This is a genomic window from Pseudomonas sp. XP2 (assembly GCF_053557975.1).
The window spans coordinates 174,940-283,851 of the sequence record NZ_JBNRIK010000004.1 but is presented as its reverse complement, the minus strand read 5'-3'; the positions used below and the strand labels follow the sequence as shown (position 1 = coordinate 283,851).

General features: G+C 62.1%; 118 protein-coding genes and 6 pseudogenes (1 of these 124 only partly in view). 59 read left to right on the top strand and 65 right to left on the bottom strand.

The features are described 5' to 3' along the window. Positions 1-83 precede the first annotated feature (83 nt). Together ACK1VC_RS07750 and xth are read left to right on the top strand one after the other, a co-directional pair. Positions 84-326, top strand: coding sequence for a hypothetical protein (locus ACK1VC_RS07750; protein ID WP_060516735.1), 243 nt, complete (start codon positions 84-86; stop codon positions 324-326). Beyond that, complete coding sequence (gene xth, locus ACK1VC_RS07745) at positions 323-1,129, top strand: exodeoxyribonuclease III (RefSeq protein ID WP_023047034.1); 807 nt, start codon at positions 323-325, stop codon at positions 1,127-1,129. The genes ACK1VC_RS07750 and xth overlap by 4 nt, the downstream gene beginning before the upstream one ends. Before the next feature lie 41 nt (positions 1,130-1,170). Here xth and ACK1VC_RS07740 read toward each other — a convergent pair whose 3' ends face one another. From ACK1VC_RS07740 to ACK1VC_RS07730, 3 genes are all read right to left on the bottom strand, one after another. Next, positions 1,171-2,958, bottom strand: coding sequence for a thiamine pyrophosphate-requiring protein (locus tag ACK1VC_RS07740; RefSeq protein WP_060516734.1), 1,788 nt, complete (start codon positions 2,956-2,958; stop codon positions 1,171-1,173). 159 nt (positions 2,959-3,117) lie between these two features. Further along, positions 3,118-3,582: a hemerythrin domain-containing protein gene (locus tag ACK1VC_RS07735; protein WP_023047032.1), complete on the bottom strand. Its 465-nt coding sequence runs from the start codon at positions 3,580-3,582 to the stop codon at positions 3,118-3,120. 147 nt (positions 3,583-3,729) lie between these two features. Next, positions 3,730-4,587 (bottom strand): glucose 1-dehydrogenase, encoded by an 858-nt coding sequence (locus ACK1VC_RS07730; RefSeq protein WP_016486229.1) that lies wholly within the window; start codon positions 4,585-4,587, stop codon positions 3,730-3,732. Between the two features lie 196 nt (positions 4,588-4,783). Between ACK1VC_RS07730 and ACK1VC_RS07725 the strand changes: the two genes are divergently transcribed. Further along, positions 4,784-5,308: a hypothetical protein gene (locus ACK1VC_RS07725; protein ID WP_016486230.1), complete on the top strand. Its 525-nt coding sequence runs from the start codon at positions 4,784-4,786 to the stop codon at positions 5,306-5,308. Positions 5,309-5,366: 58 nt separating this feature from the next. Here the strand turns inward: ACK1VC_RS07725 and ACK1VC_RS07720 are convergent, their stop codons facing one another. Then, positions 5,367-5,906 (bottom strand): type 1 glutamine amidotransferase domain-containing protein, encoded by a 540-nt coding sequence (locus ACK1VC_RS07720; protein ID WP_024717794.1) that lies wholly within the window; start codon positions 5,904-5,906, stop codon positions 5,367-5,369. A gap of 272 nt (positions 5,907-6,178) precedes the next feature. On the opposite strand from ACK1VC_RS07720, the gene ACK1VC_RS07715 reads away from it, so the two are divergent. The 7 genes from ACK1VC_RS07715 to ACK1VC_RS07685 all read left to right on the top strand — a co-directional run bounded on the left by ACK1VC_RS07715 (position 6,179) and on the right by ACK1VC_RS07685 (position 13,253). Further along, positions 6,179-7,030 carry an STAS domain-containing protein gene (locus ACK1VC_RS07715; RefSeq protein WP_016486232.1) on the top strand — a complete coding sequence of 284 codons (852 nt, stop codon included), beginning with the start codon at positions 6,179-6,181 and terminating at the stop codon, positions 7,028-7,030. A 4-nt stretch (positions 7,031-7,034) separates the two neighbouring features. Next, complete coding sequence (locus ACK1VC_RS07710; protein WP_016486233.1) at positions 7,035-7,397, top strand: STAS domain-containing protein; 363 nt, start codon at positions 7,035-7,037, stop codon at positions 7,395-7,397. Then, positions 7,394-7,798 (top strand): anti-sigma regulatory factor, encoded by a 405-nt coding sequence (locus ACK1VC_RS07705; RefSeq protein WP_016486234.1) that lies wholly within the window; start codon positions 7,394-7,396, stop codon positions 7,796-7,798. The genes ACK1VC_RS07710 and ACK1VC_RS07705 overlap by 4 nt, the downstream gene beginning before the upstream one ends. Continuing rightward, positions 7,789-8,805 (top strand): ATP-binding protein, encoded by a 1,017-nt coding sequence (locus ACK1VC_RS07700; RefSeq protein WP_016486235.1) that lies wholly within the window; start codon positions 7,789-7,791, stop codon positions 8,803-8,805. Before ACK1VC_RS07705 ends, ACK1VC_RS07700 begins: the two co-directional genes overlap by 10 nt. Then, entirely contained in the window at positions 8,798-9,673 is an 876-nt protein-coding gene (locus ACK1VC_RS07695; protein ID WP_016486236.1) for a sensor histidine kinase, read from the top strand. The genes ACK1VC_RS07700 and ACK1VC_RS07695 overlap by 8 nt, the downstream gene beginning before the upstream one ends. Further along, entirely contained in the window at positions 9,663-11,609 is a 1,947-nt protein-coding gene (locus ACK1VC_RS07690; protein ID WP_191087533.1) for a response regulator, read from the top strand. Before ACK1VC_RS07695 ends, ACK1VC_RS07690 begins: the two co-directional genes overlap by 11 nt. A 300-nt stretch (positions 11,610-11,909) precedes the next feature. After that, complete coding sequence (locus tag ACK1VC_RS07685) at positions 11,910-13,253, top strand: cation:proton antiporter (protein WP_145914327.1); 1,344 nt, start codon at positions 11,910-11,912, stop codon at positions 13,251-13,253. Between the two features lie 29 nt (positions 13,254-13,282). Here the strand turns inward: ACK1VC_RS07685 and ACK1VC_RS07680 are convergent, their stop codons facing one another. Continuing rightward, positions 13,283-14,632, bottom strand: coding sequence for an SDR family oxidoreductase (locus tag ACK1VC_RS07680; RefSeq protein ID WP_191087534.1), 1,350 nt, complete (start codon positions 14,630-14,632; stop codon positions 13,283-13,285). 81 nt (positions 14,633-14,713) lie between these two features. On the opposite strand from ACK1VC_RS07680, the gene ACK1VC_RS07675 reads away from it, so the two are divergent. Continuing rightward, on the top strand, positions 14,714-14,920 hold the full coding sequence (locus ACK1VC_RS07675) for a hypothetical protein (protein ID WP_191087535.1): 207 nt from the start codon (positions 14,714-14,716) through the stop codon (positions 14,918-14,920). On the opposite strand, the pseudogene ACK1VC_RS07670 reads toward ACK1VC_RS07675, so the two are convergent. The 5 genes and pseudogenes from ACK1VC_RS07670 to ACK1VC_RS07650 all read right to left on the bottom strand — a co-directional run. Continuing rightward, positions 14,846-15,082, bottom strand: a pseudogene (locus tag ACK1VC_RS07670) (DUF72 domain-containing protein); the annotation flags it as partial. The gene ACK1VC_RS07675 and the pseudogene ACK1VC_RS07670 overlap by 75 nt on opposite strands. Before the next feature lie 64 nt (positions 15,083-15,146). Next, complete coding sequence (locus ACK1VC_RS07665) at positions 15,147-17,345, bottom strand: xanthine dehydrogenase family protein molybdopterin-binding subunit (protein WP_191087536.1); 2,199 nt, start codon at positions 17,343-17,345, stop codon at positions 15,147-15,149. Beyond that, positions 17,342-18,343: an FAD binding domain-containing protein gene (locus tag ACK1VC_RS07660; RefSeq protein WP_145914324.1), complete on the bottom strand. Its 1,002-nt coding sequence runs from the start codon at positions 18,341-18,343 to the stop codon at positions 17,342-17,344. The genes ACK1VC_RS07665 and ACK1VC_RS07660 overlap by 4 nt, the downstream gene beginning before the upstream one ends. Next, a complete protein-coding gene (locus ACK1VC_RS07655) occupies positions 18,340-18,867 on the bottom strand; it encodes a (2Fe-2S)-binding protein (RefSeq protein ID WP_060516717.1) in 528 nt (175 codons plus the stop codon). The genes ACK1VC_RS07660 and ACK1VC_RS07655 overlap by 4 nt, the downstream gene beginning before the upstream one ends. Before the next feature lie 383 nt (positions 18,868-19,250). Beyond that, a complete protein-coding gene (locus ACK1VC_RS07650; protein WP_145914323.1) occupies positions 19,251-19,634 on the bottom strand; it encodes a hypothetical protein in 384 nt (127 codons plus the stop codon). A gap of 271 nt (positions 19,635-19,905) precedes the next feature. On the opposite strand from ACK1VC_RS07650, the gene ACK1VC_RS07645 reads away from it, so the two are divergent. Further along, positions 19,906-20,178: a PepSY domain-containing protein gene (locus ACK1VC_RS07645; protein ID WP_016486245.1), complete on the top strand. Its 273-nt coding sequence runs from the start codon at positions 19,906-19,908 to the stop codon at positions 20,176-20,178. Between the two features lie 79 nt (positions 20,179-20,257). Here ACK1VC_RS07645 and ACK1VC_RS07640 read toward each other — a convergent pair whose 3' ends face one another. Both ACK1VC_RS07640 and ACK1VC_RS07635 read right to left on the bottom strand, forming a co-directional pair. Beyond that, complete coding sequence (locus ACK1VC_RS07640) at positions 20,258-21,391, bottom strand: alanine--glyoxylate aminotransferase family protein (RefSeq protein WP_449117932.1); 1,134 nt, start codon at positions 21,389-21,391, stop codon at positions 20,258-20,260. Positions 21,392-21,591: 200 nt separating this feature from the next. Then, the gene (locus ACK1VC_RS07635; protein WP_016486247.1) at positions 21,592-22,101 is read right to left on the bottom strand and encodes a ProQ/FinO family protein; all 510 of its coding nucleotides are present in this window, start codon (positions 22,099-22,101) and stop codon (positions 21,592-21,594) included. Between the two features lie 295 nt (positions 22,102-22,396). On the opposite strand from ACK1VC_RS07635, the gene ACK1VC_RS07630 reads away from it, so the two are divergent. Next, positions 22,397-22,705, top strand: coding sequence for a hypothetical protein (locus ACK1VC_RS07630; protein WP_016486248.1), 309 nt, complete (start codon positions 22,397-22,399; stop codon positions 22,703-22,705). A gap of 62 nt (positions 22,706-22,767) precedes the next feature. Here the strand turns inward: ACK1VC_RS07630 and arsH are convergent, their stop codons facing one another. The 3 genes from arsH to ACK1VC_RS07615 all read right to left on the bottom strand — a co-directional run bounded on the left by arsH (position 22,768) and on the right by ACK1VC_RS07615 (position 24,369). Then, entirely contained in the window at positions 22,768-23,469 is a 702-nt protein-coding gene (gene arsH / locus ACK1VC_RS07625; protein ID WP_016486249.1) for an arsenical resistance protein ArsH, read from the bottom strand. A gap of 13 nt (positions 23,470-23,482) precedes the next feature. Next, positions 23,483-23,953, bottom strand: a complete 471-nt coding sequence (locus ACK1VC_RS07620; protein WP_095114943.1) for an arsenate reductase ArsC — start codon at positions 23,951-23,953, stop codon at positions 23,483-23,485. A gap of 68 nt (positions 23,954-24,021) precedes the next feature. Continuing rightward, positions 24,022-24,369, bottom strand: coding sequence for a metalloregulator ArsR/SmtB family transcription factor (locus ACK1VC_RS07615; RefSeq protein WP_191087538.1), 348 nt, complete (start codon positions 24,367-24,369; stop codon positions 24,022-24,024). Between the two features lie 275 nt (positions 24,370-24,644). On the opposite strand from ACK1VC_RS07615, the gene ACK1VC_RS07610 reads away from it, so the two are divergent. From ACK1VC_RS07610 to ACK1VC_RS07600, 3 genes are read left to right on the top strand one after another with little or no spacing between them, the layout of a single operon-like run. Then, complete coding sequence (locus ACK1VC_RS07610) at positions 24,645-25,631, top strand: DUF1852 domain-containing protein (RefSeq protein WP_023049282.1); 987 nt, start codon at positions 24,645-24,647, stop codon at positions 25,629-25,631. Positions 25,632-25,658: 27 nt separating this feature from the next. Next, positions 25,659-26,708, top strand: coding sequence for a methionine synthase (locus ACK1VC_RS07605; protein WP_191087539.1), 1,050 nt, complete (start codon positions 25,659-25,661; stop codon positions 26,706-26,708). A 27-nt stretch (positions 26,709-26,735) separates the two neighbouring features. Continuing rightward, complete coding sequence (locus ACK1VC_RS07600; RefSeq protein ID WP_060516707.1) at positions 26,736-27,680, top strand: LysR family transcriptional regulator; 945 nt, start codon at positions 26,736-26,738, stop codon at positions 27,678-27,680. 7 nt (positions 27,681-27,687) lie between these two features. On the opposite strand, the gene ACK1VC_RS07595 is transcribed toward ACK1VC_RS07600, so the two are convergent. Next, positions 27,688-28,695: a zinc-binding alcohol dehydrogenase family protein gene (locus tag ACK1VC_RS07595; RefSeq protein ID WP_023049280.1), complete on the bottom strand. Its 1,008-nt coding sequence runs from the start codon at positions 28,693-28,695 to the stop codon at positions 27,688-27,690. Positions 28,696-28,983: 288 nt separating this feature from the next. Between ACK1VC_RS07595 and ACK1VC_RS07590 the strand changes: the two genes are divergently transcribed. Both ACK1VC_RS07590 and ku read left to right on the top strand, forming a co-directional pair. Beyond that, the gene (locus tag ACK1VC_RS07590) at positions 28,984-29,121 is read left to right on the top strand and encodes a PSPA7_2676 family Cys-rich small protein (protein ID WP_305728981.1); all 138 of its coding nucleotides are present in this window, start codon (positions 28,984-28,986) and stop codon (positions 29,119-29,121) included. 9 nt (positions 29,122-29,130) lie between these two features. After that, complete coding sequence (gene ku / locus ACK1VC_RS07585; RefSeq protein ID WP_016486256.1) at positions 29,131-29,967, top strand: non-homologous end joining protein Ku; 837 nt, start codon at positions 29,131-29,133, stop codon at positions 29,965-29,967. 32 nt (positions 29,968-29,999) lie between these two features. On the opposite strand, the gene ACK1VC_RS07580 is transcribed toward ku, so the two are convergent. The 4 genes from ACK1VC_RS07580 to ACK1VC_RS07565 are packed head-to-tail and all read right to left on the bottom strand — an operon-like array spanning position 30,000 to position 32,367. Continuing rightward, positions 30,000-30,467: a DoxX family protein gene (locus tag ACK1VC_RS07580; RefSeq protein WP_023049279.1), complete on the bottom strand. Its 468-nt coding sequence runs from the start codon at positions 30,465-30,467 to the stop codon at positions 30,000-30,002. 10 nt (positions 30,468-30,477) lie between these two features. Beyond that, positions 30,478-31,233: an HvfC/BufC N-terminal domain-containing protein gene (locus ACK1VC_RS07575; protein WP_016486258.1), complete on the bottom strand. Its 756-nt coding sequence runs from the start codon at positions 31,231-31,233 to the stop codon at positions 30,478-30,480. After that, the gene (gene bufB / locus ACK1VC_RS07570) at positions 31,230-32,063 is read right to left on the bottom strand and encodes an MNIO family bufferin maturase (protein ID WP_016486259.1); all 834 of its coding nucleotides are present in this window, start codon (positions 32,061-32,063) and stop codon (positions 31,230-31,232) included. The genes ACK1VC_RS07575 and bufB overlap by 4 nt, the downstream gene beginning before the upstream one ends. A gap of 16 nt (positions 32,064-32,079) precedes the next feature. Then, a complete protein-coding gene (locus ACK1VC_RS07565) occupies positions 32,080-32,367 on the bottom strand; it encodes a BufA1 family periplasmic bufferin-type metallophore (protein ID WP_016486260.1) in 288 nt (95 codons plus the stop codon). 184 nt (positions 32,368-32,551) lie between these two features. Here ACK1VC_RS07565 and ACK1VC_RS07560 point away from each other — a divergent pair, with 184 nt between their 5' ends. Next, entirely contained in the window at positions 32,552-33,136 is a 585-nt protein-coding gene (locus ACK1VC_RS07560; RefSeq protein WP_016486261.1) for a sigma-70 family RNA polymerase sigma factor, read from the top strand. After that, a complete protein-coding gene (locus ACK1VC_RS07555) occupies positions 33,126-33,767 on the top strand; it encodes a DUF1109 domain-containing protein (RefSeq protein ID WP_096425970.1) in 642 nt (213 codons plus the stop codon). Before ACK1VC_RS07560 ends, ACK1VC_RS07555 begins: the two co-directional genes overlap by 11 nt. 67 nt (positions 33,768-33,834) lie before the next feature. Here the strand turns inward: ACK1VC_RS07555 and ACK1VC_RS07550 are convergent, their stop codons facing one another. After that, entirely contained in the window at positions 33,835-34,653 is an 819-nt protein-coding gene (locus ACK1VC_RS07550) for a helix-turn-helix domain-containing protein (RefSeq protein ID WP_023048292.1), read from the bottom strand. A 267-nt stretch (positions 34,654-34,920) separates the two neighbouring features. Then, positions 34,921-35,994, bottom strand: coding sequence for an NAD(P)-dependent alcohol dehydrogenase (locus ACK1VC_RS07545; RefSeq protein WP_191087540.1), 1,074 nt, complete (start codon positions 35,992-35,994; stop codon positions 34,921-34,923). A 199-nt stretch (positions 35,995-36,193) separates the two neighbouring features. Between ACK1VC_RS07545 and ACK1VC_RS07540 the strand changes: the two genes are divergently transcribed. Further along, positions 36,194-37,120 carry a universal stress protein gene (locus ACK1VC_RS07540; RefSeq protein WP_060516701.1) on the top strand — a complete coding sequence of 309 codons (927 nt, stop codon included), beginning with the start codon at positions 36,194-36,196 and terminating at the stop codon, positions 37,118-37,120. 26 nt (positions 37,121-37,146) lie between these two features. Here the strand turns inward: ACK1VC_RS07540 and ACK1VC_RS07535 are convergent, their stop codons facing one another. Together ACK1VC_RS07535 and ACK1VC_RS07530 are read right to left on the bottom strand one after the other, a co-directional pair. After that, entirely contained in the window at positions 37,147-37,695 is a 549-nt protein-coding gene (locus ACK1VC_RS07535; protein WP_095114953.1) for a GNAT family N-acetyltransferase, read from the bottom strand. 483 nt (positions 37,696-38,178) lie between these two features. Continuing rightward, complete coding sequence (locus ACK1VC_RS07530; RefSeq protein ID WP_016486268.1) at positions 38,179-38,748, bottom strand: GNAT family N-acetyltransferase; 570 nt, start codon at positions 38,746-38,748, stop codon at positions 38,179-38,181. Between the two features lie 349 nt (positions 38,749-39,097). On the opposite strand from ACK1VC_RS07530, the gene ACK1VC_RS07525 reads away from it, so the two are divergent. From ACK1VC_RS07525 to ACK1VC_RS07490, 8 genes are all read left to right on the top strand, one after another. Continuing rightward, on the top strand, positions 39,098-39,775 hold the full coding sequence (locus ACK1VC_RS07525) for a thermostable hemolysin (protein ID WP_016486269.1): 678 nt from the start codon (positions 39,098-39,100) through the stop codon (positions 39,773-39,775). Continuing rightward, positions 39,765-41,228, top strand: a complete 1,464-nt coding sequence (locus ACK1VC_RS07520) for an AMP-binding protein (protein WP_191087541.1) — start codon at positions 39,765-39,767, stop codon at positions 41,226-41,228. The genes ACK1VC_RS07525 and ACK1VC_RS07520 overlap by 11 nt, the downstream gene beginning before the upstream one ends. An 8-nt stretch (positions 41,229-41,236) precedes the next feature. Next, a complete protein-coding gene (locus tag ACK1VC_RS07515) occupies positions 41,237-41,917 on the top strand; it encodes a TenA family transcriptional regulator (protein ID WP_095114957.1) in 681 nt (226 codons plus the stop codon). Then, on the top strand, positions 41,904-42,710 hold the full coding sequence (locus ACK1VC_RS07510; RefSeq protein WP_016486272.1) for an SDR family oxidoreductase: 807 nt from the start codon (positions 41,904-41,906) through the stop codon (positions 42,708-42,710). The genes ACK1VC_RS07515 and ACK1VC_RS07510 overlap by 14 nt, the downstream gene beginning before the upstream one ends. Beyond that, complete coding sequence (locus ACK1VC_RS07505; protein ID WP_191087542.1) at positions 42,707-43,348, top strand: tetratricopeptide repeat protein; 642 nt, start codon at positions 42,707-42,709, stop codon at positions 43,346-43,348. The genes ACK1VC_RS07510 and ACK1VC_RS07505 overlap by 4 nt, the downstream gene beginning before the upstream one ends. Positions 43,349-43,350: 2 nt before the next feature. Then, positions 43,351-44,013: a response regulator gene (locus ACK1VC_RS07500; protein ID WP_016486274.1), complete on the top strand. Its 663-nt coding sequence runs from the start codon at positions 43,351-43,353 to the stop codon at positions 44,011-44,013. Then, positions 44,010-45,374, top strand: a complete 1,365-nt coding sequence (locus ACK1VC_RS07495) for a sensor histidine kinase (RefSeq protein ID WP_024717791.1) — start codon at positions 44,010-44,012, stop codon at positions 45,372-45,374. The genes ACK1VC_RS07500 and ACK1VC_RS07495 overlap by 4 nt, the downstream gene beginning before the upstream one ends. A 162-nt stretch (positions 45,375-45,536) precedes the next feature. After that, a complete protein-coding gene (locus tag ACK1VC_RS07490; protein ID WP_191087543.1) occupies positions 45,537-46,079 on the top strand; it encodes a cytochrome b in 543 nt (180 codons plus the stop codon). A gap of 66 nt (positions 46,080-46,145) precedes the next feature. Here ACK1VC_RS07490 and chrA read toward each other — a convergent pair whose 3' ends face one another. Continuing rightward, on the bottom strand, positions 46,146-47,363 hold the full coding sequence (chrA, locus tag ACK1VC_RS07485) for a chromate efflux transporter (protein WP_016486277.1): 1,218 nt from the start codon (positions 47,361-47,363) through the stop codon (positions 46,146-46,148). Between the two features lie 214 nt (positions 47,364-47,577). Between chrA and ACK1VC_RS07480 the strand changes: the two genes are divergently transcribed. The 6 genes from ACK1VC_RS07480 (at position 47,578) to ACK1VC_RS07455 (ending at position 51,326) form a co-directional block, all read left to right on the top strand. Further along, a complete protein-coding gene (locus ACK1VC_RS07480) occupies positions 47,578-48,138 on the top strand; it encodes a hypothetical protein (protein WP_016486278.1) in 561 nt (186 codons plus the stop codon). Between the two features lie 99 nt (positions 48,139-48,237). Beyond that, positions 48,238-48,765 (top strand): chalcone isomerase family protein, encoded by a 528-nt coding sequence (locus ACK1VC_RS07475; RefSeq protein WP_024717790.1) that lies wholly within the window; start codon positions 48,238-48,240, stop codon positions 48,763-48,765. 11 nt (positions 48,766-48,776) lie between these two features. Continuing rightward, a complete protein-coding gene (locus ACK1VC_RS07470) occupies positions 48,777-49,313 on the top strand; it encodes a DUF3833 domain-containing protein (protein WP_060516728.1) in 537 nt (178 codons plus the stop codon). Continuing rightward, positions 49,310-49,615: a DUF6482 family protein gene (locus tag ACK1VC_RS07465; protein ID WP_016486281.1), complete on the top strand. Its 306-nt coding sequence runs from the start codon at positions 49,310-49,312 to the stop codon at positions 49,613-49,615. The genes ACK1VC_RS07470 and ACK1VC_RS07465 overlap by 4 nt, the downstream gene beginning before the upstream one ends. Before the next feature lie 8 nt (positions 49,616-49,623). After that, positions 49,624-51,147: a cryptochrome/photolyase family protein gene (locus ACK1VC_RS07460; protein WP_197884261.1), complete on the top strand. Its 1,524-nt coding sequence runs from the start codon at positions 49,624-49,626 to the stop codon at positions 51,145-51,147. Next, positions 51,144-51,326 carry a DUF2256 domain-containing protein gene (locus ACK1VC_RS07455; RefSeq protein ID WP_082421981.1) on the top strand — a complete coding sequence of 61 codons (183 nt, stop codon included), beginning with the start codon at positions 51,144-51,146 and terminating at the stop codon, positions 51,324-51,326. Before ACK1VC_RS07460 ends, ACK1VC_RS07455 begins: the two co-directional genes overlap by 4 nt. Here the strand turns inward: ACK1VC_RS07455 and ACK1VC_RS07450 are convergent. The 7 genes from ACK1VC_RS07450 to ACK1VC_RS07420 form a co-directional block, all read right to left on the bottom strand. After that, entirely contained in the window at positions 51,264-51,752 is a 489-nt protein-coding gene (locus ACK1VC_RS07450) for a DUF2878 domain-containing protein (RefSeq protein ID WP_070086336.1), read from the bottom strand. The two genes, ACK1VC_RS07455 and ACK1VC_RS07450, sit on opposite strands and share 63 nt — an antisense overlap. Continuing rightward, positions 51,752-53,014 carry an SAM-dependent methyltransferase gene (locus tag ACK1VC_RS07445; RefSeq protein ID WP_024717788.1) on the bottom strand — a complete coding sequence of 421 codons (1,263 nt, stop codon included), beginning with the start codon at positions 53,012-53,014 and terminating at the stop codon, positions 51,752-51,754. Before ACK1VC_RS07445 ends, ACK1VC_RS07450 begins: the two co-directional genes overlap by 1 nt. Continuing rightward, a complete protein-coding gene (locus tag ACK1VC_RS07440; RefSeq protein ID WP_102688867.1) occupies positions 52,989-53,798 on the bottom strand; it encodes a DUF1365 domain-containing protein in 810 nt (269 codons plus the stop codon). Before ACK1VC_RS07440 ends, ACK1VC_RS07445 begins: the two co-directional genes overlap by 26 nt. Then, positions 53,795-55,042 carry an NAD(P)/FAD-dependent oxidoreductase gene (locus ACK1VC_RS07435; RefSeq protein ID WP_449117931.1) on the bottom strand — a complete coding sequence of 416 codons (1,248 nt, stop codon included), beginning with the start codon at positions 55,040-55,042 and terminating at the stop codon, positions 53,795-53,797. The genes ACK1VC_RS07440 and ACK1VC_RS07435 overlap by 4 nt, the downstream gene beginning before the upstream one ends. 6 nt (positions 55,043-55,048) lie before the next feature. Then, entirely contained in the window at positions 55,049-55,801 is a 753-nt protein-coding gene (locus ACK1VC_RS07430; protein ID WP_096425980.1) for an SDR family NAD(P)-dependent oxidoreductase, read from the bottom strand. Continuing rightward, positions 55,798-56,220: a nuclear transport factor 2 family protein gene (locus ACK1VC_RS07425; protein ID WP_016486287.1), complete on the bottom strand. Its 423-nt coding sequence runs from the start codon at positions 56,218-56,220 to the stop codon at positions 55,798-55,800. Before ACK1VC_RS07425 ends, ACK1VC_RS07430 begins: the two co-directional genes overlap by 4 nt. A 102-nt stretch (positions 56,221-56,322) precedes the next feature. After that, on the bottom strand, positions 56,323-56,769 hold the full coding sequence (locus ACK1VC_RS07420; RefSeq protein ID WP_016486288.1) for a PAS domain S-box protein: 447 nt from the start codon (positions 56,767-56,769) through the stop codon (positions 56,323-56,325). Between the two features lie 154 nt (positions 56,770-56,923). Between ACK1VC_RS07420 and ACK1VC_RS07415 the strand changes: the two genes are divergently transcribed. After that, positions 56,924-57,811: a MerR family transcriptional regulator gene (locus ACK1VC_RS07415; RefSeq protein WP_191087545.1), complete on the top strand. Its 888-nt coding sequence runs from the start codon at positions 56,924-56,926 to the stop codon at positions 57,809-57,811. A 70-nt stretch (positions 57,812-57,881) separates the two neighbouring features. On the opposite strand, the gene ACK1VC_RS07410 is transcribed toward ACK1VC_RS07415, so the two are convergent. From ACK1VC_RS07410 to ACK1VC_RS07390, 5 genes and pseudogenes are all read right to left on the bottom strand, one after another. Continuing rightward, positions 57,882-59,723: a potassium transporter Kup gene (locus ACK1VC_RS07410; protein WP_049870375.1), complete on the bottom strand. Its 1,842-nt coding sequence runs from the start codon at positions 59,721-59,723 to the stop codon at positions 57,882-57,884. A gap of 227 nt (positions 59,724-59,950) precedes the next feature. Further along, a pseudogene (locus ACK1VC_RS07405) lies at positions 59,951-60,438 on the bottom strand (DUF1543 domain-containing protein). 89 nt (positions 60,439-60,527) lie between these two features. Continuing rightward, positions 60,528-60,849: pseudogene (locus tag ACK1VC_RS07400) on the bottom strand (type II toxin-antitoxin system YhaV family toxin); the annotation flags it as partial. Continuing rightward, a complete protein-coding gene (locus tag ACK1VC_RS07395; protein ID WP_096425982.1) occupies positions 60,849-61,166 on the bottom strand; it encodes a type II toxin-antitoxin system PrlF family antitoxin in 318 nt (105 codons plus the stop codon). The pseudogene ACK1VC_RS07400 and the gene ACK1VC_RS07395, both read right to left, overlap by 1 nt. Before the next feature lie 184 nt (positions 61,167-61,350). Beyond that, positions 61,351-62,694, bottom strand: a complete 1,344-nt coding sequence (locus tag ACK1VC_RS07390; RefSeq protein ID WP_224372480.1) for an MFS transporter — start codon at positions 62,692-62,694, stop codon at positions 61,351-61,353. Positions 62,695-62,933: 239 nt separating this feature from the next. On the opposite strand from ACK1VC_RS07390, the gene ACK1VC_RS07385 reads away from it, so the two are divergent. The 4 genes from ACK1VC_RS07385 (at position 62,934) to ACK1VC_RS07370 (ending at position 66,909) form a co-directional block, all read left to right on the top strand. Continuing rightward, on the top strand, positions 62,934-63,701 hold the full coding sequence (locus tag ACK1VC_RS07385; RefSeq protein ID WP_033731983.1) for a 2-dehydro-3,6-dideoxy-6-sulfogluconate aldolase: 768 nt from the start codon (positions 62,934-62,936) through the stop codon (positions 63,699-63,701). A gap of 106 nt (positions 63,702-63,807) precedes the next feature. Further along, entirely contained in the window at positions 63,808-65,205 is a 1,398-nt protein-coding gene (locus ACK1VC_RS07380; RefSeq protein ID WP_095114978.1) for an MFS transporter, read from the top strand. Next, positions 65,198-66,157, top strand: coding sequence for a 2-hydroxyacid dehydrogenase (locus ACK1VC_RS07375; protein ID WP_016486297.1), 960 nt, complete (start codon positions 65,198-65,200; stop codon positions 66,155-66,157). The genes ACK1VC_RS07380 and ACK1VC_RS07375 overlap by 8 nt, the downstream gene beginning before the upstream one ends. Next, positions 66,157-66,909, top strand: coding sequence for a TSUP family transporter (locus ACK1VC_RS07370; protein ID WP_023048304.1), 753 nt, complete (start codon positions 66,157-66,159; stop codon positions 66,907-66,909). Before ACK1VC_RS07375 ends, ACK1VC_RS07370 begins: the two co-directional genes overlap by 1 nt. Positions 66,910-66,936: 27 nt before the next feature. Here ACK1VC_RS07370 and ACK1VC_RS07365 read toward each other — a convergent pair whose 3' ends face one another. Continuing rightward, on the bottom strand, positions 66,937-67,998 hold the full coding sequence (locus tag ACK1VC_RS07365) for a LacI family DNA-binding transcriptional regulator (protein WP_016486299.1): 1,062 nt from the start codon (positions 67,996-67,998) through the stop codon (positions 66,937-66,939). Positions 67,999-68,226: 228 nt separating this feature from the next. On the opposite strand from ACK1VC_RS07365, the gene ACK1VC_RS07360 reads away from it, so the two are divergent. From ACK1VC_RS07360 to ACK1VC_RS07295, 14 genes and pseudogenes are all read left to right on the top strand, one after another. Next, positions 68,227-69,981: a solute:sodium symporter family transporter gene (locus ACK1VC_RS07360; RefSeq protein ID WP_016486300.1), complete on the top strand. Its 1,755-nt coding sequence runs from the start codon at positions 68,227-68,229 to the stop codon at positions 69,979-69,981. Further along, the gene (locus tag ACK1VC_RS07355; protein ID WP_191087546.1) at positions 69,978-72,017 is read left to right on the top strand and encodes an alpha-glucosidase; all 2,040 of its coding nucleotides are present in this window, start codon (positions 69,978-69,980) and stop codon (positions 72,015-72,017) included. The genes ACK1VC_RS07360 and ACK1VC_RS07355 overlap by 4 nt, the downstream gene beginning before the upstream one ends. An 88-nt stretch (positions 72,018-72,105) precedes the next feature. Next, a complete protein-coding gene (locus tag ACK1VC_RS07350; protein WP_023049493.1) occupies positions 72,106-73,206 on the top strand; it encodes a porin in 1,101 nt (366 codons plus the stop codon). Positions 73,207-73,218: 12 nt separating this feature from the next. Beyond that, positions 73,219-74,133, top strand: coding sequence for an aldose 1-epimerase (locus ACK1VC_RS07345; RefSeq protein ID WP_191087861.1), 915 nt, complete (start codon positions 73,219-73,221; stop codon positions 74,131-74,133). After that, the gene (locus tag ACK1VC_RS07340) at positions 74,130-75,005 is read left to right on the top strand and encodes a 6-deoxy-6-sulfogluconolactonase (RefSeq protein ID WP_016486304.1); all 876 of its coding nucleotides are present in this window, start codon (positions 74,130-74,132) and stop codon (positions 75,003-75,005) included. The genes ACK1VC_RS07345 and ACK1VC_RS07340 overlap by 4 nt, the downstream gene beginning before the upstream one ends. A 31-nt stretch (positions 75,006-75,036) precedes the next feature. Then, a complete protein-coding gene (locus tag ACK1VC_RS07335; protein ID WP_191087547.1) occupies positions 75,037-75,819 on the top strand; it encodes a sulfoquinovose 1-dehydrogenase in 783 nt (260 codons plus the stop codon). 136 nt (positions 75,820-75,955) lie between these two features. Continuing rightward, positions 75,956-77,695: a 6-deoxy-6-sulfo-D-gluconate dehydratase gene (locus ACK1VC_RS07330; RefSeq protein ID WP_449117930.1), complete on the top strand. Its 1,740-nt coding sequence runs from the start codon at positions 75,956-75,958 to the stop codon at positions 77,693-77,695. A 22-nt stretch (positions 77,696-77,717) separates the two neighbouring features. Continuing rightward, positions 77,718-79,178, top strand: coding sequence for a 3-sulfolactaldehyde dehydrogenase (locus ACK1VC_RS07325; RefSeq protein WP_016486307.1), 1,461 nt, complete (start codon positions 77,718-77,720; stop codon positions 79,176-79,178). Positions 79,179-79,256: 78 nt separating this feature from the next. After that, positions 79,257-79,979 (top strand): gluconate 2-dehydrogenase subunit 3 family protein, encoded by a 723-nt coding sequence (locus tag ACK1VC_RS07320; protein WP_016486308.1) that lies wholly within the window; start codon positions 79,257-79,259, stop codon positions 79,977-79,979. Positions 79,980-79,981: 2 nt separating this feature from the next. Continuing rightward, positions 79,982-81,754, top strand: a complete 1,773-nt coding sequence (locus ACK1VC_RS07315) for a GMC family oxidoreductase (RefSeq protein WP_191087549.1) — start codon at positions 79,982-79,984, stop codon at positions 81,752-81,754. Positions 81,755-81,765: 11 nt separating this feature from the next. Beyond that, entirely contained in the window at positions 81,766-83,061 is a 1,296-nt protein-coding gene (locus ACK1VC_RS07310) for a cytochrome c (protein ID WP_102688877.1), read from the top strand. A 167-nt stretch (positions 83,062-83,228) separates the two neighbouring features. Next, a pseudogene (locus tag ACK1VC_RS07305) lies at positions 83,229-83,513 on the top strand (VOC family protein); the annotation flags it as partial. After that, positions 83,513-83,722 (top strand): annotated as a pseudogene (locus ACK1VC_RS07300) (NAD-dependent epimerase/dehydratase family protein); the annotation flags it as partial. The pseudogenes ACK1VC_RS07305 and ACK1VC_RS07300, both read left to right, overlap by 1 nt. Positions 83,723-83,753: 31 nt before the next feature. Then, a pseudogene (locus tag ACK1VC_RS07295) lies at positions 83,754-83,939 on the top strand (cyclase family protein); the annotation flags it as partial. A gap of 64 nt (positions 83,940-84,003) precedes the next feature. Here ACK1VC_RS07295 and ACK1VC_RS07290 read toward each other — a convergent pair. Continuing rightward, the gene (locus tag ACK1VC_RS07290) at positions 84,004-84,918 is read right to left on the bottom strand and encodes a LysR family transcriptional regulator (protein WP_016486424.1); all 915 of its coding nucleotides are present in this window, start codon (positions 84,916-84,918) and stop codon (positions 84,004-84,006) included. A gap of 206 nt (positions 84,919-85,124) precedes the next feature. Here ACK1VC_RS07290 and ACK1VC_RS07285 point away from each other — a divergent pair, with 206 nt between their 5' ends. The 3 genes from ACK1VC_RS07285 (at position 85,125) to ACK1VC_RS07275 (ending at position 89,404) form a co-directional block, all read left to right on the top strand. Further along, positions 85,125-86,147: a zinc-dependent alcohol dehydrogenase family protein gene (locus ACK1VC_RS07285; RefSeq protein WP_016486425.1), complete on the top strand. Its 1,023-nt coding sequence runs from the start codon at positions 85,125-85,127 to the stop codon at positions 86,145-86,147. Between the two features lie 516 nt (positions 86,148-86,663). Then, positions 86,664-88,049 carry a hypothetical protein gene (locus tag ACK1VC_RS07280; RefSeq protein ID WP_191087550.1) on the top strand — a complete coding sequence of 462 codons (1,386 nt, stop codon included), beginning with the start codon at positions 86,664-86,666 and terminating at the stop codon, positions 88,047-88,049. Further along, a complete protein-coding gene (locus tag ACK1VC_RS07275) occupies positions 88,046-89,404 on the top strand; it encodes an aminotransferase class I/II-fold pyridoxal phosphate-dependent enzyme (protein WP_016486428.1) in 1,359 nt (452 codons plus the stop codon). Before ACK1VC_RS07280 ends, ACK1VC_RS07275 begins: the two co-directional genes overlap by 4 nt. On the opposite strand, the gene ACK1VC_RS07270 is transcribed toward ACK1VC_RS07275, so the two are convergent. Next, positions 89,396-90,706 (bottom strand): MFS transporter, encoded by a 1,311-nt coding sequence (locus tag ACK1VC_RS07270; protein WP_191087551.1) that lies wholly within the window; start codon positions 90,704-90,706, stop codon positions 89,396-89,398. The genes ACK1VC_RS07275 and ACK1VC_RS07270 overlap by 9 nt on opposite strands. A gap of 62 nt (positions 90,707-90,768) precedes the next feature. Continuing rightward, a complete protein-coding gene (locus tag ACK1VC_RS07265) occupies positions 90,769-92,082 on the bottom strand; it encodes an L-fuconate dehydratase (RefSeq protein ID WP_191087552.1) in 1,314 nt (437 codons plus the stop codon). Between the two features lie 101 nt (positions 92,083-92,183). Between ACK1VC_RS07265 and ACK1VC_RS07260 the strand changes: the two genes are divergently transcribed. After that, entirely contained in the window at positions 92,184-93,131 is a 948-nt protein-coding gene (locus tag ACK1VC_RS07260) for a LysR substrate-binding domain-containing protein (protein ID WP_016486431.1), read from the top strand. An 84-nt stretch (positions 93,132-93,215) separates the two neighbouring features. Here the strand turns inward: ACK1VC_RS07260 and ACK1VC_RS07255 are convergent, their stop codons facing one another. The 7 genes from ACK1VC_RS07255 to ACK1VC_RS07225 all read right to left on the bottom strand — a co-directional run bounded on the left by ACK1VC_RS07255 (position 93,216) and on the right by ACK1VC_RS07225 (position 97,000). Further along, on the bottom strand, positions 93,216-94,400 hold the full coding sequence (locus ACK1VC_RS07255; protein ID WP_173880158.1) for an Arm DNA-binding domain-containing protein: 1,185 nt from the start codon (positions 94,398-94,400) through the stop codon (positions 93,216-93,218). A gap of 169 nt (positions 94,401-94,569) precedes the next feature. Next, positions 94,570-94,746: a hypothetical protein gene (locus ACK1VC_RS07250; protein WP_449117929.1), complete on the bottom strand. Its 177-nt coding sequence runs from the start codon at positions 94,744-94,746 to the stop codon at positions 94,570-94,572. Between the two features lie 14 nt (positions 94,747-94,760). Beyond that, positions 94,761-95,498: a metallophosphoesterase gene (locus tag ACK1VC_RS07245; protein WP_232555113.1), complete on the bottom strand. Its 738-nt coding sequence runs from the start codon at positions 95,496-95,498 to the stop codon at positions 94,761-94,763. Between the two features lie 56 nt (positions 95,499-95,554). After that, positions 95,555-95,740, bottom strand: a complete 186-nt coding sequence (locus ACK1VC_RS07240; RefSeq protein WP_191087556.1) for a hypothetical protein — start codon at positions 95,738-95,740, stop codon at positions 95,555-95,557. Continuing rightward, positions 95,737-96,315 carry a hypothetical protein gene (locus ACK1VC_RS07235; RefSeq protein ID WP_449117928.1) on the bottom strand — a complete coding sequence of 193 codons (579 nt, stop codon included), beginning with the start codon at positions 96,313-96,315 and terminating at the stop codon, positions 95,737-95,739. Before ACK1VC_RS07235 ends, ACK1VC_RS07240 begins: the two co-directional genes overlap by 4 nt. Further along, positions 96,312-96,665 (bottom strand): DUF4884 domain-containing protein, encoded by a 354-nt coding sequence (locus ACK1VC_RS07230; protein ID WP_137137336.1) that lies wholly within the window; start codon positions 96,663-96,665, stop codon positions 96,312-96,314. The genes ACK1VC_RS07235 and ACK1VC_RS07230 overlap by 4 nt, the downstream gene beginning before the upstream one ends. Beyond that, positions 96,662-97,000 (bottom strand): hypothetical protein, encoded by a 339-nt coding sequence (locus tag ACK1VC_RS07225; RefSeq protein WP_200929256.1) that lies wholly within the window; start codon positions 96,998-97,000, stop codon positions 96,662-96,664. Before ACK1VC_RS07225 ends, ACK1VC_RS07230 begins: the two co-directional genes overlap by 4 nt. 181 nt (positions 97,001-97,181) lie before the next feature. On the opposite strand from ACK1VC_RS07225, the gene ACK1VC_RS07220 reads away from it, so the two are divergent. Next, on the top strand, positions 97,182-97,481 hold the full coding sequence (locus ACK1VC_RS07220; RefSeq protein WP_049274152.1) for a hypothetical protein: 300 nt from the start codon (positions 97,182-97,184) through the stop codon (positions 97,479-97,481). Between the two features lie 47 nt (positions 97,482-97,528). Here ACK1VC_RS07220 and ACK1VC_RS07215 read toward each other — a convergent pair whose 3' ends face one another. From ACK1VC_RS07215 to ACK1VC_RS07135, 17 genes are all read right to left on the bottom strand, one after another. Then, entirely contained in the window at positions 97,529-98,452 is a 924-nt protein-coding gene (locus tag ACK1VC_RS07215; RefSeq protein ID WP_121757583.1) for a DNA cytosine methyltransferase, read from the bottom strand. 18 nt (positions 98,453-98,470) lie between these two features. Next, on the bottom strand, positions 98,471-98,821 hold the full coding sequence (locus ACK1VC_RS07210) for a hypothetical protein (protein WP_016711325.1): 351 nt from the start codon (positions 98,819-98,821) through the stop codon (positions 98,471-98,473). A gap of 83 nt (positions 98,822-98,904) precedes the next feature. Then, the gene (locus ACK1VC_RS07205; protein WP_060489023.1) at positions 98,905-99,330 is read right to left on the bottom strand and encodes a hypothetical protein; all 426 of its coding nucleotides are present in this window, start codon (positions 99,328-99,330) and stop codon (positions 98,905-98,907) included. A 365-nt stretch (positions 99,331-99,695) separates the two neighbouring features. Next, complete coding sequence (locus ACK1VC_RS07200; protein ID WP_029885840.1) at positions 99,696-100,247, bottom strand: hypothetical protein; 552 nt, start codon at positions 100,245-100,247, stop codon at positions 99,696-99,698. A gap of 249 nt (positions 100,248-100,496) precedes the next feature. After that, on the bottom strand, positions 100,497-101,009 hold the full coding sequence (locus tag ACK1VC_RS07195) for a hypothetical protein (RefSeq protein WP_029885839.1): 513 nt from the start codon (positions 101,007-101,009) through the stop codon (positions 100,497-100,499). After that, on the bottom strand, positions 101,006-101,635 hold the full coding sequence (locus ACK1VC_RS07190) for a lambda exonuclease family protein (protein WP_029885838.1): 630 nt from the start codon (positions 101,633-101,635) through the stop codon (positions 101,006-101,008). The genes ACK1VC_RS07195 and ACK1VC_RS07190 overlap by 4 nt, the downstream gene beginning before the upstream one ends. After that, positions 101,622-102,566, bottom strand: a complete 945-nt coding sequence (locus ACK1VC_RS07185) for a recombinase RecT (protein WP_029885837.1) — start codon at positions 102,564-102,566, stop codon at positions 101,622-101,624. The genes ACK1VC_RS07190 and ACK1VC_RS07185 overlap by 14 nt, the downstream gene beginning before the upstream one ends. A 7-nt stretch (positions 102,567-102,573) precedes the next feature. Further along, entirely contained in the window at positions 102,574-103,698 is a 1,125-nt protein-coding gene (locus tag ACK1VC_RS07180) for a hypothetical protein (RefSeq protein ID WP_449117927.1), read from the bottom strand. A 187-nt stretch (positions 103,699-103,885) separates the two neighbouring features. Continuing rightward, on the bottom strand, positions 103,886-104,191 hold the full coding sequence (locus ACK1VC_RS07175; RefSeq protein WP_028697931.1) for a hypothetical protein: 306 nt from the start codon (positions 104,189-104,191) through the stop codon (positions 103,886-103,888). 274 nt (positions 104,192-104,465) lie between these two features. Continuing rightward, positions 104,466-104,681, bottom strand: coding sequence for a hypothetical protein (locus tag ACK1VC_RS07170; RefSeq protein ID WP_449117926.1), 216 nt, complete (start codon positions 104,679-104,681; stop codon positions 104,466-104,468). Further along, positions 104,678-104,881 carry a hypothetical protein gene (locus ACK1VC_RS07165; protein ID WP_449117925.1) on the bottom strand — a complete coding sequence of 68 codons (204 nt, stop codon included), beginning with the start codon at positions 104,879-104,881 and terminating at the stop codon, positions 104,678-104,680. The genes ACK1VC_RS07170 and ACK1VC_RS07165 overlap by 4 nt, the downstream gene beginning before the upstream one ends. Continuing rightward, entirely contained in the window at positions 104,878-105,297 is a 420-nt protein-coding gene (locus ACK1VC_RS07160) for a hypothetical protein (protein WP_449117924.1), read from the bottom strand. Before ACK1VC_RS07160 ends, ACK1VC_RS07165 begins: the two co-directional genes overlap by 4 nt. A gap of 621 nt (positions 105,298-105,918) precedes the next feature. Continuing rightward, on the bottom strand, positions 105,919-106,131 hold the full coding sequence (locus ACK1VC_RS07155) for a hypothetical protein (protein WP_019751323.1): 213 nt from the start codon (positions 106,129-106,131) through the stop codon (positions 105,919-105,921). 428 nt (positions 106,132-106,559) lie between these two features. Next, positions 106,560-106,976 (bottom strand): hypothetical protein, encoded by a 417-nt coding sequence (locus tag ACK1VC_RS07150; protein WP_449117923.1) that lies wholly within the window; start codon positions 106,974-106,976, stop codon positions 106,560-106,562. A gap of 723 nt (positions 106,977-107,699) precedes the next feature. Further along, positions 107,700-108,263, bottom strand: a complete 564-nt coding sequence (locus ACK1VC_RS07145; protein WP_449117922.1) for a hypothetical protein — start codon at positions 108,261-108,263, stop codon at positions 107,700-107,702. Between the two features lie 192 nt (positions 108,264-108,455). After that, on the bottom strand, positions 108,456-108,806 hold the full coding sequence (locus tag ACK1VC_RS07140) for a hypothetical protein (protein ID WP_071984527.1): 351 nt from the start codon (positions 108,804-108,806) through the stop codon (positions 108,456-108,458). Next, positions 108,803-108,912, bottom strand: the 3' end of a protein-coding gene (locus ACK1VC_RS07135) for a hypothetical protein (RefSeq protein WP_449117921.1). The gene runs 286 nt beyond the window's last position; only the last 110 of its 396 coding nucleotides appear in the window; the start codon falls outside the window, past its right edge; its stop codon occupies positions 108,803-108,805. The genes ACK1VC_RS07140 and ACK1VC_RS07135 overlap by 4 nt, the downstream gene beginning before the upstream one ends.

Below are 108,912 nucleotides of genomic sequence, written 5' to 3'. Positions count from 1 at the left end.
CCAACCCTGCCGCGTGCTACAGCAATTGAACGTCCCGCCACGCCAGGGCTCTCACAAGCAAAGGGTACAGCGAGGCCACCTTCATGAGCATCGAGCGCAGCATTCCCGAACTGAAAGCCTGGTACGCCCAGTACGATGACATCAGTTACCGGCGCGAGTCACCGGATGCCTACCACCATGAACTGGTTCGTACCGCAGAAGCCCTGCGCGACGATGGCGCCATCGACTGGGATGACTGGCTGGCGCTCAAGGCGCTGGCCGATGAGGCGCATATCCGCGCCCTGGAAGATGCCGTGCAGGCCCATGTCAGCGACCCTGACGCATGAAAGCGCTGAAAATTGCCACCTTCAATATCAATGGCATCCGCAGCCGCTTGCCTGCGCTGCTGGCCTGGCTGGAGCGCGAGCAGCCCGATATCGCCTGCCTGCAGGAGCTGAAGGCGACCGACCAGCAGTTCCCTCGCGCGCAGTTGGAGGCGGCAGGTTATGGCTGCCTTTACCAAGGGCAACCCTCCTGGAACGGGGTGGCTATCCTGGCGCGGGGCAGCGATCCGCTGGAGGTTCGGCGCGGCGTGCCAGGCATGGAGGATGACAGCCAGAGCCGCTACCTGGAAGCGGCGGTACACGGGGTGCTGGTAGCGTGCCTCTACTTGCCGAACGGCAACCCGCAGCCAGGGCCCAAGTTCGATTACAAGCTGCGCTGGTTCGAATGCCTGATCAAGCATGCGCATAGCCTGTATCAAAGCGGCCACCCCACGCTGCTGGCCGGTGATTTCAATGTCGTGCCCACCGACATGGATATCTACAACCCCCGCTCCTGGCTGAAGGACGCCTTGCTCCAGCCTGAGTCGCGCGCGTGTTACCAGCAACTGCTGGACCAGGGCTGGGTCGATGCCATACGCCATCTGTACCCGGACGAGCGTGTCTACACCTTTTGGGACTATTTCCGAAACCACTGGCCGCGCAATGCCGGGTTACGCATCGACCACCTGTTGCTGAACGCCGAACTGGCCCCCTACCTGAAGCAGGCGGGGGTGGATGCCTGGGTGCGCAACGAGGTCAAGGCCAGCGATCATGCACCCGCCTGGATAGCGCTGGGTGCACGTCGCGCCCGATCAAAGAACGTGTGAAAACGCCTGGCCCGCGCAGCTGCGCGGGCTCTGCTCGGGCGTCATTTTTTGCCGGGCAGCACTGAGCTGAGCACTTGCTTGGCCGTCTGCACAATGACCCCGGCCTGGTTCGGGTCACCCTTGAGCAAGGTGCTGGCGAACTTCTTTGCCTGCTCCAGCTTGATATGAGGTGGCAGAGGTGGCACGTTGGGGTCGGTCTTGAACTCGATCAGTACCGGCCGATCAGCGGCCAGTGCGCGCTCCCACGCTTCGGCGACGTCCTCTTCGCGGTCTACGTAGATCCCTTGCAGGCCAATGGAAATGGCGAATAAATGGTAGGGAACGTCAGGAATGGATTGCGAAGCCTCGAACTTGGGGTCGCCCTCCATCACCCGTTGTTCCCAAGTGACCTGGTTGAGGTCTTCGTTGTTGAACACTGCGCAGATCCACTGCGGGTTGTCCCACTGCTGCCAGTACTTGGCCACCGTGATCAATTCAGCCAGGTTGTTCATCTGCATGGCCCCATCACCTACCAGGGCAACCACCGCGCGCTGCGGGTGGGCGAACTTTGCCGCGATCGCATAGGGCACGGCCGCGCCCATGCAGGCCAGGCCACCGGACAGCGAGCACTGCATGCCCTGGCGGATCTGCAGGTCGCGGGCGAACCAGTTGGCGCAGGAGCCAGAATCGCTGGTGATGATGGCGTGCTCGGGCAGGCGCGGGGACAGTTCATGGACCACGCGTTGTGGGTTGATCGGGTCAGCCTTGACCAGGGCACGTTTGGCCACGGTCTTGTCCCACTGCGCACGCCAGGTCTCGACCTTGTCCCGCCAGCGCCGTTCGGTCTTGTGTTCGAGCAGTGGCAGCAGTGCGCGCAAAGTTTCACTGGCATCGCCGACCAGGTTGACCTCCATCGGGTAGCGCAGGCTGAGCATGTCGGGCTGCAGGTCGATCTGCACACCGCGCGCCTGGCCTTCCTTGGGTAAAAACTCGGAATAGGGGAAGCCGGAGCCGATCATCAGCAACGTGTCGCATTCGGTCATCAGCTGATAACTGGGTTCGGTGCCCAGCAGGCCGATCGACCCGGTAACCCACGGCAGGTCGTCTGGTAGAACAGCCTTGCCCAGCAGTGCCTTGGCCACGCCAGCGCCGAGTGTTTCGGCCACCGCAATAACCTCATCAGTCGCCTGCAGGGCGCCAGCGCCCACCAGGATTGCCACCTTGCGCCCGGCATTGAGCACATCGGCGGCGCGCTGCAGGTCTTCATCGAACGGCAACACCCGGGGCTTGCTGTAGCCGATGCCGGAATGCACGGTACCGTGAGCCCTCGGTGGTTCGTGGTAGGGCAGGTCCTGCAGGTCGTTGGGCAGGATCACGGCGGTGACGCGGCGTTCGCCGACGGCCGTACGCACCGCGCGGTCGAGCAGGTGGCGCACCTGCTCCGGGGTCGAAGCCTGTTGCACGAACGCGCCAGCGACGTCCTTGAACATGGACACCAGGTCAAGTTCCTGCTGGTAATGCCCGCCCAGGGCCGCACGGGCCTGTTGGCCGACGATGGCCAGCACCGGCTGATGGTCCATACGCGCATCGTACAGGCCAGTAAGCAGGTGCGAAGCGCCCGGGCCGGAGGTGGCCATGCAAACACCGAGCTCGCCGGTGAACTTGGCATGGGCGCTGGCCATGAAGGCGGCCATTTCCTCGTGGCGGGCCTGGATGAATTCAATCTTGCCGTTGGCCCGGCTCAGCGCGCCGAACACGCCGTTGATGCCGTCGCCGGGGTAACCGAAGATGCGCCGCACGCCCCATTGATACAAACGCTCCACCAGAAAGTCGCCTACCGTGCCGGTCATTGCCTGCTCCCGTTCCGTGATTGATAGGTGTCTGGACTTGGCACGCGTCGATAAAGTTTCAACGGTGTGCACACTGCAGTGAGCGGTCTGCAAGACGTGGCATCAGCGCCACCCTGAGCCTTTCTCCGGTCGCGCCCGATCTGGCGAGGCGCCTTCTCCTCATGCAGCCCGCTGCTCACCCTTGAGCAGTTTTTTCTGGGCTTCCATGGCAGCCCCCAGTTCGTCCAGTTGGTCTTTCCCAAGAAGCTTTTTCGCCGTGGGGAAAAGCGCCTCTTCCTCTTCCTCGATGTGATGTTCGAGCAGCTCCTTCATCACCTTCACCCGACCGGCGAATTCAAGGGTGCCGGTGTCCGTATGGAGCAGATCAGGGAGCACCAGGGCATCGACAGTCCGGTGTTCTTCCTTGGCTTCGTAATACATCTTGGCTTCCTCCTTGCCACCGGCCTGCTTGATGGCGGGGTAGAGGATGTCTTCCTCAAGGGCCGTGTGAACCTGCAATTCCTGCTCGATGCGGTGGAGCAGATCGGCGCGCTTCTTTACGGCACGTTCAGTGGTCGAGGAGAGCTCTTCCAACAGCTTCTTGACCAGTTTGTGGTCTTGAATCAGCAGATCGATAGCATTCATGGTGTCACCTCGTTGCGGGCGAATGGATAATGGCTTCCTTGGTGTTGAGTGGCAGCGGCGGGCAGGGTTCAACGATGTTGATGTCTGGTAGCACAGGCGCGATGCGTTATCGCCTGTGCTCTTGAGCGACTGGGGCCGTCGTGCGGTTCAAAGGATAGGTTTGCCCCCTGTAACGCCGTAGCGCGAGCCCGAGATGTAGCTGGCTTCATCCGAGCCCAGCAAGACGTAGATCGGCGCCACCTCGACCGGTTGCCCCGGCCGCCCCATGGGGTAACCTGAACCGAAGTTCTTCACCGCTTCATCAGGCATGGTGGCCGGGATCAGTGGTGTCCAGATAGGGCCGGGGGCCACGCTGTTCACTCGAATCCCTTGCTTGCCCAGCAACTGGGCGAGGCCAGCGGTGAAATTGGCAATAGCCCCTTTGGTGGCGGCATAGGCCAACAGGCTGGGTGACGGGTCGTCGGAGTTGACCGAGCTGGTGTTGATGATCGAACCGCCCTTGGGCATGGAGGGCAGAGCGCGCTGGCAAATGCGGAAAATGGCAGTGATGTTGGTGTCGAACGTCATCACCCATTCATCGTCGTCAATGTCGGCCAGGCTCTCGTGGGCCATCTGGAACGCGGCGTTGTTGACCAGGATATCGATGCGCCCGAACTGCGCCACGGTCTTGTCGACAATGTCGTAGCAGTGCTGTTTCTGTGCCAGGTCGCCGGGTAGCAGCAAGCATTGGCGGCCAGCGGCCTCGACCCAGCGCGCCGTTTCCTGCGCATCTTCGTGTTCATTCAGATAGGCAATGGCCACGTCAGCACCCTCACGCGCATAGGCGATTGCCACCGCGCGCCCGATGCCGCTGTCGGCTCCGGTAATCAGGGCGATCTTGCCTTCGAGCCGGTTGTTGCCGGTGTAGGTCTGCTCGCCACAGTCCGGATACGGCTCCATCTTGCGTTGTGAGCCGGGAACGCTTTGCGGTTGGGATGGGAAGGGAGGGGTAGGGTAGTCGCTCATGGTGGGCACTCCAGCAGTCGGAAACGTTCGTTACCGTTCGAGGGGGCAGCGCTGCCGGTGTTGAAGTGGATACTGGCTTTGTGCGACGGGCGGTTGTCCCATGCATTGCCAATGAATTTTCGTTGCCTGGACAGCTCTACCGCTGACCGGTCTTGCGCTGTCACGGGCAAGGCTCACGCATTCAAGGAGTACCCCAGTGCCTCGAATCATCACGCCCAGCACACCTGAACATGAGATCGATCAGCAAAATGCAAGGATGTTCGGTACGCCGAAAGAGCGGCTGGACTTCTATCGACGCGAAATTCAGTACGAGACCAGCATCCTGGCCAACCGCACTGATGCCTATCTCACGGCGCAGTCGTTTCTGGTCATCGCGTACGTCTCGGCGATGAATAACCTGAACCAGGGCTGGGGCGAGATGTTCACCTTGATGGTGCCGGCTTTTCTGGCACTGCTCGGAGTGCTCAGTACACTGAACGCCTGGCCAGGCATTCGCGCGGCGTTCCGCATCATCGAGCACTGGCAGTTGAAGCAAAGCCACTTGCTGCGCAGCGAGCCAATGATGGGGTTGGCTTATGATGAATCGCCGCTGTTCTGCGAGGCTGAAACTTCTCAGGCGGGCCACCGCAAGTCGTTGCTGTTTTCCTTGCGTACGCCCTGGATTTTTCTCGGGTTCTGGATCTTGCTGGGCAGCTATTCGGTTTTCATCCAGCTGGCGTGACCAGCGCCTCCTGGTCGGCAACCGGTGCGACCAGGAGACGGGCTGACGATGATCAGACTCAGCCTGCCAGCGCCTTGATCAATTGTTCATTGAAGGCAGGAATATCATCCGGCTGGCGGCTGGTGATCAGGTTGCCATCCACGACCACCTGTTCGTCCACCCACGTGCCGCCGGCATTGCGAATATCGTCCTGCAAGGTCTTGTAGCTGGTCATTCGCTTGCCTTTGGCCAACCCGCTCGACACCAACAGCCACGCGCCGTGACAGATGACGGCCAGCGGCTTGCCCGCCGCATCATGGCTTTTTACCAGCTTTTGCGCGCCGGGGATCAGGCGAATCGTGTCGGAGTTCTGCACGCCGCCGGGCAGCACCAGGGCGTCGTAGAGGTCAAGCTGCGCGCTGTCGAAGGTAGCATCCACGTTGAATTCGTCGGCGGGTTTGTCATGGTTCCAGCCCCGTACGGTGCCTTCCTTTTCGCCCAGGATATCCACCACCGCGCCACTGTTTTGCAGCGCCTCACGCGGGCCGGTCAGTTCTACCTGCTCGAAGCCATCGGTGACCAGAAAGGCCACGCGCTTGCCGTTAAGTTGTGCACTCATCATATGTTTCCTCGTACTGATAGGCCTTCCATAAGGGCCCACAAACAGCGAGCAAAGTTCCTGCTAGATGCTCGGCGGGTCATCCAGCCATGACGAGCAAGCTGCATGAGGTAGCAACGCCCCCTGCTAAATTGGCTACAGTTAGCGTCACAAAAGATGGCGCAATGAAATTATTGACCGGCCGCACAACTATTTTCACCGGTAGATGTCATTTTCAACGCCGGTACGAACGTCGTTCAGCCGGCCAGGCATTTTTCAGGAGCGAAGCGCATATGGCAGCACTGCAGAACAGCACGTTGGAAGCAATTGTCGGTGGTCAGGGGCAGTTGTTGGCGGAGTGGCTCAGCGCCCTGGAGGCCAACGGCGCGACGCGCAACATTCGTGAACATGACTTGCGCCAGGAAACCCGTGACTTCCTGCAGTTGGTGATCGACGGGCTGCGCAAAGAGGCGGGTACGCACATTGGCGCAGAAGGTTGGGAGGAGGCCCGACGTTTCCTCGAAAAACTCTCTGCCAGCCGTGCCCAGGTGGGGCAGGAGTCGCACCAAACGGCCTATTTCATTTTCGCCCTCAAGGGGCCGCTATTCAGACTGTTGCAAGCCCATTACGCAGAGCACCCTGCGCTGTTGGCCGAACAACTGTGGGAAATCTCCCAGCTGTTCGATGCATTTGGCCTGCACACCATCCGCACCTATCAGAAAAACCGCGAAGGCGTCATCAAGCGCCAGCAGGAAGAGTTGCTCGAGCTTTCCACCCCGGTGGTCAAACTCTGGGAGGGTGTACTGGCACTGCCGTTGATCGGCACACTGGATTCGCAACGCAGCCAGACAGTGATGGAGTCGCTGCTGCAACGCATTGTTGATACCGGCTCCGAGATTGCCATCATCGACATTACCGGGGTGCCTACAGTCGACACCTTGGTCGCGCAACACCTGCTCAAGACGGTAACGGCTATCCGCCTGATGGGCGCCGATTGCATCATCAGCGGTATTCGTCCGCAGATCGCCCAGACTATCGTGCACCTGGGCCTCGATCTGGGCACGCTGACTACCAAGTCCAACCTTGCTGACGCCTTGAAGCTGGCGCTTTCGCGTCTGGGTACCAGTACTGGCGAGAAGGTGTGAGGCGATGGAGCGTATTCCCATTCTGCAAATGGGTGAATTCCTGCTGGTAACCATCCAGGTCGACATGCACGACCAACTGGCGCTGCGCCTGCAGGACGATCTTACTGAGCGTTTAGACCATACTTCGGCCCGCGGCGTGCTGATCGATATTTCCGCGCTGGATATGGTCGATTCGTTCATTGGCCGCATGATCGCCAGTATTTCTGGCCTTTCGCGGATAATGGATGCCGAGACCGTGCTGGTCGGCATGCAACCTGCGGTGGCCATCACCCTCGTGGAGCTTGGCCTGACCTTGCCCGGGGTAAGCACGGCATTGAATGTCGACCGCGGCATGCATCTGTTGCGGCAGCGGGTAGGCCACTCATGAGCATCCGCCAGAGTGGCAGCCAGCCGGTGCGCGTGGAGCAGGACGTGGTACTGGCCCGGCAACTGACCCGCAAGCTCGCCACCGACTGCGGCATGCGGCTGGTCGACCTGACCAAACTGGTCACGGCTGTCAGTGAGCTGGCACGCAACACCGTGGTATACGGGGGGGGCGGGGATATGGACTGGGCGGTCATCGAAGAAGCCGGGCGCGTAGGCCTGCGCCTGTTGTTTCGTGACGAGGGGCCGGGCATCGCCGATGTCAAACTGGCCCTCACCGATGGCTGGACGTCGGGTGGCGGGCTTGGCCTGGGCTTGACCGGCGCTCGCCGGCTGGTAGACGAATTTGATCTGGACACCACTCCCGGGCAAGGCACCCGGGTAACGATCACCCGATGGGCCTGAACCTGGCAGCGAGTTTGACGCAGGTGCTGCACATTGATGAGGCCAGCCAGGTCGGCCATGCCCGGCGTGTGGTCCAGAAACTGGCCGAGCAGCTGGGTTTCTCTGCCGCCGACGCTGGCCGGGCAGCTATTGTTGCCACCGAGCTTGCCAGCAATGTGCTCAAGCACGCCGAGCGTGGCGAATTGCACCTTCGCGTGCTTGCGCATGGCGCCCACCCGGGTATGGAGCTGGTGGCGGTGGACCGTGCCCAGGGGTTCGACCTGGCCAGTTGCCTGGCTGATGGTTATTCCACCGGCGGTACCCAGGGCATCGGGCTAGGGGCGGTCAGCCGGCTGGCACAAGTGTTTGACGTGCACGCCGACGCGAAAGGCGCTGTGGTACTCGCGCGTATTTACCGGCAAGAGCATACGGCCGGGGATATACGCATCGGCGTGTCCCAGCATTCGCTGCACGATGACCCCGCCTGCGGAGACAGTTGGCACGTGACGCTTGCCGAGCAGCGTTTCAGCGCCGTGATGATCGATGGCCTCGGCCATGGCGAAGAGGCCGAGCGTGCGGCCAAGGCGGGTATCCAGGCTTTTGCTTTGGCGCCATTCAGCGCGCCGGAGCACGTGCTTGGCGAAATGCACCATGCCATGGCCGGAACCCGTGGCGGTGCGGCTGCCATTGCCCAGTACGACGGCGCGGGTGACCGTCTGTCGTTTATCGGTATTGGCAATATCGGCGCAACCCTGGTCGGTACAGACCGGCCTCGCGGCCTTGCCTCACACCCGGGCATCGTCGGCGGGCAATACCGCAAGGGCCAGGTGTTCGACTACGCTCACGTGAAAGGAAATCTGTTGATCATGTTCAGTGACGGCCTGCAGTCCCGTTGGAATCTGCAAACCTACCCCGGGCTTGTTCACCGCCACCCGGCGGTCATCGCTGCCATATTGCATCGCGATTTCTGCCGTGGGCGGGATGATGTGACGGTGTTGGTCATCGACCTGGAGACTGTGCATGGCTGAACCCTCATCGAACAACAGCGTCGAGCAGGCCGACCTGATCGCCCGCTTGCAGGCCGAAAACCAGGCGTTGTGCGCTGAACTGGAGGACACCAACCAAGGGGTGCTGGCACTGTATGCCGAGCTGGACAGCCAGGCTGAGCAGCTGCGCCAGGCGTCGGACCTGAAAAGCCGCTTTCTGTCCTACATGAGCCACGAGTTCCGCACGCCGCTGGGTTCGATCCTGAGCATCACCAGCCTGCTCGCCGACGAGGTGGACGGGCCGTTGAGCAAGGAGCAGCAGTTGCAGGTGGCGTTTATCAATACCGCAACGCGTGAGCTGGGCGACATGGTCGACGACCTGCTGGACCTTGCCAAGATCGAGGCCGGCCGCATCACCATATCGCCGGCCTGGTTCGATATGCTCGACCTGTTCGCGGCCTTGCGCGGCATGTTCCGCCCGATCGTCGACACCGGCGCGGTGGATTTGATCTTCGAAGAGCCCCAGGGCCTGCCGAAGATGTACACGGATGACAAGAAGCTGGCGCAGATCCTTCGCAACTTCATCTCCAACGCCTTGAAGTTCACCACCCGCGGCGAAGTACGCGTGTCGGCGCAACTTCTGGGTACTGACCAGGTCCGTTTTGCCGTGAGCGATACAGGTATCGGTATCGCCCCTGAGCTGCTCGGCAGCTTGTTCGAAGACTTTGCCCAGGTCGATTCGCCGCTGCAGAAGCGCTTGCGCGGCACTGGGCTGGGGCTGTCGCTGTGCAAGCGTTTTGCCGCGCTGCTGGGCGGCAAGGTAGGGGTGGAAAGCACGCCTGGCAGCGGGTCGTGTTTTTTTGTCATCCTGCCGATGGCGCTGGCCCCGGAGAGCGCTGATGAACGCTGACATCCGCCTGCTGATCGTCGACGACAACGTTACCACACGCTATGCGCTGCGCCGCCGCCTGGCACTGCATGGGTACACGGTGACGGAGGCAGGCACCGGTGGCGAGGGGCTGGCGTTGATCGGCAGCGGGCAGTTCGATGCGCTGATCCTGGATGTCAACCTGCCGGACATGAGCGGCTTCGACATCGTCCGGCTGCTGCGTGCCAGGCCGGAAACGGCCTTGCTGCCGGTGATCCATGTATCGGCAGCGTCGATCCAGAGGGGTGACATCATTACCGGGCTCGATGCAGGCGCGGACGCTTATCTGGTCCACCCTGTGGACGCTGATGTGCTGGTGGCCACCCTCGGCACCCTGCTACGGGTGAGGGACACCGAACGGGCCTTGCGGGAAAGCGAGGCCAGTTTTCGGGAAATCTTCACCAATGTGTCAGCCCCGATCGCCGTGGTTGATGCAGGGCTGAAGGTGCATGAATGCAACCATGCCTTCGAGCAGTTGATCCAGGATAATCGCAACCCCGATGCGTTGCAGGAATGCTTCGCCGATGACCAGCAGACCGCCATCGCCGATTTGCGTCAGCACCTGCTTGCGGGGCAGCGCTGGCGTGGCACGTTAGCCATGCACGTGGGCGGCATGCCCCGGGATACCGAATGGCAGCTATCGCCCTACCGGAAGCCGGGATTGTGCCTGGTGTTTGTCGAGGACGTCACCGAGCATCGCCACCGCGAGCGCTCGCATCTGGCGCGGCTGGAGGATGCCAACACCCAGTTGGCGCGGGAGACGGCCCAGCGTGAGCAGACCGAGGCGCAACTGTTGCAGCTGCAGAAGATGGATGCGCTGGGCAGCCTGACAGGCGGTATTGCCCATGACTTCAACAACCTGTTGACCGGCATCATCACCAGCCTGGAGCTGATCCGCAAACGGGTAGCAGAGAACCGGACCGAAAAGGTCCCTGCCTACGCCGACGCGGCCTTGACCTCTGCCATGAGCGCCGCCTCGCTGACTCACCGTCTGCTCGCCTTCGCACGGCAGCAACCTCTGGACACGCGGCCAGTGGACATCAACGAGCGGGTTCGTTCACTGGAGGAACTGATCAATCGCACCATTGGTGAGCGAATCGTGCTGCAACTGCAGCTGTCACGCGAGCCCACCACCGCGCTGGTCGACCCGATCCAGCTGGAGAGCGCGGTACTCAACCTGGTGATCAACGCCCGCGACGCCTTGGCCAAGGGTGGGCATATCTGGGTGAATACGGCGGCGACCTTCTCACTCGGCGACCCCAACCTGCGCGATGGCCCTTATGTGGCGGTGACGGTGCGCGATGATGGCTGTGGTATCGCGCCGGAGCTGCTGGAAAAGGTCTTCGATCCATTTTTTACTACCAAGCCGGTAGGACAAGGTACCGGTCTTGGGCTATCGACCATCTACGGTTTTGCCCGCCAGTCGGGCGGGCACGTGTCGATCCACAGCGCGCCGGGGGTGGGCACCGAAGTCACCCTGATGTTGCCTGCCAGCGACGAGCAGGAGGCTTGCGAGGCGCACAGGCCGCAAGTCGACCAGCAAGGTGCCGGTGAATATGTGCTGGTGGTCGAGGACATGGCGTCGGTGCGCCTGTCAGTGGCAGAAGTACTGACCGATGCAGGATATCGTTGCATCCTGGCCCAAACCATCGAGCAGGCACTCGATCATCTGCGTGGAGATAGCGGCATTCAGTTGTTGCTGACCGACGTTGGCCTGCCAGGCATAAGCGGCCGCGAGCTGGCCGATATGGCGCGGATCTACCGGCCAGGGCTGCCGGTACTGTTCATGACGGGCTACGCGGAAACCGCTCTGGACCGCCAGGCGTTCCTGGGCAGCGGGATGGACCTGCTGATCAAGCCGTTCCAGATCAGCGAGCTGCTCGTCAAGATACGCCGGGCACTGGGTCATGCGACATGAGGTGCACTTTGCAGCAACTGCCTGCATAAGGCCGGTCAATATGGCCCCGGCTGCGCCGGGGTTCGCGGGGCAAGCCCGCTCCCACAGGTACGGCGCATGATTTGAAGGCCGTGCGGTCACTGTGGGAGCGGGCTTGCCCCGCGAACACGGGCGTAGCCCGTGCCAACCACCGCGCAGCCTGCTTCGGGTGCAAGCCCGCTTCCACAGGTTGTTTACAGGGAATCGGTTATCGCAGCTGAACGACCCGTCGCCATTGAACGTCAAACCATCATCGAGCACTTTACCAAGGCTGCTGCGCAGATGACCTTCATCGTCTGGTTCGCCATGCTGGGCGCAGTCTTGCTGCTGCTGGCGCTCTCTTCCTCCTATTTACGCTGGATTCCGGTGACTTCCTCGGTGGTTTGTCTGGTCTTGGGCATCGGCCTGGGAGCGTCCGGGTTGGGTCTTCTCCACCTGGATGTCAGCGGTTCCAAGGGATGGATGGAGCACCTGACCGAGGTGGCGGTGTTGTTTTCGCTGTTCTTCAGCGGCTTGAAACTGCGCTTGCCCTTGCACGACCGCCGATGGGGGAGCGCGTTTTACCTGGCGGGGCCTGTGATGATGCTCTGCATCGGTGGCGTCACGCTGCTATTGCACTACGGCCTGGACCTTGAATGGGGTATTGCAGTACTGATCGGGGCAATTCTTGCACCCACAGATCCCGTGCTTGCAACACTGGTGCAGGTGGCTGATGCCCAGGACGATGATCCTGTGCGCTTCAGCTTGTCCGGTGAGGCTGGCCTGAACGACGGAGTGGCCTTTCCCTTCGTCATCCTTGGGCTGTTGTTGCAACAGAACAGCGGGCATGCCTGGCTCGGCGACTGGTTGATCAAGGACATGCTCTGGGCAGTGAGTGCGGGTCTGCTGCTTGGCTACTGGATGGGGCGCGGGCTGGGCAAACTCACTCTGTTCCTGCGCCTGCGCAACGACGACAGCACTGTATCGCCCAACGATTACCTGGCCTTGGCACTGATCGCGCTGGCCTATGTGTTTGCCGAAACGATCCAGGCCTATGGGTTTCTCGCGGTATTCGCCGCTGGGCTGGGCTTGCGCCAGGCGGAGGCCAGTACCTCCAGCAGCCCTGGGCAGCCGGCTGCCGAACATCTGGTGCAGCCGGTAGTGGGCCACCAGCATGTGGCGCCGGAACAGGCCGTCAAAGGTGATGTTCGCGGGCTGGACGATTCCCAGGTTGCAGCAGGGATCATGCTCGGGGACATGCTGGCCTTCGGCAGCTTGATCGAGCGGGCAATGGAGGTTTTTCTCGTGACCTTGCTCGGGGTGGTGTTGATGGAGCATTGGGACTGGCGGGCATTGCTGGTCGGCGGAGCACTGTTTCTGGTGATTCGTCCCTTGAGCATTTTGCTGTTTCCGATTCGGGGGATGCTGGGTATTCGAGAACGTGGGCTGCTTGGATGGTTTGGCATCCGGGGTATCGGGAGTTTTTACTACCTCTTCTACGCCCTTAACCACGGGCTGCCTCCTGGTTATGCGGCCCAGAGCACCAACCTGGTGTTGTCAGTGGTGGCGTTGAGCATACTGCTGCATGGGTTGAGCGTTCAGCCGCTGCTTGCCCGATACGAAGCGTGGAAGCAGCGGACGTCATGAGGGCGCTTCAAGCCCTTTGTCTTCGATGCTCAGCGGTCAACGCTTCGGCGGCGCTGGCGCTGCAAGTGAGTGATCGCAAACCCGGCAATGGCGCCGAGCACGGCGGCGCTCACCAACACCAGTGTCTTGTCTTTTCGGCCTCTCCAGCCACCGTCCACACTGCGCCGGTCACTCGGGGGAGCAAACAGGTTCCCCGGTGATGTTGCGGCGCTTGGGCTACGGCTCAAGCCCCAACGGGTCAGCCATCCTGAAAGCAGCGGTAGCCCCGGCACGAGGTAGCTGGCCAAGTGTGCAAGGCGAGCGGTTGCCCCGACCGTGGTGCGCGCGCGCGGGGAGATGGCGCAAGCCACCATGGCCTTGGCCACCCACTCCGGGTCATAGACTGGCCCGGGGGGCGTCAGCGTGTGGCCAGTGTAGTTGCCACCATCCCTGAAACCAGGGGTGTCCATGACCGCAGGATAGATATCGCAGACATGAATGTCGGGGAACGCCGTCAGTTCTCCGCGCAGGGCGTCGGTCAGGCCACGCAGGCCGAATTTGCTCGCCGAATAGGCCGCTGCATAGGGTTGCGCGATCCAGCTTCCGAGTGACAACGTGTTGATCAGGATGCCGCTGCGCTGCGCCTTGAAATAGGGAAGGGCGACGTAGGCGCCACGAAGGTAACCGATCAGGTCGGTTTGGATGACTTGCTCGTGCGCCTCCAGTGGCGTGTCCTCAAAATTGCCGACCGCGCCGACGCCAGCGTTATTGACCCAGATATCGATTCGCCCATGGCCAAATTCGGCAGCCTGCGCGGCCAGCGCCTGCACCTGATCGCTGCGGCTGACATCGGTAGCGATTGCTACGGCGTCCGTACCGCAATCAGTGCACTCGTCCAGCACATCGAACAACGCTTCCTCATCTCGCGCAGCAAGCACCAGCCGAGCGCCTTTGCAGGCAAAGGCATGCGCAGCGGCCCTGCCTATGCCACTTGAAGCGCCAGTGATGACCACGACCTTGCCGCGCAACGGGCCTTGTGTTGATACAGCGGCGGCCGGCGGGGCAGGCTCGGCAGCCTGGGGTGGCGTGAAGTCCTCTGGCGCAGGCGCAAGGGTGGCGCTGGCTTCTATCATCGAGAGCTCAAGGGCGGTGCCGTCGACCAGCACCAGTTTCAAGCCCTCGACAGTGCCCGCTACCCTGTCTGAATACACGGGCTCGCCCTCCGCATCCAGGCTGTCATAGATGAATCTGGTGCCTTCGAGCCAGCCGACTGCAGTCAGCAGTTCCGGGCCCAGGTAATATTTGCCGTCCTGAAAGAAACCGGGAAATTGATGGGCGCGTTCGATGTTCTCCACGCAGTAGCGTTCGCCTGGTTTCATGCCTGTCGCTTGATCAATCATGGTGCAGAACCCCTTTCGAAGTGTGTCAGCTAGCGTTCAACCTTCGTTGTGGACAAAGGCATCGAGTAAGCAGGGGAATGCGTGGGGCGCTGTAAAGTTCAGGTCGAGGGCTTCAGTGGCGTGCTGAATGACAAGGTGACCGCCGGTGTGCTGCGCGTGAACCTGTCGCGATACCCGAGCCTCGACCAAGAGAGTGAGGAGCAATCGATGCCCGCACTCATCGAGAAACGGCTCGAGCAGGCCCGCACAGCCTTGCAAGCGGTGCTCATGGGTGATGGCGTTGGGTAACTTGACGGAAAAACGAAAGTGCTCAGGCACCGACGCGGCCCACCGGGCATGAGTTTGCGATCGATGAGCACGGTAAAACGAGGAGTTGATTTCTACCGCGTTCAAGCGCGCCGCGTAACGCTGCAAATGAGCCCCCTGCCGGGGAAAATGAAACACCGCAATCGCAGCGGCCCCGGGCGACGCGCTGGTTACCGAGGCCTGCTTGCAAAGGCGCTGAGCTGCCCGTTTACAGCACCTTGTCGAGGGTGATCGGAAACGCTCTCACACGCTTGCCAGTGGCATGGTAGACAGCGTTCGCCACTGCTGCTGCCACCCCGACCACGCCGATCTCGCCCACCCCCTTGGAGCCCAGCTCGTTGACGATGTCATCGTTCTCTTCAACGAAAATCACCTCGATATCGCCGCTGTCGGCGTTCACCGGAATGTGATACTCCGCCAGGTTGTGGTTGACGATGCGGCCCAACTGGTGATCGGTCAATGCTTCTTCGTGCAGGGCCATGCCCACGCCCCACACCACGCCCCCCAGAATCTGGCTACGCGCGGTTTTCGGGTTGACTACCCGTCCTGCTGCCACGGCGCTGACCACACGGGTGACCTTGATCGTGCCAAGGTCTTCGTCAACATGCACCTCCACAAAAACCGCCGAATGTGTGGCGGTGGAGAAGGGTTGGCGTTTGGCACCTGGCTCGGCTTCTATCTGCGCTTCAACATTTCGCCCCGGGGTGCTGGCGGCGATCTCGGCCAGGGCCAGGCGATGGTTGCCCGCATGCAGGTAGCCATCGGCGAAGACAATCTGCTCTGTCGGGGTGCTGGCCACTTCAGGGTACGACTTGCGCGCATGTTCCAGCAGCTTGCTGCGCAGCACCAGGCAGGCCTGGCGCACGGCCGAGCCCACCGACGACACGGTGAAAGAGCCACCCTGTAGCGGTGCTGTCGGCAGGGAGGAGTCCCCCAGCAGGAAGGTGACATCCTGAACCCTGGCGCCCACCGCATCCGCTGCTATCTGGGTCATGACGGTGTACGTGCCGGTACCGATATCAGTGGTGGCGCTGCTGACGGTCAGGCGCCCTTGGGCATCGATGTGCGCCTTGGCGCTGGCCTTCATTTGCAGGGCCTCCCAGACGCCCCCAGCCATTCCCCAGCCGATCAGCTGGTGGCCATTGCGCATGCTGCGCGGTTGCGGGTCGCGGTTATGCCAGCCGAAACGCTCGGCACCTTGCTGGTAGCACGCCAGCAGCTCCTTGCTGGAGTAGGGCTTGCCCTCGTTGCCATTGTTAGCGGCGAAGTTGCGCCGGCGCAGGTCGATCGGGTCGATCTGCGCTGCACAGGCGAGCTCATCCATGGCGCATTCGAGGGCGATCATGCCTGACGCGGCCCCGGGGGCGCGCATGTCCAGTGGGGTAAAGACATCGAGCGGCGCCAAGTGATAGCTGAGTGCAACGTTGTCACACTGGTAGAGCATGCCGCTCCATTCGACCAGGTGTTCGGTAAAGTCCTCGAAGCGTGATGTCTGGCCCAGCGCATCGTGGGCGATCGCCAGCAACCGCCCGCCTGCGTCCGCACCCAGGCGCAGGCGCTGCTCGGTACGGGGCCGGTAGCCGAAGGTGAACATCTGCTGGCGGGTCAGTGTGACGCGCACCGAACGTTGTAAATGCAGCGCCGCCATCACGGCCAGCGGTAACTGGTACTGCGGGCGCAAGCCCGAGCCGAAGGCGCCACCCACGAACGCCGCGTGCACGCGTATGTTGGCCTTGGGCAGGCCAAACACTTTGTGCAGGTAGTCCTGGCAATTTTGCGTGCCTTGGGTCTTGTCGTGGATTTCGAGGCTGCCGTCGGCTTTGTAGTGCACGGTGGAAGCATGCGGCTCCATCGGGTTGTGATGCTCGTTGGCCGTCAGGTAGGTGGCATCTACCTGCACCGGCGCGGCGGCAAACTGCCCGGCAAAATCGCCACGTGGTGCGGGTGTTTCGGCGGGGGCCTCATGCGACTGCCGGGTAGCACCCAGGTCTGTCTGGTGGGCCTCCTCGGCATAGTCGATTCTGATCAGCGAACCTGCGTACCGCGCCAGTTCGAGGGTTTGGGCGACCACCAGGGCCAACGGTTGGCCGCTATAAAGCACGCGGTCGTTGAACAAGGGGCGAAACGGCGACCCCTCGGCCGAGTCGGCGTCACTGTAATCGTCGTCATAACTGGAAATGTGCGGCCGATGGCCATGGTCGAGCACAGCGATGACCCCGGGCACGCGCATTGCCTGTGTACTGTCGATGGCGAGCACTCGACCACGGGCGATAGTACTGCACACGACGCTGCCGTGTAGCAGCCCGGCTTGAGGGTATTCACCTGCGTAGCGCGCCTGCCCGGTGACCTTGGCGACGCCGTCCACGCGGTCCAGGGGCGTGCCGACAATGGGTGTGGTGTCGATCATGGTCTTGCCCCTCTGGCTGAGGCACCGAGCACTGCCTCGCTCAATGCCCGAACGATTGCACGCTGCGCGAGTGCTACCTTGAAACCGTTGTGGCTCAGGGGTTGGGCCCCTTGCAGAACGGTGTGCGCGGCCTGGGTGAAAAGCGCTTGCGAAGGCGCCTGGCCGGTCAGCATCCCTTCTACAGCCGTGTCCCGCCAAGGCTTGTGGGCAACGCCACCCAGCGCCAGTCGAGCCTGCTGGATCACGCCGCCATCAAGGTTCAAGGCCGCGGCGACGGACACCAGCGCGAACGCATAGGAGGCGCGGTCGCGGATCTTCAGATAACGGTAATGCTGTTCGAATGCAGGGGGCGGCAACTCGATGGCGACCACCAGTTCATCAGTTGCCAGTTGATTGTCGCGCTCAGGGGCATCGCCGGGCAGGCGGTGGAAGGCCGCGAAGGGTATCTGGCGTTCAGCGGCAGGCCCCTGTACATGTACTACCGCTTCGAGCGCCGCCAACGCCACGCACATGTCCGAGGGGTGGGTGGCGACGCAGGCATCGCTGGCGCCGAGAATCGCATGGATACGGTTCAAGCCCGTACGCGCGGGGCAGCCGCTGCCCGGTTCGCGCTTGTTGCAGGGTGTGCCGGTGTCGTAGAAGTAGTAGCAACGGGTGCGTTGCAGCAGGTTGCCGCCGGTGCTGGCCATGTTCCGCAACTGAGGCGATGCCCCGGCCAGAATGGCTTCGGATAGCAGCGGATAATGCTGTTGGATGATCGGGTCCCAGGCGAGGTCGGCATTGCTCACCAACGCACCGATCAGCACGCCGCCGTCGGAGGTGGCCCGAATGCCGTTCAGCCCAAGGCCGGAGATGTCGATCAGGCGGTTGGGGCGGACCACGTTTTCCTTCATCAGGTCGACGAGGTTGGTACCGCCGGCAATGAAGCGCGAGCTGGCATCTGCCAGGTTGATGGCTTCGCTGACTGATGCGGGCTTGTGGTAACTGAATGGCGTCATGGGGTCGTCCTGCCTTGCTGCCGGGGCACGTCCTTCATCAACGGCATGGCTTCCTCTACTGCGGCGACAATGTTGCCGTAGGCACCACAGCGGCAGAGGTTACCGCTCATCTGCTCGCGAATGGCCTCACGGGAGTCGGCATGCCCTTCGTGTACAAGACCGACTGCGGAGCAGATCTGCCCTGGTGTGCAATAGCCGCATTGGAACGCATCATGGCGAATGAAGGCGCGCTGCAGTGGGTGAAGTTCACCGTCGCTGGCCAGCCCTTCGATGGTCACCAGTTCGGCCCCGTCGCACATGATGGCCAGCGTGAGGCAGGCGTTGATACGTTTGCCGTCGCGCAACACGGTGCAGGCCCCGCACTGGCCATGGTCGCAGCCCTTTTTGGTGCCTATCAGGTCTAGCTGCTCACGCAGCAGGTCGAGCAATGTGGTCCAGGGCTGCACCTGCAGTGATCGAGGCTGACCATTCAGGGTCAGGTGGATGGGGTGTTCTACGACACCCTCGGGGGCTGTTGCGCTCATGGGAGGTCCTCACGGTCGGTCTTGCACTTGACTGCATCTCTGTGGTGCGACCGGGCCGGCTGTGCAAACGTTCAGCCGAACTGGCCAAAAACCGCCCGTGCCTTGTCTCGAAGCTTGTACAGTCCCTGTGGGAGGCTACTCATCCCCTGTGGGCTGCGCTGTCACGCAGAGAACAATGGCTGGTGTGGGAGCGGGCTTGTCCCGCGAAGCAGGCAACGCTGTGTATGGCACCGGCTTTGCCGGTGTTCGCGGGGCAAGCCCGCTCCCACAAGTTGAAGCCAACTCAATACGTTGTTCTATGAGGGCGGGCATGCCCGCACCCACAGGGCGCTCGCTAGCTTTCGGAGTTTGAGCTGCTCGCACGCAGACTTGGATGGGTTGGGTCAACCGCCTGAACCACCGCCACTACCGCCAGCGCCAGCGCCAGCGCCGGAACCGGAACCGCCCGAGCCTCCGCTGCCGGCGCCCGGGCCAGTGCCGCTCCCTGCGGCGCCACCCGTACCGTTACCGGCGCCTGTGCCCGTGCCCGACCCGTTGTCGGTGCCGTCACCCCCGGTATTGTCGGTGCCATTGGTACCCGTACCGCCAGACCCGGTTCCCATGCCATCCCCAGGCGTGCCGGAGCCAGTGCCATCCAACGGGCCGTTGTCCTGTGTCTGCGCCCCAGGGGCGCGTTGGTCGTTCATGTCGGTGGCTGCCAACACCAACGGTGTGCTGGCACCGAGGCACAGGGCGAGCAGCAATGAATGGGGCTTGATGATGTTCATGCGCAATCACCTCTTTGCGTTGGTCACTTCTTCTTCGTCCTGCGCGTGCAGCCAATTGTGCGTCGGTACTGACGAACGGAATGCCCTTACTGGCGCTGATTACCACCACGACCAAAGCTTTTGGGGAGGAGCCCGCTAGCGGTTACGGGCGTTGACCGATGCAGGTGGCCACACCGTGTGACCGCTGAGCGCGGCTGCAATCGAAAAAAACTGAACGGTGGCATTGGCGCGCCAGTCAGAGCGTTTAACCTCATGAAAAAGGATGTTAGCGATGAAAGCGATGACTCGACTGTTCACCGGCCTGGCCATGGCTGGCGCATTGGCAAGCACTACCGCATGGGCAGATCAGCCGGGCGCTGACTGGAAGGTGAACAAGGATCAGGCCGAAGCCACCCTCAAAGGTGCCGGCTACACGCAGATCACCAAGATCGAGGCCGATGATGGGCATTGGGAAGGTGAGGGGATGAAAGCTGACGGCAAACAGTACGAATTCCAGGTCGATCCCCATGACGGCAAGATCATCAAGGATCAACTGGATAACTGATGATTTGTCCACCCGTGGCATCAGCGCGCTGCCCGTTTCACGGGTAACGCGCCCGACCTTGCTGTAATGGGATGACGGCTCAGTCCGTCATCACTTCATCGATTGCCTGCTCCAGGGTGTTGACCGTACGCTCGATATTGTGCAGTTTTTCGAGCCCGAACAGACCGATGCGGAAGGTCTGGAAGTCGGCTGGCTCGTCGCATTGCAACGGTACGCCGGCCGCAATCTGCAGGCCGTGATCGGCAAATTTCTTGCCGGTCTTGATGTCGGCATCATCGGTATAGCTCACCACGACGCCTGGGGCCTGAAAGCCGGCTGCGGCCATGCTCTTGATACCTTTGGCGGCCAACATGGCGCGCACCCGATCACCCAGCGCCTGTTGTTCGCTGCGCACCTTGTCGAAACCGTAGGCTTGCATCTCGTTCAACACGTCGTTGAACCGGGCAAGCGAATCGCTGGGCATGGTTGCATGGTAGGCATGTCCGCCCTGTTCGTAGGCCTGCATGATCTGCAGCCACTTCTTCAGGTCGCAGGCAAAGCTGCTGCTCTGCGTGTGCTCGATGCGCTCCAGGGCCAAGGCGCTGAGCATCACCAAGGCGCAGCAAGGGGAAGCGCTCCAGCCTTTTTGCGGTGCACTGATCAGCAGGTCGACTGCGCACTTTTCCATATCAACCCACAGCGTGCCAGAGGCGATGCAGTCCAGCACGAACAGGCCACCCACCGCATGCACGGCGTCACCGACGGCCCGCAGGTAATCGTCGGGCAGGATGATCCCGGATGAGGTTTCAACGTGGGGGGCGAAGACGATCTGAGGCTTGTGCGCCTGGATGCTTGCCAGCACTTCCTCCAGCGGCGGGGGCGCGTAGGCAGCCTGGTGCCCTGTGTCGACCGGGCGGGCTTTGAGCACCGTGGTGGCCGCCGGGATGTTGCCCATATCAAGGATCTGGCTCCAGCGATAACTGAACCAGCCGTTGCGTATCACCAGGCATTGCTGAGCGGTGGCAAACTGTCGCGCTACCGATTCCATGCCGAATGTACCGCTGCCCGGCACTACCGCAACAGCCTGGGCGCCATAGACCTGTTTCAGCGTGCTGGAAATGTTCCGCATCACGCCTTGAAAGGTTTGTGACATGTGATTGAGCGAGCGGTCGGTGTAGACCACCGAGTACTCGATCAGCCCCTCAGGATCATTACTGGGATAAAGCGTAGACATGGGCGACTCCTAGGCAGAGATGTCAGTGGTATCGACCCTGCCCGAACCCTTGGCAAATGACAAGACAGATCGGGGCTGATTGCGCTGAAGCCCTTCCGCCGTGTGTCCGAAGCAGGCACCCGGAGCCGGCGAGCCCGGCTCCCACAGGTATAGCGCAGGCCTCGGTGGCTGATGACCTTCCTGTGGGAGCGCGATTGAATTCAGTCCGGAGTCTGCGCCGCCGTGATCTCGGCGGCGGGGGCCGCAACAGGCGCTTTTGCCTTAGCACGATTGCGACGTTCCTGGCTGCGATGCCGCGCAGCTTGTTGCTTGGCATGGATCGCCTGAGTCGCTGTCACTGTGCCAGCGACTTGACCATTCAAGTCCAGGCGCGGCGCATTCTCCACCATGCTTGCCCAGTACCGGGTACCCCGGCACCAGGTAGAAATGCCCAGCTTGAGCTGTTCACGGGTGATGCCGAGCAGCTCAAGGTGCTGCTCGGCATCCTTGAAAATGCCCTCTTTGAGCGGAACCTTGGGGGCCGGATTGACAGGGAAGGCCAATGGAAAGTGCTTTTGCAATGGCCAGATCGCTGCCACCGCCGGGTCCTGCTCACGAGGCTTTGCCTGTGGCGGGGACTTGCGCTTGGGTTGTTTCGGGCTATCGGCCTTTTCCTGCACTTTTTCCGCCCGCAGACGGTCACGTAGCTCAGCTAGTTGTTCAAAACCCATTGTTCAATTCACTGCTTCGAAGTTGATTGCGAGGCATAAGGATATGCCATGCAGCGCCACAGATCAGCTTAAACAGATGAATTGTGCCAATTTTCCTGGCCGAGGCATCCCCATTCATCAGGATGCCGGCTCATTCCGGATGCTGTGGCATATCGGTATTTAGCGCAGCTCAGTATCAGGCCCCTGCATTTGGTATCGCTCATCCGAAAGGCTGTGAATAAATACATCCACGTCAGGCAAGCCGCAGTCGTACGAACACACAGGCCTTTCTGTGTCTGACTTGAGGTAAGCGATCATGGCTAATAACCAAGACAAGGGCGCCAACCAGGGCAATGCCAGTGCAGGCGCCGGGAACAACACGGCGGGTACCGGCCAGCAGGGTGGTCAAGGCTCGGGCGGTGGCATGCCCAACCACCAGCAACAAGGTCAGAACCAGCCGGGGCAGAAGCCCGAGGACAAAATGAACAAAGACTGGGGCCGCGATACCGGAAGCAAGGGCGGTCGGCAGGAAGACAGCATGACTGACAAGGAGAACCCGGCGGATAAAGACCGCATGGGTCAGCAATCGCAACGCGATAACCCGCAGGGCGAACAGGACCGCTGATCATTGCTGATGCGCACCAGGGTGGGCAAGCCATCCTGGTGCAAGCGGGCCGCATGGCGGCTTCAGATTGAGCGCTGATTGACGCGTGCAGATAGCTGTTCGGCGGTTTCCTTGCGCTCTGAATAGCGATCCACCAGGTAATCCTGACGATCACGTAGCAGCGCGGTGAATTTCACCAGTTCCTCCATCACATCAACAACGCGGTCATAGTACGGCGAAGGCTTCATCCGGCCGGCATCATCGAACTCAAGGTAAGCCTTGGGTACCGAGGACTGGTTCGGCACCGTGAACATCCTCATCCAGCGGCCAAGCACACGCAACTGGTTGACCACGTTGAACGACTGCGAGCCGCCACACACCTGCATCACCGCCAAGGTCTTGCCTTGGGTGGGGCGCACGGCGCCCAGCGCCAGGGGAACCCAGTCGATCTGCGCCTTGAACACTGCAGACATCGCCCCATGGCGCTCTGGCGAGCACCAGACCTGGCCTTCCGACCATTGCACAAGTTCACGCAATTCCTGCACCTTGGGGTGCTCAACCGGCGCATCGTCAGGCAGCGGCAGGCCCGAAGGGTCGAAGGTTCGTGCTTCGGCGCCGAAGTGTTCCAGCAGACGCGCGGCTTCCTCCACCAGCAAGCGGCTGAAAGAGCGTTCGCGGGTAGACCCATACAACAGCAGGATGCGTGGTTTGTGCTCGCTTGCCACGGTTGCCGTTGGGGGCAGCTCGAACAATGCGAGGTCGAGGTTAGGGAGATGCTCGGACATTTTTGACTCCTGCTTATTGCGTGCCGATGCGATCCAGCTCGTGCTTGAGCTGATCACGGTCGAGGCGATCGAAGGGAAGGGCGAAGAAAGCGCGGCAGCGCGATGCGATGTGGGCCAGCGTGGCGTGGAAAGCCGCGTCGACTTGCGCCTCGTCACCCACGACATCGGACGGGTCCTGCAACCCCCAATGCGATTTCAGCGCGGGGCCGAAATAGACCGGGCAGGCTTCGCCGGCGGCCTTGTCGCAGACCGTAATAACGACGTCCGGCGGGCTGCTCTCGAATGCGTCGTTGCCCTTGCTGCTCAGGCCAGCAGCCGAAATACCGGCCTGCTCCAGCGTGCTCAGGCTACGGGGCAAAACCTGCCCCTTGGGGACGCTCCCGGAGCTGACTGCCTCGAAACCGGCAGGGGCCAAGTGGTTGAAAAGTGCTTCGCACAGGATGCTTCGGCAACTGTTGGCCGTGCACATGAACAGGACTCGCATGGAGGGCTCCTCCGCCTTGTGGCGGACGTCAGAGGCGCCGGCGCTTGGGCCAGAGCCGAAAGGGTGATTCAGCAGCAGGCGGCATCGCGCACGGGGCGGTCGTCCATGCACGTGAGCCGACGTGTGTTGTCGGCCAGCCAGTGCGAATTGGCCTGCAAGGTGACCTGCAGCATCTCGTGAACCCAGGCCGGTAGCGCCGGGTTAAGGCGGTAATACACCCACTGACCCTGGCGCCGGTCCAGCAACATGCCATTGCTGCGCAGTTGCGCCAGATGGCGACTGATCTTCGGCTGGCTTTCGCCCAGCGCGCACATCAGCTCGCAAACACAGAGTTCTCCCAGGCTGGCGATGAGCAGGGTGGCGCGAGCGCGGGTTTCGTCAGAGAGGCTCTTGAAGATATCGGGCGGGGTAATCATGGCTGCACCAGAACATATGGATAATCGAATATACGAATTACCATATGTTCAGGGCAAGCCCCATGACACGCGCGTGCTGCCTGGATCGACAGCTATCGTTCACCGAGGGCTGCAATGGGCGGATAGCGAAGCGTGTACAGCCCGTTCAAGGTGGGTGCCTTGTCATGAGCGTGGCTAAAGGTTCTGTGAAATCAATTCAGTTCCATCGCCCAGTACCCCAACTTAAACTACGGGCCAATTATAGAAAATATGGATATTTGAGTGGGCGCCCCGCCATGACCAGTAACGACTTTAATTTTTTCATCAAGAGCATCCGCTTTGACGAGCATTATCAACCCTCCGAAAAGACGCGCCTCACTACCAACTTCGCCAACCTGGCGAGGGGTGTGAGCCGGCAAGAGAACTTGCGCAGCACCTTGCAGATGATCGATAACCGCTTCAATGCATTGGCGCATTGGGATAACCCCAAGGGCGACCGTTATACTGTTGAGCTTGATATTATTTCTGTCGAGATGGGTATTGAGGCTGAAGGCGGCAATCAGGCGCTACCCCTGATTGAAATGTTGAAAACAAGCATTATTGACCGACCCACCGGCGAGCGCTTTGCGGGCATGGTGGGGAATAACTTTTCTTCCTACGTGCGGGATTACGATTTTAGTGTGCTGTTGCGTGAGCATAATGCAAACCAGGCTGTATTCAGTACGCCAGACCATTTTGGTGAGCTGCACGGCAAGCTGTTCAAGTGCTTCATCAATTCAAGCACGTACAAGGCGCACTTCGACAAGCCGCCCGTCATCTGTCTGAGTGTTTCGAGCAGCAAGACTTACTCTCGAACGGATAATCACCACCCTGTGTTGGGCTTTGAATACCAGCAGGATGCGTATTCCTTGACGGATACGTATTTCGAGAAGATGGGATTGCACGTGCGTTACTTTATGCCGCCCAACAGTGTGGCGCCGTTGGCGTTCTATTTTTCCGGCGATTTGCTCAGTGATTACACCCACCTGGAGCTGATCAGTACCATCAGTACCATGGACACGTTCCAGAAAATCTATCGACCTGAAATCTACAACGCCAACTCTGCCGCCGGGAAATGCTACCAACCCAGCCTGCAGCATCAGGATTACTCCCTGACGCGCATCGTGTATGACCGAGAAGAACGAAGCCGGCTGGCCATTGAGCAGGGGCGCTTTGTCGAGGAGCACTTTATCAAACCGCACCACGCGCTACTTGAGCAGTGGTCCAACCACTACGCCTGCTGATCAACTGAATAGATAAGGTCTTCCTTCGTGAACAAATTGTTACCCACTTCGACTGCCGGCAGTTTGCCCAAACCCGCCTGGCTCGCACAACCCGAAACGCTCTGGTCACCCTGGAAACCGCAAGATGAGGCATTGATCGAAGGCAAGCAGGATGCCCTGCGCTTGTCATTGCAGGAACAGCAAGACGCCGGCATTGATATCGTCAGTGATGGTGAACAAACGCGCCAACACTTTGTGACGACTTTTATCGAGCACCTGAGCGGTGTTGACTTCGAGAAACGCGAGACCGTCAGGATCCGTGATCGCTATGATGCAAGCGTACCCACCGTAGTAGGCGCTGTTGCTCGGCAAAAGCCGGTATTTGTCGACGATGCCAGGTTCTTGCGTCAGCAGACCCGCCAGCCCATAAAATGGGCGCTGCCAGGCCCCATGACGATGATCGATACGCTGTATGACAGCCATTACAAAAGCCGCGAAAAACTGGCCTGGGAATTTGCCAGGATCCTCAATCAGGAAGCCCGGGAGCTGGAGGCTGCCGGGGTTGACATCATTCAGTTTGATGAGCCCGCCTTCAATGTGTTTTTTGACGAGGTCAATGACTGGGGGGTTGCCACCCTGGAGCGGGCCATCGAAGGCCTCAAGTGTGAAACTGCCGTGCATATCTGCTATGGCTATGGCATCAAAGCCAACACCGACTGGAAAAAAACCTTGGGGTCAGAGTGGCGGCAATATGAAGAGGCCTTCCCCAAACTGCAAAAGTCCAGTATCGATATCATCTCGCTGGAATGCCATAACGCTCATGTGCCCATGGAGCTGCTTGAGTTGATTCGCGGTAAAAAGGTGATGGTAGGCGCAATTGATGTGGCGACCCACACCATTGAAACACCCGAGGAGGTTGCCGATACCTTACGCAAGGCACTGCAATTTGTAGAGGCTGACAAGCTCTACCCTTGCACCAACTGTGGCATGGCTCCCTTGCCGCGTCGGGTGGCCAGCGGCAAGCTCAGGGCTTTGAGTGCCGGTGCAGAAATGGTTCGCAGCGAGCTCTCGGGCAATGACCATCGGGCATCATGGTGACCCGATCACTCGCGTTGTGTGCTGCTCATGATTGACTTGAGACACTTGCGCACACTCCATGCCTTGCGTGAAACGGACAGCCTGCCCGAGGCGGCCGAACGCCTGCACCTGACCCAGTCGGCGCTGTCGCACCAGTTCCGTGAGCTGGAAAGCCGCGTTGGCATGCCTGTGTTTGTGCGCAAATCCAAGCCGGTGCGCTTCACCACTGCGGGCCTCAAGCTGCTGCAGCTGGCCGACCAGGTGCTGCCGCTGATCCGCACAACGGAGCGCAACCTGAGCAAGCTGGCAGGCGGCACGGCCGACCGGCTGCACATCGCGATCGAGTGCCACAGCTGCTATCAATGGCTGATGCCCTCACTGGACGAGTTTCGCTGCGCCTGGCCGGAAGTTGAACTGGACCTGGCGTCGGGGTTGTCGTTCGCCCCACTGCCGGCCCTGCAGCGTGGTGACCTCGACCTTGTGGTGACCTCCGACCCGATGACCCTGCCGGGTATCACGTACGTGCCGTTATTCGGGTACGAGGCAATGCTGGCCATCGACAAGCATCATCCGCTGCGCGATAAGCCCTACCTGGAGCCTGCCGACATCGCCAGCCAGACCTTGATCACGTACCCGATCGAACGAAACCGCCTGGACATCTTCACCCGTTTCTTCGACCCCGCCGACATCGAACCTGCGCGGATACGTACGGCAGAAATGACTGTGATGATGATGCAGCTGGTGGCCAGCGGCCGTGGTGTTTGCTGCCTGCCGAACTGGGCGGTGCATGAGTACACCTCCCGCGGTTACGTGTTGGCCAAGCGCCTCGGCGAAGCAGGGTTGCAGGCCACCCTGTTCGCAGCGGTACGCAGCGACATGCTCGAAGTGCCCTACATGCGTGATTTCCTGCTCACGGCGAAAGACATTTCGTTTGCGACGCTGGAAGGCGTCAATGCGGTGTCAGGGCGAGCGGCGTGGGCGTCGGGCGCCTGACAGGGCGTCAGAAACCTTCCAGGACGATTTTGCCGCGTGCTTTTCCACTCTCGATCATGGCGTGGGCGCGCTTGAGGTGCTCGGCATTGATCGTACCGTAGTGCTCGCCGAGGGTGGTTTTAAGCACGCCATCATCGACCAGCTGCGAAACGCGATCGAGCAGTTGATGCTGTTTGATCATGTCTTCGGTCTTGTACAGCGAACGCGTGAACATGAGCTCCCAGTGCACTGACAGTGACTTGCGCTTGAGCGGCATGACATCCAGTTGCGCCGGGTCGTCGATCAACGCGAGCTTGCCTTGTGGGCGAAGCACCTCCACCAGTTGCGGGAGGTAGGTGTCAGTGTGGGTCAGGCTGATGACGTAATCGACCGGGCCCAGCTTGAGTGCTTCCAGCTGGGGCGCAAGCGATTCGCGGTGGTCGATCACGTGATGGGCTCCCGCTTCCTGAACCCAGGCCTGAGTCTCGGGCCTGGAGGCGGTGCCAATCACCGTGAGCTGTGTCAGCTTGCGGGCAAGTTGAACCAGAATCGAACCAACCCCGCCGGCAGCACCGATCACCAGAAGGCTCTGGTTCTTGCCACCGTTTTCTTCAACGCCCAGGCGGTCGAACAGCAGTTCCCAGGCGGTAATGGAGGTCAGCGGCAAAGCGGCGGCGCTTGCGTTGTCCAGGCTGCGAGGCTTGTGCCCGACAATGCGTTCGTCCACCACATGCAGTTCGCTGTAGCTGCCAGGACGGTCAATGGCACCGGCGTAGAAAACCTCATCGCCCGGTTGGAACAACGTGACCTGCGGCCCTACCTCGCGGACCACGCCAACTGCGTCCCAACCGAGCACTTGTGGTTGCTCGCCACCACGGCTTGCACGGATCTTGGTATCAACCGGGTTGACGGCAATTGCCCTGACTTCGACCAGCAGATCACGGGCACCTGGCTGTGGCGTGGGCAGTTGCGCGTCATACAGCGATTGTGGGTCCTGGATCGGCAAACCGGGCTGGGTGTAAACGACTGCCTTCATTGGCGCTGCCTCTTGGGGATGCGAAAAGTGGGTTCAGACTATCCGTTTCGATTCACACAAAAAACCGCCTGAATGGAGTAAGACTTTCTCGCTTGCAATGAAAATGGTGCGCAGCACCCGAGACGGGGGATGGCCGCTGCTCTGCATCCTCGAGCACGTCTGCTTCAATTGCCGATCCCTGCGTTCTTCACCCTGTGCTGCAAAGGGCGCATCCAGACTAAACCTTCGCCCGTGCCGTCAGTCAGTTCCAGTAAGGGGTCCGTCCACTGAGACCTTGGGAGGTGGCTGATGAAACTGCTGTGCTTGTTGCAGGGTTGCCAGTGGCACTGCGTGCCGAACCATGAACCGGGCGAGCTCCAATGCCAGTGTTGCCGGCGCTGCGGCGCCGTGCGCCATCGGCGGGCCGTCACACTGTCAAAGGCATAGGAGGTCGACATGGCGCGGGCCATCTGGAAAGGTGCAATCAGTTTCGGGCTGGTGCATATCCCCGTTTCGCTCAACGTTGCGGTGAGCTCCGAGCGGGTGGATTTTGACTGGCTCGACAAGCGCAGCATGGAGCCTGTGGGCTACAAACGGGTGAACAAGGTCACCGGCAAGGAAATCGACAAGGACAACATCGTAAAGGGCGTGGAGTACGAGAAGGGCCGCTACGTGGTGATCAGTGAGCAAGAGATCCGCGACGCCCGACCGGAAGCGACCCAGACCATCGATATATTCTCGTTCGTGCAGGCGGGCGAAATTCCGCTGCAGCACTTCGACACCCCCTATTACCTGAGCCCCGACCGCCGCGGCGGCAAAGTCTATGCACTGCTGCGCGACACGCTGGAGAGCACCGGCAAGGTTGCACTGGCCACCGTCGTGCTGCATACGCGCCAGCACCTGGCGCTGCTGCGGCCACTGGAAGATGCCTTGGTGCTGATTACCCTGCGCTGGCCTGAGGAGGTACGCGGGGTGGAAACCCTTGAGCTGGACAAGAGTGTGACCGATGCCAAGGTCGACAAGCGCGAACTGAGTATGGCCAAACGCCTGGTCGAGGACATGAGTGGGTCATGGGCGCCGGATGAGTACCATGATGCGTTTCGACAGACCATTCTCGACCTGGTGGAAGAAAAGGCCAGCAAAGGCAAGATCGAGACGGTGGATAAAGGGGAGGGCAAGGGCGTGGAAAAAGGCGCGGATATCCTCGACCTCACCGAACTGCTCAAACGCAGCCTCGGCGGCAAGCCAAAGGGCGGCAAGCCTGCCGCCAAACGGCCCCGCAAGGCTTCATGAAGGTGGATCCCCCTGGCATCCGACAGAGGAGCTCAACGCAGTCCTATTGCCCGATCCAGTGACAACGCACCGGCTCCTCGTGCGATCAACAGTAGCAACAAGGCTGCCCACGTGAGATGTGTCGGCCAGGCGTCCGGGTAGACGAACACTTCGATCACCGTGGTCATGCCCAGCAGGGCCAGGGCCGACAGCCGGGTGAACAGGCCAAGCACCAGCAACAACGGGAACAGGTGTTCCGCATAGGTTGCCAAGTGGGCCGCCAGCCACGGTGACACCAGCGGCAGGGCATATTCGCTCTGGAACAGGTCATAGGTACTGGGTGTGATGCTGAGAAACCCTTCGACCTTGGTGCGGCCGGACAGAAAGAAGGTCGAGGCGATGGCCATGCGCGCCACCAGGCACAGCACGTTGTCGCTGAGCAGTTGCTGTGCACGGTCGGTGAGGTGGTTCCAGCGTTGGCGCAGGCTCTTGTCGGGGCGGGTGACGTGGATGGTGTCCATGGTGCTTCCTTCAGGCGAATGCAAGTGGACGAAAGGCCTGGGCTGCCAGCAGCCGGCCGAGCAGGTCGGTGAAGTCCAGGTCGGGTTGACTCGCTTGTGCAATCAGTGAGGCCTGCGCCAAAGGCAAACCTTGGGCGCATGCATCGAGAAAGGCGCAGCCGCCGACCTCCAGTGCCTGCAGGGCAACACCTTCGTCGGTGCCGCTTAATACCGCACCCTCGGCCACCCATGGGTGGTCATTCGGCCATGGCTGGCCTTCGCGGCTGTACCGCCACAGGCTGAAGGCCGGGTGCTGCGCGAACCAGCGCCAGCGCACGCTGCTGCGCGGCGCCAGGTAACTGTTGGCCAGGTCGGCAGCTGTCATGCCGGCCAAGTCTGCAAGTGCAAGGCAGGGCTCGCGGGGGGCGCTGAACACCTCGCACCAGGCGTAATCCAGGCGTGCCACGTCGGCCAGGTACGGCAGGCCGTGCTGGGCCTGGATCTGTTCAAGAAAGTCGGCGAACGCCGCGCCATAGTGGATCAGCCTTGGGTCGTCGGGGGGCGTGGTTTTCGCATAGGCCGCAGCGGCATCCTGCATCCAGGCCGGGCCTGTCAGCGCTTCGACACTGGGGAAGTTTGCACGCAGGGCATCGGTGCAACCCGCCAGCACAGTATTGCGATACACCGCGAATGCAGCATGCTGGGTCAGCGCGGCCAATTGCGGGGCCGGGCGGTGATACAGCGCTTCGACGAAGGCGGCCTGAAACTGGCCAAGGGAAAGCGTCATGGGCGTACTCCTGCCTGATCGAGCAGTGCCTGAGCGGTACCGCGTTCGGCCAGCAACTCGGTGAACGCCGGCAGGTTGCCGTCACGCTCGATCAACGTCGGGCGCGGGCCGATGCGGGTGATCAACTGCTGGTACAAGGCCCAGACCGGTGCGGCGATGGCGGCGTCATGGGAGTCGATCAGCAGGCTGGCCCGGGCGTCGTGGCTGTGGCCAGCCAGGTGTATTTCAGTGATGGCCTGGGCCGGGAACCTCGCCAGGTAGGCTGAAGCGTCGAACCCGAGGTTGTGGGCGCTGACGTGCACGTTGTTGACGTCCAGCAACAGGCCACAGCCCGTGCGCCGCGTCAGTTCGGCCAGAAAGTCGATTTCGTCCCAGTCGTGCCCTTCCATGGGCAGGTAGTGGCTGGGGTTTTCCAGCGAGATGCTGCGCCCCAGCGCATCCTGTGTGCGCTGTACATTGTCGCTGATACGGACCAAGGCCTCGTCGCTGCGGGGGAAGGGCAGCAGGTCGGGGAGGTATTGCCCGTTCCAGCTTGACCATGCCAGGTGCTCCGAGACCAGCGCCGGCTGCACCTGGTCGACAAGCGCCCGCAGGCGGCGCAGGTGTGTGTCATCCGGCGCGGCGTCCGCCGCGAGCGACAGCGCAACACCGTGCAGCGACAGCGGATGGTGTTCGGCTATGCGCTGTAGCCAGGCCATGCGTGGGCCGCCGAGCATGTAGTTTTCCGGGTGTACTTCGAACCACAGCCCATGGGCCCGGCACGCCCAGGCCTCGGCATAGTGGTCAGCCTTCAGCCCAAGCCCGGCACCTGAAAGGTAAGTCCCGTTCATGATCGGCGGCCTGTGCTCAGGACTTGAGCGGGGTCAGTGAGCCCATGCCGTTGGGCGTCTTGATGGAGGTGCAGGTACCTGCGGGAACGTTCTTCCAGTGCATGCCGTCGTAGTCCATCTTGGCACTGCCTGCGCAGCTGGTGCCGGCGCCGGCCTTGCAGTCGTTCTTGCCAGCCATGGCGACGCCGTAGCATTTTTCCATGGCGGCACCGGTGGTGGCTGGTTTGGTCGCATCGGCAGCCTGGGAAATACCGGCCAGCGAAGCCAGGGCGAGCGCGGCAGTGGCGAGGGCGAGGGTTTTCATGATGTATCTCCGGGAAGTGGGGCCGTGGTGGTTTACCGGCGGCTCATGGAGTAGTTCGCAGCCTGGGTTGAACGGGTTACAGCAGCTGCAAAATTTTTTTCCGGCGGTGCGTCAGTCGCCTACCGTATGAAGGCGACACGGGTTGAATGGAAAACTTTCACGCTCGATGTAACCGGGGAGGCTGATGGCACGAACTAATACTCAGCAGGCGCTCAGCGCGCGCGAGGCCCAGTTGCAGGCTTTGCTGCTACAGGGGCTGGCGGGGGACGCGGCGGCCTATCGGGCGTTCCTGGCGGCGCTGGCGACGCATGTGCGTGGCTTTCTGCTGCGGCGGCTGTGGCAACGCCCCGCTGATGTCGAAGATTTGCTGCAAGAGGTGTTGCTGGCGGTGCACAACGCCCGCCATACCTACGAGGCACAGCAACCGTTGACCGCCTGGGTGCAGGCCATTGCCCGCTACAAGCTGGCGGACCACTATCGCAGCTACGCTCGCCACGGTGCGTTGCACGAGGAGCTGAACGATGAAAGTGATCTGTTCGCGCCCGGCGAGGAGGAAGTGGCCCAGGCGACACGTGACCTGGGCAAGCTCCTGGAGCGATTGCCAGCGCGCCAGCGGCTGCCCATCGTCCATGTCAAACTGGAGGGGATGTCGGTGGAAGAGACCGCGCGCATGACCGGTCTTTCCAGTTCGGCGGTGAAAGTGGGCATCCACCGGGGCCTCAAGGCACTGGCCAAACTGATTGGAGGCAAGGGCAAAAATGAAGACTGATGACTTGATTGCCCTGCTGGCGGCCGGGGAAGGGCCGGTGAGCCGTCACGCACCGGCGCGGCGCTTGGTGCTGGCGCTGGTGGGCGGCGGATTGGGCGCGGTACTGCTGACGGTGGCCATTTTCGGCGTGCGCGGTGACCTGGCGCAGGTGGCGCACACCCCGCTGTTCTGGGCCAAGCTGGCCTTGCCCGGCAGCCTGGCGCTGCTGGCACTGTTGCTGACTCAGCGGCTGGTCAGGCCGGGGGTGAACGGGGGGCGGCTGTGGGGCCTTATGGGGCTGCCGCTGCTGCTGGTCTGGCTGGGTGCGGCGGTGAGCCTGCTGGGCGCGCCGGTGGATGCCCGGGCGGACCTGCTGCTCGGGCGCACCTGGCGCACCTGCCCGCTGAACATTACCTTGCTTTCGGTACCCACCTTAATCACCGTGTTCTGGGCAATGCGCGGCCTGGCACCCACCCGCCTGCGACTGGCGGGTGCTGCAGGAGGCTTGCTTGCGGGTGCCACCGCAACGTTGGCTTATTGCCTGCATTGCCCGGAGATGGCTGTGCCGTTCTGGGGGCTCTGGTACGTACTGGGTTTGCTGGTGCCGACGGCCTTGGGGGCGGCGCTAGGGCCACGTTTTCTGCGCTGGTGATACCGGTTTTTCGACGCTGGGCCTGCTGGGGTACCGCGTACAGACGTGCTTGCGCCATGGTGGTTTCTCAGTCAGCCTTGACTGGTTTGAGTTCAGCGATGGCATAGCTGCCCGCGGACCCCAGTTCGAGCGCACTCAGTGCTGGCATGTCGAGGATCTCCACCAGCCGCCCCCGCAGGTTGACGATACCCAGCCCGCGCAAGTGAGCGACCGAGCGGCATATGGTTTCCAGGCGTAGCCCGAGGTAGGAGGCGATGTCTTCGCGAGACATGCACAACATGAAACCGTTGGATGAATACCCGCGGCTGACGAAGCGGCGGGAAAGACCGAGCAGGAAACTGGCAAGCCGCTGTTCGGCAGAGAGGTTGCAGAGCATCAGCACGCGCTCATGCTCGCGGATGATTTCCCTGCTCATCAGGCGGTTCAAGCTCTGTTGCAGCGGGGGAAACTCACGCGCCACGGCTTGCAGACGATGATAGGGCACCGGGCACACTTCGCTGTCTTCCAGGGCGATGGCATCACAGACATGAAGCTCGGTGGCGATGGCATCGAGCCCGAGGACGTCCCCCGGCATCCAGAAATTGATGATCACACCCTGGCCTTCGGCGTTGTTGAGGTTCGTCTTGAAGCTGCCTGAGTACACCGAGTACAGGTGACTCAAGGGCACATTTGCGTTGAACAGCGCAGCCCCCTTTCTCACCCGGATGCGAGAGCCGATCAGGGTGCCGAGGTAACGGTTGTCGTGCAGGGGCAGACCCGTGGGCAAGCACAAGTCGTTGACCCGGCACTCATTGCATCGGTATGCCAGGCGTTTCAAATGAAGGGGCAGCGGTTCGCGCGCTGGCACAGGCTGCTCGAGCAGTGGAAAGTCGGTCAGGCCCGACATTTCATGCCTCCTTCGAAGGGCGGAGTGCTGCGGTGGTAATCGTGTTCAGCAAATGAGGCGCGTTCAGCCGGGCGCTCAGCACGCTCACGAACTGCTTGGCTTCAGACGGGTTCGGAAACTCACTCGCCAGTCGTCCATGTGTACCCACCAGCGGTTCTCTTTGGCGCTTTTCTCGATGTAAACGTTCATCGGAACCTCCAGTGCAGGCATGAGCAAGGGACTGCCATTTGATTGGGGGGGGCGTCCTTGCCGACGGCGTGGTGAGGTTCAAGGGGTGATCGCCACCTTCATCACGCCGTCGCGCTGGTTGGCGAACAATTCGTAGGCAGCCTCGATGTCGTCAAGCCGAAACCGGTGAGTGACCAGGGGTGAAACGTCTACACGGCCGCTTGCGACCACCGCCATCAGCCTGCGCATCCGTTCTTTGCCTCCGGGGCACAGTGTGGTCACAATGCGGTAATCGCCAAGGCCCGCAGCGAATGCATCGAGGGGAATTCGCAGGTCGGTGCTGTATACGCCCAGGCTGGACAACGTACCCCCGGGGCGCAGCACGCGCAGCGCCGATTCGAACGTGGTCTGGGTGCCCAGGGCTTCGATGGCCACATCCACGCCACGGCCATCGGTCAGCGCCATGATGCGTTCCACCACATTGCCTTGCTTGAAGTCGACCACGTGCGACGCACCCATTTCGCGTGCCACACGCATGCGGGCCGGCACGCTGTCCACGCCGATGAGGGTGGTGGCGCCCAGCATTTTGGCACCGGCGACTGCGCACAGGCCAATCGGGCCCAAGGCGAATACGGCGACGGTATCGCCGATCGTCACTGCGCCACGTTCTGCACCGGAAAAACCGGTGGACATGATATCGGGACACATCAGCACGTGTTCGTCACTGAGCCCGTCAGGAATGGGGGAGAGGTTGGCCATTGCGTCCGGTACCCGAACGTATTCCGCCTGGCAACCGTCGATGACATTGCCGAGCTTCCAGCCACCGATGGCCTTGAAGCCATGCACGGTATCGGCGCCGTCCTGGGCGCCGCAGCCGCACAGGCAGGCATTGCTGTGGCCGCTGGGGGTGATGGCGCCGGCGATGACGCGTTGCCCTTCATGAAAGCCCCGAACCTCTGAACCCAGTCTTTCGATGACACCCACTGGCTCATGGCCGACGGTGAGCCCTTTTGCCACTGGATACTCGCCACGCAGGATATGCACATCAGTGCCACAGATTGTCGTGGTGCTGATGCGCACCAGCACATCCAAAGGGCCGATCTCGGGGATGGGCTTGTCGTCCAGCACGATGCGGTTCTTTTCGACGAAAATAGCCGCTTTCATGAGCGCCATGGCTAGCCTCCGGGGCATCGCTGATTTTTGTTGGCAACTACAGCCTGCGCCCAAAAAGCGCAAAAGTCTTGATTCGCGTCAATGGCGCGGCACGCGGCGGTAGCCGTTGGTCAGTGCCTTGGGCTTTTGATAAACATCAAACCGGGCAAACGCACCTGGCAGATCATCAAGGTACTCATCGAGCCCGCAGAGGTGTGCCATGACCAACCCGCAAAGACTTCTTCTCATTGCTTCGCCCTTGATGCGCCGCACACCGGTCTATGACCGTGCAGCTGCGCTGGCCAAAGCCAAGGGCATGCCATTGCACATCGTCGCCTTCGACTACCTGGAGGGTCTTGCCACGGCCGGCCTGGTCAACGAACAGGCCTTGGCGGTCATGCGGGAGGGCTATGTGCAGCAACACCGTGAATGGCTGGAAACCCAGGCATTGTCGATGCGCCGCAACGGCGTGACGGTCACCATCGAGGTGTTGTGGGTGCAGCGCCCGCTGGACGAGATCCAGGTGCACCTGCGTGAGCAGCCGTTCGCCATGCTGATCAAGGGGCTTGAGCATGAGCCATGGTGGATGCGGGCAATGTTCACCTCGCTCGACGTCCAGTTGTTGCGCGACACCCGTTTTCCGTTGCACCTGGTCCACAACGCCAGCAATGCCCTGCCGCGCCGGATATTGGCAGCAGTTGACCTGTCGCGCCCGGAGGATCAGTTCGAAGGCTTCAACGACCACATCATCAGTGAAGCGCTCAAGCTGGCCTTGCAATGCAACGCCCAGATCGAGCTGCTGTATGCCTATGACATGGGCGCCATGTACCTGAATGCCGAAGACAACCGGGAACATTCGTTCCTGTTTGATTCCAACCTGTCACGCACACTGCACGAGGCCCAGGCCGACGCCTTCCAGGCATTGGCCGAACGTAACGGGATCCCCGCCGAGCACCGCCACATGCGGGTGGGGGACCCGACCAAGGTGCTCGCGCTGTTCATGGACAGCAATGACATCGATGTGCTGGTGATGGGGAGCTACCACCATCACGGCATCGGCTGGTTCATCGGCAGTACGGCCGAGCGGATCCTGCATCGGCTCAGCAGCAGTGTGCTGGTGATCTCGCCCGAGCATTCGCAAGGTTGAAGTACGAGGCCCGCAAGGGCCTTGTTTCAGGCACGCAGGTCAAGCTCATGGAGGATTTCGCTGACATCGCCGCCCAGGTAGCGGGCGGTGAACCCCAGCGCCTTGGTCAGCCGGTGCATGGCGTAATTGCCAGACAGGTCCCTGGACACCATGCACTGGTAACCATTGCGCCGAGCCGCTGCTATCAGGTGCTGCAGCAACAGCTTGGCCAGCCCTTTGCGCTGCCATTGCTCGCCAACAGCGACGGCGCATTCGCAATTGTGGCTACCCGGGATCGCCGCATAGCGGCTTACGCCAAGCTGATGCAGCTGGCCGTTTTCATGGGCCAGCGCGACATACGCCATGCGCTGGTGGCTGTCGATCGGCATCAACTGCGTATCCAGGCTGGGCAAGCCACCGCTGAGCCCGGCGATAAAGCGAAAGCGCCGGGCCTCGTAGGTAATTGTGCTCACAAAGCGTCTGTCCCGTTCATGATCGTCAGCGCGCAATGGGCGAATCAGCACAGCTGTGCCGTCAGCAAGGGTGTCTATCCAGTACTCGCTATTGCCTGGGTCTTGGAACAGCTGCTTGTTCATGGGGCCTCCAGAGGGCGTGATCAACGTGGCTGTACTGGTTGTACCGTGAGGCGTCGGTCCGGTTCTGACATTGATCAAGTTGGTGGGCGGCTGATGACTTTCTGATCTGCAACAAACCCGATATCGACCCACACTCGGCGGCCTTGCGCAGGCACATGCCAGCGGCGCGGCGGTGCATATCCTTGGGCTGTTCGAACCCCGCGCAGAGCATGTGTTACGCGAGGCAAGGCTGAATGAAGCCGAGGCACAGCGCCAATTTGAGCACTATCGTGATTAGCTCGAGGGGTTGGCAGCACGGCACCGGGCCAGCGGTACGTGTCTGACTGTGCGCTAGCACCGCACCGGAGTTTTTCAAGGACCTGCAAGCAAGGGCAAGGCTCAACGGCTGGGCAAAAAGGCCCGGGGAGGGGCGACCGTAGCCGATGGGCGGCAGTGTCAGAGGCACCTCGGCCTGCTGCCGGAGGCCACTGCCGCGGCATTGCCTCAGGCCAGCGAAAGCTGGTGAATCAGCTGGCTTGGGTCATCCGGATCTCTGGCGCTGGTAAACCCCGCTGCCTGAGCCAGCTCGCGCATTGCCACATTGGCCGCAGCGTCCATGGAATACATGTGTCGCAGGCCCTGGGCGCGTGCGTGATCGATCAGGTGCTGGAGCAGCAATGTGCCCAAACCGTGGCGCTGCCAGCTATCGAGCACGGTGACAGCACACTCGCAATCTTCACCACCGGGGCTGGTGGCGTAACGGGCAATACCGACTTCCTGCAGTTCGCCGTCGACATGGGCGAGGGCGACATAGGCCATGTGCTGGTCCTGGTCAACGACCATCAATTGATCCAGCATGGCTTCGCCAGGCTCCTTGAGCTGGCACAGGAAGCGGAAGTGGCGCGACTGTGGCGACAGGCGTTCGATGAAGTTCCTTTCGCGCTGACGGTCTTTGGGCTGCAAAGGCCTGATCAGCACATGGGTGCCGTTGTCGAGCGCTTCGATCCAGTGTTCGCCGGCCGTGGCAGGAAATGACGCTGCGGCATGGGGGCGGGGTGTTTCGGCGGATGCCATGGCAAGCCTCCTTACGTGATGGGGTGTACACAGGAGGTTCAGTTTCGACGCGTCGCCTTGTGCGCGCTTGACAGTTGTCAATTACCGGGCTGGTAGGGTCACGCTTCGCTACTTGGTCTTCCCGTACTTTTGCATTTCCAGAAAGGCCGGTAATGGCCATCGCGTCGGTTCTACGCTTGAACAGCACCGGGTGATTGATAAAGGTCAGTCGGTGGCCGCTCTTGTCGCGCTGGCTTCTGTCTCCAACGATCAGCACGCGCCCTGCGACCAAGGTCGAAGCCCTGACTTCAGATTCCCTTCAGATTGACCACTGATACTCACCCCATCAAGCCCAAACGGGGGGAGTTTCATGACCCAGTCTCAGTGGAGCAGCCTGCTCCCACTGCCTATCGGCAGCCACGTCGACCATCACGCCCACTTGTCGCTTCATCTGCACAAGGACCCTGGCCGCGATGAGCTGGAGCACTTCATTCATCAGTGTTTTGCCAACGTACACCACGCTGATGTGCACCATTACCTGCCCGAACTGCTGGCGCTGCACGACAGTCATGGCCGGCTGATTGCCGCCGCAGGCTTGCGCCCGGCCAGCAGCGGGCCGCTGTTCCTCGAACATTATCTGGATGAGCCGCTGGAAGCCGCAGTTTCGCGGGTAGCGGGCTGCCCCCTTGAGCGTGAGTGCATGGTCGAAGTGGGCAACCTGGCCTCGCTCAGTGCCGGTAGCGCGCGAATCATGATCATAGCGGTGACCTGGCTACTGGCTACACGGGGCCTGAAGTGGGTGGCGTTCACCGGCGCGACGACACTGATCAACAGTTTCCAGCGCCTGGGGTTGGTGCCGTCGGTGCTGGCGTCGGCCGACCCGGCCCGGCTGAATGGGAAGTTGGACCACTGGGGTACCTATTACGCTCAACACCCACAAGTCTATGCCGGCAGCATCGGCCATGGCTTCGATGCCTTGAGCAAGGCTGGGGTGTTCCAGCGCTTGGGGTTGCCAACCGCCTTTCAGGAGACTGGCCATGCCGCATGAACTGGAGCGCTTTCATCAACTGCTGGTCACGTTTGCCCGCGATCACGGTGACGCCGTGGCCGTGCAAGGGGCGACCGAGCGCTTCACCTACAGGCAGTTGCTGGCCGAAGTGGGGTTGCGCATTCACAGCTTGCGCACGTGTTCGCCAGGCCCGCTGGTACTGGCCCTGGATAATGGCCCGCAGTTGCTGTTCTGGGATTTGGCGGCGCTGTTTGCCGAACGCCCCTGTGTAATCGTGCCGTCGTTTTTCAGTAGTGCCCAGTTCAGCCATTGCATCGAGCAGAGTGGTGCCAGCCATGTGCTGTGCGACCCGCAATGGCATGGGACGCTCGGCGAGCTGGGGTTCGCTCAGCAGGACGTGTTCTGGGTTCGCGAGGCTCAGCCTGCTGCCGCGCTGCCTGCCGGTACCGCCAAGATCACCTACACCTCTGGCAGCACGGGCAAGCCCAAAGGCGTGTGCCTGTCTGTAGAGGCTCTGTTGCGTGTCGCCCGGGAACTGGAGGTGGCCAGCCGGCCCAGTGAACCTCAGCGTTACCTGGCGGTGCTGCCGCTGGGTGTGCTGTTGGAAAACCTGGGTGTCTACGCCGCCTTGATGGCCGGGGCAAGTGTGTTGCTGTACCCCCAGGCGCAACTGGGCATGGGCGGTGCAAGCCAGGTCGATTTCAAGCGCTTGCTGGGGGCCATCGCCCTGAGCGGTGCGCAGAGCCTGATTCTGGTGCCGCAGCTGTTGATGGGGCTGATCACTGCTATCGAGCGCGGGCTGATGCGGGTGGGGGCGTTACGGTTCGTTGCGGTTGGCGGTGCCCGGGTGGCGCCCAGCTTGCTGGCCCGCGCTGAAGCGATCGGCCTGCCGGTGTTCGAGGGCTATGGTTTGTCCGAGTGTGCTTCGGTGGTGGCCTTGAACCGGCCAGGCGCAACCCGCCGCGGCAGTGTCGGCAAACCGCTGCCCCATGTGCAGGTGCGTATCGCCGAGGACGGGGAGGTACTGGTGGCGGGCTCGGTGCTGCTCGGCTATCTGGAGGAACCACCCGTCTGCGATAGCTGGTGGGCCACCGGCGACCTAGGCCATTTCGACGAGGAGGGCTACCTGTACCTCGATGGCCGCAAGAAACACCAGTTCATCACCAGCTTCGGGCGCAACGTCAACCCGGAATGGGTGGAGGCCGAACTGACCCAGAGCGGCGTGATCGCCCAGGCGTTCGTGCATGGCGAGGCCCTGCCAAAGAACCTGGCATTGCTCTGGCCGCTGGACCACGCTACCCCCGATACCCTCATCGACCAGGCCGTGCAGCAGTGCAATGCCTTGCTGCCGGACTACGCCAGGGTCCATGCCTGGCGTCGCCTGCCGTGCCCCTTGTCCAGTACCGACGACACACTGACCGCCAATGGCCGCCCGCGCCGCGAGGCCATCCTGCGGCGTTACCACTCCCTGTTATCCGACATCCCGTTGTGAGGTCTGCCATGTCCTTTTTCGATACCCTGCAAATGCAAACTACCCAGGAGCGTCAGGCCCTGTTTGCCGTACCGGTCATACGCGATGCGCTGGCTGGGCACGTCAGCCTCGACAGCTATGTGGCGTTTCTGACCCAGGCATACCACCATGTACGCCACACCGTGCCACTGATGATGGCGTGCGGGGCGCGGCTGCCATCGCGTTTGGAATGGCTGCGCGGCGCCGTGTGCGAATACATCGAGGAGGAGTACGGCCACGAGCAGTGGGTCCTCAACGACATCAATGCCTGTGGTGCCGATTGGGAGGCGGTGCGTGACGGTCGCCCGGCGCTGCCGATCGAGCTGATGGTCGCCTACCTTTACGACTTGATTGCCCGTGGCAACCCGGTCGGGCTGTTTGGCATGGTCAACGTGCTCGAAGGCACCAGCATTGCCCTGGCCACCCAGGCCGCCGGCACAATCCAGAGCACGCTGGCGTTGCCCGACAGGGCCTTCAGCTACCTCAGCTCCCATGGCGCGCTGGACCAGGACCACATGGTCACCTACCGGCAGCTGATGGACCGCCTTGATGATGCTGACGACCAGCGGGCTGTGATTCATGCGGCCAAGGTGGTTTACCGCCTGTACACCGACATGTTCCACGGGCTGCCGCGTGCGGGCCTGCAAGAGGTGCGTCATGCGCTTGCCTGAGTGTGTAGTGATACTCACTGGCGCCAGCGGAGGCATCGGCCTGGAGTTGGCCGAGCAGCTGTGTGCAGCCGGTGCCCGGGTACTGGCGGTGAGCCGGCAGATGGGCAAGCTCGCCAGTTTGATGAACCGTTATCACGACAGGCTGCTGTGGCAATCGGCCGACCTGCGCAGCCATGGCGGGCGTGAGCAGGTGCTCGCCCGTGCCCGGGAGATGGGCGGGGTCAATGTCCTGATCAATGCCGCAGGCGTGAACCGTTTTGCCCTGTTCGACCAGATCGACGAACAGGCGCTGGACGAGTTGCTGGACATCAACCTCAAAGCCGCCTTGCAACTGACGCGTGTGTGCCTGCCGCTGCTGCGCGCACAACCCAGGGCACTGGTGGTCAACGTCGGATCCACCTACGGCTCGATCGGCTACCCCGGCTATGCCACCTACTGCGCCAGCAAGTTTGCCCTGCGCGGCTTCTCTGAGGCGCTGCGCCGCGAGCTGGCGGATACCTCGGTGAATGTCATGTACGCCGCCCCCCGGGCAACCCGCACAGCGATGAACAGCACCGCCGCCACGGCGCTCAACCAGGCGCTGAAGGTCGGCATGGACGACCCGGCAGATGTGGCCCGCGCTGTGCTCAAGGCCGTGCAGTCAGAACGCAGCGAGCTTTACCTGGGGTGGCCAGAAAAGCTTTTTGTACGCATCAACGGCATGTTGCCCGGCGTGGTCGACCGCGCACTGCGCAAGCAATTGCCGGTGATCCGCCGCTACCTTGCTAGCCATTCCAAGGAGTCGATCAAATGAAACGTCTGTTCATCGCTGGCCTGCTGGCGTTTGCACCGTTCACCTGGGCGCTGGACCAGGCCGGCAGCCAACAATTGGCTAACTTGCAGCAGCGCTGGGCGCAGATCCAGTACCAGACGCCTAAAGACAAACGCGCCGAGGCGTTCGAGAAACTGGCAGCCGACGCTTCTACGCTGGTCCACCAGCACCCGGGCTCGGCCGAACCCTTGATCTGGGAGGGCATCATCAACAGCAGTTGGGCGGGAGCCACCGGCGGCCTGGGGGCGCTGGGCAAGGTCAAGTCGGCCAAGGCCAGCCTCGAAGAGGCGATGAAACTCGACCCCAATGCCCTGCAGGGCTCGGCGTATACCAGCCTGGGCACCTTGTACGACCAGGTGCCAGGCTGGCCTATCGGTTTCGGTGACAGCGACAAGGCAGATACCTTGTTGCGCAAGGCGCTGCAAGTAAACCCCTATGGTATCGACAGCAATTACTTCTGGGCCGATCATCTGTTCCGGCAAAAACGCTACGCTGAAGCCACCGCTGCCCTGGAAAAAGCACGCCAGGCGCCGCCACGGCCAGGCCGCGAACTGGCCGATCAGGGCCGGCGTGGCGATATCGATGCTTTACTCAAGGCCATCAAGGACAAACAGGACTGAACATGCGGCTGCTGCTGGTTGAGGATGATACCGCCCTGGGCGAGGGGATCTGCGACGGGTTGCGCCAAGAGGGCTACACCCTCGACTGGCTGCGCGATGGCCTGAGCGGGCTGCATGCCCTGCAACATGAAGTGTTCGACCTGGTGATCCTCGACCTCGGGCTGCCGCGGTTGGGCGGCATCGAGCTGCTGCGACGGGTGAGGGCAGGGGGCAATAGCTTGCCGGTACTGATCCTCACCGCGCGCGATGCGACCGAGGACCGTATCTCTGGCCTGGATGCCGGTGCCGACGACTACCTGGTCAAACCTTTTGACCTCAATGAGCTCAAGGCCCGCCTGCGCGCCTTGCTCAGGCGCAGCGCCGGGCGGGCCAAGGTGCTGATCGAGCACGCAGGCGTAAGCCTGGACCCTGCCACCCAGCAGGTGCACTACAACGGCGTGCTTGTGATACTGACGCCCAAAGAGTATCGCCTGCTGCACGAGTTGCTGGCGCAACCGGGCAAGGTGTTCACGCGTGAGCGGTTGACCCAGCTGCTGTATGGCTGGGACGAGGAGCCTGAGAGCAACACGCTGGAGGTGAACATCTATCACCTGCGCAAGAAACTGTTCAACGGCCTGATCCGCACGGTGCGCGGTATCGGTTATCTGGTCGAGGCCAAGCTGTGAGCTCGTTGCGCCAGCGCACATTGTGGCGGGTGATGGCGCTGATGCTGCTCGGCACCGGCTTGTTGGCGTTGTACAACTATCACGACAGCCGCCGCGAGATCAACGAAGTCTACGATGCTCACATGGCTCAGAATGCCCGGCTGTTGCAGGGGGTGATGAACCTGCCGGTGCAGGATGGCAACCGCGAAAAGCTGTATCAGGCATTTAACGAGGCGCTGGGCAAGGCCGGGCGCCACCGTGTGGGCCACCCCTATGAGAGCAAGCTGGCGTTCCAGGTGTGGGGTGAGGGAGCACGGTTGCTGGTGCACACCCCCAGTGCGCCGACGCTCGACGCACCGCCTACGGCGGCGGGCTTCTACGATTTTGCCAGTGGTGGCGAACAGTGGCGCGGCTTTGTATTACCGGTGCCCGAAAAACAGTGGGTAATCTGGGTGGGTGAGCGCGACGATGTGCGTTACGACCTGATCGACCGCATCGTACGCCATACCCTGTTCCCGTTCCTGCTTGGCAGCCTGGGCCTGGCACTGTTGGTCTGGGCGGCCATCGGCTGGGGCTTGCGCCCGTTGCAGAACATGGCCGATGTGATTCGTGGGCGCCATGCCGACTCCCTCGAACCCCTGCAACTGGTGCCGTTGCCGACCGAGCTTGAGCCTATGCAAGCCGCCATCAACCGCCTGCTGGCGCAGATCGATGACCTGCTGCGGCGTGAGCATCGCTTCATTGCCGACGCCGCCCATGAGATGCGCACGCCGCTGGCGATCCTGCGCCTGCATGCGCAGAACGCACAGGCCGCCAGTACCGATGCCGAGCGCCAGAAAGCCCTGGGCTTTCTGATTGGCGGCGTGGACCGGCTGACCCGGGTGGTCAACCAGTTGCTGACCCTCGCCCGGGTCGAGCCGCGCCTTGGTCAGCGCGCCACCACCCGTGTCGACCTGGGCGAAGTGGTCACCGATGTGCTGGCGGATCTCACCCCCTGGATCCTGGATCGCGGCCTGGAGCCCTCGCTGGATCTCAGCGAAGGTGACCATGGCCTGATGATCGATGCCGGCGCGTTGGGCATCGCCTTGCAGAACCTGGTTTCCAATGCGGTGGAGCATTCACCGCCTGGCGGGCGCATCACGGTATCACTCAGGCGCCTGGCCACTCGCTTCGAACTGGTGGTCGAAGATGAAGGCCAGGGCATAGACGACGCGGATCTTGCGCGCGTATTCGAGCGCTTCTATAGCCGCAATAGCCCCAATGGCGCAGGGCTGGGGTTATCCATCGTGGCCACCATCGTCGAGCGGCTGGGGGGGCAGGTGCGCCTGGAAAACAGGGCCACTGGCGGGCTGGCTGCCATCGTGTCGCTTCCCTTGCAGTGAGCTGCTCACGCCAATCGCTGCACGGCCTCACCTGTTTCAAATAACGTATCGGCACTTCAGACTTCTTTAAGCTTGGGCTGACAACGTGGTGGTGTACGTTGCCCGGTTTGCCTTCAGCGCCGATGGGCAGCGAATACTTCCCTGTCACAAGAGGCCCTGGATATGGCACGCACGTCGAACCCCGCCCGTTACGGGCAACTTTCGATAATCATGCATTGGAGCATGCTCGTTTTATTCATGGGCGTTTATGCCTGTGTCCAATTGCGCGAGGTATTGCCCAAAGGGCACTTTCTCAAGGGCCCCCTGTTAGGCGTGCATGCCTTGATGGGTATTGGCATCTTCACCCTGGTGTGGCTGCGCCTCCTTGGTCGGCTCAGCCCACGGCCTGCAATCGTGCCGACGCCGCCTGCCTGGCAGGGCTTGATGGCCAGCGTGCTGCATATTGCATTGTACGTCCTGATGATCTTTACACCTCTGCTGGCCTGGCTGATGCTCGCGGCCGCTGGCAAGCCGTTGCCCTATTGGGGTGTGGCCATACCTGCACCCGTGGCGGTGGACCCGACGCTGGCCAGGGCGCTCAGGGGGTGGCATGAGTGGCTGGGGAATGCGGGTTACTGGCTGATCGGGCTGCATGCCTGTGCAGGCCTGTTGCATCATTACTGGCTGAAGGACAATACCCTCATGCGCATGTTGCCGGGGCGGTGAGGCCGCAACGCTGGTTTCAAGGCTGAAGGCGAATGAGCCCTCAGCCTGGTTGTTTTCGTTGCGCGGCTATAAGGTGCCGCTCAGCAGCCAACCGAACACGCCGCAGCCCAGGACAACCAACCCTGCAGGCCACTTCCAGAACATCAGGGCCATCAAGGCGATCAGCGCCCATGCCAAGTCTGCTGGCTTGGCGATGGCGCTCGTCCACACCGGTTGGTACAAGGCAGCCAGCAGAAGCCCGACCACGCCGGCGTTTACACCGGCAAGCGCTGACTGGCTGCGGGCGCTGCGCCGCAGTGTTTCCCAGAAGGGAACGACACCGATCACCAACAAGAAGGAGGGGGTAAAAATGGCGAGAATGGCAACCGTCGCGCCCACCCAGCCGGAGGGCTGCACGCTCATGGCTGCACCCAGGAAGGCTGCAAACGTGAAGAGTGGGCCCGGTATGGCCTGCGCCAGGCCATAACCTGCGAGAAAGGTGTCATTTGTGACCCAGCCGTTGGCCACTGTGGCCGACTCAAGCAACGGTAGCACCACATGCCCGCCGCCGAATACCAGCGAGCCTGCGCTATAAAACGCGTTGACCATTGCCAGTGCTTGCGAGGGCCAGATGCGAGTCAATAGCGGCAAGCCTACCAACAAGGCAAAGAACAGGACCAGCGCAGCCAGCCCGGCCCTTCGGCTGACTGAAAACGGCAGCTCTTCCCCTGCCGGGGAGCCCGGAGGCTTGAGCAGGATCAAGCCTGTGATGGCCGAGCCTGAGATCACGGCTATCTGCCCGATCGCGTTAGGCCACAGCAACGCGGTACAGGCAGCGAACAGGGCGATGGTTACCCGCGCAACATCGGTGCAAAGGCTACGTGCCATGCCCCACACCGCCTGGGCCACCACGGCGACTGCGACGATTTTCAGGCCGTGCAACAGGCCACTTGGGGCGCCACCTCCCCATGCCCCCAGGCCCTGAGCACACAGCGTCAGCAGGAGGGCCGATGGCAATGTGAACCCTGCCCACGCAGCGACAGCGCCCGCGAAACCCGCCCGTGACAGGCCCAGAGCGATGCCGACTTGGCTGCTAGCGGGGCCGGGAAGCAGTTGGCACACCGCGACCAGCTCGGCATAACTGCGCTCGCTGAGCCATTGGCGGCGAGCTACAAATGCTTCACGAAAGTAACCCAGGTGCGCAATGGGGCCACCGAAAGACGTCAGCCCCAGGCGCAAGAACAGCAGAAACACCGACCAGGCAGAGTCGCTGGGCTTCACGCCGCAGTGGGTGCGTTCTGACAAGGCAGGCTCCTTGGGTGAGTGACGCTGCAGGTTTTGGTGAGGAACAGCCAGCCTCGAGGCTTATTTTGGGGGAGTAGACCCGCGCCGCCCGCGCGGCGCTCGGTTTCACAGGCACTGAAAATCCTGCGACACGCCCCCAGAACCCGTACTCATTTGTGCAAAGTTTGCTGTTCGCCGCCTACGCTGTCCAGAGTCTTGGTCTGCAGGAGGCACCATGAGCAATTTCCCTATCGTTGCTACCGTCCTGTCTATGGTCTTGGGCCTTTCTGTCACACGCCTGCTTCTGGGGGCGCTGACCGTCTTCCGAATCCGGCGCAACGCTGCTCCAGACTGGGTGGCTCTGGTCTGGGCGGTCATGCTCTTCACCACCCAGATGGATTTCTGGTGGGCGGTCAATTCGCTGCCGCAAGTCAGGGCCACCTTCTCGTTCCAGGAGTTTTTGCTCTTGGTGTTGCTGGCACTTGCGCTGTTCGTTTCCTCGGCGCTGATCTTGCCCAGCCGCAGCGAGGACGAACGTGAAGGGCTTCGCGTGTACTTCGAGCAGGATGGCCGCTTCGCGCTGTTATTTCTGTCGGGCTATTACCTGCTTGGGTTCATCGTCAACATTCTGTTGTTCGGCGTTTCGCCCATGGCGCTGTGGGGCGCCTTTGACGTGGTCATGATCATGATGCCGCTGTGTGTGTTTGCAGCCAGCTCGCGCAAGGCCTATGCGCTGCTGACCGTGGCATTCGTGCCTCTCAATATTGCGGACCTGGTGATATCACTGGTGACGTGACCGAGGTCTGGCGCTGCGCATTAAAATCTATGCAGTTGGAACACAATATCTGTACAAGATGCTATTGTTGTACAGTATTTATGCGTGCTCGAGGTCAGTATGGCGCACCGTGCTCGTTGGGCTTGCCTTTGTCTGCTACTGGCTACCTTTTCAGCGGTGGCGGGCTGGAGGGCGGAGCTGCCTGGGGCGCAACGGCTTGGGAGTGGTGAGTTCACCTGGTTTGGTCTGCGTCTGTATACAGCCCAATTATGGACTTCAGGGCCAGTTCATGACTGGAACCAGCCCTTCGCCCTTGAGCTCCTCTACCACCGTTCGTTGTCCAGGGACACCTTGGTACAGGCCAGCCTCGAGGAAATGCGCCGCCTCAACGGTGGCAGCATAACGCCGCAACAACGTACGGCCTGGACCCGTGGGATTGAAGAGGCATTCGTGGACGTGCGCCCCGGCATGCGCATTACCGGCTTGTACCTGCCGGGGCAGGGCTGCCGCTTTTACGTCGACGATAAATTCAGCCGTGAAATCGCCGACCCGGTCTTTGCCAGGGCGTTTTTTGCCATCTGGCTCGACCCCGGAGCCCGGGATACACAACTGCGCCAGCGCCTGCTTGGGCAGGCTGGCAACGACTGAGGGACATGAACATGTACAAAGTGCTGTTGCTGGTTTCCTGCCTGCTTCTGGGCAGCTGTGGCAATGTTGGTGTCGAGCACTATGCCCAGGAGCAACCGAAACTGGACCTGGCTGCATTCTTCTCGCGACCAGTGCAGGCCTGGGGCATGTTCCAGAAGCGTTCCGGGGAAGTGGTCAAGCGCTTCCACGTGCGTATCGACAGCCGCCGCGAAGGTGAGCGGCTGATCCTCGACGAACATTTTCTCTACAGCGATGGCACTCGCCAGCAGCGTACCTGGACACTGGTGCCAGACGGCCCTGGCCGCTGGCGCGGTACCGCAGGGGACGTGATCGGCGAGGCGCGCGGCGAAGTGGCGGGTAACGCGCTGCGCTGGCGGTACCAGCTGGACTTGCCAGTTGACGGGCGGCATTGGCAGGTAGACCTGGACGACTGGATGTACCTCATGGATGACGACACCCTGATCAACCGTTCAAGCATGAGCAAGCTGGGCGTTGAAGTCGGCCAGATCACCCTGTTCTTCCGTCGCCTGCCAGAGGGCACACCATGAACCTGATCGCGCTTACCCAACTGGTCTCGACCGGCGAAGCAAAGGAACTTGAACTACTGTCGCTGGAAGGTGGCTTCTACCTCCTGCGCGCCTTGACCGACGCCGGCCCCGTGACATTGAGCGATGCCCATGGGCAGCCCGTTCGCGTGCGCTCCACTACTGAGCTGCGGCAGCTGTTGGCCGACCTGCCACCCGTGCCTTGCATGCTGGTACAGCAGGTGGTGCATGATGAGATGTGCGGGCAACGTGACGGCCCCATTGCGCCGCTGCGCGTACCGGTAACGCTCACCAGCCAGTGGTAGCCTGAACGATGCGCCTGGGCCTTGTGCTGGGTGACCAGCTGTCATTCGACCTGGCCAGCCTGGCTGCCCTTGATCCCGCCCGCGATGCTGTTCTGATGGCGGAAGTGGAGGGTGAGGCCCGCTACGTGCCGCATCATCCGCTCAAGATCGTGCTCATCTTCAGCGCCATGCGGCACTTTGCCCAGGCCCTGCGTGAACGGGGTTGGCAGGTGCAGTATGTCGAGCTCGATGCTGACGGCAACAGCGGCAGCATCGTGGGCGAATTGCAGCGCTGGCAACAGGCACTGGGCGCCACGCACATTCACCTGACCGAGTGCGGGGAGTGGCGCCTGGAGCAGGCTTTGCGTGATGCCGCATTGCCCCTCGTGTGGCATCGCGACACGCGTTTTCTGTGCTCCCGCGAAGCCTTTGCGCGCTGGGCCCATGAGCGTCGTCAGCTGCGTATGGAGCACTTCTACCGTGGCATGCGCAAGCGAACCGGCCTGCTGATGGAGGCCGACGGCCCTGCAGGTGGGGCCTGGAATTTTGACGGTGACAACCGCAAGCCATTACCTCGCCAGTTGCGTGGGCCGTTCGCTGCGCATTTTGCGCAGGACGGGATCACGGCAGCGGTGGTCGCCCTGGTACGTCGGCGCTTCAGCGACCACTACGGGGACATCGACGGCTTTGACTACCCCGTGACCCATGCCGAGGCACAGCAGCTGTGGCAGCACTTTCTGGATTTTGGCCTGGCGGCTTTCGGCGACTACCAGGATGCAATGGCCGAGGGCGAGCCGTACCTGTTCCATGCGCGCATCAGTGCGGCGCTCAACATTGGGCTTCTGGATGTGCGATGTCTGTGTGAGGAGGTCGACAAGGCCTGGCGCGAGGGGCGGGTGCCGCTTAATGCAGCTGAAGGCTTCATTCGCCAGTTGATCGGCTGGCGCGAGTATGTGCACGGTATCTACTGGCTGCGCATGCCGGAGTATGCCGGGCTCAATCACCTGGGCAACGACCGAGCGTTACCTGAATTCTATTGGACCGGGCGCACCCGCATGCGCTGCATGGAGCAAGCCATCGGGCAGACCCTGCGGTTGGGCTACGCGCACCATATCCAGCGCCTGATGGTGACCGGCAACTTCGCCTTGCTGGCCGGTATCTTACCCACCGCGATTTGCGAGTGGTACCTGGCGGTTTACATGGATGCCTTCGACTGGGTCGAGCTGCCCAACACGCTTGGCATGGTGATGCACGCCGACGGCGGCTACCTGGGGTCCAAGCCGTACTGCGCCAGTGGTCGTTACATTCAGCGCATGTCCGATCATTGCAAGGCTTGCAGTTACAAGGTCGATCATGTCAGTGAGGACGATGCCTGCCCGTTCAATGCGCTGTACTGGCATTTTCTCATCCGCCATCGTCCGCTGCTGTCGACGAACCCGCGTTTGACCCTGGTCTATCGCAGCCTTGATGGTATGACGGCTAGCCGGCGCGACGCCGTGTGGCAGCGTGGCCAGGCGCTGTTGGCGCGGCTCGATGCGCAGCAGCCGCTATGAAAAAGAGCCTTTTGCCCAGCAAGGTCTGCGTGGTGTGTGGTCGGCCGTTCAACTGGCGCAAGCGCTGGGCTCGCTGTTGGGAGCAGGTGCGCTATTGCTCCGAGCGATGCCGCAGGTCAGCGCCGCGCCGCGAGGCGCGCGAGCAGGGGCAGGGCCAAGGCCCAGATCGGCATCAGTAGCAGGCCGGTTTGCAGCGCGCCAAATGGCAGGGCGACATCCGCAAATCTTGCACCGCCTACATAGGCCAGCGGGCCACCCAGTGCGCCCAGCAGCGCACCGAGCTGCCAGCGCCTGCCGGCCCATGCCAGGCTGTGGCGCATGCCGCTGGCCAGCACCAGCCACAGCAGCGCCAGCCACAGTGGCAGCGGCCAGGCGTCGAAACCGAACACGCCCAGCGCCCCCAGCGCGCTGTCGAGTACACACCCGGCCAAGGAGACGCGCAACAGCGCCTTGACCTCGGCGTTAACGTCCGGGCAGAGGCGCAGGTGCACCACCACACCTGCAATCACCAGCAGCAATAGCCAGGGGCGTTCGGCGCCCAGCACGCAGATCCACCAGCCAGCCTGCAACCAGACGGCATTGGCGACCAGCCAGCGCCCGGGCATCAGGCACCGTCAGGCAAGGGGGCGCGCCGAGCCAGTGGCGCTGCCCACAGCAGGTGCGCAACGCCGATAGTGCGCTCCTCGAAACCGCCCTGGCAGTAACACAGGTAGAACTCCCACAGGCGCTGGAACATGTCGTCGTAGCCCAGGTCCATCAGTGCTGTGCGCGCCTGGCGCAGGTTTTCACGCCAGTGCTGCAGGGTGAGGGCATAGTCCTGGCCGAAATCCTCCATGTGCACCAGGTTGAGTGCGGTGTGGCGGCTGGCGGTGTCCAGCAACACGCTGAGCGAAGGCAGGGCGCCACCTGGGAAAATATAGCGTTGGATGAAGTCGACCGAGCGCCGTGCCTGGGCGTAGCGCTGGTCGCGGATGGTGATCGCCTGCAGCAGCATCAGGCCGTCGGGCTTGAGGAGCGAGGCACACTGGCGGAAATACACAGGCAGGTAACGATGGCCGACTGCCTCGATCATTTCGATCGAAACCAGTTTGTCGAAGGTGCCTTGCAGGTCGCGGTAGTCTTCGCGCAGCACCTTCACGCGCTGCTCCAGCCCCAGGGCCTGAACGCGCGCCAGGGTATGGCTGTACTGTGCCTCGGAGATCGTTGTGGTGGTGACCCTGCAGCCGTAACGGGTGGCCGCGTGGATTGCCAGGCTGCCCCAGCCGCTGCCGATTTCCAGCAGGTGATCGTCGGGGTGCAGTTCAAGCTTCTGGCAGATGCGCTCCAGCTTGTGCAACTGGGCTTGCTCCAGTGTTTGCCCAGCATGTTGGAATTGGGCCGCCGAATACATCATGGTGGGGTCCAGCAGCCGCTCGAACAGGGCATTGCCCAAATCGTAATGGGCGAGGATATTGCGCCGGGCACCGCGTTTGTTGTTGCGGTTGAGCCGGTGCAGAAGCCGCAGGGCAGGGCGGCCGAAACGGGCCAGGCCACCCTCGAGCGCGTCGAGCACCTCAAGGTTGGCGACGAACAGGCGGGTCACCAGCGCCAGGTCGGGGCTTCGCCAATAGCCGTGGATGTAGGCCTCGCCAGCACCGATCGAACCATTGCCGGCGATCAGGCTCCAGGAGGCGTCATCGAGGATCTCCACCTCGGCCTGCAACGGGCTGTCGACATCACCGAAACTCCACTGCTGCCCGTGGCTGAGCAGGCGCAGGTGGCCGTGGCGCAGCTTGCCCAACTGGGCGAGCACGGCGCTTCGTGCCAGCCCGCCGAGCAAGGGGGCAAGGCCTGCGAACTTGCTAACGCTCAGTGTGGGATTTGACATCTTCAGGGTCCTCGCAAGGTTGGCCGAGCGCCAGGTCATTCTGGCGGGTGGTGTGGTCATGCACGGGGGTGCGTTTGAGTAACAGGCGTAGCGCTTGCCAGTAGATGGCCGAGACAGTGCGCAGGCTCATCCATGGGAAGGTCATGACATACCGGCGTAGCGCGGTTCCATCCAGTGGCTGACGGTGCAGGGCGAGGTCGGCCTCGAACACCTTGCGGCCGTCTTGCCAGTTCTGCATGTGGATGCGTACATGGTCCGCGCTCAGGAAAAAGCGCAGGTGATAGTCCATGTCCAACGGCATGAACGGTGAAACATGGAAGGCCTTGGCCACGGTGAACCGCTTGGCAAGGTCTTCTTGCACCGGCAGGACGTAATGAAAACGCTCGCGCCACGGGGTGTTGCGCACCTCCATCAGGATTGCCGTCAGGCAGCCGTCGCGGTCGTGGCAAAAATAGAAGCTCACCGGGTTGAACGACAGCCCCCAGCAACGCAGTTGCGTGAGCAGCCGTACCGGGCCTTCGGGCATATGCCCAGTGGCCTGACACACCAGCAAGCGTGCGGCCTGTGCCAGGGTTTCACCGTGGCGGGTCTGCGCTGGCAGGTAGTCGGTCTCGCGCCAGCACAGCGGCGCGAGGCGCCAGCGCCCAAGCCAGCGTGACAGGCCCATAAACCAGGTTTGTTCGTCCAGGTCCAGGTAGAACATGCCAATCCGGTAGCGGAAAGCATGCAGCCGCGGCGTCAGCCGACGGTGGCTGATCCAGCCCAGGCAAAGGCTGCTGTTCACAATTGCTCTCCGAAGTGCGCAGCCACCTTCAGCGCGCTGACCACCCCGTCCTCATGAAAGCCGTTGCCCCAATAGGCACCACAGAAGTAACTGTGCTGCTGGCCCTGTAGTTGTGCTTGGCATGCCTGTGCGGCGGATGCGGCAATGCTGTACTGCGGATGGGCATACTGGAAGTGCGCGATCACCTGCGCCGGGTCTATCAATGCGGTCTGGTTGAGGCTTACGCAGAAGGTGGTCGGTGCCTGGATACCTTGCAGGATGTTCATGTTGTAGGTCAGCGCGGCGGGCGCTTGCTCTGGGCCGCCCAGGCGGTAGTTCCAGCTGGCCCAGGCGCTCTTGCGGCGTGGCAGCAGGCGGGTATCGGTGTGCAGCACCACATCGTTGCTGGCGTAGCCGATGGCGCCGAGTACCGCACGCTCCTGCATGGTTGGGGTTTCCAACAGGGCCAGAGCCTGGTCGCTGTGGCAGGCGAACACCACATTGTCGAAGCGTTCGCTGCCGGCCGCGCTCACCAGCGTCACGCCTCCCTCATCGCGGCTGACCCGGGATACCTTGCAGCTGAGCCGTATGCGTTCAGCAAACGGTCGGCACAGCGGCGCGACATAGCTGCGTGAACCGCCTTCAATTACCCGCCACTGTGGACGTTGGTTGACCGACAGCAAGCCGTGGTTGCGACAGAAGCGCACGAAGAACTCAAGCGGGAAGTACAGCATGTCTGCCCGCGACATCGACCAGATCGCCGACCCCATCGGCACGATGTAGTGGTCGATGAAGCGTTGCCCGTAGCGCTGTGTCTGAAGGTAGGCGCCCAGGGTGGTGTCTGCATCGATGCGCTGGTTGTCCAGGTCGGCCAGCGCCTGGCGGTTGAAGCGCAGAATATCCCGTATCATGCCCCAGAAACTTGGGGAAACCAGGTTACGGCGTTGGGCAAACAGTGTGTTCAGATCGTGACCGTTGTATTCCAGCCCAGTGATCGGGTCGTGCACGGAAAAACTCATTTCGGTCGGCTGCGAGGTGACCTTGAGCCGGTCAAGCAAGCGTATGAAGTTGGGGTAGGTCCAGTCGTTGAACACGATGAAGCCGGTATCTATTGCATGGCGCTGGCCCTTCCAGACCACATCGAGGGTATGCGTGTGCCCTCCGATCCATTGCTCGGCTTCGAAAACCGTTACTTCGTGCTTGCGTGACAGCAGATGGGCGCAGGTCAGCCCCGCGATGCCACTGCCGATGATTGCGATACGCATGGATCATCATTCCTGTTCATGACGGGCGAGGCGTTGGCCGAGTGCCAAGCGCAGGCGCGCGGGTAACGCCCCTGACAGGCGCAATACCAGGGTGAAAAGACCGGGGAAGTTGATTTCCAGAGGCTGCCGGGGCAGGCGCGTGGCGATATGCCGCGCGGCGCGCTGTGCAGTCCACAGCTGCGGCATGGGGAAATCGTTGCGACGGGTCAGTGGCGTGTCGACGAAGCCAGGGCTGACCAAGGTGACCGCGATCCCCTCGCGAGCCAGGTCGATTCGCTGTGACTCCACCAGGTAGCGCACCGCAGCCTTGGACGCACCGTAGGCGCCGGCGCGGGGCAGGGCCAGCCAGGTCACCGAACTGCCCATTACCACCAGGTGGGGGCGCTGGCCGGTGCGAAGCAAGGGCACGGCCGCCGCCAGGCAGTAGCTGACACCCAGCAGGTTTGTGCGCATTACACGCTCAACCAACGCAGGATCGAAGTGGCCCGGCTCCAGGTATTCGCACGTACCGGCATTGAGAATGGCCATGTCCAGCCCACCCCAGGCTTGCTCGATCCGCTCGGCGATCGCGGCGACCTGCTCCGGGTTGTCAAGATCGCCGATGGCCAGTAATACCTGCCCCGGAAACTGTTCGGCCAGAGGGGCAAGGCGATCGGCATGGCGCCCGCCCAAGGCAACCTGGTGGCCTTGCTCCAGCAGGATGTGGGCGAGTGCGGCACCGATACCGCTGCTTGCGCCGGTCAACCAGCAGCGGCTCATGCCAGCCTGCCTTTGAGCCAGCGGATTGCACCACCCATGAGGGGGAGGTGTTCGTAAAGCAGGGCACCGGCGTCGAAATAGTCCTGGTGAAAATGCACGCGGTCGCGCCAATGCAGGCAGCTACACCCCTGCAACGTGATCGGCTGACCCCGGGCCAGGCGTGGGTGGCAAAACTGCAGTGTCCAACGCAGGTAGCCCTGCCCGGGCCTTACCTCGTCGGCGCTGGTGATGGCATAGCGGATATCCCTGGCGTTGGCATACAACTGCTCGAAATAGGCGCGCAGGGCCTGCAGCCCCTGTATGTGATGCAGTGGGTCACGAAAGGTGACATCTTCGCTGTACAGTTCTTCCAGTGTGTCGAGGTTAGCCCCATCGAGGCTGGCGAAGCGCTCGGCGAATTGCTGTAGGTATGCTGACATGCTGGGCTCCAGGCAATCCTGTACAAAATGGGTTTGTTGTACAGGTATAGCTGAAACTCAAGCATTAATCTATACAGCTAGAAAATCTTGTACAGGTTTTTGTCAGCCCTCGGTCTGGCCCAGTTGCCCGCGTAGTTCAGCCACTTCAGCCTCCAGCTCGCGTACCTTTTCTTCGGCGAATATCTGCGCTGTGACGTCACGCTGAATGCCGATGTAGTACGTCAGCTGGTCCGCTTCGTTGTACACGGGCGTGATGGACAACTCATTCCAGAACAGGCTCCCGTCCTTGCGGTAGTTGCGCAGCACCTGGCAGCAGGGGCGGCCTTCACGGATCGCCTCGCGGATGTTTGCCAGTCCTTCCTGGTCATGGTCCTCGCCCTGAAGAAAACGGCAGTCCTGATAGAGGATATCGTCGGCGCGATAGCCCGTGAGGCGCTCGAAAGCGGGGTTGACGTAAATCAGGATGCTTTCAGTGCCTTCCTGCTCGGCGACGACGATGCCATCGTTGGAATGCTCGACCATCAGTTGCAGGAGTTTCGCGGTGATCATAGGGCCCACCTACTGGCGTTTCATATGCGATATGCGCAGCGTAGCTTCTGTGCAGAAGGTATCGGCGCTGTTTGTTGCATGATGAACCAAGGCGGCTCGCCGCAGAAGGTGCATATGGGTTTAGAATGGCCTACCACTCGGATATCCCCTCGTTATGACTGACGCTACCCCACCCGATTTGCTACCTATGCGCGATGTTGTCAGCTTGACCGGCATCAATCCGGTGACCCTGCGTGCCTGGGAGCGGCGCCACGGGTTGATACGCCCGCAGCGTACCGAGGGTGGCCACCGCCTGTACACGGCGCGGGACGTTCAGCGCATACGCGACATCTTGCGCTGGACGGCAAACGGCCTGTCCGTCAGCAAGGTCGGTGATCTGCTCGCCGCCCAGCCTGAGGCGTCTGTGCAGCAGCATTCGGCCTTTGACGATTGGCGCGCGGCCGTTGCGCGTGCAACCAAGGCATTCGATCGGCCGGCACTGGAGGGGATCCATGGTCAGTTGTTCACACTCCTGCCCAAGGCCACCGTGCTGCGTGAAGTGCTGATGCCAGTGTGGCATGACCTGGCTTCAGGTACAGCGCCCGGCCAGCGTAGCCAATGGTTGTTTCTCGACACGTTCTTGCGCGCCCGCTTGTTGCTGCGTCTGCAGATGAACCAGGTCGACGCGCCGCAGGTTTTGCTGGCCGGTAACGAGGGGCAAGCCGAACTCAGTGTGTTGTGCGCCGGGCTCCTGTTGAGCAGCGAGCTACAGCGCATCGACGTGCTCGGTTGCGGGCAGCCACTTGAAGAGCTCCCCATCGTGTGTGCGGCCATGCAGCCTGCGGCACTGGTGATAAAAGTCCAGGCGCCGGTGAGCCCGGCCTTGGCCAAGCGCTTGCGCTCGTTGCAGATGGAAATCGCATGCCCGCTGGCCTTGATAGGCGAGGGGCTGGCCGATTCGCAACCCGTCCTGGGCGGAATCCCGCTATGCCTGCTGGACGAGGGAGGCGCTGACGCCGCGCGCATGCTGAACGCCTTGCATCGCGGTGCCCTTGACGTTTGACCCGGGGGGTTGCCCCGTTGCCTTCGCTTTGTCGTAGGGTACGTATGGCGTCATGGCTGAGGCAGGCATCTCACATCTCGACCTGAGTGCCAAGCTCGATCACTCGGTTAAGCGGCAGCTGGAAGTACTTGAGATTGCTGTTGGCATTCTTGAGCAGGAATGCGAACAGGTGCTCTCGCCAGCGCGCCATGCCCATCTGCTTGCCTGCGATGACGGTCTCACGGCTCAGGAAATAAGTCGTTTGCATAGGGCCGAACTGGAGTTCAGCTTGCTGGCATCGGCTCAACGCCAGCGGCACGTTGGGCTCCTCCATGAAGCCAAAGTGCAGGTTCATGCGGAAGAATCCCCCACCAAATGCCTCGACCTCACAGCGCTGGCCAGCGCTGACCCGTGGCTCATCCTCAAAGACCACGGTCAACAAGACCACCTGCTCATGCAGCACCTGGTTGTGCAGCAGGTTATGCAGCAGCGCGTGGGGGACAGCTTCGGGCCGGGCAGAAAGGAAAACTGCCGTACCGCTAACCCGGTGCGGCGGCTGAGCCTGCAGGCTGGCGATGAACAGATCCAGTGGCAGTGAACTCTCGTCCAGCCGCTCGACGATCATCCGACGCCCCCGCTTCCAGGTGGTCATCAATATGAAAAGTGCCACGCCCGCGATCACCGGGAATGCACCGCCCTGGAGGATCTTCGGGGCGTTGGCGGCAAAATACAGGCTGTCCACCAGCAGGAACATGAGCAATGCAGGAATCGCCAGCCAGCGTGGCGTCTTCCACAGCAGCAGGACCACCGCCGAGGCCAGCAAGGTGGTAATCAGCATGGTGCCGGTTACCGCAACGCCGTAGGCCGCCGCCAGCGCGCCGGATGACTCGAAGCCGATTACCAGCAGCACTACGCCGACCATCAGCGCCCAGTTCACCATGCCGATGTAAATCTGCCCTTGCTCCTCGCTGGACGTGTGCTGAATGAACATACGCGGCACATAGCCCAGCTGAATGGCCTGGCGCGTCAGGGAGAACGCGCCGGAAATGACCGCCTGGGAGGCGATGATGGTGGCCAGGGTGGCCAGCCCTACCATGGGCAGCAGTGCCCACTCAGGTGCAAGCAGGTAGAACGGGTTGCGGACGGCTTGCGGATTGCCAAGGATAAGCGCGCCTTGGCCGAAGTAGTTGAGCACCAGCCCGGGCAGTACCAGCATGAACCAGGCGCGTGCGATGGGTTTGCGGCCAAAGTGCCCCATGTCTGCATACAACGCCTCAGCACCCGTGAGCGCCAGTACCACCGCGCCAAGGATGGCGACGCCCATACCTGGATGAAGCAAGAAAAACTTCACCGCCCAAATCGGGTTCAGCGCTTGCAGCACCTCGGGCCGCTGCACGATGCCATAGATGCCCAACGCACCGAGAACCACAAACCAAAGCACCATCACCGGCCCGAACAGGATACCTATCCGTGCGGTGCCGTGCTTCTGGATCAGGAACAGCGCCACCAGCACCACCACTGACAGCGGCACGACCCAGTGCTCGATGCCGTCAAAGGCGAGCTGTAACCCCTCTACAGCCGACAACACCGAGATTGCCGGCGTGATCATGCTGTCGCCATAGAACAGCGCGGCGCCGAACAGACCGAGCAGCACCAGTATCTGGCCAAGCCGCTTGTAGGGCGCCGCAGCACGGTGCGCCAGCGCGGTCAGGGCCATGATGCCCCCCTCACCCTGGTTGTCGGCCCGCAGGATGAACAGCACGTACTTGAGTGAAACCACCCAGATCAACGACCAGAACACCAGCGACAGCACGCCAAGCACCCCGGCGGTGTTGGCCTGTACGCCGTAATGGCCTGCGAATACTTCTTTGAGGGTGTACAGCGGACTGGTGCCGATGTCGCCGTAGACCACACCGACGGCGGCGACGAGCATGCCGATGCCGGTAGTTTTGCTGGGATGGGGGTGGTTTGCTGCGATGGCGGTCTGGGTCACGAACTGTTTCTCTGCACGGTCGAATAGATGCGCATGCCATCCCTGAGCATCGCGCGATCAGTATCCATTCAGGTAAACCGCCTGGTCGTAAAAAAGGCGTAAAAAAATGATCCTCTCAGTTCAGTGCCGCTCCACGAGCTGGCAGCCGTTAGCGCGGTGTGCGAACCTCAGAGCAGGATATAGTCGCTGTATTGACGCGACCCGCCATGTTCACCTTCGATCAAGTGCACATAGCGCCCGCCCACCAGGTCGACTGGCAGGCAATCGTCAACTTCCAGTACTGCATCGGTATGCGGCTTGCGCCAGCCTGCATGCGTTGCTTGCCCAGTTGCTTGGCCTGGGCCTTGTCCCTCGCCACTATCAGCAGGTAGCGGTGCGCCTCGCCAAATACCTGCGGCTCGTAGCCGCCCAGGTTGATGAAGAACAGCCGCGGGTCATCCGGGCCTGGGGCCAGCTGGCTGAACGTGACACGGTAGTGATCGATACCGTCAACTTCCAGCCACGAGTCGATGTGCAGGCCTGCACGGCTGCCGAACCAGCCTTCGCGCAATTGCGGGTACGCTTGCTGCAGGGAATCTGCCTGCGCGAACAGCACATCGTGTACCTCGATACTGGCCCGTGGGTGGCGGCCACCGAGCATGACTACATACAGCATGAGCAATTCCTTGAGGGGGCAGAAGACGCGTTATTCTGCGGGTTGTACAGGGTTTCCCATTTGCGCCACACCCGGGCCTTGGTTGTACCTAAGGTATTTTCGTCGTTGACCCATGCATAGACGATGACCTTGGACCTTGAGTCGTAGCGAAAGAACAGCCGAAAGCGCCTGCCGATTTTTGCGCGGCGCCAATGTCTGTAGGCGGTGCCCAGCGTGTTGCCTTGGCGGAACTCATCACGGCCTGGGTCGGCAGGCACAGCCTCCATGATCAGATGGCTCAATGCCCGCGTTGGCGTTGCTCTCAAAACCTTGCAGGTCGTTCTGCTCGGCCCGGGCGGCGGCTTCTTGCAATTTGCGTAGCTGTAAAGTCACGCCTTCATGGAACAACAGTGTCCAGTCATGTCGCAGCATCAGATCGCGACCTCACCATCGATATCTTCATCGAGGTTTACGCAGTGATTTGCGTTGGCGAGCATGGTTTGCGCCAAGCCTTTCGGCAAAGTGGTGAGGTTGCGGCCTCCTCGGATATCAGCCTCCAGCAAACCCAGGAACGCTCCGATGGCAGGGTCTTCGTGGGTGGTTTCTACGCGGCTGACCACGATTTCACCCCCACGTACGTCGAATGCAATCTTGCCACCAGCGTCAATGCCCAAAAGCTGGCGAGCGGATTTGGGCAGTGTGACCTGCCCCTTTGAGCTCAACGTGGCGATTTCGTGGATGGCAGGCATGAGCGTTCTCCCGGATATACAGATTGAACGGTAAGGAATAATCCTTACATGGTCAGTCTTGGTTTTCTGCTGATCAGGCACAAGTAGGGTTAAGGCTCAGAAATTTAACAGAATGAGTTTCACCGCTTCCCGGGCCGCGACGGCCCAGATGATCGATGCATTTTCGCTGACAGGCATGGGGTGTTCAGTGTCCAGCAGGCTTGGGCTTAGGCGTAGACGAGGGCGACGGCGAAGCGCCTGGGAGGGTTTCCGGAAGCGCTACCAGCACCAGTATGAAGGCGGCCCCGGCAATGGCCGCCAGGGTCAGGAATGCCGTATCGTAGCCAGCGTTCTGGACTACCAGCCCGGCAATCCCAGGGCTCAACGCAGCACCCACCCCGAATACCGCCGTCAGCGCGCCGAGGCTGACATTGAATCGTCCGGTACCTTCGGTCAAGTCCTTGACCACGATCGGGAACAACGCACCGAAAATGCCCGCGCCGATGCCGTCGAGCAGTTGCACACCCACCAGCCAGAACGGGTTGTCGGAAACCATGTAAAGCACACCTCGCAGCGGCAGGATGAGAAAGCCGGCCAGCAGGAACGGCTTGCGTCCCCAATGCTCGGCCTTGGCCCCTACCAGCAACGCCATCGGCACCATCACCAACTGCGCCGCGACGATGCAGGCAGAGGTGAGCGGCGTGGCGAGGCGCAGATCAATCTGCGACAGCTTCTGGCTTACCAGCGGTAGCATCGCCGCGTTGGCCAGATGGAACAGCGCGCAACACACGGCGAATACCAGCAGGGTGCGGTTGTGCAGCAGCAGCTTCAACCCGGCAGGGTGCTCATCACCCCCGGGGCCGTGGTCGAGGCCACGTGCCAACTGGTGGTCGATGGCTGCGGCGTCTAACTGGGCCACGGCCACGATGCTGGCCACGGTCATGAAGGCCATCAGGTAGAACACCACCACCGGGCCGAACAGGTAGGCCAACCCTCCTGCCAGCAAGGCCGAGCAGGCATTGCCGGCGTGGTTGAACGTTTCGTTGCGGCCCACTCGGCGTGTGAATGCCTTGGGGCCGCTGATGCCCAGCGAGATGGCGGCGATTGCCGGCGCGAATACCGAACCCGCCAGGGCACCGACCGCCTGCGTAATGGCCACTGCAGCGAATGACGATAGCCACGGCAGTAGCAGGCAACTACCGGTCACCAGCAGGGCGGCGGCGACCACCACTGCGCGCTTGGCCTTGGTGCTGTCGATCAGCGCTCCGGCTGGCGTTTGCGCCAGCAATGCCGTGATGCCCGCCAGGCTCATCACCAGGCCGATTTCGGCCGGTTGCCAATGGTGCACGGCAAGCAGGTAGATGGCCAGGTAAGGGCCGAGCCCGTCGCGCACGTCGGCCAAGAAGAAGTTCAGCCAGTCCAGAGCGCGCCGTTGTGAGGGGAGGGGCTTTGTGTTCAAGCACGATACCTCGGACAAGCCAAATGCGTGATTGGCAATGGCAAGCCCCGCTATCAGGCAAAGCCGATGCTCACCGTTATCTGTGAACATTGACTGTGAAGGCGAGTGACAGGTTCCGGCTGGCTCGTACTGACCTCTGGCCCTCCAAATTTCGGGCGTCTGACACGGGTTCAGAGGAGCCAAGCGGATAAAATCGTAGCGCTGCGATTAATAATCCAGTAGGCTCTCTGGATAAATCGTAGCGCTACGATTTTGCTTCGTAGCGCTGGTTGATCAACCCTCAGGAGGTCGCCATGTCCACTGCTGTCACGCCCCCCACCTTCACCCCTCTGCTGAAACGCCAATCTGCACCGCTCGGTACGTGGCTCATGTCTGCATCGCCCAGCACGGCAGAAGCGCTGGGTTACGCAGGCTTCGACTGGCTGCTCGTGGACATGGAGCACGTACCGATCGAGTTCCGCGACCTCTGGCACATCCTGCAGGCCATCCAATACACCGGTGCGCAGCCGATCGTGCGAGTGGCCGCCAATGATCCGGTGCTGCTCAAGCGCGCACTGGACCTGGGGTCGACCAATGTGATGGTGCCGTTCGTGGAGAATGCCGAGCAGGCCAGAGCAGCAGTCAGCGCGGTCAAGTATCCACCGATGGGTACCCGCGGCTTCGCAGCCGTGCACCGCGCCAGCCGCTACGGCACCTGGAAGGGCTATGGCCAGCAGGCCAATGATTCGGTGTGCTGCATCCTGCAGATCGAGACCGCCACCGCGTTGGCCAACCTCGAGGAAATCGCAGCCGTGCCGGGTGTCGATGCGCTGTTCCTCGGCCCAGGTGACCTGTCCAGTGTCTGTGGCCATATCGGCAACCCGGCGCACCCTGATATCCAGGCCATGATCAGCGATGCGATCGTGCGCTGCAAAGCCATCGGCATGCCCATCGGCATCGTCGGCGGCACGCCGGAGCTGGTCGGCAGCTACCTGGAGCAGGGCTACGCCTTCGCCGCCGTGGCCTCGGATATGGCGATGATGATGAGCAAGGCCAATGAACTGCTGGTCGCCCTGAAAGGCCGCCAGGCGCCCGAAGCGGTAGCGACAGCCTACTGACCGCTACCGTTGCACCCAGCGCAGGCTACCTCCGTGTTGCGGTAGCCGATTGAGCATCCCTACAAGAACAACAAACCGGCGCCATCGCGCGCCGGAAGGACTCTCGATGAATCAGGCACCCATTTCCGGCCACGTCGCGGCCAGCACCGCGGCAACAGCGACGCCTTCACGCACGCGCTACTGGATCATTCTCATCCTGTTCCTCGTGTCGACGCTGAACTACGGCGACCGCGGCATCCTGTCGATCACCGGCTCCGCCATCCAGGGGGAGTTCGCGCTCAGCCCGGTGCAGATGGGCTGGATATTCTCGGCGTTCGCCTGGGCCTATGTGCTGGGCCAGTTACCCGGTGGCTGGCTGCTGGACCGCTACGGTTCCAAGCGCACCTATGCCGTCAGCATTTTCTGCTGGTCGCTGCTGACGTTGGTCCAGGCGTTCAACGGCGGCTCGAACGTCAGCCTGGTGGTGACGGCATTCTTTGCCCTGCGCTTTCTGGTGGGCCTGGCCGAAGCGCCTGCGGCACCGGGCAACAGCCGGATGGTCGCCTCATGGTTCCCGGCCAGTGAGCGGGGCACGGCTTCGTCGATCTTCAACTCCGGCCAGTATTTCGCGATCGTGCTGTTCGCGCCGATCAGCGGCTGGCTGATCCACGCCTATGGCTGGCGTTCGGTGTACCTGATGATGGGCGTGCTGGGGTTCATCATGGCCTGGGTCTGGGTACGCAAGGTGCATTCGCCCCTGGAACACCCGCGTATCAATCAGGCCGAGCTGGACTACCTGCGTGAAGGCGGTGCGGTGGTCGACATGGATGCCCACCTCGGCAAGCAGCGCAAAGCCGACGGCGCACTGAAACTGCCTGCGATCCTCAAGGGGTTGCTGACCAGCCGGATGATGGTGGGGATCTACATCGGCCACTACTGCTTCTCCACCATTACCTATTTCTTCACCACCTGGTTCCCGATCTACCTGGTGCAGGAGCGCGGCATGTCGATCCTGCAGGCCGGCTTCCTGGCCTCGATCCCGGCGATCTGCGGTTTCGTCGGCAACCTGCTTGGCGGCCTCTGTTCCGACGGCATCATGCGCAAGACCGGCTCATTGAGCCTGGCGCGCAAGGTGCCGATCATCGTCGGGCTGCTGGCCTCCACCAGCATGATCATCTGCAACTACGTGTCCTTGCCCTGGATGGTCATTGCGATCATGGCGTTCGCCTTCTTCGGCAAAGGCTTCGCCTCACTGGGCTGGGCGGTCATGGCCGACGCCGCGCCACGGCAGGCCGGAGGGGTGACGGCCGGGCTGTTCAACACCTTCGGCAACATCGGTGGCATCACCACCCCCATCATCATTGGCTTCATCGTGCAGGCCACCGGTTCGTTCAACATGGCACTGGTGTTCGTTGCGGCCAATGCGCTGCTGGCGATGTTCAGTTACCTGGTGGTGGTAGGCCCGCTGCGTCGCCTTGAACTGACCGCAGCTATACCTGGCAAGAGAGAGAATCGTGATGTCTGATGCAAGACCGTGGGTGCTGACCGTTGGCCCACTGCTGCCTGCCTTGCAGTCACAGCTTGAGCAGCACTATCGGCTACTGGATCTGTGGCGCTGCGATTCGCCTGCCGCGCTGCTGGCCGAGCAGGGCGCACACGTGCAGGCGGTGGTGACCACGGGAGTGCACGGTGCCAGCGCGAACCTGATCGAGCAGTTACCGGCCTTGCGCGCCATCGTCTGCTTCGGTGTGGGTACCGACGCCGTCGACCTGAAAGCAGCCAGCGCCCGGGGTATCCAGGTCAGTAACACACCGGATGTGCTCAACGATTGCGTGGCCGACGCCGCCATGGCCCTGCTGCTGGCCGTCGCCCGGCAAGTGGTGGTGGCTGACCGCTTCGTCAGAGCCGGGCGCTGGGGTGCAGAGCGCTTTGGTCTGACCACCGCGCTGGGCGGCAAAAGGTGCGGCATCCTTGGCATGGGGCCGATCGGCCAGGCCATTGCCCGGCGTGCCAGCGCCTTTGGCATGCAGGTGAGCTATTCGAGCCGTAGGCCAAAGCCGCAGCTGGCATACGCCTACCACGAGTCGTTGCTGGCACTGGCCGAGCGTAGTGATTTCCTGGTGCTGGCTGTGCCCGGTGGCACTGCCACCGACGGGCTGGTCAACCAGCAGGTGCTGGAGGCACTGGGCGCCAATGGGATGCTGGTCAACGTGGCGCGGGGCTCGGTAGTGGATCAGCCTGCCCTGATCGAGGCGCTGAGCAACGGCCGGATTGCCGGGGCGGCACTGGACGTGTTTGCGGATGAGCCGCACGTGCCTGCCGCCTTGCGTGAACTGGATACGGTTGTGCTGTCGCCGCATGTGGCCAGTGGCACCCAGGAAACACGTCAGGCCATGGCCGACAGGGTGCTTGCCAACCTGGCAGCGCTGTTTGCCACCGGCCGGGTGCTGCACCCGGTGCGTGAGGGCGCGCAGTGATGGAGCTGTGGCAGCATTTTGGTTTCATGTTGTGTGTCGTCGTCGCCACCTTTGCCCAGAACGCCACCGGCTTTGCTTTCGGCCTGTTGTTGCTGGGGCTGACGGGCATGTTAGGCCTGGCGCCCATGGAAACCGTGGCGAACGTGAGCTCGATTCTGACACTGGCCAACGCGCTGGTCATGGTGCGCAAGTGGCCGGAGCTGCCGCGCCGCCTCGTACTGCTGGTGCTGACCTGCAGCCTGGTGGGCGTCGTGGGAGGCGTGCAGTTGCTGTCATTGCTGGGTACGCATGAGCGAGACCTGCTGGAGATCATCCTCGGCATCACCATCATCGTCTGCAGCTTCATGCTGGTGCTGCAGTCCCAAGGTCGCCAGCAGATGTCGGGGCGGGTTGGTTTCGCCTTTTATGCCAGTGTTTCCGGGGTGATGGGCGGGCTGTTTTCCAGCGCCGGGCCGCCGTTGGTCTACCAGCTCTATCGCCAGCCACTGGCCGTGCAGGTCATCCGCGACACGCTGATCGTGGTGTTCGCGGTCAATGCCTTGATGCGCCTGAGCGTGGTGGTGGCGACACACCGGTTCGAGCTGCAGGCGGGCTACCTCGCGCTGGAGGCATTGCCGATCGTGTTCCTGCTGACCTGGTGGATGCGCCGCCACCCGTTGGCCATTTCACCGCGGGTGCTGCGCCTGGCGGTGTTCGGCCTGTTGCTGCTGGCAGGCGCGAGCCTGATCGGCAAGGTGCTGGTGGCCGCTTAGCCTGGCGGGTGGTACTGCGTGCGCCTGTTACTGGCGCACACTGCTCTCGCGCACGACCAACTCGAAGCCCAGGTCAACGACCTGGGGTTGATCGGGGAGGGTGCCCGCTTCAATCCAGGTCAACAGCTGGCTGGCCACGGTCCGCCCGATCTCGGCAGGGTAGGGGCGTACGGTGGTCAGGCGCGGCGCGCTGAGCTTGCTCAGTGGCAGGTCGCCAAAGCCGGCGATCGCCAGTTGTTCCGGCACGGCAATGCCGCGGCGCTGGGCTTCGAACAGTGCCGCGATGGCCAGCACATCGTTCGAGCAGCACAGCCCTTGTGGCCCGTCGCCGTGGCGGGCGATTTCATCGAACACCTCGCTGAGCTCGGCCTGCGAGGTGTTCTGTTCCAGCGCGATCACTTGCGCGGTCTGCCCCTTGTCGGCCAGCCACGCAGTGAACCCTTCGGCACGCTGACGGGCGCGGTGGTCGAGGTGCATGCGCGTGCCGACATAGACGAAACGCTCCAACCCCTGGGCATACAAGTGCTCGGCCAGGGCCGCGCCGACGGCCTCGTGGTAGAAGCCGACTTGCAGGTGGAACGGGTCGTTGCCCAGCTCCCACATCTGTGCCACCGGAATGCCGGTGGCTTCGAGCAGCGGGCGGGCGGCAGTGTGGTCACTGCCGGTGACGACCAGGGCCGACGGCGACCAGGACAAGTGGGCGCGCAGCAGTTCCAGCTCACGTTCCGGGTCGTAGTCGCTGTTGCCGATCAGCAGCTGGTAGCCACGGCTCTCGAACACTTCCTGCATGGCGCTGAGGGTTTCCGAGAAGAACGCGTTGACCATCGAGGGCACGATCACGGCGACTGTCCGGCTGTGGTTGCCTGCCAGTGCGCCGGCCAGACGGTTGATGGTGTAGCCGGTGTCGGCGATGGCCTGGCGGATTCGCTCTGCACGTTTGCTGGAGACCGCTTCGGGATCACGCAGAAACAGCGAAACCGTGCTGGGGGACACCTTGGCCTGTTCAGCAACCACACCCATGGTCACCCGGCTGGCTCGGGGGCGGCGTGCTTCGCCGATGCTGATTTCGCTGTCTGATCTGTCGCTCATCGCCACCTCATTTTTCGAAGGCAAAAGCATGCGAGCGCGGCGATGCCAAGTCAATCGCAAAAGCGCCTCGTTGACCCACAGGTGTTCGTTTTCGAAAATCAGTGTGTCATTTCGAATAAAATCGTAGCGCTACGATTTTGCCTGCGATAAGCTCATCGGGTAATTTTGCAGCGCTGCGATTTTGCCGTTGCAACGCTGCCCAACCCGCGTTGGAGAACAAATATAAAAATGAGCACTTCCCTTTTTACCTTCCTGAGCATGCTGTTTTTCACTGTGCTGGTTGCAGTGATCTCCTATCGGTTCACCCGCCAGGCCAAGGACGTCGGCGCCCATGGTTACTTCATGGCGAGCGGCGGCCTCAATGGCTGGTTCATTGCCGGCTCGATGATGCTTACCAACCTGTCGATCGACCAACTGGTCGGCCTCAATGGTGACTCTTACGCCCACAACCTAAGTTCCATGGCTTGGGAAGCGACTGCTGCCGTTTCGACGATCGCCCTGGCCCTGTTCTTCCTGCCACGCTACCTGCGCGGCGGCTTTTCGACCCTGCCGGAGTTCATCGAGAAGCGTTACGACCGCACCACGCGCCGGGTGGTCAGCGCGCTGATGGTTGCCACCTACACCTTGGTGCTCAACCCGGCCTCGCTGTACCTGGGGGCGATCACCTTCAACCAGATCTTCGACCTGCAGGGCATTCTCGGCTGGTCCTACCCGGCCACCATCAGCCTGCTGATCGTCGCAACCGGGGTGATCGGCGCCGCCTATGCGGTGCTGGGCGGGCTGCGGGCGGTGGCGGTGTCAGACACCATCAACGGCATCGGCTTGCTGGTGGTGGTGATACTGATTCCGATCATCGGCCTGTGGACGCTGGGGCAGGGTGACGTGTTGTCCGGTGCTCAGACCCTGTTGCACGACAACCCACAGAAGCTCAACGCCATTGGCGGCAGTGAAGACAAGGTGCCGTTCGGCGCGGTGTTCACCGGGATGATCTTCGCCAACCTGTTCTACTGGTGCACCAACCAGGCCATCGTGCAGAAGAGCATGGCCGCCCGAAACCTGGCCGAGGGCCAGAAGGGCGTGCTGCTGTCGGGTTGCCTGAAGCTGCTGGTGCCGCTGGCCATGCTGATGCCTGGGGTGATCGCCTGGCACCTGTTCCGCGACCAGCCACTGGCCAACTCGGACCTGGCCTATCCGGCACTGGTCGCGGCGCTGATGCCCTGGTGGATGAAAGGGTTCTTCGTGGCGGTGATCTTCGGCACCGTGATGAGCCATTTCAACGCGATCATCAATGGCACGGCCACGCTGCTGACTTATGACTTCTACAAGTCGATCCGGCCCATGGCCTCGGACGAGGCGCTGGTGCGCTTCGGCAAACGCGTCAGTGTGATTGCGGCACTGGTGTCGCTGGTGGTGGCACCGATGCTGATGTACACCCCGGAAGGCATCTATGCGGTACTGCGCCGCTTCACCGGCTTCTTCAACATGCCGATCATTGCCATCATGCTGTTCGGTTTCTTCAGCGCCCGTGGCGGTGCGACACCGGCGAAACTGGTGCTTGGCCTGCATGCGGTGTGCTACGCGGTGCTGGTGCTGGGGCTGAAGATCGACACACGCCTGGGCATCAGCTTCATCCATGTCATGGGCATCATGTTCGCCATCGAGATGGCCTTGCTGGTGCTGCTGCGCAAGCACTTCGACCGCGCTACCCCGTATGTCTCGCCGACCCCAGCGCGCACCGTGGACCTTACCCCATGGCGACATGCCGGCAGTTTCAGTGTGGTGCTGTTCGCAGCCCTGGTTTCCATCTACCTGACCTTCTCACCGCTGGGGGTCGCCCGTGTCGGCGGACCTTCCGGCCTCTACCTGCCGCTGCTGGCGCTGACCTGGCTGCTGGCCTTTGCCGGCGTTGCCCTGTGCCGCCGCCGTTTTCGACACCTGACTGTCACCCATGCCCTGCCTGACTATGAGACCAACCCACGATGAATAGCGTATCCATCCCCCAGAACGTGAACCTGCACCAGGCAGGTGAGCAGATCCGCCTGGAAGTGGACGGGCGCCTGCTGTGGTGCCACAGCCCGCTGCAGCCGGCGGTGTTTGCCGGCTTCGGCGAGGCCGATATTGAAATGCAGCGCGGCAATTTCCGCATCCGTGACTACGTGCAGGAGCGGGTTGCCCTGCGCCACGCCCGGCTCGATGCGCAGGCGGGTCTGATCGAGCTGCGCGCCTGGGCCGAGGGGCCGCTGCTGCTGACCCTGCGCCTGGACTGCCAGGGCGAGCGCGTGCGCCTGCTCATGCAGGCGCCGCAGCCAGGTTGCAACCGCCTGTGGCTGCGTCTGCCGGCCGAAGCGGATGAGCAGGTCTGGGGCTGCGGCGAGCAGATGTCCTATCTGAACCTGCGCGGACGCAACTTCCCGCTGTGGACTTCCGAGCCGGGCGTAGGCCGGGACAAATCGACCTGGCTGACCTTGCAGGCCGACAACGAAGCCAATGCCGGTGGTGACTACTACCACACCAATTACCCGCAACCGACATTCATGTCCTCGCGCCGCTATTGCGCGCACCTGGTCACCTGCGCCTATGCCGATTTCGACTTCCGCCAGGGCGATTTCCACGAGCTGCAGGTGTGGGCGATACCGGAGGCGCTGGAATTCTTCGTCGGCGACAGCTACATCGATCTGGTCGGTGCGTTGAGCCGCTATTTCGGCCGCCAGCCACGGCTGCCGGAGTGGGTGCTCGACGGGGCGATCCTCGGCCTGAAGAACGGCCGAGAGCATGCGGAGCAGCACCTGAAGACCGCGCTCGAAGAGGGTGCGAAAGTCAGCGCACTGTGGTGCGAAGACTGGGAAGGGTTGCGCATCACCTCGTTCGGCAAGCGCTTGTTCTGGGACTGGCAGTGGAACGCCGAGCGCTACCCGGACCACCAGGCCTGGGTCGGCAGCCTGCATGAGCGCGGATTGCGTTTCCTCGGCTACGTGAACCCTTACCTGTGCAATGACGGTCCACTGTTTGCCGAAGCCCAGGCAGCTGGCTACCTGGCCACCACTGCCGAGGGCGCTACCTACCTGGTCGACTTCGGCGAGTTCCTCTGTGGGGTGGTCGATTTCACCCTGCCGGCGGCGGCGCAGTGGTTCGAAACCCGGATCATCGGTCAGGAAATGATCGACAAGGGGCTGTCAGGCTGGATGGCGGACTTTGGCGAGTACCTGCCGATCGATGTCAAGCTGGCCGGCGGTGCCGACCCCATGCTCGAACATAATGCCTGGCCGGTGCGCTGGGCCGAGGTCAATGCCCGCGCCATTGCCGCGGCTGGGCGCACGGGGGATGCGCTGTTCTTCATGCGCGCCGGGTACAGCGGCGTGCAGGCGCACTGCCCGTTGCTCTGGGCGGGTGACCAGTCGGTCGATTTCAGCCGCCACGATGGCCTGCAGACAGTGATCTGTGGCGCATTGTCTTCAGGCCTGCTGGGCAATGCCTATCACCACAGTGATATCGGTGGCTACACCAGCCTTTATGGCAACTGCCGTACCGCCGAGCTGTTCCAGCGCTGGGCGGAAATGGCGGCGTTCACCCCGGTGATGCGCACGCACGAAGGCAACCGCCCGGACCAGAACCTGCAGTTCTGGCAAGACCCGGCCACCCTGGCGCACTTTGCCCGCATGACTCGGCTGTTCGCCGGCATGAAACCCTATGTCGAAAGCCTGATGGATGAAGCCCAGGCCAGCGGCCTGCCATTGCAGCGGCCACTGTTCCTGCATCACGAACAGGACACCGGCTGCTATGGCGTCCAGGACCAGTACCTGTATGGGCGCGATCTGTTGGTGGCCCCCGTGCATGCCGAGGGTAAAACGCACTGGAGCGTCTACCTGCCGGCTGGCGAGACCTGGCAGCACTGGTGGAGCAGCGAGCGCTTCGAGGGCGGCCAGCGTGTCGAGGTGGCGGCGCCACTGGGGCAACCGCCGGTGTTCAGCCGGGTGGGCAGCCGCTGGCAAGCCTTGTTCGAGAGCCTGACCGTGCTCTGATCCGGCACGGCTACCTGGATTTGTCCCAATGCGCGCCTGCCTTGGCAGGCGCGTCGGCCCACTGCGGCCATGAAAGAGCGCTGCTGACATGAATAACAAGAATCAACGTGTCCTTGGCTTCACCCTGCTGGCCAGCGTCTGCGCGCTGCCCAGTCATGCCGAGCCGATCGTGTGGAAGGCCGGCAACCTCAGCATCAACCCCTACGGTATTCTCGATCTGAACGTGCAGACGGGCTCGTTCAGCAAGACCGCCCCCGACCACACCATGGTCTCGGACGGCAACCTGCAGGCCTCGCGCTTCGGGGTAAAGCTTGACTATGCCCTGGGCGACAGCGGTTACACCCTGCAGGCGTTTGGCGAGCGCGGGCTGGTACTGCGCAGGATCTGGAAGGGCGGGCAGGTCTCGACCAACCGTGGCTATGGCGCGGGCGTGAGTGGCCCGTTCGGCTCGGTGGCCATGGGGAGCCTGTACATGCCAATCTACTGGGTGTTCCTGGATTCGGACGTGGCCTTGTACGGGTTGTCGAACATGGCGGCGATCATGAGCCTGGAGCACACCGCGGTATTGGGCAAAAGCGGCACCGGCGGTTTCTACGACACCACGGTGCGTTACCGCTCGCCTGAAGTGAACGGGTTTTCCACCGAGCTGGGTTACTCCTACGGCAATTCCAGCATCGAAAACGGCCCCAATCAGAATCGCACCAGTGGCTTCAACGTGCGCTATCGCAATGGCTTCACCAAGCTGGGTTATGGCTTCAACCGCCATGAGTCGGCCCCCACCGAAACCAGCAGCGAGCTGTATACCCAGACGACCCACGTGGTGTCGGGCAACTACCAGTGGGGCGGTGTGATCTGGGGCGCCAACTACATGTATACCGAGCGTGATACCGACGCACGCTGGTTCGCCTCGGCGAAGATGGTCAATGCCAGGATCGTCCTCGACGAGCACAATGACCTGACCTTCGGCGTTTCTCAGCGTATCGGCGCAGCCGGCGCCCGGGCCTGGGCGGCTCATGCCGGCTACATCTACTCGTTCAACCCTAATACCCAGCTGTATACCTATGTGTCCCACATCAACAACAACAGCCACTCCACCCAGGGTTTCTCGCTGCTCAGCGAAGATTACCCGAGCGTGGCGGCCGGCTATGACCCTTGGGCAGGCACCTTGGGTATTCGCTGGAGCTTCTGAGTCTTGATACCGATGAGTCACACCGTGCACCCGCTGCTGAAACTCACCTGCGGTGCCTTGAGTGCCGGGGTGTTGCCAAGCCTTGGCGGCGCGCTGGGTTACCTGCGCCTGGGCCGCTTCGAGCTGTTGCGCCCTTGGGACGGCAGCGACAGCGTGCGGCGCAGCGCCTGCTATCCGCTGGTGCCGTACTCCAACCGGATCGCCCACGGGCGCTTTAGCGCCAACGGCCAAGCGCAGCAACTGCGCGGCAACTTCGGCGACCATCCGCACCCGCTGCACGGCCTTGGCTGGCAGCGGGCATGGCAGGTCGATGGCCACTCGCCGCAAAGCTGCAGGCTGAGCTTGCGTCACACCGCCTGCGGCATCGATGCCGAGGATTGGCCGTGGGATTTCGTTGCCTGGCAGAGCCTCGTCCTGAGCGAGGAGGGGCTGTACCTGCACCTGGGGCTCACCAACCTGGGTGAGCAGCCGATGCCGGCAGGGCTTGGCTGGCACCCGTACTTCGAGCGCCAGGGTGAGCTGCAGCTGGGCTTTAGCGCCGCGCAGGTCTGGCAGGCCGGGCCGGATGGCCTGCCGCTCAAGCGTGCGGCGCTGCCCGAGGCCTGGGACTTCAGCCAGCCCCGCGCGGCAGGTGCAGTGGGCCTGGATAACTGCTTCGAGGGCTGGGATGCTCGCGCCAGCCTGTATTGGCCCGACGCTCAGGTCGGCCTGCGCCTGCAGGCGGGCCCAGGGCTTGGGCACCTGGTGGTGTTCACGCCGCCAGCGCCTGCGGATTTCATCGCGGTCGAGCCGGTCAGCCACCTGAACAATGCCATCAACTTCCCTGAGCCCACGGCGCACGGCCTGGTCTGGCTGGCGCCGGGGGCGTCGATCGAACGTGAGTTGCGCTTGCTGCCTGCCAGCGGCAACCTGGAGAACCCTGCATGAATGAAACGTTGAACTGTGTGGTCCGGCAGCCGTCGGAGCTGGGCGAGTGCCCGGTCTGGTCGGTCCGTGAACAGGTCCTGTACTGGGCCGATATCCTGGCCGGGCGGCTGCATCGCCTTGACCCTCGCGATGGCAGCGTGAGCACACTGCAATTGCCCGAGGAACTCGGCTGTTTCGGCCTGCGCGAGCAAGGCGGCTTCATTGTCGCGCTGCGCAGTGGTATCTACCTGCTCGATGCCCAGGGGCAGCTGGGCGAGCGCCTGGCCGAGAACCCGACGGGCGCCGAGTACAGCCGTTTCAACGATGGCCGCGTCGACCCCTGGGGGCGCTTCTGGGCCGGCACGTTGTGGCAGCCGCGTGACCGTAATGGCGGGCAACTGCTGCGGGTCGATGCCGAGCATCGCGCCCAGGTCATGGCGGGCGATGTGATGGTGTCCAACGGCCTGGCCTTCAGCCCGGACCGCGCGTGGGCCTACCACAGCGACACGCCGAACCATGTGCTTTACCGCTACCCACTGGATGAGGATGGCCAGCCCGGCCCACGGCAACTGCTGCGCGAGTTTGCGCGGGGCAGCGGCGGGCGTCCTGATGGCGCGGCTTTTGACAGCGCCGGTTGTTACTGGAGCGCGCAGTTCGACGGCGGCCGGGTGTTGCGCCTGAGCCCTGACGGGCAGGTGCTGGACGAAATCCAGCTGCCGACGCGTTGGCCGACGATGGTCGCCTTCGGCGGTGAGGACCTGCGCACGCTGTACATCACCAGTTCCCGCGAAAACCGCAGTGCCGAAGAACTCGCCGACTGGCCGTTGTCCGGCTGTGTGTTCGCCACCCGGGTCAATGTGCCCGGCTGCGCGGAACCGCTGTTCGCAGGCTGAACCTTTCCCACGCATTCACGAGCTTCCTATCATGAACCGTCATACCGATACGCAATATCCAAGCCTCGCCGACAAGGTGGTCCTCATCAGCGGAGGTGCTTCAGGCATTGGCCGCGCCTTTGTCGAAGCCTTCGTTGCTCAGGGCAGCCGCGTGGCCTTTCTCGATCTCGATGCCGAAGCGGGGCAAGGGCTGGCACAGGCGCTGGGAGCCAACTCGCTGTTCCTGCCTTGCGATGTACGCGACATCGAGCGGTTGCAGGCCTGCGTGGCAGAAGTGGAGCGTACCTGGGGCGCCGTCGATGTGCTGATCAACAACGCCGCCCGCGATGACCGTCATGCCTTGGCCGATATCAGCGTCGAGTACTGGGACGAGCGCATGCAGACCAACCTGCGCCACGCCTTCTTCGCGGCCCAGGCGGTTGCGCCCCGCATGGCGCGTCGCGGCAGCGGGGCAATCATCAACATGGGGTCGATCTCCTGGATGCGCGGGCGCCCCGGGATGGTCTGCTACACCACCGCCAAAGCGGCGTTGAACGGCATGACCCGTACCCTGGCACGTGAACTGGGCGGGCAGGGCATCCGGGTCAACAGCCTGGTACCGGGCGCCATCCGCACCGAGCGCCAGGATGCCATGTGGGCCGCCGACCCCGCTGGCCTGGAGGCGGCCAGCCAGGCCTTCATCGACCAGCAGATGCTCAAGTTCCGCCTGGATGCCAGCGACTGCGCGCGCCTGGCGCTGTTCCTGGCCAGCGACGACAGCCGTGGCTGCACCGGCCAGAACTTCGTTGTCGATGCAGGGTTGTCGATTCAGTAATCCAGCCTGATTGGCGTCAGGGCACTTCTTCAGGGAAAAAAATCGTAGCGCTACGAAATCGATCTGAGTATGCTCCTTAAAGAGAATTTCGCAGCGCTACGATTTTTCGTCGCGCCCTTGTTCAAAGGCTTAGCTCATGTCCGAAAAACACAAGAAAATCGAAGAACTGCGCAGCCAGCGGTGGTTTGCTCCAGACACCATCCGTGCGTTCGCCCACCGTCAGCGTCTGCAGCAGATCGGCCTGCGCCGTGAAGAGTTCATGGGCAAGCCGGTGATTGCCATCCTCAATACCTGGAGCGAGATGTCGCCCTGCCATTCGCACCTGCGTGAACGTGCCGAAGCGGTCAAGCGCGGTGCCTGGGCAGCGGGCGGCTTTCCGGTGGAGTTGCCGGTGCAGTCGGTGGGCGAGGTGATGGTCAAGCCGACCACCATGCTCTATCGCAACCTGCTGGCGATGGAGGCCGAAGAGTTGCTGCGCTCGTTGCCGATCGACGGCGCCGTGCTGCTGGGTGGCTGCGACAAGTCCACCCCGGGTTTGCTGATGGGGGCACTGAGCATGGACCTGCCGGTGATCTACTGTCCGGCCGGGCCGATGTCCAACGGCCAATGGCGCGGCGTCAAGACCGGCGCTGGCACCCACACCAAGAAGTACTGGGATGAACGCCGCCTGGGGCTGATCGACACGGTCGCCTGGGAAGAGCTCGAAGGCGCCATGACCCGCTCGATCGGCACCTGCAACACCGTCGGTACGGCCTCGACCATGACCAGCATCGCCGACGCAATGGGCTTTACCTTGCCCGGTGCATCGAGCATTCCCGCCGCTGACGGTGCGCACCCGCGGATGGCCTCGCAGTGTGGTTCGGTCATCGTCGACCTGGTCTGGCGCGACCGCCGTCCCTCGACCTGGTTGACCGACAAGCATGTCGCCAACGGCGTGGCGGTGTACATGGCCATGGGCGGCTCGACCAACGCGGCGATCCACCTGATCGCCATTGCCCGGCGCGCCGGCATCGACCTGACCCTCGACCAGCTGGCAGCGGCGGCCGCGAAGATCCCGGTGCTGCTCAACCTGTTCCCGTCCGGCACGGCGCTGATGGAGGACTACCATTTCGCCGGCGGCCTGCGCGCACTGATGCGCAAGATCGAACCGCACCTGCACCTGGAATGCGAAGGTGCCACCGGCCAGAGCTGGGACAGCCTGCTGGCCGATGCACCGTGCTACGACGATGACATCATTCGCCCCCTCGACAACCCGGTGGTCAGCCTCGAGCAAGGCGCGACCCTGGCGCTGCTGCGCGGCAACCTGTGCCCCGATGGCGCGGTCATGAAGTCCTCCGCGGCCGACCCACGCCTGCGCCGCCACAGCGGCCCGGCACTGGTCTTCGATGACCATGAGACCCTCAGCCGGATGATCGACGACCCGGCCCTGGAGGTCACTGCGGACACCGTGCTGATTCTGCGTAACGCCGGTCCCGTAGGCGCGCCGGGCATGCCCGAGTGGGGCAACCTGCCGATCCCCAAACGCCTGCTGGAGGCCGGGGTGCGTGACCTGCTGCGCATCTCCGACTCGCGCATGAGCGGCACCCACTATGGCAGTTGCGTCCTGCACGTGGCGCCCGAAGCCGCCGTTGGCGGGCCGCTGGCACTGGTGCGCACAGGCGACATCATCGACCTGGACGTCGCCGCCGGCACGCTGAACATGCGCGTCAGTGACGACGAGCTGGCCCGCCGCCGTGCTGGGCATGTGCCGCAGCACAAGACCTACGGTCGCTCCTTCGCTGCGCTCTACCAGCAGCACGTGACCCAGGCCAATGAAGGCTGCGACTTCGATTTTCTGCAGGCCGGCGAAGCCGTGCCCGAGCCACCCATCCACTGAACCTGCCCAGGACAACTGACCGATGCTCGAACTCAAAGACCCTTCTTTGCTCAAACAACAGGCGTTCATCGACGGCCTCTGGGTGAGTGCCGATTCCGGCGAAACCTTTGCTGTCACCAACCCTGCCACCGGCGAAGAACTGGCGCGCATTCCGCAAATGGGCGCCGCCGAAGCCGAACGCGCGGTGCTGGCTGCGCACCGTGCCTTCAAACCGTGGAAGCGCAAGACCGCCAAGGAGCGCGCCGAGCTGCTGCAGCGCTGGTACGCGCTCATGCTCGAAAATCAGGAGGACCTCGCCCGCCTGCTGACCGCCGAACAAGGCAAGCCACTGGCCGAAGCCCGTGGCGAATTGGGCAACGGCATGTCCTTCGTGCAGTGGTTTGCCGAGGAAGCCAAGCGCGTCTACGGCGACACCATCCCGCAGCCCTCGGCAGACAAGCGCATCATCGTCACCAAGGAGCCGATCGGCGTCACGGCGGCCATCACGCCGTGGAACTTCCCCCACGCGATGATTACCCGCAAGGTGGCCCCGGCCCTGGCCGCCGGTTGCCCGATGGTGCTGCGCCCGGCCAGCCAGACACCACTGTCGGCCCTGGCCCTGGCGGCCCTGGCCGAACGCGCCGGTATCCCCGCTGGCGTGTTCAGTGTGGTCACCGGCAGCGCGACCCAGATCGGCAGCGTGCTGACCGGCCACCCGCTGGTGCGCAAGTTCAGCTTCACCGGCTCCACGCCGGTGGGCAAGCGGCTGATTGGGCAATGCGCCGAGACCGTGAAGAAGGTGTCCATGGAACTGGGCGGCAACGCGCCGTTCATTGTCTTCGATGACGCCGACCTCGACCTGGCCGTGGAAGGCGCGATGCTGTCGAAGTTCCGCAATGCCGGGCAGACCTGCGTCTGCGCCAACCGTATCTATGTGCAGGACGGTATCTACGAACGGTTTGCCGAGAAGCTCGCCGCTGCTGCCTCGGGCCTGCGCCTGGGTAATGGTGTAGAGGCCGGTGTGACCCAAGGCCCGATGATCGATGAGAACGCCGTGCGCAAGGTCGAAGAGCACATCAGTGATGCCCTTGAGAAAGGCGCGCGGCTGATCGCAGGTGGCCAACGCCACGCGCTGGGTGGCAGCTTCTTCGAGCCGACCGTGCTCACTGAAGTTACCGCGCAGATGAAAGTGGCCCACGAGGAAACGTTCGGGCCACTGGCGCCACTGTTCCGCTTCTCCAGCGAGGACGAGGTGGTCGAGCTGGCCAACGCCACGGAGTTCGGCCTGGCCAGCTACTTCTACAGCCGCGATATCGGCCGCGTGCTGCGCGTCAGCGAAGACCTCGAATACGGCATGGTCGGCGTCAACACTGCGGCAATCGCCAACGAGATGGCGCCGTTCGGAGGCGTCAAGCAATCGGGCCTTGGCCGCGAAGGTTCGCGCTACGGCATCGAAGACTATCTGGAAATCAAGTACGTGTGCCTCGGCGGCGTCGACCGCTAAAGCCTGTCACAGGGGGCAGGCGCTGCCCCCTGTGACTGAGCACCCATAAGAACAACAAGCCCCGCATGGAGTAGCCCCATGTCCGATACCCCCAATGCGCGCCGCCGCTTCCTGCAAGGCGGCCTGGCGCTAATCCCGCTGGTGACGCTAGCCAGCCACGGCGTTCCGACCGCTTTCGGCGATACACCTCGTCAGCCAGCCACCCCGCAACTGCAGCCGGACGACTATCGACCACGGTTCTTCACAGACGTTGAATGGGCGTTCGTGCAGGCGGCCTGTGAACGACTGATCCCCACCGATGAACTTGGGCCAGGCGCCATCGCCTGTGGCATCCCCGGGTTCATCGATCGTCAGATGGACACGCCCTACGGCCACGGCGCGTTGTTCTACAGCCAAGGTCCGTTCATTACCGATCAGCTGCCGGAGCTCGGCTATCAAGGCCGCCTTGCGCCCCGGGACATTCTGCGGCTGGGCATTGCCGGCTGCGATCAGTGGTGCCGGCAAACCCACGGCCAACCTTTTGCCGGGCTCGCCAGCCTGATGCAGGCGCAGGTGTTGCACCTGCTGGAAGAGGGTAAGGTGCCGTTGGAAGCGTTGCCCAGTTCGCAGTTCTTCAATCAGCTGCTGCGCAACACCCGCGAAGGTTACTTCGCCGACCCTGTCTACGGCGGCAATCGTGATATGGCGGGGTGGAAGATGATCGGTTTCCCCGGTGCCCGTGCCGACTTCATGGACTGGATCGACCACCCCGGCGAGCGCTATCCGCTGGGGCCGGTGTCGATCAGTGGGCAAAGGGGGTAGACATGGCGATCAAACATCCCCCGGTGGACGTGGTGCTGGTCGGCCTGGGCTGGACTGGCTCGATCATGGGCATGGAAATGACCGACGCGGGCCTGCAGGTACTGGCCCTTGAGCGCGGCGAGATGCAGGACACGCCCACCACGGCGAACTACCCCAACGTTATCGACGAGCTGGCGTACACCGTGCGCGGCAAGCTTTACCAGGACCTGGCCCGCGAGACGGTCACGTTCCGGCACAACATCAGCGGTGTCGCGGTACCGTACCGCCAGCATGGATCGATCCTGCTCGGCACCGGTGTCGGTGGCTCGGGCTTTCACTGGAACGGCCTGACCTGGCGCGCCCAGGCGAGTGACCTGCGCCTGCGCAGCCATTACGAAGAGCGTTATGGCAAGCACTTCATCCCCCAGGGCATGACGATCCAGGACTTCGGCGTCAGCTACGAAGAGCTCGAGCCGTACTTTGCCCGTTTTGAAGCGGTTGCAGGGATCGCTGGCAAGGCCGGTAACCTCAACGGCACCGTGGTCAAGGGTGGCAACCGTTTTGAAGCACCACGCAGCAGCGAGTTTCCACTGCCAGCGCTGAAAGATGTGTATGGCGCGCAGTTGTTCGCCAAGGCCGCACGCGAACTGGGCTACGAGCCGTTCCCGATTCCTGCCGCCAACGCCTCCGAGCCTTACACCAACCCCTACGGTGTGCGCATGGGGCCGTGCAACTTCTGCGGGTTCTGCGAGAACTACGGGTGCTACATGTATTCCAAAGGCGCGCCGCAGACCACGATCCTGCCGGTGCTGCTCAAACGTCCGAATTTCAAGGTCAAAACCCAGGCGCAGGTGATCAAGGTCAACCTCGACAGCAGCGGCAAACTGGCCACTGGGGTGACCTACATCGATGCCCAGGGCCGCGAGGTCGAGCAACCCGCGCAACTGGTGATCCTCACGGCCTTCCAGCTGCACAACGTGCGCCTGTTGCTGCTGTCGGGGATCGGCAAGCCCTATGACCCGGTCAGCGGGGATGGGGTGGTGGGCAAGAACTATGCGTACCAGATGAATGGCGGTGTCAGCGTGATGCTGCCCAAGGGCACGCAACTCAATCCGTTCATTGGCGCCGGTGCCGGTGGCCAGGCCATCGACGACTTCAACGGTGACAACTTCGACCACGCGCCGCTGGGCTTCCTTGGCGGGGCGAACATTCGTCACAACCGCACCGGTGGGCGCCCCATCGGCCAGGCGACCACACCCAAGGCTGCGCCCAAGTGGGGCAAGGGCTGGAAAGCCGCGACCCAGGACAGTTATCAACGCCTGATGGGCATCAACGCTCAAGGTTCGGTCATGGCCTATCGCGACAGCTACCTGAGCCTGGACCCGACCTACCGCGATGCCTACGGCCAGCCGCTGCTGCGCATCACCTTCGACTGGCACGACAACGAGTTCAAGATGACCCAGTACACCGTGGACAAGGCGCAGCGTATCGCCGAGGTGCTCGGTGGCAGCGTCGAGAACAATGCCAAGAAGCCCGGCAGTCATTACGACACCCGGGTCTATCAGAGTACCCACACCACGGGTGGCGCGATAATGGGCAGCGACCCCGCCTCCAGTGTCGTCAACCGATTCCTGCAATGCTGGGACGTACATAACGTGTTCGTCACGGGTGCGTCGGCATTCCCGCAGAACTTCGGCTATAACCCGACCGGTCTGGTGGGGGCCTTGACCTATTGGGCCGCGCACCACATCCGTGAGCACTACCTGCCCAACCCCGGGCCGATGGTGCAAGCATGAGGTACGCAAATATGAAATACCTCGCCTCATTGCTGGCCTATGCGGGTTTGTTGGCTACACCTGCGCACGCTGGCGAAGACCCCTTGGTTGCCAAGGGCCGTTATCTGGCACGAGCGGGGGACTGCGTCGCTTGCCACACTGCCAAGGATGGCAAGCCGTTTGCCGGCGGCCTGCCGATGGCAACGCCGATTGGCGTGGTGTACTCCACCAACATCACCCCGGACCGTCAAACCGGTATCGGGACATACCGTTTCGAGGACTTTGACAAGGCTGTTCGCCATGGCGTCGCCAAGGCCGGTTACAGCCTGTATCCGGCGATGCCTTATCCGTCGTATGCGCGGGTGTCCGATGAAGACATGCAGGCGCTGTACGCGTACTTCATGCACGGTGTCACGCCGGTGACCCAAGCTACTCAGGCCCCGAACATTCCCTGGCCGCTATCGATGCGTTGGCCACTGCATGTGTGGCGCAACCTGTTCGCACCAAGCGTCGACACGGCTGCTGCTGACACGCCGATGCAAGACCCTGTGCTTGCGCGGGGCGCGTACTTGGTAGAAGGGCTCGGCCATTGCGGCGCCTGCCATACGCCGCGTGCGTTCAGCCTGCAGGAAAAAGCGCTCGGCGCTAGCGAAGGCGAAGCATTTCTCGCAGGTGGTGACGCGCAGGAAGGGTGGGTCGGAAAAAACCTCAGGGGGGATCATCGACACGGCCTGGGAAGCTGGAGCGAGGCTGAGCTGGTCGACTTTTTCAAGACCGGGCGAACGGACAAAGCGGCAGTCTTCGGCAGTATGAGTGAAGTGGTGGTGCACAGCCTGCAGTATCTGACCGATGAAGACCGGTTGGCGATCGCCCGATACCTCAAGCAGTTGCCAGCGCTCGATCCGGACGATCGCCCTCACGTTGCGGACCCTGCCACCTATCAGGCACTGCATGACGGCCTGACTCCGACCCTGGGCGCAAGGCTCTACGCGGATAACTGCATGGCTTGCCACCGCAGTGACGGCAAGGGCTACGCGCAGGTCTTTCCTGCATTGGCCGCTAACCCTGTGCTGAATGTCGACGATCCGCAATCGTTGATTCGCCTGGTGCTTGAAGGCGGGACATTGCCTTCGACCCACGCCGCACCGACGTCGTTCAGCATGCCGCCGCTGGGGTGGCGCCTGAGCGACAATGAGGTGGCCCAGGTGTTGAACTTTGTCCGAGGTGCCTGGGGCAACTCCGGAGTGCCGATCACTGCAAGCTCCGTTGCTCGAATACGCGACGCGTTGTCAGCTGACGCATTGCGAGTACCTGGAATGCAGAAATAGAGTGCGGTTTCAGATGCCCTGAGAGTTCAAATGGAGCTGATCAATCTGCCACGCTTGAGCGGCGCATTTCACCGTCTACTAATCGCAATAATCCCAGCGGATTGGTATTTTGCAGCGCCGGGGGCAGTAACTCGTCCGGGTAATTCTGGAAGCAGACCGGACGTAGGAAAGCGTTCTATCGCGACCGCCTGGGCTTCGTCACCACCGACAGCTTCATGGGCGTCGGCCCGTTCATGCGCACAGCCGGCATGGACGACCACCACTGCCTGTTCATGATTCAGACGCCGCCGCACATGCAGGGCTGCGAGCACTTCACCTTCCACATGGGCAGCGGCACCGAGGTGCTGCTGGCTGGCACGCGCTTCCAGCAGAACGGCTGGACCAGCTTTTGGGGCCCAGGCCGGCACCTGCTGGGCTCCAACTGGTTCTGGTACTTCAACAGCCCGCTGGGGGTTACCCGGTGAACCTGCAAGCCAGCCTCGAGCTGCTCAACCAGTTGCGCAACCCCAATTGGCCACCGGTGCTGGTGTATGCCAGCAGCGTCGTGGTGTACGGCGGTGAGTTGCCGGCTCGCATGGACGAAGGCCAGCCGGCGTCACCTCAACTATCTTATGCAGCGCACAAGCGCAGGGTGGAAATCGCCTTGCTGGACCTGTCACGCACATGGATGCGCCCTGGCACTATGCGTCAGTGAAACGGGAGATGCTTCAATCATCTGGGAAGGGCACAAGGCCGGGCGGGATATCGGTTATGGGCAGATGGAAAAGCTGGCCAACCTGGAGCAGTTACCTGATTTCGGTTTTCTGGTGAGTTGTTTTCCGTACAAGATCCGCCATGCCTCGGCCGGGTTTGTTCGAGCTGTCGCAATAATGGAGTAAATGAGCGCTGGTACAACCATTCCCCCATCAGGCGCAGCATGACCCCGGAAGGCTTCTTGGCCGCCTATAGACTGTCAGGGTCGCCAAAGAACATCTGAATTCGCGACCGCAACCACCGCTCCGCCGGGTCGTTGTCTTGCGCCCCGCGCCAGGCCATGTGCAGTTCGAAACTGCGCACCGATATCGGCAGGTCCTCGGCCCGCAATCCGCCCGCCGCGGTCAGCACATCGGCCGTATAGTCCGGCACAGTGGCCACGATGTCTGTCCCCGCCAGCAAACTCCCCAGCCCGTTGAACTGCGGCACCGCCAGCACCACGTGGCGCTTGCGGCCAATCTCTTCCAGGGCTTCGTCGATGAACCCGGACAGGTCACCGGCAAACGACACCAGCGCATGCGGCCGCGCGCAGAAGTCGTCCAGGGTGATGCTGCCGGGCACACTGTCGGCACGCAGCAGCTTCGGCATGCTGCGGCGCAGTACCTTGCGCTTGGCGTTGGCCGGTAGTTCGCTGGTGTAGCTGACCCCCACCGAAATCTCGCCCGAGGCCAGCAACGTCGGCATCAGCAGGTAGTTGACCCGCCGCACCACCAGCACGATGCCCGGCGCTTCGGCGCGGATGCGCTTGAGCAGCTGTGGTAGCAGGGCGAACTCGGCATCGTCCGACAGGCCGATGCGGAACACTGCGTTGCTGGTGGCGGGGTCGAACTCGGCAGCGCGGCTGACTGCAGTGGAAATCGAATCCAGCGCCGGGGACAGCAGGGCGAATATCTCGTGGGCCCGCGCCGAGGGTTCCATGCTGCGGCCGGTGCGCACAAACAGCGGGTCGTCGAACAGGTTGCGCAGGCGCGACAAGGCCGCGCTGATGGCCGGCTGGCCGAGGAACAGTTTTTCCGCAGCGCGGGTCACGCTGCGCTCATGCATCAGCGTTTCGAACACGATCAGCAGGTTGAGGTCTACGCGACGCAGGTCGTTTCGATTCATCGGTGCGCTTCGCCTAAAGTGGGGCAGGGGTGAATCTTACGGCCAAAGGCTGTTACCCTGCACGGGTTTAGGGGGACCCATTGCAGGGAAAGTCAGGTGCCCAATCGATGACAAGCATGTCGACTATTAATGACCACTGATGGTCTAACCGTCAAAGCCCGGATAAAGTCAGTGGTAATTAGAGGTTCACAAAGGCGAGGTATGCGATGTCCCGCATGATCCGTTTCCACAAGTTCGGCGCTGCCGATGTGCTCCGTTGCGAGGAGCAGGCCGAACCGTCACCCGCTGCCGACGAGGTACAGATCCGCGTCCAGGCGATTGGCGTCAGCTGGTATGACGTGCTCTGGCGCCAGAACCTGGCGCCGTCCCAGGCACGCCTGCCGGCGGGCATCGGCCACGAAATGGCCGGGGTGGTGACTGCGGTCGGTGAAGGGGTCGAGGACATTGCGGTGGGCGACCGCGTCGCCAGCTTCCCGGCCACCAGTGCCAACGATCACCCCGTGTATGGCGATGTCATCGTGCTACCGCGTACGGCCATTACCCGTTACCCGGATGTGCTCACGCCGATCGAGGCGAGCGTGCACTACACGCCGTTGCTGATCGCCTATTTCGCCTACGTTGACCTGGCCCGGGCCAAGGCCGGGCAGACCGCGCTGGTAACCGATGCCAGCCATTGTGCCGGCCCCGCTTTCGTCCAGTTGGGCAAGGCCCTGGGGCTGAAGGTGTTTGCTGCTACCAAAGAAGCGGAGCAGCGGGATTACCTGTTGGGCCTGGGGGCCGACAAGGTGATTGTCACGGAGGAACAGGACCTGTTGCTGCAGGTTGGCAAGTACACCGATGGCCGCGGCGTGGACATGGTCCTCGATGGTATGGGCGGTCCGCAGATGTCGCTGCTGGGCGATGTGCTGGCGCCACGTGGCAGCCTGGTCCTGTATGGCCTGCAAGGCGGTAACCAGACGCCGTTCCCGGCCTGTGCAGCCTTCCAGAAGAACATCCAGTTCTACGTGCATTGCATCGGTAACTTCACCGGCAAGCCGGAGCTTGGCATCAGCCAGGACCAGGTCGCGCTGCAGCGTGCCTTGCGCGATATCAACCAGTTCACCGCCGACCAGTTGCTGACACCGCAAATCATCAAGGTGTATCCGTTCGAGCAGGTGGTGGAGGCGCATCGTTACATGGACCAATGCCCTTGTGGTGGGCGGGTGGTACTGGACATGGCGCAACACTGACAGCTGTTTGCATTGCTGATGAACCCGGGCTGAGTCCCGGGTTTTTTGTGCGCGAAACAGAATGATTTAAATGCCAACTATAAGAATATTCCTACATTAAAATCAGTCGCGGACTACATATAAGGCGATGGCCTGGCGTTTTGTGGAAATATTCCGCCAACAATTCGGTCTTGAACGATTTCGGCTCGGCGTTCAGTGTATATCCGCCGTCGTGCTGAATGGTTTTTTTACCCCGATCTGTATCTTATATTCGCTCTGCATCCCCCGATAATGGCACGATGATAGTTTGCGCAAGGAGCGTGGAATGAGCATGGCTATGCCTGAGGATGAGCTGTGTTTGGTAGCGGCGGGCTGTCGCGGTGGCGAGTATTTTTCGATGGTCTGGCGACAGTGATGCGTTACGTAATTACTTCAATTTGATTGTAGGAAATTTCTTCCGGGTAAGCGCAGGGCGTGTTGAATCTTGAATACAGGATTCGGCACGCGTTGGCTGCATGAAGTTGATGAGGTGATTTCGTGACGGCTATTCACGATCAGGCAATGCATTATATCTACCAACAAGTGCTCGAGCGTTTGTTGAGCCAAATGTCACAGGCGCAACGCGCGTCCCTTCAATTGCTGATACAACGTTTGCTGGTCGCTGCAGGTGGGCCAGAGTATATCGGTACGTTCCGCGTGCTGGTACTGCAAGGTTGCGATCGCCACAGTGCCAGGTTGCTGGCCATGCTGCGTGCGGCACAACTGAGCATTGCCCTGCGTGCGCCGGTAACCTTTCAGTTGCGGGTACTCGTGGTCAGCCTGCCGGTGGCTGCCAGCGATACGTTGGAATTCCACGAGGGCAGTTTCAGTGCCCTGTTCATGCAGGATGACCCGCGGGTTCAGTTACAGATGATCGAAGGGCGCGAAGTGGTGCCCTTCAGCCGTCGGTCTTCGGCAGCGCCCGACCGCTGGCTGCTGGCGAGAAACGCCCTGCTGATGTTCGGGCACATGGTCGATGCCAGGCCCGAAGCCCTGCTGGGTAGCCGGCTGCACCTGGAGCTGGCGGATGCCGCGTGTTCTGCGCTGCAGGCCGCGACACCGGCCGATGTCTTGATCACTGCCATTCCCGTACGCCAGCGGCGCCGCTACCTGGCGTGGGCCCGGCGTAGTCTGCGCCTGGCAGGGGAGCGCGGCCCCCATGTGTTGCATCACTGCCTGGCGGCGCTGGCCCACGGGCTGAGCCGGTTGCACGGCGCAGCCGATGCCTCGCCGGGCAGCCTGGCGAAGCCCACACAGGGCGATGCCGCGCAGGAGGCATCGTTGCGGCTACTTGCCATAGATGACCTGCTGCCGCATCTGCTTGAAGGGCAGCAACTGGATGCCATGTTGGGTGCTGGTCTCGAAAAGGCCGATGATGCCTGGCCATTGGCAGCGTTCGTCGATCCGAACGCTCGGGGCCAGTTGCACCAACTGCGCGCCCGCAGCCTGGAGCTGCAGGCCGCTCGCCCGGCGCTTTCGCTGGCGAACCCGTCGGGTGATAGCAAGACTCGCGATGGGCACACCCTGGCGCTGGGCAAAGCCTACGGTATCAACCAGACTCAACTGGTGTGCCTGCTGTTCAGTCCCTTCGCCAGGCAGGGAAAGAAGCTCGAGCATTTTCTGCAGTGCCGGCATGCAGACATGCTGGTAGCGCTGCCGTACCTGCACCGGGCCCTGCAAGGCAAACCCTGCCCCGATGCGGTGCGGGACTGGCTGGTGAATACCAGTGGCCTGCCGCTGGTGCAGTTACGGGCAATCTATGAGGGGCGCATGCCGCTGACTGCCTGGCGCTTACAGAGCAACCTGGCCCGCCGCGATGTGCACCTCAGGTTGCTGCCACGGCCTTCGTCGGGGCGCCGCCGTAGCCCAGTGGCGTTGCCTTGAAAGGGCCAGCGGTTCCCGGCGAGTTCGCCTATCGCAAGGTGTACCGCTACCTGGAGGCGTTGATCGAGCAGGGCTCAGGCGTTGGCCCCTGCAAGTTACCGTCGTTACGTGCACTGTCCCGACGGTTGCGGGTGTCATTGGCGACTGTGCAGAGTGCCTACAACCTGCTGGAGGAAGAAGGCCGGGTCCAGTGTCTGCCGAGGTCCGGCTACTACGCTCAGGTCGCTGCAAAGGCGCAGGCAGCGCCCATGTACCCGCAGTCTCCCTTGCCGGTACAGCCACTGCTGGAGCGTGCGCTGCTAGGCCACGAGCGGCGCATGGCCCGTCAGCGCGCCAGCAGCGTTGCACCCAGGGAGATGCTCGGCGACTCCCGTCTGCGCAATGCCTTGGCTGAGCGTTATACCCGTTCCTCCAGCCAGTACTGGCGTGCCGAGGACGTTCAACTGGCCCCTGACGTGCAAGCGTTGCTGGAGACGGTGCTCGCAGGGCTTGCCTTGCAGGGCGGGACGGTACTGGTGCAGTCGCCCTGTTGCTGGCAGGTGTTGCGCGCTTTGGCGCGTGCTGGCATGCGGGTGCTGGAAGTGCCTGCGGATAGCCGCGGCAACCCGGACCTGCGTGCCTTGGCCCGGTTGCTGGGCGGCGAGCCGGTGTGCATGCTGGTCATGCCGTCTTGCCTGGGCATGCCACAAGGGCGGCTGGTGTCGCCGCACTACCAGCAGCAGCTTGGTCAGCTACTGGACCAGCATGCTGTCTGGTTGCTGGAAAACGACCTGGACAGTGAGCACTGTTACAGCGGGCCGCCACACACGCGCCTGCGCGACTGGGTCGACCCCCGCTGGCTGTTGGTGCTGGGGGCATTCGAGGCGGCAGTGGGTGCCGAGGCACCTTACGCCTATGTGCTGGGCCATGATGCGGCACTGGCCAAAGCGTTTGCCGAACGGGCATTTCGGCTTGCACCGCTGCGCCTGCAAGCGCTTGCCCTGATGCTGGGCAAAAGGCAGATCGAGATGCAGCTTGTCCAGCTGCGTACCGACCTGCACAGACGTACACAGTACCTGGTACGCGCGCTGGAGTTGCAGTTCGGTCAGCGGGTGGCGTTGCAGATGCCCCAGGGCGGACGAATGCTGTGGGTGCGTTTTCGCCAACCGCTGGAGTGGGATTGCATTGTTGCGGCGTTGGCAGGTTCCGCCTTGCATGCACTGCCGGGCTGGCAGTTCAGCCTGCAGGGGCGATACCAGCAGTACCTGGCACTGGTGTGGCTGGGTGACCAGCCGGGTGACCTGCAACAGGCGGTGGAGCGCCTGGCGCAGGCGCTGGAGCCGCGTTGTGGGCGGCCCGCCGGCGTGTCACGCTGACTGCGCATGCTCTTGCCCCTGGCGCAAGCGGGTACTGAGCAACGCTGCCAGCACCAGCAATGCGGCAATGATCCACAAACCGTTGCGGGTGCTGCCGGTGGTCTGCTCGATCAGGCCCATCACCGACGGGCCGATGAATCCACCAAACAGGCCGCAGGTGGTAACGAACGCCAGGCCCGCCGCCAGGGCGCTGCCACTCAGCCTGCTGGACGGGAAGACAAACAGGATCGACTGCACCACGAACAGCATCAGCGCGGTCAGGGAAAACCCGATCAGGCCGATGAACGAGTTGGCCAGCGACGCCAGCAGCAACCCTGTCGCCATGGTCAGCAGGCCGCCAAACAGCAGGGTGCGGCAACGGCGTGGCGAGGTGGCCAGGCGTGGGAAGGTGGCAGCACCGATGGCAGCAGCAACCCACGGCACGGCAGTCAGCAGGCCTATCTGGAAGGGGGATAGCGCAGCGTAAGTGCCGATAATGCCGGGCAGGAAGAAAATCACGGTGTAAATGGTGATCTGGTGCACGAAGTACACCGAGATCGCCAGCCAGATCTGCCGGTCGCGGAACATCTGCCCCAGCTTGCTCTGCTGGGGCGCGGCAGCCCGTTCGGCCGCCAGGCGGCGTTCGATGTCCTGGGCGTCGGCCGCCGACAGCCAGGGCGCCGAGGCTGGGCCATCGGGCAGCTTTTTCCACACCACAACGGCCAGGGCCACGGCGGGCAAGCCTTCGAGTACGAACAGCCACTGCCAGCCATGCCAGCCCAGTACGCCGTCCATTTCCAGCAGGGCACCGCCCAGTGGGCCGCTGAGGATGTTGGCCAGGCACACGCCCAGCAGGAAGTAACCCGTGGCGCGGGCGCGCTGCTCACGGTCAAACCAGTAGGTCAGGTACAGCATCACCCCAGGAAACAGGCCTGCTTCGGCCACCCCTAGCAGCAGGCGCATGATATAGAACGACGTTTCTCCCTGGACGAAGGCCATGCCCGCCGAGAGCAGGCCCCAGGTGATCATGATGCGGGTAATCCAGAAGCGTGCGCCCACCCGGTGCATGATCAGGTTGCTCGGCACTTCGGCCAATGCATAGGTAAGGAAGAACAGGCCCGCCCCCAGGCCATAGGCCGCTGCTGACAGGCCCAGGTCGATGCCCATGCTGGCTTTTGCCAGGGCGATGTTGGTGCGGTCGAGAAAGCTCATCACGTAGACGACGATGAGCAGTGGCATCAATTTGCGTAACAGCAGGCCATTCAGGCGCTGCTCGGTGGTGGCGGCAGGGGCCGAAGCCGCTGCACGGGTGAGGGTTGTCATTGTTTTTTTCCCCGTGAAAAGTGCTGGTGGTGTGCCCGTAGCGGGCACACCAGGCGTGTTGTTCAGGAACGGTTGATATCGAGCCACACCGCGCCGTTGGGGTACTGGTAGCGCTCCAGGGTGTCGGCATGCATTTCGATGCTGTAGCCCGGGCGTTGCGGTGGCATGTAGCGCCCACGGCGGATCACCACCGGGTCGATGAAGTGCTCATGCAGGTGATCGACGTACTCCAGCACCCGATTGTGCAGCGAAGCAGACACTGCGATGTAGTCGAACAGGGCGATGTTCTGCACATATTCGCACAGCCCGACACCGCCGCCGTGCGGGCAAACCGGCACGTCGTACTTGGCCGCCATCAGCAGCACGATCAGCACTTCGTTCAGGCCACCCAGGCGGGCGGCATCCAGCTGGCAGAAATCCAGCGCACCGGCCTGGAACATCTGCTTGAACATGACCCGGTTATGGCAATGCTCACCCGTGGCCACACCGATCGGCGCGATGCGCTGGCGAATGGTGGCGTGGCCGAGAATGTCGTCCGGGCTGGTCGGCTCTTCGATCCACAGCGGTTCGAAGGCGGCCAGGCGGCGCATGTTGGCGACTGACTCCTCCACGCCCCACACCTGGTTGGCATCCATCATCAGGGTGCGTTCCCAACCGATTTCGTCGCGCAGGATGCTGGCGCGGCGTATGTCTTCTTCCAGGTCGGCGCCGATCTTCTGCTTGATGTGGGTCCAGCCATCCTCCACGGCCTCACGGGCCAGTTTGCGCATTTTATCTTCGCTGTAACCCAACCAGCCTGGCGCGGTGGTATAGCCGGGGTAGCCTTCGCGCAGCATCTGCGCCTCTCGTTGGGCCTTACCCGGTGCCTGGCGGCGCAGCAGGGCAATGGCTTCCTCGGGGGTGAGCACGTCTGTGACGTAGCTGAAGTCCAGGCAGCCCACCAACTGTTCAGGCGTCATGTCCGCCAGCAGTTTCCATACCGGTTTACCTTCGTGCTTGGCCCACAGGTCCCACACCGCGTTGATGATGGCCGCAGTGGCCAGGTGGATCACGCCTTTCTCAGGGCCTAGCCAGCGCAGTTGGCTGTCGCTGACGGTAAAGCGGTGCCAGAAACCGCCCATGTCGGCGGTGATTTCTTCGAGGCTGAGGCCGACGATCAGGGGTGCCAGCGACTGCACCGCTGCTGCGCAGATCTCGTTGCCGCGGCCGATGGTGAACGTCAGGCCGTGGCCCTCAAGGGCCTCGGCGTCGGTGTGCAGCACCACGTAGGCTGCCGAATAGTCGGGGGCGCTGTTCATGGCGTCGGAGCCGTCCAGCGACAGCGAGGTCGGAAAACGGATGTCGCGAACGCTCAGGTGGGTAATACGTATGCTCATGGTCGACTCTTGTTCTGCTCAAGCGCTGGGAGACCTGACTGTAGGTTGTCGAGCGATACAGGCATAATCGCCAATTCTTAATCAGCGATACCGGATTCGATATGTCTCGCTTGCCACTCGACCCCATCCAGGCGCCACCCAGCCTCGGCGCATTGAAGATCTCCAGCCGCCAGATCACGCTGCTCAATGCCCTGGGCGAGTTCGGCAACCTGCGCCGTGCCGCCGCCGCGATGCACACCACGCAACCGGCGGCGAGCCTGTTGCTGCAGCAGCTTGAGGAGCGCCTTGGCGTGCGTTTGTTCGAGCGCTTGCCGCGGGGCATGCAAGCAACGCTTTATGGCGAGGTGATGATCCGCTATGCGCAGAACGCGTTACATGAGTTCGAGCATGCCCAGGCACAAATCGCCGAACTGGCGCGCGGGGCCTCGGGCCTGGTGCGGGTGGGCAGCGTCATGGGCCCGGTGCCCGGCGTTCTGACCAAGGCGGTACTGGCCTACAAGCGCGACCATCCCAAGGTGCGCATTTCGCTGGAAGTGGGCACCAGCGATACCTTGCTGCCGGCGTTGTTGCGCGGCGACTTCGACATGGTGGTAGGCCGCCTGCCAGACCAGAGCGACAGCCAGGACCTGAACATCGAACTGTTTGAAGGCGGTGAGCAGATGCGCGTGATTGCCCGCGCCGGGCACCCTCTGGCGGCGGCGGCCGGGTTGCAATTGGCTGACCTGGTGGCCCTGACCTGGATACTGCATCCTATCGGCAGCCCGATGCGCCGCCGTGTTGAAAGTGCGCTGCAGGCCGGGGGCATGGTGCAGTCACTGGACATTGTTGAAACCGCCTCGATTCTGGCCACCACTGCCATGCTCGAAGCGTCCGAGATGATTGCGGTGGTGCCCAATGACGTAGCCGAGCATTATGCCCGCTATGGCATGGTGGCCATTTTGCCGGTAGAGCTGCCGCTGGCCATGGCCAACCTGGGCGTGCTGACCCTGCGCTCGCGGCCCAACTCGGTTGCCCTGGATACCTTGCTGCGCTACCTGCGGGCGCAATAACCCTGCCTTTTCACCTGCCTGAGGCCTGCCGCCGATGTCGCCGGACCTGACCCATTCCAGCTTTTGCAACTTGATCTTTTCGGCTTACAACGCGGGGTCTAGAGATGATGTTGTCATAACGCTGGCATTACTTGCAAAAAGAGCCTCTGCGCGACCTCCGGCTCCCACGTCAGCAGAGGGCATCCAGCGACCATAAACCTTGGCGATCATGGTCCAGTCTTTGTGGCCCATTTGCTGAGCAACCCACATTGGATTTTCGCCAGCGCTGAGCATCATCGAGGCGTATGTGTGTCGGCTCTGGTAAGGGCGACGCCACCGCACGCCCGCTTTTTTCATTGCGGGAACCCAAATCACTCGGTAGATGTAGCCGGCATGTCGCCATGGTTCGCCAGTGATGGTGTTCAGGAACACATGCTTTCCGGCCAGGAAGGTCAGTTCCTTCTGCTTGAGCAGCGCCTCTCTTGCAGGGCCAAGCAGCTTAACCGTTCTCCTGCTAGATGCGGTTTTGGTCGACTCGGGAACCTTGGCAGCCCTGGTCTTGGCCCGAACAATTCGGATTTCCCCAGCGATCCAATCAATATCCCCCCACTCCAGCGCGATTAGCTCACTAGGACGAAGGCCCGTCCAGAACGCGAACTGCAGCTGAGCCCACGTCTCCCCCCGCGCCGCCCTGAGCAGCGCCTCCTGCTCCTCCCGGGTGAACGGATCTACGTCATCCTCCTCCTTGATCTCCTCCCGATTCTTGTATGCCCATCCCGAAAGCGGGTTGCTCTCAATGATTTCGTCCTCTACTGCGTCATTGAGCGCCGACCGAAAGCAGGTCTGAACTGTGGTCAGCCTACTGTTCGAAACCTGGTAATCGGACAACTGATCCTTGATTACCTTCTTGTTGAGCTCTCCGAGCGACAGATCCCCAAACATTGGCTTGAGTATCGATCTGATGATTGACCGGTATAGGGCCGTGGTGCTCGATTTGAAGGTCTTCGTTTTCCGCTCCAGCCATTCGTCCAGGTAGACGCCGATATTCTGGTTTGAGCTGGCCCTGGCAAACTGGGCGGCGCGCTTTGATCGCGGGAATGTGGCGGCGTAATCGAATGTTCCATTTGATATGGCGTACTCGATTGCCGACTTGTGCTGCTCCGCCTTTTTCAGGTTAGCGGCGGTGGGCTTGAGCTGGACCCGCTCCCGGCACCGGACGCCCTGGTATTGGAATGTGATTTCGATACTACTTGAAGACGCGGGCCTGACGCCTCCCCCATCTCTACCCATGAGTAATACCCCTCAACGTCAATTAGGATTCTTCCGTCTGGCGCCTTGCGCCAAACCATGTGTTTTGGCCATTTGCCGTCGCGGATTTTGGTCCTTATGGCGTCTGGTGTGTACCCAGATTCGCGAGAGAACTGTTCCACGGTCTTGTATCGGACCATGATGGGCCTCCTCAGGCCAAGAAGTGATGCCCGACCTGCGCCGCCCGGGCGGCTTCCTCGGTGCGGAACATGAGCCGTGTTTTGCTGGTGCGGCCCCAGCTGTTGTATTCGACGTCGACCCACCAGTGGCCGAACTTGCGGTACGGCTCGCCTAGGATCTTCGTGACGTAGCAGTCGATCAGGTTCATGGATGGCTCCCGGCTCAGTCCCAGCTGAGCTTGGCGGGCGTGGGCGGGATGGTTTCGAGCGTGGCCAGGTTCAACAGGGTGAAATACCCGCCGTCCTGCGGCCGCCAGCCCATGGTGTCGATGTGGATTACGTTGCCGAGCGCTGCCGGCTTGTGCAGCGGCGTGTGGCCCACGACCAGCGCCCGGACGCCTGCAACACCTTCGGTCTCGCCCAGTTCAATGCGGCTTCGCGACCACATGCAGGTGTTCTGCGTCAGGCGCAACTGCTTGGCAGTCTCCGGCGCTTCAAGCGCGGCCCGCAGTTGATCCCAGGACGGGAATGGGCAGTCGGCGTGCACGACACCGACCAGGCCGCCGGGCGTCTCCACCTCGATGGCGATCGGCAGCTCGCGGAACTGGGCGGCGAACTCGCGTTGCTCATCCCAGGACAGGCCGGCGAACCATGCGCCCCCGTTGTACACCCAGTTGTCCACGTCGCAGGTATCGAATCTGCAGACGTAGTCGTCGTGGTTACCGCGCACCGGGTGGAACCAGGGCCTTGCCAGCCATTCGAGCACGTTGCGGCACTCTGGCCCGCGGTCGACCAGATCGCCGACGCTGAACAGTCGGTCAGCCTTCGGATCGAAGCCGGCTACGTCCAGGGCAGCCTGCAGCCGGGTAAAGTGCCCATGAATGTCGCCGACCGCGAAATCGCGGCCAGCCGTGTTTGCGGTGAAGCGCTTGATGCGCACCACCTCGATGTTTTCGAGCATGCAGAATCCTCACCCGCGCATGTCGGCGGGCGTGAGTAGTAGGGGGAGGGGTTCGGTTACAGCAGGTGTGCGCCGGACTCGAGCATCCCGTCGCGATCCTCGCGTAGGCTGTCGCGCTCCTTGGCCAGGCGCTGGATCTCGCGGTGCAGGTACTTGGCGATGGTCTCGCCGCCGCGCAGGTCGTTGGGCTTGACGCCTTTCAGGATGGCCTCAAGCTCGTTCACGCTGAATTGCTCGATCATGGCGCCACCTGCTTGCGGTAGCCGGCGTCGTGCAGAGCCGCGATCGCGCAATCGACATACTCGCGGGCAGTTAGGAGCTCACCTGCACTGAAGTCCAGCTGGGCATCCGCTGCCATCTGGTCGATTGCAGATTTCCGCTGTTCCGCCGCGATCTGCTCAGGCGTTCGACGAGGGCGAACACGCTTTGCCTCATCTCGATACATGGCAATCTTCTTGCCGCACTGAACCACGCAGAAGTCCTCGCGGCCTTCCGGGTCTTCACCTACGGCAACGCAAACCCCGTCGTGCCATTTTTCGAAGTCTTCGCAGGCGAATGATGCTTCAACCAGTGTGCCAACAGGCGGAAGGCCTTCTCCATCCCAGCGCGCCGGCCGCGCCGTGATGTACTGCACCTGGCCCCGCGTGAAGTTGTGCCGTGTCTCTCCGGTGCCACCGCCATATGGATAAGCGCGATCCTCGGCACCGACCACAGCGTACTGGTTCATGTTGATCCACACCTCGGTGATGCCGTGATGGGCGACCAGGCCGTGGCCATCCGCCCATTCAGGCGCCTTGCTCCAATCGATCTTGCTCACAGCTGATACCTCTCATCAATCCAGCGCCCAGGCGCCAGTGCGGGTGTAGGTTCGGGTTGGGTTTCGTGCGGGGAGAGCTGGCGCTCGTTGCCGGCCTGGTAGTTGCTGCCGGTGACGCCGCTCTGTTGCGAGCAGTTCTTCCCACAGCTCTCTTCCCACTGGGTGGAGCCGGCACAGTTGGTGAAGTACCGGGCCCGGCCGCCGTCGTGGAATCGGTAAACGGTGCAGCCATCGACCTTGAATAGCCGGTCGACCTTGAAGTCTGAACCAGCACGCGTGGTTGATTCGGCTTCCCCTTGGCAGCCGGCCAGGGTGGCCAGCAGCAGGAGACAGAGGGCGAGGCGGGTCATGGCAGTTCACCGACTTGAGCAGCGACACGAACGATTGCCCGGCGTGTGCAATCGCCCAGATCTCCGTTGACCGGCTCGTACAGGCCATCGTCGAGGTCGCCGCTATAGACGTTCACTCCACCGGCATTGATCTCTATATCTAGGCGTAGCTCAACCGCCAGCTTCAAGGCGTCGCCGTCGTTGATGAGTGGGTTCCAGTGAGCACGCACACCCGACTGACCCTTCAAGCGGAAAGGCCACTTTGGGTCACGGCAGGTGCATGACTCGATCTCAAGGTTTGCGGCCTTGGCGGCCAGCCTGAGCAGTTCAAGGTCGCGTTCGTCTACTTCGGACACAGGCATTCCTTGGCCGCCATATCGCGGCAGTGAGTTGTACAAGTGGTTGGGTTCGGTACAAGAAAATCGGCCGATGGTCCGATTCAGTTCTCAAGCTGCGATACCGAGATTGCGTCTCGCCTCGCTTTGGCTATGGTGAGAGTTCACCTGTGGCATACAACTAAACTCGTAGGAGGTCGACATGAGGATTCGCGGTGAGGTTTTTTGGGGGTGGGCTGATCCAACGCTTCACCACCGTACTCACGACGAAACCCTCAGCGATGGAACGCATATTGATGTTCAGGTGCGACTGTCGCGGGGAGGTACGACGCAGATGTTCATCGGGGTTTATGCCCCTAGCGGTATGGCTATCCATGAGGAGGCCTTCGATTCGCGACCAGGGGAGTCGATGACTCGAGCTCTGGCCTGGGGGGTTGGTCGTGCTCGCCGTATTGCCTCTGATGGCCCTCCCGCCGCTGATCGAATCGCCGCCTCGAAATAATTGGGAGAGGGGTTACAGCTGGATGGAGTACAGATGTGCTCTTTCGGTCATGCGGCCTTCATCAAGGCCTCGATGACTCGCTGACCGGCCAGCGGTGGTACCGCATTGCCGGCCATGTGCATGGTCAGCCGGTGATTGTCCGGCCGTAGGGTGTCAGCTGGGAATGACATCGCGGCCAGGGCCTCGCTGGCGCTGAGCATCCGCATGCGGTCGCCGTCGACCAGAGCCCATCGGTCTAGGGTGGTAATGGTGCCGATCGGCCGGTTGATGTCGCGGCCGGTGGTGCCGGAGCCCTTGCCGTAGTAGGGCATGATGAAGCGATCTCCGAAGCGTTGGCGCCCGTTGCGCACTCGGTCGAGCGTGGCCTGGGCCCGGCCTAGCTTCTCGATCTGTGACCAGCGCCCGGCGTCGAAGTCGAGGAAACTGGCGGCTGACACATGCCGTTCCTGCGGCAGCTGCAGCATCAGCGGGGCCTTGCTGCGCGTCAGGACCATGAACAGGCGCACCCGGTGCTGCGGCACACCGAGGTCAGCGCAGTCCACGATGTGCGGCGCTGCCTGATACCCCAGCGCCTGGATGGCTTGCAACCAAGCCGGGTAGAGCACCCAGTCGGTGAACTCCGGTACGTTCTCGATGATGGCTGCCTGCGGCCGGTGGAACTCAAGGGCCGCTACCGGCGCCCAGGCCGTCGAGCGCGATGCGTCATGCTCAGGGTTCCCCGATTTCTTCCCGCGGGCCTTGGCGTGCCCCTGGCAACACGGCGAAGCGAGCAGGATGTCGTGAGCAGGTACCTGCTCCCAGCGAGCCTGGTGCAGATCCTGGCAGACATGCTCGGTGTTGGGATGGTTGGCTGCATGCCATTTCACGGCATCTGGCCAGTGGTTTGCCGCCCAGAGAACCTGGACGCCTGCGGCGCGCGCGCCGGTGCTCCATCCGCCGAGGCCGGCGAACAGGTCGATTGCTGTGGTCATAGTGGTCTCGGTCGAGGATCAGTCGAACAGGTGCTCGCGGCGCCCGGTCTCGTGGTAATGCAGGTCCTGAATGGCCTGCTGCTGGTCGATGGTGAACATCGGGTTGCAGGTGGTGCAGTGGCCGGCGATCTTGATTGCCTGGAACGACAGCGTGATGGATGAATGGTCCCTGTAGCAGGATGGGCACTTGATCGAGTCGCTTTCGCAGCACAAGCGCGCTTCGTCCTCGCCGTCATGGATGGTCTTGCATACCGGGCATTCGAACATCTCCTCCACTTCTGGCTGGCAGCACTCCCGGGCTCCATCTTCATCGTCGTGGATGTCGCCACAGAAGCCGCACTTGTAGAGCGTCCTGATCTGAACCTTCATGGTGTCTCCAGGCAGGCGCCGCCCTCTCCGGGGAGGCGTTCATCGTTTGAGAGGGGAAGGCGCTGGCGGGCAGCGCCGGAGGGTCAGGCGGCGACAGCGTTCTCGAACTTGATCAGAAGGCTCCGGCTGTCGTTGGTGCAGCCATCTTCCTTGACCCGGTAGGTGGCTGGCTCGTAATCGTAGATTCCAGTGATTACGCCCTGCGTGATGCGAGTTCCAATAGGCAGCGGAGGTTGTGGGTTATGCTCTTCAGCCCATGCTTTCACGGCCTTACGCTCCGCCTGATCAACCAGGGCATCGACTTCATCCAGCGCTTCCATGTCATCCCTGGTGGTGTCCCAGTAGGCGTATTTGTCGAGCTCCTTCGCCAGTTCGAAGCCATCCATGTGGCGTCGGTAGTGCTGGGCGATCGTCTCGGCGTCGGCGCCGTCCAGCTTCTCTGCTACCACCTTGCAGGCTTCCAGGATCATTGCCTTGTCGGCTGTCGGGCGGGGCGGGATGTTCTGCATGCGGAATCTCCTGAGCATGCGCCGCCCTCCGTGCTGGTGGCGGCATGGTGGCAATTTGGTTTGGGATGGGGTATTACGGGTGACCGGCATGGGGCCGGGCCATGGAGGTGCTGGATTGAAGAGGTTTCTGGTATTGGCAGCGCTGCTGCTTCCGTTTGGAGCCCAAGCTGAATCTGTAGAGGACAAGTATCCAGGCGATTGGAACTGGGAATACAACACCGCAATCTCCTCGTCGTTGGCTCAAGCCAAGGTAAAAAGCTGCGGCATCATCAGATACAGAGTCAGCAGGGATAGCAGTAGCGAATTCCTGGTTTACTGCTCAAACGACAATGAGAACTGGAAGGCCTACCTAGTCTGGCCAAACATCAACAAAGTTCTTGGGCCATACCAGCCAGACCCCTCATTGCCATAGGCTGGATAACCTCATCCCCTGGATCCTGCTGAATCATCAGCATGCTCTTCCGGTCGAAGGCCATGGCCATGCGGGGCGATATGCTGATTTCATGCCGTGGCGGGGTGAGAAACTTCGCTGCGTGCAGCCTGCCCAGAGCGTGGATGCCGTGGATCAGCGCCTCGATCATCTGGCTGTAAGTGGCGTCCGCCCAGCCGCATATCGCTCGCAGGTGCTGGCCGGTTCGTTTCCTGGCTGACAGCCGCAGCGGTTCAGACCGCGCCACAGATCGGTGAGCTTCGATTTCGTGGCGCGTAATCCTGAATAATGCGTGATGCCCGAGCGCTTCGATGTGATGAATCATCAGCGTCATCGCCTCGCCCTGTTCCTCGATGCCGGCCCACTCCATCAGCTCCAGCAGGGCCTGTTTAGTCCCTGGTCGAACCTTCAAGCGCAGGTCTTCTTCCTGTAACCGTTCGGCTTTGGCGCGGCGCTTCTCGTCGCGTTCCCTGGGTGACATCGCCATACGGCGCCTCCATGATTCCGCTGGGCGGGATGTGTATGTGCAGCTGGCGGCGACGCTGCTGCGTGAGCTTCTGGATGCGTCTCATGGGTGGCACACCTCAATGGGCGTTTTCTTCGTCGAGCCAGACGGCATAACCACCAGTAGACGCTTGTTTCCTCGGTATACGCCCCAAGGCTGACCAGTGGATCTGGCCATGGCGGCCGCGTACTTCACGGCTGGCACAGGCTGAGACATGGTGGCGATCATGGCCTACCCCCGATTCCGCTGGAGCGGGAAGTCGATGTCGAACGCAGCGAGGATGCGGGCGAATCTGCAGTTTCCAATGCCTAGCTCCAGTGTCACGCCCCACCGGGACATGCCGGAATCACGCAGGGCTATGATCTTGTCGGCGAGGTCGCGATCTTCCTGACTCGGCTCGGCCTTTACCTTCTCCGGTCTGGTCGGTTTCGGCGGACTGAAGAACCTGAATCCTCCCCTCGCTGCGACACCCCATAGAGCGGTCTTGGTTTCTCCGAGGAGCTCAGCCACCTCGCCACAGGTCATGGTCTTGGCAAGCTCGGATACCTGTGCAGCGCGAGCCTTGGCACGTGTCTGTTGAGGGTGTTCCTTTGCGGGAGACGCCGGCTTAAGCCTCTTTGGTTTCGGCTCAGGATGCTTGCGCTGCGGTAGCGGGCGGTAGGTGAAGCCCTCCAGCACCACAAGCTGGCCGCCAGATGCGAAGAAGGCCGCTTTTGCGGCCTCCAGGTCGATTGATTGGTTCATGCTGCCTCCTTCATTCGCTCGCGCATCTCCTTTTCCAGGTCGCTGAGCTCTTCCAGAAACACCTTGATCTCTGACTCCATCTCGCGGATGCGCTTGAAGTCGCGCTCAAAGCGGTGGCAAACGTACTGAAGCGGTTCTGGCAAGCGGTCGTCGTAGCTGACGAAGTCTGCCCAGGCCCTGCCGGTGCAGGCCATCTGGGCCAGCATTTGCCACTCGTACTGCGGGTCGTGACGCTCAGATTGCATGGTGGCGATGTGGGTCGCAGTGTTTGGGCACTTGATCTCCAGCACGCCATCGTCGCCTACCAAACCATCCGGTGACGCACCAAAGCCAGCAATTGTCGGATGCATGACCAGGCCGGTTTCGACCACCATCAGGCCTTTGTCGGCCTCGTAGGCCATGCAGGCAAACGGCTCAAGCTCGACGCCGCGCTGCACGGCAGGCTTGTTGGACAGGTCAGGTCCGCTTTGCTGGCCGGTGAGGCGCTCGCACAGCAGCTCCATCATGTAGTTCTTGCGGGTCGCAGATGGCGCGCCACCTCGGCCGCTTGCCATAACGTCTTTCACCCGGCTGGCGGTCACACACCCAAGGCGTGCCGCGAACCATTCAGCGCTACGCTGCTCCATCTAACACCTCCTCAGATTCGCCTTCGATGGGCGCCGCCTCTGCCTTGATGGCGTCGGCGCGCTTGGTGACCTCGGCCTTGAAGCGAGCGTGTCCGGTTGCATCCTTTGCCTGCTTCATGGCTGCGGTTCCCTGCTGATACACATCGGTCAGTGCTTCTAGGCTGCCGGCCTTCTGTGCCAGTGCAATCCAGTTGTTCACCATCTCGGGGTCGGTGGGTGCCGAGCCAGCCAGGCTGGCCAGACCCTCACCACCGTCCGTGTTCAAATGGTGAATCGCCTGCTCCAGGCGCTCAGTCTTCGGCCAGTACTTGTAACCGCGCTTCACTACGGTCTTCTTGGCCATCTCGCCCGGGTCGGTGACCCATGGGCAGGATTTGTTCTTGCTGACCCAAGCCTTCCAAGCGCTGGACCTGTCCCGGATGGCGTTCACATCCTCTATGCTCATCGTTTCGGTCAGGTAGTCGCCGTCGGCTGTCTTGACCACCACGTACACGCCGATAACCTCGCCGCGATCCTTGGCGAACGGGTTGTAGGAATGGGTCGGCGGTTTGTCGAAGCCGTTCAGGCTGAAAGCGTCTGCGGCGTAGACCAGTTCAGCCTGGGCCCAGCGGATTGCGCCGGTCGACATGGCCAGGTCCATCAAGCCGATGTAGCTGATGTCCAAGCAGATGCGGCCGTCTCGAGGTACCAGGTAGGCCTGTTTCTTGGCCGGGTTCAGGCTGATGCCGATTGCGGCGATGTTGGTGATCGCGTTGGCCACCGACTGCCTGTTCTGCATTGCCACCTTGGTGGCGTACTCGCTCGAGGTGATCACCTGGATGGCGAATTCGGCCTCGCGCTCGAAGTTCAGCGAGCGGTCAGTCAGCACATTGGCGAACTGGTTCCGCTGCGCGTAAATGTCCTGCGAGATGATGGCTACTGCCTGGCTCATGGCGACCTCAGTAGGAAATGGCGATGTTCGGGATCTTGCGCTGCGCGATCAGGGTGACCGCTTGCTTGGCGCAGGCTTCAGGCATGCCCTCGGCCATGAAGGCCTCCAGGGCGGCGCGGTTGATGCTGGCCCGGTGCGCCTTGTCGGATTCGCGAGCTTCTTGCTGGCGCAGGATTTCGGCTGCTGCCGCATCGGCCCGGCGGCGTTCTTCCTGGCGGGCCTGCTCGGCTGCTTCTTCAGTCCGGCGGGAGGCGGCCTGGCGTTCCTGCTCCATCCGCTGCTCGGCGGCAACGCGGTCAGCCTCAGCCTGAATCCTGGCGCGCTCTGCTTGCTCGGCCTGCAACTTGAGCTGCAGGCGCTGATTCTCAGCTTCGCGCTCTTGCGCAGCGGCCTGGTCAAGCAGTTCCTGCTCGCGGCGGGCTGCGGCTTCGCGTTCTGCTTGCTGCTGCTGGGCCACGCGCAGGCGCTCGGCCTCGACAGCGGCCTCTTGTGCCAGCCTGATGCGGTCCTGCTCGGCGCGTTCTTCTGCTTCGCGGCGCAGGCGGGCCAACTCGGCTTGCTCGGCGTCATACTTCTCGCGCTTGGCCAGGCCGGCACGCAAGGTATTCAGGACTTTATCCTTCTCGCGAGCGGCTTCAGCCTCGAACTCTTCCCACTCAGGCCCGATAACCACCTCTTCGACAGAGGCGATGCGATCCTTGATGTCCGCTGCCTCCAACGCATCCAGGCCATCGTCACGGTTGCGCATCCAGTCCAGGCGGTCGTTGTGGCGATCAATGCGGGCGTCCTCGGCTGCTTCCCACTCGGTGAGCGGGCGGCGCGTTTCGTCCCGCAGCGCGTCCATCTTGGTCACGAACTCGCGTAGCTCAGCCTCGACCACCTTCGGCATTTCCTTGAGGCGGCGCAGGTAGTCGCGGCCCGGCTTCTCGACCGCGGTCTTAGACTTGCTGACCTTTGCAGCCAGGCTGGCGATGCGCTCGCGGCCCTTGCGGGTTTTCAGATCGGGCACTTCGCCCAGTACCTCACCCTTAACCAGGTCGATGAATTGCTGAAGGCCACCGGCCACGTAGATGGCCGGGGCGTTGTCTTCGCTGATCTCTTCGATCGCGATCAGTTTCTGTTCTGCGGACATTAGAAAACCTCGCGCCAGGCCGGCGCCGTCAGTTGGAATAGGGAAATGCCAGGTCACCCAGGCACGGAGGTACGCTCCAGGCCCTGGCTGCGGTGGATGGTTGCGCGCTCTCGCCGCTTACGCTCCCGAAGGGGTACGGTTATCCCGAAGGGCCGCCGTGCTCGGCTACGTGATTCGGGTCAGGGGATCATTCGCCGCTGGTGTAGTCGCTGATCCATTCCTGAATTCGCTCGATGCCGATGGCATTCAGGGCTTCGTAGAAATCACCGCTGGCTTCAACCCATGCAGAGAAATGCTGTTCTCCCATGGCATTAAGCAGGTTGACTGGGCCGGCTGTTTCTACGATGTCGGCCGGATCAACATCGTGCAGTCGATCTGCAACCGGGATGTCTTCGACAACTGCGGTCAAGTCGGCCTCAACCGTTACCAGCATCGTGTTGCCGCAGAAGGCCTCAAGCTGAACGTCGTGCGCCTTGAATGTGATGCTGCTCATTTGATTTCCTCAGGAAGTGATGTTGCCGGCTAGGGCGCTCGCAAGCATCCAGGCTGTGCAGATGAATAGGGTGGCGAAGCTGCCGCGCCAGGTGGCGATGCGGCGGGAACGCTGGGAGCTGGTCATTGCGGAAGGCTCCTAAGCCGTTCCTCTCGCGCTTTGATTGCGCAGTCGGCGTGTTGTGTTCGCCATCCACCCTGATAGCGCTCGAAGTGGCCGGCGCCCTTGGCAACGTGACCGCCGCAGCGGTAGCAGGTCCCGGGGAAGCGGTTTCTCATGCCAGAACCTCATAGGCCAGCGTGCACATGCCGCAGAGGTAGGCACGGCCCGACCAAGCCGCAGGGTTCTCGATGTGGGCCATGCGCGCCTGATTCATGGCGTCCTCCATGGTCAGGCCCTTGAACACCAGAAGGATGCGGTCATCTGGCACCGCCTGGGCGACCTCTGCCACCTGCTCGTCAACGATCGACATGAAGATTGGCGTAGTCATGCAGCCTCCTTGCGCCGAACGGCAATACGCCGGATGCGCTCGCAGTAGTGTTTGAACTCGTTGGAGTCGATGGCCAGAAGAGAGAAGTAGGCGACCACCATCGTCTCGGCTTTCGCATCCTCCACCGGACCTGAGCCCGGCAGAAGCATCGTCTCGATTGCGGCCTCGATGGCGCTGACTGCCAAGCTGTGAGGGCTCATGGCTCATTCGCCAGGTCAGCGTCGTGCTGAACACCTTGTTCGGCGTACCCTTCAAGCATCGACTCGGCGATTTCGAAAATCTTGCCGCCGACGTGATAGCTTGGGCCGAGGATGTCGGGGACCATGCTTTTCACCGGCCCACCGGCCTGTGCTTGAAGCAGCATCAGGGCCAGAGCGTTGAGGTCGTCCTTCTCTGCCTCTTGCAGGGCGCGAAGGTGTTCGGCCAGCTTGGCCACGAACTGTTCTTGGCGGACGCCAACCGGGCCGCCGAAGCGTTGCGGGATCAGCACGTCGCAGCCGCCCACCAGCTCCTCGGCCTTGCTCTCGATCCAGTTCTGCGCCGCTTCCTGATGCGCTGAGTCGTCTTCCGGCTCAGCATGGTCATACCGCCATTGTGCTGCTCGAAGTGCGCCCATGGCGTCCTCCTTGTGGTTGTGCGGCCGCATTGGTCAGGAGCCAGGCGAAGGTGACCAAACCCACCGTGAAAGGTGGCCTGGCGCCTGCCAATGCGGTCGTATGTGAAGGGAAGGTGATGCTCAAAGTGAAAGCCCGAGATTCCCGGGCTTTCTGCATGTCTAGGGTTTTGGGCGGGACTACCGATGCCAGAACAGCAGCAGCCCCTATCTAGTACGCCAGCGCTCTCGATGTGCGCGCAGTGGACCGGTTGGCAGGCTGCTTTCAGGGTGAGGTTCTGGCCTCATGTTGCTGAGCGCTGCGCCGATCAGGATGAGAAGGAGCATGTGGTACTCCAGTTGGGATGCGGGATGCATCGGGAAGCGCATGGCCGGTAACGACATTTGATCCGGACGATTCCATGCGCTTTCCGATGAGCCCCGCTAAAGGATCATCGGGCCTGCTGGTGGCTCACTGCAGGCAGGTGATTGAGAGCCGCTGTTAGCGCAGCGGTTGCCTAGCTCGACGCTTGCAACATCGAACGTTTCCCGTTGCTGATACCCGCCGGGATTAGGGTTGGAGAACAGGCCGCCTATGGCAGGGCGACCTCACTGATCAGCTCAGTGCGCTCGGGTGTCATGGATTCAGCGCTTGCCCAGGACCGCCTTGGTGACGACCTTGGGGAATTTCTTGGTGCGGATCTCGTTAGCCTGCTTGTCAGTCAGCAGCCCGGCCAGATACAGCGTGGTGATTGAGGTGTTGATGTGGTCTAGGCGCTTTGCCTCGTCGGCATTCATTTCTGGGAACTGCTGCGCGAAGGGCCGCGCTGCCCAGCCTTGCTCGAACGTGCCTGACATTGTCTTGCCCTCTGCTATTCAGTGGATTCCCCCTGATGCGACCCGCTTGAGGCGCACCGGGGAATCGTCTGCAACGTTGTGACTGCCTGTTTTTGCAGGGGCAGGCTCCCTGTTTCCTCGCTTTCCACAGTCGAGGGAAAACCCTATGCTCCGATCTCCACAGTCGAGATAAGGAACATCGGTATGGCGGAATATTTTGTGCGTGTTGAGTTATTTAGCGCGAAGGGCGATGACTACAGTGACCTGCACGACGGCATGGCCGCGCTGGGGCTGAATAGGACGGTGAGATTCGATGATGGGCATGAATACCGGCTACCAACTGGATCCTACTTCGGATCAAGCCAGCTAAATTCAGCACAGCTTCGTGACAGGGTGCGCGCTGTCGCTAATCCGCAATCCCCTCACAGAAATGCTTCCGTATTCGTTTGTCAGTCGTCCGATTGGTCGGCCTGGCTGTATGTGGACTGAGCAGAGCCACACGCTTTAGCTTGTCTTCCCTTGGGCATCTCGCTGCCCCAGTAGGCCAGGTGATTTGAAGCGATTGAGAATGCCTCATCGAAGCTAACTTTCTCGTCGGTCGAGATCTCCTGAACGATCTGACGAAACCGTTCAATTTGCTGGGCGCTTAGGCCTTCCACCTTGGCGGGAGTTACGCTTCCGCCAAGGGCGATGGCGTAGATATCAACCGGCTCACTACCCCAAATCATCCTGGCCGTATCGACCGAAACCGGGACGACAATCAGGCCATCCCGCAACGCCTCCATCACGTTATGGGCATCCGCCTCGCCAACGGCGCAGCAGCGTTTCCGTGCCGGATCGATCCCGGCGTATGCATCAACACTCATGTTGTGACTCCCGTGTGATTTCCCTGATGCCCCTCGCAAGAAGGGCATCGAGGAAACCTGCCGCGACCCGCTACTGGCGTCGGTCGCTGGCTCAAATCGAATGTGCCCGGCCTCGCTACTGGCGACAGGCCGGGGTATTGCGTCAGCGATGTCATAGCCATTTTCCCGCCGCTGATTGCAGGGCTGGCCGTTCGTCGTCGGTGTGGGCTTCGAGCTTCCTCCTCATGGCGGCAATCAGTGCCTGTTCGCCATGGATCGCAGGTCCTTACAACATGCACGCTGCAGCTCTGTGTGCCCGGGTGATTAGGGCAGGGTGCATGAGGTCCGGCGCCCCTCAATGCCGAAGCTCGGGGCGCTAATTCAAATCGGTGTTTCTCCCTTCTGCCGCCGGGATCGCGGGGCGCATTGCTTGCCGGGTCGTTCGCGCGGTTCGAGCCTTTCGCTCTCGATCAGCCGTACAGGTTGTTCCTGTCGTGGGCGGGCTATCTGACCCGTCTGATCGCCGGTCGCCGGTAGAGGCAATGCGGTCTGTTGGTGTTTCGGTGTTGCGCTGGCTTGTTAAAGAGCGGTCGGCTTGAGGGCCTGTCGAGGGGCTGTGTGGCGCCTCGATGGGTAAAATATGCACCAGTGCAATTTAGGTGTCAATGCACCAGTGCATAAATTTTTATGCAGACACAAAAAAACCCGCTCGAGGCGGGCTTATGGGTTTCTGCTGATATCGGCTCAGCGGCCGTCTTCGTAGTGGAGCTCGCCAAAGATGGAATGCCGCTCGTGCAGGATGCGCAGCACATCAACTGCGGCGACCTTCAATTCGTATGGCCCGATCACAACGACAGGGTCTTCGGATTTCCCTACGGGCAAATCGTCTGCTTTGAGGCTGTCCCGCGTCGTCGCATACTCATCTCCCGATCGACAAGGAACGCGCACAGTCCACCCCTTGGAGGGCGCCTGTCGCTCAATTGCCGGAACGTCAGCCTGACAGTGTTTGCACTTGATTGCGGCATGCTTGATCGGCTCAGCACAGAAAGGGCAGGGCCTTGAATCGTTCACCTCCGTAAGGCTTGCGAGCTGTTCGCTGCTCATCTGCTTCTTGCCTCCTAAGATGGTCATCAGCAGGCCAGCCAGCGCTATCAGAGCCCCAATGATCAAGTAATTCTGCTGCTGGGCCATAAGGCCGATGTTGTTAACCCTGCCGCCCATTCCTGTCGAAACGGAAACGTCCATAGCCATAGCGCCAATCACAGCAATCAAGCCGACGATCAGCGCCAGAATTCCAAAGCCCCGCATGGGCATCCCTCCCAGGTAAGTGAGTCGCCATGCTAACACTACGGCAATTCGCCATCACCCAGGCAAAGAAAAGCCCGCACTGCTATGCGGGCGAACGTAGGGATTCGGATGAGCCTTCGCTGTGCAGGGTAGGGCGTGAAAAAAGCGTGAAGGCATGAAAAAGCCCGCCGAGGCGGGCTTTTATTATCAGCTTCAGTCGCTGACTCTGGCTGGTTTCTCTCGGTCATGCTTTGGAGTGATGGACGCCAAGTAAACCTTTTTTACGTCAATGAAAGGAATGAGCATTAACGCGAGTCCGCCGACGAAGAAGGCCAATGTGGCGTCGGCAACCTTAGGCACATAGTCTGGAAAGGCGGCGCACAGGATGAATGCAAAACCACTCGGGAACGCACAGGACGTGGCGCCCTTGGAAATCGAGTCGATAGCGATTGCTTCGTCGCCATGACGCATAAAGAAGGTAACGAAGCATACGACGAAGCCTGCCAATATGGTTATTGGTAGCAAATACTCAAAATATGAGTCTACAGCCTCGACCAGGGTCATCCTCGCTCCTTAGCCTTGACAGACAAAATGCGTCCCGCAACCAATCCAGCCAGGCATCCCGCCAAAATCACCATCGGTGGAGATGGCGTGGAGGTTGCGATCTTCC

Coding starts and splice junctions, on each gene's coding strand:
- ACK1VC_RS07170 (WP_449117926.1), bottom strand. CDS start 104,681: ATGACTACGCCAATCTTCATGTCGATCGTTGACGAGCAGGTGGCAGAG.
- ACK1VC_RS07560 (WP_016486261.1), top strand. CDS start 32,552: ATGGCACGAACTAATACTCAGCAGGCGCTCAGCGCGCGCGAGGCCCAG.
- ACK1VC_RS07645 (WP_016486245.1), top strand. CDS start 19,906: ATGAAAGCGATGACTCGACTGTTCACCGGCCTGGCCATGGCTGGCGCA.
- ACK1VC_RS07150 (WP_449117923.1), bottom strand. CDS start 106,976: ATGAGTGTTGATGCATACGCCGGGATCGATCCGGCACGGAAACGCTGC.
- ACK1VC_RS07695 (WP_016486236.1), top strand. CDS start 8,798: ATGGCTGAACCCTCATCGAACAACAGCGTCGAGCAGGCCGACCTGATC.
- ACK1VC_RS07475 (WP_024717790.1), top strand. CDS start 48,238: ATGGCGCACCGTGCTCGTTGGGCTTGCCTTTGTCTGCTACTGGCTACC.
- ACK1VC_RS07145 (WP_449117922.1), bottom strand. CDS start 108,263: ATGCGGGGCTTTGGAATTCTGGCGCTGATCGTCGGCTTGATTGCTGTG.
- ACK1VC_RS07345 (WP_191087861.1), top strand. CDS start 73,219: ATGAGTCACACCGTGCACCCGCTGCTGAAACTCACCTGCGGTGCCTTG.
- ACK1VC_RS07650 (WP_145914323.1), bottom strand. CDS start 19,634: ATGAACATCATCAAGCCCCATTCATTGCTGCTCGCCCTGTGCCTCGGT.
- ACK1VC_RS07715 (WP_016486232.1), top strand. CDS start 6,179: ATGGCAGCACTGCAGAACAGCACGTTGGAAGCAATTGTCGGTGGTCAG.
- ACK1VC_RS07635 (WP_016486247.1), bottom strand. CDS start 22,101: ATGGGTTTTGAACAACTAGCTGAGCTACGTGACCGTCTGCGGGCGGAA.
- ACK1VC_RS07500 (WP_016486274.1), top strand. CDS start 43,351: ATGCGGCTGCTGCTGGTTGAGGATGATACCGCCCTGGGCGAGGGGATC.
- ACK1VC_RS07460 (WP_197884261.1), top strand. CDS start 49,624: ATGCGCCTGGGCCTTGTGCTGGGTGACCAGCTGTCATTCGACCTGGCC.
- ACK1VC_RS07490 (WP_191087543.1), top strand. CDS start 45,537: ATGGCACGCACGTCGAACCCCGCCCGTTACGGGCAACTTTCGATAATC.
- ACK1VC_RS07335 (WP_191087547.1), top strand. CDS start 75,037: ATGAACCGTCATACCGATACGCAATATCCAAGCCTCGCCGACAAGGTG.
- ACK1VC_RS07615 (WP_191087538.1), bottom strand. CDS start 24,369: ATGATTACCCCGCCCGATATCTTCAAGAGCCTCTCTGACGAAACCCGC.
- ACK1VC_RS07165 (WP_449117925.1), bottom strand. CDS start 104,881: ATGAGCCCTCACAGCTTGGCAGTCAGCGCCATCGAGGCCGCAATCGAG.
- ACK1VC_RS07255 (WP_173880158.1), bottom strand. CDS start 94,400: ATGGGTAGAGATGGGGGAGGCGTCAGGCCCGCGTCTTCAAGTAGTATC.
- ACK1VC_RS07260 (WP_016486431.1), top strand. CDS start 92,184: ATGTCTCGCTTGCCACTCGACCCCATCCAGGCGCCACCCAGCCTCGGC.
- ACK1VC_RS07455 (WP_082421981.1), top strand. CDS start 51,144: ATGAAAAAGAGCCTTTTGCCCAGCAAGGTCTGCGTGGTGTGTGGTCGG.
- ACK1VC_RS07700 (WP_016486235.1), top strand. CDS start 7,789: ATGGGCCTGAACCTGGCAGCGAGTTTGACGCAGGTGCTGCACATTGAT.
- ACK1VC_RS07230 (WP_137137336.1), bottom strand. CDS start 96,665: ATGACCCGCCTCGCCCTCTGTCTCCTGCTGCTGGCCACCCTGGCCGGC.
- ACK1VC_RS07410 (WP_049870375.1), bottom strand. CDS start 59,723: ATGCTCGTCGCCGCCGTCGGTGTGGTCTACGGCGACATCGGCACCAGT.
- ACK1VC_RS07705 (WP_016486234.1), top strand. CDS start 7,394: ATGAGCATCCGCCAGAGTGGCAGCCAGCCGGTGCGCGTGGAGCAGGAC.
- ACK1VC_RS07730 (WP_016486229.1), bottom strand. CDS start 4,587: ATGAGCGACTACCCTACCCCTCCCTTCCCATCCCAACCGCAAAGCGTT.
- ACK1VC_RS07435 (WP_449117931.1), bottom strand. CDS start 55,042: ATGCGTATCGCAATCATCGGCAGTGGCATCGCGGGGCTGACCTGCGCC.
- ACK1VC_RS07540 (WP_060516701.1), top strand. CDS start 36,194: ATGACCAACCCGCAAAGACTTCTTCTCATTGCTTCGCCCTTGATGCGC.
- ACK1VC_RS07380 (WP_095114978.1), top strand. CDS start 63,808: ATGAATCAGGCACCCATTTCCGGCCACGTCGCGGCCAGCACCGCGGCA.
- ACK1VC_RS07265 (WP_191087552.1), bottom strand. CDS start 92,082: ATGAGCATACGTATTACCCACCTGAGCGTTCGCGACATCCGTTTTCCG.
- ACK1VC_RS07550 (WP_023048292.1), bottom strand. CDS start 34,653: ATGTCGGGCCTGACCGACTTTCCACTGCTCGAGCAGCCTGTGCCAGCG.
- ACK1VC_RS07395 (WP_096425982.1), bottom strand. CDS start 61,166: ATGCCTGCCATCCACGAAATCGCCACGTTGAGCTCAAAGGGGCAGGTC.
- ACK1VC_RS07315 (WP_191087549.1), top strand. CDS start 79,982: ATGGCGATCAAACATCCCCCGGTGGACGTGGTGCTGGTCGGCCTGGGC.
- ACK1VC_RS07445 (WP_024717788.1), bottom strand. CDS start 53,014: ATGTCAAATCCCACACTGAGCGTTAGCAAGTTCGCAGGCCTTGCCCCC.
- ACK1VC_RS07520 (WP_191087541.1), top strand. CDS start 39,765: ATGCCGCATGAACTGGAGCGCTTTCATCAACTGCTGGTCACGTTTGCC.
- ACK1VC_RS07655 (WP_060516717.1), bottom strand. CDS start 18,867: ATGAGCGCAACAGCCCCCGAGGGTGTCGTAGAACACCCCATCCACCTG.
- ACK1VC_RS07310 (WP_102688877.1), top strand. CDS start 81,766: ATGAAATACCTCGCCTCATTGCTGGCCTATGCGGGTTTGTTGGCTACA.
- ACK1VC_RS07510 (WP_016486272.1), top strand. CDS start 41,904: ATGCGCTTGCCTGAGTGTGTAGTGATACTCACTGGCGCCAGCGGAGGC.
- ACK1VC_RS07545 (WP_191087540.1), bottom strand. CDS start 35,994: ATGGCGCTCATGAAAGCGGCTATTTTCGTCGAAAAGAACCGCATCGTG.
- ACK1VC_RS07245 (WP_232555113.1), bottom strand. CDS start 95,498: ATGCTCGAAAACATCGAGGTGGTGCGCATCAAGCGCTTCACCGCAAAC.
- ACK1VC_RS07205 (WP_060489023.1), bottom strand. CDS start 99,330: ATGCAGAACATCCCGCCCCGCCCGACAGCCGACAAGGCAATGATCCTG.
- ACK1VC_RS07665 (WP_191087536.1), bottom strand. CDS start 17,345: ATGATCGACACCACACCCATTGTCGGCACGCCCCTGGACCGCGTGGAC.
- ACK1VC_RS07480 (WP_016486278.1), top strand. CDS start 47,578: ATGAGCAATTTCCCTATCGTTGCTACCGTCCTGTCTATGGTCTTGGGC.
- ACK1VC_RS07370 (WP_023048304.1), top strand. CDS start 66,157: ATGGAGCTGTGGCAGCATTTTGGTTTCATGTTGTGTGTCGTCGTCGCC.
- ACK1VC_RS07185 (WP_029885837.1), bottom strand. CDS start 102,566: ATGAGCCAGGCAGTAGCCATCATCTCGCAGGACATTTACGCGCAGCGG.
- ACK1VC_RS07270 (WP_191087551.1), bottom strand. CDS start 90,706: ATGACAACCCTCACCCGTGCAGCGGCTTCGGCCCCTGCCGCCACCACC.
- ACK1VC_RS07750 (WP_060516735.1), top strand. CDS start 84: ATGAGCATCGAGCGCAGCATTCCCGAACTGAAAGCCTGGTACGCCCAG.
- arsH (WP_016486249.1), bottom strand. CDS start 23,469: ATGTCCGAGCATCTCCCTAACCTCGACCTCGCATTGTTCGAGCTGCCC.
- ACK1VC_RS07340 (WP_016486304.1), top strand. CDS start 74,130: ATGAATGAAACGTTGAACTGTGTGGTCCGGCAGCCGTCGGAGCTGGGC.
- ACK1VC_RS07580 (WP_023049279.1), bottom strand. CDS start 30,467: ATGGACACCATCCACGTCACCCGCCCCGACAAGAGCCTGCGCCAACGC.
- ACK1VC_RS07355 (WP_191087546.1), top strand. CDS start 69,978: ATGAATAGCGTATCCATCCCCCAGAACGTGAACCTGCACCAGGCAGGT.
- ACK1VC_RS07285 (WP_016486425.1), top strand. CDS start 85,125: ATGTCCCGCATGATCCGTTTCCACAAGTTCGGCGCTGCCGATGTGCTC.
- ACK1VC_RS07505 (WP_191087542.1), top strand. CDS start 42,707: ATGAAACGTCTGTTCATCGCTGGCCTGCTGGCGTTTGCACCGTTCACC.
- ACK1VC_RS07325 (WP_016486307.1), top strand. CDS start 77,718: ATGCTCGAACTCAAAGACCCTTCTTTGCTCAAACAACAGGCGTTCATC.
- ACK1VC_RS07360 (WP_016486300.1), top strand. CDS start 68,227: ATGAGCACTTCCCTTTTTACCTTCCTGAGCATGCTGTTTTTCACTGTG.
- ACK1VC_RS07200 (WP_029885840.1), bottom strand. CDS start 100,247: ATGGCGATGTCACCCAGGGAACGCGACGAGAAGCGCCGCGCCAAAGCC.
- ACK1VC_RS07525 (WP_016486269.1), top strand. CDS start 39,098: ATGACCCAGTCTCAGTGGAGCAGCCTGCTCCCACTGCCTATCGGCAGC.
- ACK1VC_RS07290 (WP_016486424.1), bottom strand. CDS start 84,918: ATGAATCGAAACGACCTGCGTCGCGTAGACCTCAACCTGCTGATCGTG.
- ACK1VC_RS07420 (WP_016486288.1), bottom strand. CDS start 56,769: ATGATCACCGCGAAACTCCTGCAACTGATGGTCGAGCATTCCAACGAT.
- ACK1VC_RS07630 (WP_016486248.1), top strand. CDS start 22,397: ATGGCTAATAACCAAGACAAGGGCGCCAACCAGGGCAATGCCAGTGCA.
- ku (WP_016486256.1), top strand. CDS start 29,131: ATGGCGCGGGCCATCTGGAAAGGTGCAATCAGTTTCGGGCTGGTGCAT.
- ACK1VC_RS07450 (WP_070086336.1), bottom strand. CDS start 51,752: ATGCCCGGGCGCTGGCTGGTCGCCAATGCCGTCTGGTTGCAGGCTGGC.
- ACK1VC_RS07590 (WP_305728981.1), top strand. CDS start 28,984: ATGAAACTGCTGTGCTTGTTGCAGGGTTGCCAGTGGCACTGCGTGCCG.
- ACK1VC_RS07690 (WP_191087533.1), top strand. CDS start 9,663: ATGAACGCTGACATCCGCCTGCTGATCGTCGACGACAACGTTACCACA.
- ACK1VC_RS07685 (WP_145914327.1), top strand. CDS start 11,910: ATGACCTTCATCGTCTGGTTCGCCATGCTGGGCGCAGTCTTGCTGCTG.
- ACK1VC_RS07515 (WP_095114957.1), top strand. CDS start 41,237: ATGTCCTTTTTCGATACCCTGCAAATGCAAACTACCCAGGAGCGTCAG.
- ACK1VC_RS07365 (WP_016486299.1), bottom strand. CDS start 67,998: ATGAGCGACAGATCAGACAGCGAAATCAGCATCGGCGAAGCACGCCGC.
- ACK1VC_RS07600 (WP_060516707.1), top strand. CDS start 26,736: ATGATTGACTTGAGACACTTGCGCACACTCCATGCCTTGCGTGAAACG.
- ACK1VC_RS07740 (WP_060516734.1), bottom strand. CDS start 2,958: ATGACCGGCACGGTAGGCGACTTTCTGGTGGAGCGTTTGTATCAATGG.
- ACK1VC_RS07140 (WP_071984527.1), bottom strand. CDS start 108,806: ATGACCCTGGTCGAGGCTGTAGACTCATATTTTGAGTATTTGCTACCA.
- ACK1VC_RS07610 (WP_023049282.1), top strand. CDS start 24,645: ATGACCAGTAACGACTTTAATTTTTTCATCAAGAGCATCCGCTTTGAC.
- ACK1VC_RS07660 (WP_145914324.1), bottom strand. CDS start 18,343: ATGACGCCATTCAGTTACCACAAGCCCGCATCAGTCAGCGAAGCCATC.
- ACK1VC_RS07640 (WP_449117932.1), bottom strand. CDS start 21,391: ATGTCTACGCTTTATCCCAGTAATGATCCTGAGGGGCTGATCGAGTAC.
- ACK1VC_RS07735 (WP_023047032.1), bottom strand. CDS start 3,582: ATGAATGCTATCGATCTGCTGATTCAAGACCACAAACTGGTCAAGAAG.
- ACK1VC_RS07680 (WP_191087534.1), bottom strand. CDS start 14,632: ATGATTGATCAAGCGACAGGCATGAAACCAGGCGAACGCTACTGCGTG.
- ACK1VC_RS07595 (WP_023049280.1), bottom strand. CDS start 28,695: ATGAAGGCAGTCGTTTACACCCAGCCCGGTTTGCCGATCCAGGACCCA.
- ACK1VC_RS07195 (WP_029885839.1), bottom strand. CDS start 101,009: ATGAACCAATCAATCGACCTGGAGGCCGCAAAAGCGGCCTTCTTCGCA.
- ACK1VC_RS07430 (WP_096425980.1), bottom strand. CDS start 55,801: ATGAGCCGCTGCTGGTTGACCGGCGCAAGCAGCGGTATCGGTGCCGCA.
- ACK1VC_RS07190 (WP_029885838.1), bottom strand. CDS start 101,635: ATGGAGCAGCGTAGCGCTGAATGGTTCGCGGCACGCCTTGGGTGTGTG.
- ACK1VC_RS07250 (WP_449117929.1), bottom strand. CDS start 94,746: ATGAACCTGATCGACTGCTACGTCACGAAGATCCTAGGCGAGCCGTAC.
- ACK1VC_RS07330 (WP_449117930.1), top strand. CDS start 75,956: ATGTCCGAAAAACACAAGAAAATCGAAGAACTGCGCAGCCAGCGGTGG.
- ACK1VC_RS07470 (WP_060516728.1), top strand. CDS start 48,777: ATGTACAAAGTGCTGTTGCTGGTTTCCTGCCTGCTTCTGGGCAGCTGT.
- ACK1VC_RS07620 (WP_095114943.1), bottom strand. CDS start 23,953: ATGCGAGTCCTGTTCATGTGCACGGCCAACAGTTGCCGAAGCATCCTG.
- ACK1VC_RS07565 (WP_016486260.1), bottom strand. CDS start 32,367: ATGAAAACCCTCGCCCTCGCCACTGCCGCGCTCGCCCTGGCTTCGCTG.
- ACK1VC_RS07465 (WP_016486281.1), top strand. CDS start 49,310: ATGAACCTGATCGCGCTTACCCAACTGGTCTCGACCGGCGAAGCAAAG.
- ACK1VC_RS07240 (WP_191087556.1), bottom strand. CDS start 95,740: ATGATCGAGCAATTCAGCGTGAACGAGCTTGAGGCCATCCTGAAAGGC.
- ACK1VC_RS07425 (WP_016486287.1), bottom strand. CDS start 56,220: ATGTCAGCATACCTACAGCAATTCGCCGAGCGCTTCGCCAGCCTCGAT.
- bufB (WP_016486259.1), bottom strand. CDS start 32,063: ATGAACGGGACTTACCTTTCAGGTGCCGGGCTTGGGCTGAAGGCTGAC.
- xth (WP_023047034.1), top strand. CDS start 323: ATGAAAGCGCTGAAAATTGCCACCTTCAATATCAATGGCATCCGCAGC.
- ACK1VC_RS07175 (WP_028697931.1), bottom strand. CDS start 104,191: ATGAGCAGCATCACATTCAAGGCGCACGACGTTCAGCTTGAGGCCTTC.
- ACK1VC_RS07180 (WP_449117927.1), bottom strand. CDS start 103,698: ATGTCCGCAGAACAGAAACTGATCGCGATCGAAGAGATCAGCGAAGAC.
- ACK1VC_RS07390 (WP_224372480.1), bottom strand. CDS start 62,694: ATGTTCACAGATAACGGTGAGCATCGGCTTTGCCTGATAGCGGGGCTT.
- ACK1VC_RS07350 (WP_023049493.1), top strand. CDS start 72,106: ATGAATAACAAGAATCAACGTGTCCTTGGCTTCACCCTGCTGGCCAGC.
- ACK1VC_RS07575 (WP_016486258.1), bottom strand. CDS start 31,233: ATGACGCTTTCCCTTGGCCAGTTTCAGGCCGCCTTCGTCGAAGCGCTG.
- ACK1VC_RS07220 (WP_049274152.1), top strand. CDS start 97,182: ATGAGGATTCGCGGTGAGGTTTTTTGGGGGTGGGCTGATCCAACGCTT.
- ACK1VC_RS07530 (WP_016486268.1), bottom strand. CDS start 38,748: ATGGCATCCGCCGAAACACCCCGCCCCCATGCCGCAGCGTCATTTCCT.
- ACK1VC_RS07160 (WP_449117924.1), bottom strand. CDS start 105,297: ATGGGCGCACTTCGAGCAGCACAATGGCGGTATGACCATGCTGAGCCG.
- ACK1VC_RS07710 (WP_016486233.1), top strand. CDS start 7,035: ATGGAGCGTATTCCCATTCTGCAAATGGGTGAATTCCTGCTGGTAACC.
- ACK1VC_RS07720 (WP_024717794.1), bottom strand. CDS start 5,906: ATGAGTGCACAACTTAACGGCAAGCGCGTGGCCTTTCTGGTCACCGAT.
- ACK1VC_RS07215 (WP_121757583.1), bottom strand. CDS start 98,452: ATGACCACAGCAATCGACCTGTTCGCCGGCCTCGGCGGATGGAGCACC.
- ACK1VC_RS07155 (WP_019751323.1), bottom strand. CDS start 106,131: ATGTCAGGCACGTTCGAGCAAGGCTGGGCAGCGCGGCCCTTCGCGCAG.
- ACK1VC_RS07210 (WP_016711325.1), bottom strand. CDS start 98,821: ATGAAGGTTCAGATCAGGACGCTCTACAAGTGCGGCTTCTGTGGCGAC.
- ACK1VC_RS07320 (WP_016486308.1), top strand. CDS start 79,257: ATGTCCGATACCCCCAATGCGCGCCGCCGCTTCCTGCAAGGCGGCCTG.
- ACK1VC_RS07555 (WP_096425970.1), top strand. CDS start 33,126: ATGAAGACTGATGACTTGATTGCCCTGCTGGCGGCCGGGGAAGGGCCG.
- ACK1VC_RS07415 (WP_191087545.1), top strand. CDS start 56,924: ATGACTGACGCTACCCCACCCGATTTGCTACCTATGCGCGATGTTGTC.
- ACK1VC_RS07375 (WP_016486297.1), top strand. CDS start 65,198: ATGTCTGATGCAAGACCGTGGGTGCTGACCGTTGGCCCACTGCTGCCT.
- ACK1VC_RS07535 (WP_095114953.1), bottom strand. CDS start 37,695: ATGAACAAGCAGCTGTTCCAAGACCCAGGCAATAGCGAGTACTGGATA.